The organism is Caenibius sp. WL (genome assembly GCF_019803445.1).
Taxonomy (GTDB): domain Bacteria; phylum Pseudomonadota; class Alphaproteobacteria; order Sphingomonadales; family Sphingomonadaceae; genus Caenibius.
On record NZ_CP081844.1, the window covers coordinates 1901502 to 2014372 of the forward strand.

Consider the following 112871-nt stretch of genomic DNA (forward strand, 5'->3'; position numbering starts at 1 on the left):
TTCTTCTCGCTGTTCATTCCGCACGGCACCCCGCTGGTGATGGTGCCGCTGATCTTCTGCATCGAACTGGTCAGCTTCCTTGTGCGTCCGTTCAGCCTCGGCCTGCGTCTTTTCGTGGCGATGATGGCCGGTCACGTGCTGCTCGAAGTGCTTTCCAGCTTCGTCATTGGCGGGATCAATTCCGGCATGGCCATTGGCCCGGTCGTCTCCATCCTCAGCTTCGTGCTGATGCTGGCGATCTGTGCGCTGGAAGTGCTGGTTGCCGGTATCCAGGCCTACGTTTTCGCGTTGCTCAGCTCGCTCTACATCAACGACGCTGAACATCTTCACTGAGTTTGATCATCTTACGGAAACCGTGTTTCCAGGGATTTAGGGAAAAAGGAGTTTTTCAAATGGACCAAGAAGCAGCCAAGCTGGTTGGTGCGGGTCTCGCTGCGATTGGCGCCGGTATGGCCGCCATCGGTGTGGGTAACGTGTTCGGCTCGTTCCTTGAAAGCGCTCTGCGCAACCCCGGCGCCGCTGACGGTCAGCAGGGCCGCCTGTTCATCGGCTTCGCCGCTGCGGAACTTCTGGGTCTGCTGTCGTTCGTCGTCGCGATGATCCTGATCTTCGTCGCCTGACGAAATCCTGACGACTGCTCCGGCCGGGCCTCGCGTTCCGGCCGGGGATCCATTTTTGTTGCGCAAGACCTCGGGACCAACCGATGCCTCAGATAGCCCAGCTCGCCGAAACCTATTCCAGCCAGATATTCTGGCTGCTGGTGATTTTCGGGTTCGTCTTTTTCGTTGTCGGCAAGGGCATGGTGCCCAAGGTGATGGGCACCGTTGAACTGCGCGACCAGCAGATCAGCGCCGACCTTGCCGCTGCCGAAGCAGCCCGCAATCACGCCGACGCCGAAGAAGCGGCATGGCGCAAGCGCGAGAATGAAAATCGCGCCCAGGCCCAGGCGCTTGTCGCCAAGGCGAAAGCCGAAGCGGCCACCGCTTCGGAACAGAAGCTTTCGGCCGCTCAGGTGCAGATCGACAAGAAGCTGGATGAAGCCGAAGCGAAAATCGCCGAAGCCCGGACCGCCGCGCTTGCCGAACTGGAAGTCGTGGCCAGCGAAGCGGCCCAGTCCATCGTTGAAAAGTTGGCCGGGGTGAATGTGCCCGCCGCGTCGGCTTCCTCCGCCGTCAAGAAAGTGCTGAGCAATGGCTAATCCTGCCGCTGAACATGCCGTGGACGCTGTGAACGCTGCCGATCACAGTGCGCACACCACTGCGACGGTCGAACATCCTGCTGGTGGTGAAGGCGCCCATCACGGGCCGGAAGTGCTCGGATTCGGAACATCGGCCGTGGCTGGGTTGGCCATGCTGGTGTTCATTCTTGTCCTGATCTGGAAGAAAGTTCCCGGTGTTATCACCGGCGGGCTCGATGCCAAGATCGCCGAAATCAAGCATCAGCTTGACGAAGCCAAGCAGCTTCGCGCCGAAGCCGAAGCGCTGCGCAACGAATATTCGAACAAGATCGCCAATGCCGAAAAGGACGCGGCGGCCATGATCGACCATGCGCGCAGCGAAGCGGAAGGCATTATCGCCAAGGCCGTCAGCGACACCGACGCCATGATCCAGCGCCGCCAGCGCATGGCGGAAGACAAGATCGCCGCGGCCGAACGCGGTGCGGTCGACGAACTGCGGGCGAAGGCCGCCACCGTGGCCAGCAGCGCTGCCCGCGGGCTGATCGCCGAACAGCATGGCGCCGGCGCCGACAAGAAGCTTGTGGACGAAGCGATCGCCGCCATCTGATTGTCCGCAACGGTTCGATTGAAAGCCCTCCGCCTCGCGGGGGGCTTTTTGTTTTGGGGGAGGTGAGCTTGTCGGGGGATTGTAGCCAAATTGCCCGGCACAATTTCCGTTCGGCCTGAGCTTGTCGAAGGCCGCGCGCAACGGCAGCCATCTCCCTGGCCATACTTTCGGCGTGCAGCCTTCGACAGGCTCAGGCTGAGCGGATGGAGGGTAAGATTGATGGCACGTTGAGCTGTTGGTTGAGCCGTTTCGTGGAGCCTAGCCCACCGGCGTCAGCGCTTTGCCTTCGGTGAACCAGTTCACCAGATTGTCGATCATCAATTGCCCCATGGCGGCGCGGGTTTCGCGGGAGCCGGAGCCGATGTGCGGCAGCAGGACGGTGTTTTCCAGCGCGATCAGCGCTTCGGGGACATGCGGTTCGTGCGCGAAGACATCGATCCCGGCGGCTTGGATCGTACCGTTCTGTAGCGCGGCGATCAGCGCCGCCTCGTCCACCACGCTGCCGCGCGCCACATTGATCAGCACCCCTTGCGGGCCGAGTGCGGTAAGCACTGCGTCGTTGACCAGATGGCGCGTGCCATCGCCGCCCGGAACGATCACGATCAGCAGATCGCAGGCTTCGGCAAGCGAGACGGCATCGGGATAGTAGGGATAGGGCACGCCGTCCTGCCGGTGGCGGCCGCTGTAGGCGACCGGCACATCGCAGGCTTCGAGCCTGCGGGCGACGGCCTTGCCGATATTGCCGAGGCCGAGAATGCCCGCGCGGCGGCCTTGCAGGCTGGAGGACAGCGGATAGGCGCCCCCACGCCATTGGCCCCGACGCACGAAGCGGTCCGCCTGCGGAATTTCGCGAATGGTGGCCAGAGTCAGCCCCAGCGTGAAATCGGCCACTTCGGCATCGAGCACGCCCGGCGTGTTGGTGACGACGATCCCTCTCCGGGCGGCTTCGGCCATGGCGATGTTGTCGTATCCCACGGCGTAGTTGGACACGATTTCGAGCCGGGGCAGACGGTCGAACAGCGCGCCGTCGAGCGGCAGGGCGACCGGATTGCTGGCGATGCCGCGAATGGCCGGGCCGATTTCGGCCAGCAGCGCATCCTTGTCGGCGGCGTTCCACAGATCGTGGATGGTGAAATGCCCGGCCAGCGTTTCGACAATGGCATGCGGCATGGGCGCGACGAGCAGGAGATCGGGACGAATCATCGACCGACTATAGCCTGTGCGATGCGCCGGGCGAGGGGCCTGTGCGGAGCCATGGGCGCCCTTGGTCTTCGGTTTGTGCGCGTCCTTCGACAGGCTCAGGACGAGCGGGGTGGGGATTGTGCGGACAGGAGTTGCGTCGATCACTACACCATCCGCTCGTCCTGAGCCTGTCGAAGGACGCACGCCGCAGCCGCCTCCTGGCCACAAAAACAGAAAGGCCCGCCTGCTCGAATGAGCGGGCGGGCCCCTGTCTTGCCGGTGAAGGCTTGAGCGAAAAGCTTACTGCTTCTGCTTGAGCGCTTCGCCGAGGATGTCGCCGAGCGATGCGCCCGAATCCGACGAACCGTACTGTTCCACGGCTTCTTTTTCTTCGGCCAGCTGACGGGCCTTGATCGAGAAGTTCGGCTTCTTCGAACGGTCGAAACCGATGACCATGGCATCGACCTTCTGGCCGGCCTGGAAACGGTCGGGGCGCTGTTCGTCGCGGTCACGGCCGAGATCCGAACGCTTGATGAAGCCGGTCGCGCCATCGTCGCCAGCCTGCACTTCGAGGCCGCCATCGCGGACTTCGAGCACGGTGACGGTGACGACTTCGCCGCGGCGCAGCGAGCCGGTCGAACCGCCGGCGGCCGGAGCGCCCTTTTCGAGCTGCTTCATGCCCAGGCTGATGCGTTCCTTTTCGACGTCGACATCGAGAACGATCGCCTGCACTTCTTCACCCTTGCGGTGCAGAGCCAGCGCGTCTTCGCCCGAGATGCCCCAGGCGATGTCCGACATGTGAACCATGCCGTCCACGTCGCCATCGAGGCCGATGAACAGGCCGAATTCGGTGGCGTTCTTGACTTCGCCGGCGACGGTCGAACCGACCGGGTGCTTCTCGGCGAAGGCTTCCCAGGGGTTCTGCTGGGCCTGCTTGAGGCCGAGGCTGATGCGGCGCTTGTCCGAATCCACTTCGAGCACCATCACATCGACTTCCTGCGAGGTCGAGACGATCTTGCCGGGGTGGACGTTCTTCTTGGTCCAGGACATTTCCGAAACGTGGACGAGGCCTTCGATGCCCGGTTCCAGTTCGACGAACGCGCCGTATTCGGTGATGTTGGTGACAGTGCCCGACAGCTTCGCGCCGACCGGATACTTCGCCGCCACGCCATCCCACGGATCGCTTTCGAGCTGCTTCATGCCGAGGCTGATGCGCTGCGTATCCTGATTGATGCGGATGATCTGGACCGAAACGGTGTCGCCGATGTTGACGACTTCGCTCGGGTGGTTGACGCGCTTGTAGCTCATGTCGGTGACATGGAGCAGGCCGTCGATGCCGCCGAGATCAACGAACGCACCGTAATCGGTGATGTTCTTCACGACGCCGTCGATCACCTGGCCTTCGCTCAGCTTGTCGATCAGTTCGCTGCGCTGTTCGGCGCGGGTTTCTTCCAGAACCGCGCGGCGCGAAACGACGATATTGCCACGGCGGCGATCCATCTTGAGGATCTGGAACGGCTGCGGCATGTCCATCAGCGGGCCGACATCGCGGACCGGGCGGATATCGACCTGCGAGCCGGGGAGGAACGCCACGGCGCCATCAAGGTCGACCGTGAAGCCGCCCTTGACGCGGCCGAAGATGCGGCCTTCGACGCGCTTGCCTTCGCCGAATTCGTTTTCGAGCTTGTCCCAAGCGGCTTCGCGGCGGGCGCGGTCGCGGCTGAGCATGGCTTCGCCATCGGCGTTTTCGACGCGATCGACGAAGACTTCGACTTCGTCACCGACGTTCAGGCCGTGGGGCTGGTCGCCATGGGAGAATTCGCGCAGGGCCACGCGGCCTTCGCTCTTGAGGCCGACGTCGATGATGACGTTGCCGTTTTCGATGGCAGTGATGGTGCCCTTGACGACGCGGCCTTCGAAGCCGCCATCGTCGGCGCCGCCGAGCTGTTCATCGAGGAGTTTCGCGAAATCGTCGCGAGTAGGGTTTGCCGTAGAGGCCATGTATCAGGTTCCTGACTAACGATTTCCGGCCAGGCGGTTGTTTCCGCCGGTCTTTTCTCCGCCGTGGCACCATGCCTTGGCGGGCCAAAGGGCCGAACTGCCAACGGAGGCCGGATGCCCGCCGTGGCGTCCCTTGTCTCCACGGGGATTTCCCACGGAGCTTCAGGACCGGCCGCGCTTATGGGAAGGCACGCCGGATAGCAAGGAAAATGCGCTGTTCCGCCGCGTGGGCGAGCCCGTGGGTGCGGCGGAACGGAGCGTGGCGGCGCGCTACGTCAGGCACGGGTAAGTTTGCGCAGGACAAAGGCCAGCGAGACGAGGAACACGCCGCGAAAGATGAAGCTGATGCCGACGATCACCGCCAGATAGAGCAGGCTGGAAGCCGGATCGGCAAAGACCAGAATCCCGCCGAGCACGATATCGAGAATGCCCAGGAACAGGCGCCAGCCCTTGTCGATACTGCTTTGCAGCGCGGCGATCACCTGGAACACGCCGGACACGATCAGCCAGAACCCCAATGCCCAGACCAGCGACCACGCCCCGGCATAAGGGGCCAGCAGCACCGCGATCCCACCGGCAATCGCCAGAAGGCCCAGCAGGATTTCGATCCAGCGGCCGCGCCCGGCCATCGAGGAAAAGCCCGAGATGACGGCGAAAACGCCGTAGATCAGCAGCAGCGCCCCGAACATGATGCCCGTCGCCAGGCCGGTGGCGAGCGGATTGAACAATGCCAGCAGCCCGATGAGAATGACAAGGATGCCATAGGCCAGAACCCAGCCCCAGGCGGATTTGCCCGCGCGGCCCGCAGGCTCGAATGCCGTGCCGCCCATCATAATCCGATCCTCCTGTTTACGGGCCTTCTGCCCACAGGGGAAACGCCGCTTTCGTTTTCCGGTTTCCCAGTTTCCCGTTTTATCATTTCCCGTTTCACAGGGCGTCGATGAATGCGGCGGTGGCTTTCCCGGCGATGCGGGCCCGGTGGACGAGCATGGTGAAATCGCGTTCCGGCAGCGGCCAGTCGAGCTTGCGGATCGTGCCCGCCCGCAGATGGGGCGCGGCGGCGAGATCGGACACCGCCGTGATCATGTCGCCCGCTTCGGCCGCCGCGAGCGCCGCGCCGTTCGAGGGCAGTTCGAGGCAGATGCGCATATCGGCGGCGGCAATGCCCGACAGCGCCAGCCCGGCCATGGCGTGATCGCGTGTGCCGGAGCCCGGTTCGCGCAGCACCCAGTGCGCCGCTTTCAGGTCTTCCACCGTCGGCGCATGGCGGGCCAGCGGGTGATCGGTGGCGGCATAAAGCGCGATACGGTCCCCGCCGATGCGGGTGGACGCCAGCAGATCGTCGGCCACCGAGGCTTCGACGAAGCCGATATCGGCTTCGCCGTTCATCACCCGCGCGGCCGTTTGCGCGGAATTGCCGACCGTGAGCGTGAGTTCGATCTGCGGGGTCTGCGTGGCGAAGCGCGCCATGCGGCGGGGCAGCCAGTAGGTCGCCACCGTCTGGCTGGCGGCGATCCGCACATTGCCGCGCATCAGGCCGGAAAGATCATCGAGCAGGCGGCCGGCGGCGTCGGCGCGGGCCAGCACCGCCCGCGCTTCGGGAAGGAACAGGCGGCCCGCCTCGGTCAGTTCCAGGCGGCGGCCGACCCGGTCGAACAGGCGGGTGGCGTGGCGCTGTTCCAGCGCGGCGATGGCGGCGCTGACCGATGGTTGCGCCAGATGCAGCCGTTCGGCGGCGCGGGTCATATTCAGCGTTTCCGCGACCATGGCGAAAGCGCGCAGTTGATCGAGTGTCATTCGATAGGAATGAACTATCGAATATACAAAATCAATCGATTGGATTTATTACGTGTCGCAGCGCAGATGGCGGGCATGACACGCTTTCACGCCCTCCGCGAAACGCTCCCCGGCCTGGTGCTGTGCGGCCTCGTCGCCGGGGCGGCGCTGCTGCTGGAACGGTTGGAAGTGCTCGCCACCGGCAAGCCGTGGCTGGAAGCGCTGGTGATCGCCATCGTGCTGGGTGCCCTTGTCCGCACGGTGTGGACGCCGTGGAGCGGGCTGGAGCCGGGCATCCGGTGCGCGTCGCGGACGATGCTCGAACTGGCGGTGGTGGCGATGGGGGCGACGATCAGTTTCGGTGCGATCCGGGATGCGGGGGCGGGGCTGATGCTGGCCATCGTGGCGACTGTCGCCGGGGCCATCCTCGCCAGTTTCGCTTTGGGCAAAGTGCTGGGCCTGCCCGCGAAAATGGCGCTGCTGGTGGCCTGCGGCAACGCGATCTGCGGCAATTCGGCGATTGCCGCGGTCGCCCCGGTGATCGAGGCGGAAAGCGATGACGTGGCGACGGCGATCGCGTTCACGGCGGTGCTGGGGATCGCGGTGGTGATTGCTCTGCCGTTCATCGCGGCGATGATGGAGCTGACCCCGGCGGCGGGCGGCATTCTGGCGGGGCTGACCGTCTATGCCGTGCCGCAAGTGCTGGTGGCGGCGGGCCCGATGGGCGGCGCGGCGGTGCAGATCGGCACGCTGGTCAAGCTCGTGCGGGTGCTGATGCTGGGGCCAGTGGTGGCGATCCTCTCGCTCGTCATGGCGCGCAAAGTGGCCGGAACGCGGGCAGAGGACGCAGGCGTCCGCCGCGCTTCGCTGCTGCATCTGGTGCCGCCGTTCATTCTCGCTTTCCTGGCGCTGGCCACGGCCCATTCGCTGGGCCTGCTGCCGGAATCCGCCGTGGCCCCGGCCCATCGCATCAGCGGCGGGCTGACGGTTCTGGCGATGGCCGGGCTGGGGCTGGGGGTGGACCTGCGCAGCGTTTCGGCGGCGGGCCCGCGCGTGGTCTGTGTGGTGACGGTGTCGCTGCTCCTGCTCGGCGCGATGGCGTTCGGGATGCTGCGGCTGATCGGCGTCGCCTGATCGTCAGCGCCGGTCAGTCGCCATCCTTGTCGAGCCCGTAGACATCCGCGCGGAATGTGACGCCCGATTTGGCGGCGCTCGGGGTCAGATAGGTTAGATAGACCGGCACCGGGGCCGGGATCGGCACGGCCTGTTCCGGGGCTTTGCCCCGCGCGGTGGCTTTCCTGCCCAGCATCCATTCGCCCAGTTCGCCCGCCCGTTCCAGCCGGATGCAGCCGTTGCTGAAATGGCGGTCCGGCTTGTCGAACAGCGCGCGGTTGGGCGTGTCGTGCAGGTAGATGCCGTGATCGTTGGGGAAGATATATTTGACTTTGCCCATCGAATTGGCCGGGCCCGGCAGTTCGCGCACCCGCAGGTCCCGGCGGCCGGAAGCCACCGCCTGCCAATCGATCGTGGCGGGATCGATCACGCGCGGATTGGCGCTCCAGTCCGAAAGCGCCTGCATGTTCATCGAATCCAGCGAACGGCCCGACAGGACTTTCCTGGCGATGTTGTCGCGCACCAGATAGTCGGGCACGTTCCAGTAGGGGTTGAGAATGGCGTAATTGAGATAGCCCGCCAGCAGCGGGGTCTGCGTCTCGTTGGTGCCGACGACGACTTTCATCGTCCCCACCCGTTCGCCATCCTGATAGTACCAGAGCTGGGCGGACGAGGCGTCCACCACGATATGGCGGACATCGGCCGAAGGCAGCACCCGCGCCCGTTCGAGATTGCGCCGCAGCAGAGCGATGGTCCGTTCGCTGCCGCCGCGTTCGAGCGCATCGGCGAGCATGTCGCGGATACGCACGTAATGCGGGCTCATCCAGCCCATATTGGCGAGATAGCGGCTGAAATTGCGCCGTGTCGCCACGCGCAGCACCGCGTCATCCGCCAGCTTGGCGGGCTTCAGCCGCTTGTTGGCATAATCCATGCCGACATTGCGGACCTTGCGCAGATCCTGGCTGTAACGGACGAAAGCCCTGGTCAGCGCGACATCGGCCCGCGCCAGCGCTTGCGCATCGCCGCCTTTCGCCGCGGCGATGGCTTCGCGCAGAGCATCGGGCTTGTAGCGCGAAGGTTTCTGCCCATCGGCCCGCGCATCGTCGATATAGCGCAGCAGCACCTGCGCATCCTTGCTGATGCGGCCATCGGCGATCCACAGCGGGGCATAGCCGCGTTCGGCATAGGCGCGGCCGATTTTTCCGCCGGCTTCGTTTCGGATCGCTTCGGCCAGCGCCTGTTGCTTGCCCGATGCGGCTGCCCTCGCCGGCGCGGCGTGGGCCGGGGCGGTGAGAGGCGGGGCAAGACCGGACAGGACACATGCAAGCGGGGCGAACCAGAACACATACCGGCGGAATGTCATCGTGTGCCTGTCCTCCGGTCAGCCGCGTTCCCCGGTGCGGCTGGGCGGCGGCGGGGGCGGCGGAGGCGGCACGTAGTTCGGATGATAGACCCCGTCGGACGTGTAGTATCCATCAATGATGCCATCGCCGTCGCGGTCGGCGGCAACGGAACCCGGAACCGCGCCCGGCGGCGGAGGCGGCGGGTCGTTGCTTGCGCAACCGGCCAGGACAATGCTGCCGGTGGCAGCAAGAATCATGGTTCGTATTTTCATGGCAGTCCTCATTCATGGCCGTGCCGGGATTGAGCGCCGCCGCCGAAGCGTCGGCCCTCTGGCACGCGCTATGAATTTATCCGGACTTTTCCGGCACGGAATGGGCTGCCCCGCAGATCAGGCCGAGAAGTGGCGATTACGCGCCAGAATGCTAAAACAGCGGCGTTTTTAAGAGATTATGCGCCAATGGTGCGTCGATTTCTGGCGCTGCCACGACACAAAATTACGCGGTTGGCGGATGTTCTTTGCGGCGGCGGTCCACGATGGCGATAGCGGCGGCCACGGCGGCATCCCGGTCGAGAGCGGAAGTATCCAGCAGCACCGCGTCATCGGCCGGTTTCAGCGGCGCTTCCGCGCGGGTGCTGTCGCGCATGTCGCGGGCGATCAGATCGTCCTCGATTGCGGCCAGCGTGGTGGCGATGCCGCGCTCCTGCATCTCGCGATAGCGCCGCTGCGCACGCGCGGCGACCGAGGCGGTGACGTAGAGCTTCACGTCGGCATGGGGTGCGATCACCGTGCCGATATCGCGCCCGTCGAGCACCGCGCCGCCCGGCTGCGCGGCGAAGGCCCGCTGCCGCGCCAGCAAGGCGGCGCGCACGGCAGGATGCACGGAAACGCGGCTGGCCAGCCCGCCGATTTCCTCGCTCCGCATGATCGGGTCGGCCAGCAGGCTTTCGGGAAAGGCGCAGGCGGCGGCGGCATCGGCGGGATCATCCGGATTGCCGCCCGCCAGCGAAACCTGCCGCCCGACCGCGCGGTAAAGCAGCCCGGTGTCGAGATGGGGCAGGCCGAAATGGGCGGCCAGTGCTCTGGCGATAGTGCCTTTGCCCGATGCGGTCGGGCCGTCGACGGCGACGATCACGCGCCGCCGCCCTGCTTCTTGAGCACCGCCCGCGCGAGGCCGTAGATCGCGATCGCCGCCCAGAAGAATTCCAGCACCAGCGAAGCCGGATTGGTGTTCACCAGCAGCGAAACGGTCAACAGCGCCGCACCGAGCAGATTGACGCCATGCTGGACGAACGGGTTCGGCTGCTGCCGGGCGGTGGTGTAGGCATAGGCGAAAATGATGCAGGCCATGCCCGAAAAGCCGAAATAGTTGGCGACTTCCGGTGTCATCGTCATCGGGCAAGCCCATCCAGCAGCGCTTCGAAATTGGGGAAGCTGGTGGCGATGGGGCGGGTGTCGTCCACTTCCACGCCCGCCATGCTGGCGAGCCCGGCAATCGCCATGCTCATCGCGATCCGGTGATCGAGGTGCGTGGCAATCGCCGCGTTGTTGCCGCCGGGCAGCGGGGCGCCGCCGGTCCCGTCGATAATCAGGCCATCCTCGCGCTCCTCCACGCGGGCGCCCGCTGCGCTGAGCGCGGTGGCCATCACCGCCAGCCGATCGGATTCCTTGACCCGCAATTCGTCGAGCCCCGATGTCACCGTGCGCCCTTCGGCCAATGCGGCGGCCACGAACAGCACGGGAAATTCGTCGATCATGCTCGGGGCGATTGCCGGGTCGACCGCGATGCCCTTGAGCTGCGAGTGCGAGACTTTGAGATCGGCCACCGGTTCCCCGCCGACCACGCGCGGATTGAGTTCCTCGATCCGCCCGCCCATCTGGCGCAGCACGGCGATCAGGCCGGCGCGGGTGGGATTGAGGCCGACGTTTTCGATCACCAGTTCGCTGCCCGGCACGATCAGCGCGGCGACGATGAAGAACGCGGCGGAGGAAGGATCGCCCGGCACTTCGATCACCTGCGGTTTCAGGTCCGCCGGGCCGCGCAGCTTGATGATCCGCTCGCCGTCCTGCTCCTCGACCGTGAGATCGGCGCCGAAGCCGGTCAGCATCCGTTCGGAATGGTCGCGCGTGGGCACGGGCTCAATCACCGTGGTGACCCCCGGCGTGTTGAGCCCGGCCAGCAGTACCGCGCTTTTGACCTGTGCGGAGGCGACCGGCAGGCGATATGCGATCGGCACGGCGGGCGAAGCGCCGCGAATCATCAGCGGCAGCGTCTGGCTGCCCTTGGCGCCGGGTGTCGCGCTGATGTCGGCGCCCATCTGCGCGATGGGGTCGATCACCCGGCCCATCGGCCGCTTGGACAGGCTGGCGTCGCCGGTGAACGTGGCGGTGATTCCATGGCTGGCGATCAGGCCCATCAGCAGGCGGGTGGACGTGCCGCTGTTGCCCATTTCGAGCGCCCGTTCCGGTTGCAGCAATCCGCCAACACCCACGCCGCTGATCCGCCATTCGCCATCGTCGCTGCGGGTGATTGTCGCGCCCATCGCGCGCATGGCATCGGCGGTGGCCATCACGTCTTCGCCTTCGAGCAGGCCGGTCACGCGGGTTTCGCCCACGGCCAGCGCGCCGAACATCACCGCCCGGTGGCTGATCGACTTGTCGCCCGGCACCTTGATCGTGCCCCGCAGCGGCCCGGCTGCGCCGAACCGGCGCGGGCGCATGCCCGTGTCGCTGGCATTGTCGTGGCGGGATGATTCGGCGGCCTGCATGAGAACTTGACTTTCCGTTGGGAGGGGGCATTGGGCGCGGCGGCTTTTGACAGCGCCTGCCGCCTATGGCAAGGCGCGCGCCGCGCTCCTCCGGGGAGCTTTACAAGACCAAACCGATTATGCATCGCTTTGCCGCCGGAAACGGCGCGCTATCTGGGGATTTTCCATGGTAAAGCCTGAATGGGGCACCAAGCGTACCTGCCCGAAATGCGGCACCCGCTTTTATGATCTGGGCAAGGATGAGCCTGCCACCTGCATCGATTGCGGCAGCCAGTGGTATCCGGAACCTGTGCTGAAATCGAAGCAGCCGATTCCCTTCGAAGAAGAGAAGAAGCAGAAAGTCGAAGATCAGGACGCCGATCTCGGCGATGACGATCTGGACGATATCGACGATGACGGCGATTCGCCGGACAACGATGTCGATCTCGGCGGCGATGACGATCTCGGCGTCGCCGGCGCTCCGAGCGAGGACGACGACGACAACTGATGCCTTGGCGGGGCCGGCGATCCGGCCCCGTTTGCCAGCCTGCTTGCGATGCCGCGAACGCGTGTCGCCCGTCTCGAACGGAAGTTTCGAGAAAAAATGAAATCCCCTCTTGCCAAGCCCGGAAGGTGCTTCTAGAGGGCGGCCTCCCAGCCGGAACGGCCGGGACGAAGCGCCTCCCAGGGCGCTGGATTGAATGGAAATCGGGGCCGTAGCTCAGCTGGGAGAGCGCTACAATGGCATTGTAGAGGTCAGGGGTTCGATCCCCCTCGGCTCCACCATTCAACCATGAATGGCTCGCTTAGAGTTCTTTTTCCGAAAGATCGCAGGCGCACCATTCTGTACATAAACGGCTGCATTGCAGCTGTACGCTGGCCGACGAGGTTTCGTCCGCCGGCGTTTTTCGCGTTTAGCACCGCCCTGCGGTGGAGGAGTGACGAAGCGCATGTTCGATAGCCTTTCCGATCGTCTCGGCGGCGTATTCGATCGCCTGCGCGGGCGCGGTGCGCTGAGCGAGCAGGACGTGCGCGATGCGATGCGCGAAGTGCGCGTGGCGTTGCTCGAAGCCGATGTCGCGCTGCCGGTCGCCCGCCGCTTCATCGATGCCGTCACCGAAAAGGCCGTCGGCCAGAACGTTCTGAAATCGGTCACGCCGGGCCAGCAGGTCGTCAAGATCGTCAATGACGAACTGGTGGAAATGCTCGGCGGGGCTGAAACCGTCGGAATCAATCTCGATGCCCGCCCGCCCGTCGTTATCATGATGGTCGGCTTGCAGGGCTCGGGCAAGACCACCAGCACCGCCAAGATCGCCAAGCTGCTCAAGGAAAAGCAGGGCAAGAAGGTGATGATGGCGTCGCTCGACGTCAATCGCCCCGCCGCGCAGGAACAGCTTGCCGTTCTGGGCGAGCAGGCGGGCGTCGCCACGCTGCCGATCGTTACCGGGCAGGCCCCGGTCGATATCGCCACCCGCGCCTTGCAGGCGGCGAAGCTGCAGGCGGTCGACGTGCTGATGCTCGACACCGCGGGCCGTCTCCATGTCGACGATGCGCTGATGGCCGAAATGAAGGCTGTCGCCGCGATTTCCAATCCGCACGAAGTGCTGCTGGTGGTCGATTCGCTCACCGGCCAGGATGCGGTGAACGTCGCGCAGAGCTTTACCGCCGGGGTCGATCTGACCGGCGTCGTGCTGACCCGGATGGACGGCGATGCGCGCGGTGGCGCGGCGCTGTCGATGCGCGCCGTCACCGGCAAGCCGATCAAGTTCGCGGGGATGGGTGAAAAGCTCGATGCGATCGAGCCGTTCCATCCCGGCCGGGTTGCCAGCCGCATTCTCGGCATGGGCGATGTTGTCTCGCTGGTTGAGAAAGCCGCCGCCGTCATCGAGAAGGAAGAGGCGGAGCAACTCGCCGAGCGGATGATGAAGGGGCAGTTCGATCTGAACGACCTTCGCACCCAGTTGAAGCAGATGCAGAACATGGGCGGGCTCGGCATGCTGGCGGGAATGATGCCCGGCATGAAGAAGGCCAAGGCGGCGATGGCCGCCAGCGGCGTGAACGACAAGGTGCTGGTCCACATGGATGCGATCATCGGTTCGATGACGCCCGCCGAACGCAAGCGCCCCGAACTGCTCAATGCCAAGCGCAAGAAGCGCGTGGCCGCCGGGTCCGGCACCCAGGTGCAGGACATCAACAAGCTCCTGAAGATGCATCAGGAAATGGGCCGCGCGATGAAGCAGATCAAGAAGATGGGCGGGCTCAAGGGCCTCGGCGCCATGTTCGGCAAGGGCGGTCTCGGCGCCGCGATGCCCGGTCTCGGCGGCGGGGCCGGTGGCGGCCTTGGTGGGCTGGGCGGCGGGGCGGACTTGCCTCCCGAACTGCAGAATTTGTTGAATAACAAAAAGTAATTTCAGTAATTTAAGACAGAAAGGTCAAATCGATGGCAATTTCCCTGCGTTTGTCGCGCGGCGGTGCAAAGAAGCGCCCCTACTACCGTATCGTCGTGGCTGACAGCCGCTCCCCGCGTGACGGCAAGTATCTGGAACAGATCGGCACCTACAATCCGGTTCTGCCCAAGGGCGATGAAAACCGCGTCAAGCTGAACGAAGATCGCGCCCGCTACTGGCTCGGCGTCGGCGCGCAGCCGACCGACCGCGTGGCCCGTTTCCTCGATGCCGCCGGGATCAAGGAACGCGCTGCCAAGGTGAACCCGAAGAAGGGCGAACCGGGCGAAAAGGCCAAGGAACGCGCTGAAGAAAAGGCTGCAAAGCTGGCGGAAGCCGAAGAAGCGGCCAAGGCTGCTGCCGAAGCGCCGGCTCAGGAAGAAGCCGCTGCTGAAGAAGCACCTGCGGAAGCTCCGGCCGCTGAAGACGCACCGGCCGAAGGTGCGGCTGAGGAACAGGCCGAGGGCTGATAGCCTTGGCACAGGATCAACCCGTCACTCTCGCGGCCATTGTCGGCGCGCACGGCGTGACGGGGGAAGTCCGCCTGAAACTGTTCGGGGAGGGCGTCGTGGCGCTCTCCCGCTACAGCAGTTTCAATGACGGCGCGCTCACGCTCAGGAAGCTGCGCGACGACAACAAGGGCGGGGCGATCGCCCGCTTCGCCGAAGTGACCGACCGCAACCGGGCCGAAGCCCTGCGCGGCACGGCGCTTACCGTCCCGCGTGCGGCGCTGCCCGATCTGGACGAAGGCGAATATTACCACACCGATCTGATCGGCCTTCCGGTGGTTTCAACCACGGGCGAGGCGCTGGGCCGCGTGATCGCGGTCGAGAACTATGGCGCGGGCGACGTGATCGAGATCGAGCGGCCCGATGGCAAGCGCTTCATGGTTCCGATGCGCGTGGAAGCTGTCCCCGAATGGAATGCGCAGCGCTTGTTGCTTGATCCTGTTTGGGTGGAATAGTATATACATCTCGTATATACGGAGGCTGCGGTGAGCAAGGAATTCAGGGCCAAGGTGTTCAAGTCGGGCAATTCGCTCGCACTGCGCCTGCCCAAGGCGCTCGGCCTTGAGGAAGGCACCGAAATGGTCCTGCGCGAAGAGCGGGGCAAGTTCCGTTTTGAGCCGGTCGAAAAACCCAGGGCAAAGATCGACATCAGCGGTTTCGCGGGTAAAGCGCCGGGTATCAAGCTGGCCCCGCGCGAAGACTTCGACGAACGCCCGAGCGTGATCGCTGCTCGCAAGGCGGCTGAGGAAGCGGCGAAGAAGAAGTGATCCGCTATCTGATCGATGCCAATGCCGTCGTCTATGCTCTGGACGAAGGGCATGAGGCACTGACAGCGCGAATCGCGGATTGCGCGCCGGGCGAAATCGCGATTTCGGTTATCAGCTATGCCGAGATCGCTTATGGCACCTATGCTGGCAAGCCACCTCCGGCTGAAGTGCTTGAGGCCTTCGTGGCGGCCATTCCGATTTTGCCGTTCGACGAAGCGGCCGCGCGTGAATATGCGCGGCTTCCGTTCAAGCGCGCCCGCTTCGATCGTCTGCTTGCCGCCCATGCGCTGAGCATCGGCGCGGCCGTCATCACCAACAACGAAGCTGACTTTGCCGATGTCCCCGGCCTTGCGGTGGAAAACTGGACACTCTGAATGCCTTTCGCCGCCACCCTTCTGACACTCTATCCCGAAATGTTCCCCGGCCCGCTTGGGATCAGTCTCGCGGGCCGCGCGCTGGAAGACGGGCGCTGGTCCTGCACTGCGGTGCAAATGCGCGATTTCGCGCAGGACAAGCACCGCACGGTGGACGATACGCCCGCCGGTGGCGGGGCGGGCATGGTGCTCAAGGCCGATGTGCTGGCCCGCGCGATCGATCATGCCCGCGCGCTGCAACCCGATTGCCCCGTGCTGGCGATGACGCCGCGCGGCAGACCGATCACGCAGGCCCGGATTCGCGCTTTGGCGGCGGGGCCGGGCGTGACGATCCTGTGCGGCCGTTTCGAGGGATTCGACGAGCGGATCTTTGCCGGCCGCGACGTGGAAGAAGTGGCCGTGGGGGATATCGTCCTGTCGGGCGGAGAGCCTGCCGCGCTGATGATACTCGATGCTTGCATTCGCCTGCTGCCCGGCGTAATGGGCGCGGTCGAAAGCGGGCATGAAGAGAGTTTCGAACAGGAACTTCTCGAATATCCGCAATTCACCCGACCTGTCGAATGGGAAGGGCGCACGATCCCTGAAGTGCTGCGATCGGGGGATCATGCGAAAATCGCCGCCTGGCGGAAACAAAGGGCGGAAGAAGACACACGGTTACGCAGACCGGACCTTTGGGAGCGCCACAGGGGCGCTCGGGACCAGTCTGCCTCTGGCGCGCGGCAGGAAAAGAAGGACCAGGCTCAATGAACCTGATTCAGCAGATCGAAGCCGAGGAAATCACCAAGGCTGGCAAGGATATTCCCGAGTTCCGCCCGGGTGACACCGTGCGCGTCGGCGTGAAAGTCGTCGAAGGCGCCCGTACCCGCGTCCAGAACTACGAAGGCGTGTGCATCGCACGCTCGAACCGTGGCATGGGTTCCAACTTCACCGTCCGCAAGATGAGCTTCGGTGAAGGCGTGGAACGCGTGTTCCCGCTCTATTCGCCGAACATCGACAGCATTACCGTCGTCCGCCGCGGTATCGTGCGTCGGGCGAAACTCTACTATCTGCGTGGCCGCACCGGTAAACGTGCGCGCATTGCAGAACGGCGCGATTTCCAGAGCGCCGGCCAGGAGGGCTAAGGCCCCACGCCGCACAACGGAAAATCCGTAAAAGGGCGTACCTGGCAAGACCGCCAGGACGCCCTTTTTCTTTAGGTTCCAGACACGTCGAGAAAGGACAGGACATGCAGATTGCGTTTTCCCGCCGCGGCGTGTTGGCCGGGGGTATCGCGCTGGGGCTGATCGGGTGTTCGAAAGCGTCCGACGCACAGGCGCAGGCCGGAATCGACACCAAGGCTCTGGCTCTGATCGCCGCCGCGCGCGGGCAGATCGGGGTCACGCGGGCCTATGATCCGGGATACAGCCGCATTGCCTATCCGGGGGGCGATGTCCCGCGTGAGCGGGGGGTGTGCACCGACGTGGTGATCCGCGCCTATCGCGATGCCTTCGGGATCGATCTCCAGCGCGCGGTGCATGAGGATATGGCGGCCCATTTCGCCGCCTACCCACGCCACTGGGGCTTGCACCGGCCGGACCGGAATATCGACCATCGCCGGGTGCCCAATCTGGAGCGGTTCTGGCAGCGGGCAGGGGCGGACTTGTCGTTGCCTAGCACGCCGGCGGGTTGGCGGCCGGGCGATCTCTTTTCCTCGCTGGTGGGCGGGCGTCTGCCGCACACCGGCATCGTATCCGACAAGGTTTCGCCGCGCGGCGTTCCTCTTGTCATCCACAATATCGGCCGCGGCACGCAGGAAGAGGAAATTTCCGCCGTGGGCCGGACGATCGGCCGGTATCGCTGGCGGGTCTGAATCATGCCCCGGCGCGGTGCGGCGGGCGAAACGAAAGCTGAGGCAGGGCCGGCGAAGCGGCCAGCCAGAGAAGGAGCAAGAACGTGGGTTATCGTGTAGCAGTTGTCGGTGCGACGGGTAATGTCGGGCGTGAAATGCTCGCCATTCTGGCCGAGCGTGAATTCCCCATCGATGAGATCGCGGCTGTCGCCAGTCCCCGTTCCACGGGCAGCGAGATCGAATTCGGCGACACCGGCAAGATGCTGAAGGTGAAGAATATCGAACATTTCGATTTCACCGGCTGGGATATTGCGCTGTTCGCCGCCGGTTCGGGCCCGACGCAGATCTATGCGCCGAAGGCCGCCAGCCAGGGCTGCGTGGTGATCGACAACAGCTCGCTCTATCGCATGGACCCCGATGTGCCGCTGATCGTGCCCGAAGTGAACCCGGATGCGATCGACGATTACAAGAAGAAGAACATCATCGCGAACCCCAACTGCTCCACCGCGCAGATGGTCGTCGCGCTCAAGCCGCTGCACGATGCGGCGAAGATCAAGCGCGTGGTCGTGTCCACCTACCAGTCGGTTTCGGGCGCGGGCAAGCAGGGCATGGACGAACTGTTCGAGCAGAGCCGGGCGATCTTCGTCGGCGATCCGGTCGAAGCGAAGAAGTTCACCAAGCAGATCGCGTTCAACGTGATTCCGCACATCGACGTTTTCCTGGACGACGGTTCGACCAAGGAAGAATGGAAGATGGTCGCGGAAACGAAGAAGATCCTCGATCCGAAGATCAAGCTCAACGCCACCTGCGTGCGCGTTCCGGTGTTCGTCGGCCACTCCGAATCGCTGAACATCGAGTTCGAGCAGGAGCTTTCGGCGGAGCAGGCGCAGAACATCCTGCGCGAAGCGCCGGGCGTGATGCTCGTCGATAAGCGGGAAGACGGCGGTTACGTGACCCCGGTCGAAGCCGCCGGCGACAGCGCGACCTATATCAGCCGCGTGCGTGAAGACCCGACGGTGGACAACGGCCTGAGCCTGTGGTGCGTGTCGGACAACCTGCGCAAGGGCGCCGCGCTCAACGCCGTCCAGATCGCGGAACTGCTCGGCCGCCGCCACCTCAAGAAGGGCTGAGCGCGCTTAGAGCCTGCGCGCAGCGCTGCACACACGCCGGCCCGCCCTGGTTTGTACCGGGGCGGGCCGGTGCCGTTTCGGGATAGGAATTTGGGTGCGGGGCCCCGCGCCGGATCAGTGGCCGGTGTCCTCCGGCGTGAAGGTGGGGCCGGGCCTGATCTTCATCAGCAGGATCAGCGGCAAAGTCGCCAGCGAGAACCACATCATCAGATAGAAATCGTCAATATAGGCGATCATCGCTGCCTGCCGGTTGATTTCCGCATCGACCATGTGGAGCCCGGCATCGGCGATGGACTGGTAACGGTCCACCGTGGAAAGGTCGATCACCCCGCCGAGATTGCCCGAGATGTGGGTGGAAAGGTCGGCGTGGCTGATCTGTATGTTGCGCGCGTACAGCGCGGTCATGATCGAAATGCCAATGGACGAGCCGACCGAGCGGAACAGGTTCAGGAGGCTGGAGCCTTCCGCCCGCAATTGCGGCTTGAGCGTGGTGAACGCCGCGACGTTGACCGGCAGGAAGATCATCCCCACGCCGAGCCCCATGATGATACCCGAAACGATGATATGGTACTGGTCCACCGCGAGCGACCAGCCCGCCATCATGTGAAGCGAATAGGCCAGCAACACGGTGCCGGTGCCCACCAGAATGCGCGCATCCACACCGCGCCGGACCAGCCAGCCGACCGCCTGCATCGAAATGAGCGTGCCCACGCTGCGCGGCACCAGCAGGATGCCGGTGTCGATCACGCTGTAGCCCAGCAGGCCTTGCATCAGCGGCGGCAGCAGCGCCATGTTGGCGTACATGACGATCCCGGTGACGACCATGAACACCAGCGCGATGTTGTAATTGAGATCGCCGAAAAGCTGGCGGTCGAATAGCGGGTGGGCGGCGGTGCAGAAATGGATCACCGCCATCCACACGCAGGAAATGATGATCCCGAGATAGATCCAGCTTTCCGCCGCGTGGAACCAGTCGACCTGATGGCCGCGGTCGAGCAGCATCTGCAGCGCGGCCAGCGCGACGGCGACGAGCAGGAAACCGGTCCAGTCGAACGGGCGCTTGACGCGGGGCGTTTCCGGCAACTGTGCGATCAGCATCGACAGCGCGATGATTCCCAGCGGCACGTTGACGTAGAAGATCCAGCGCCAGTTCGAATATTCAGTGAGATAGCCGCCGAGGACCGGGCCGATGATCGGGCCGATAATCACCCCGAGGCTCCACAGCGCCATGATCGGCGCATGGCGGCTGGGCTTGGTGGCATCGAGCATCGAGCTTTGGCTGAGCGGCAGGATATAGGCGCCGGAAATTCCCTGCAGGCAGCGGAATAGCACCATGGTTTCCAGATTGCGCGCCATTCCGCACAGCATCGAGGCGATGACGAAGCCGATCACCGACAGCAGGAACAGCCGCCGCGCGCCGATCCGCCCGGAAAGCCACCCGGTGGTGGGCAGGGCGACCGCGCTGGCGATGATATAGCTGGTCAGCACCCAGGTGACGGTATCCGGCTGCGCGCCCAGCGCGGACTGCATGTGCGGCAGCGCGACATTGGCGATCGTCGAATCCAGCACCTGCATCAGCGCGGCCAGCATCGTGCCGAACACGAGCATGCTGTGATTGGGCACGGGAAAGCGTGGCGCGTCGAGGATGGCTCCCGCCGCTGCCGTATCGCCGCCGTTCTGCGCCGGAGGTGCGGCGCTGGCCATGGCCTCAGTGGCCCTTTTCATTGGTGAACACGGTTACATCCACCGACAGACCGGCGATAAGCTGGCGCGGGCTTTTGCCTTCGATGGCGATGCGCACGGGCACGCGCTGCGTCACTTTCACCCAGTTGCCGGTGGCGTTCTGGGCGGGGAGGACGGAAAATTCCGACCCCGTGCCCGCGCCGATGGACGTGACCCGGCCTTTGAGCACCGTGTCGGGATAAGCGTCGAAGCGGATTTCGGCGCGCTGGCCCACCCGCATGTCCTTGAGATCGGTTTCCTTGAAATTGGCTTCCACGTAGCTGTCATCGCTTTTCACCAGCGTGACGACGGGCAGGCCGGAGACGACAAGCTGCCCTTTCTGCAAGCGGTCCGATTCCGCGATCACGCCCGATGCGGGCGCGCGCACCACCGTGCGCTTAAGATCGAGTTCGGCCGTTGCGCGCTGGGCCCTGGCCACCGCGATCTGCGGATTGACGCCGGGCACTGCCGCCCCGCTGGACAGGCGTGCGCGGGCTTCCGTCTGGCTGGCGAGCGCGGTGCGCAGCGATGCGCGGGCCTGCTCCACCGCGTGGCGGGCGGCATCGTAATCGGCCTTGGTGGTGAAGCCGCGCTGCCACAGCGCGCGCTGCCGGGCGAAAGTGGCTTCGGCGAAAGCAATGTCTTCCTGCGCCGCGCTGATATCCGCGCCGGACAGCGCGGCATCGTTGGACAGCGCGGTGACATTGGCCTGTGCGCTGGCCAGCGCGGCATCGGCCTGCTGGATTTTCAATTCGAAAGGATGCGGATCGATGCGGAACAGGATCTGCCCCGCTTCGACATGCTGGTTTTCCTTCACCTGGACATCGGCAATCGGCCCGCCGACTTCGGCGCTGACCGAGACCTTGTCCTGCCGGACATAGGCGTTGTCGGTCGATACTTTGCCTTGCTGCATGATCCAGTAGGTGGCCCCCCCGGCGACGATCAGCAGCGGCACGCTGATCATGGCCAGAAGGCGCAGGCGTTTGGTGGCGACAGGCGCGATTCCGCCGCGCTCCGGCGTATCGGGCATGGCGGAATCGTTGCGGATGGGCAGGTCAGCCTCAGCCATCGATGGTCTCTTTCGTTTCCTGTGTCTTTGCCGGCGCGGCGACGAGCTGTTCCGCCATGCGGGCGAGCAGGGCGTGCAGGGTTTCCAATTCGTCGGGCGCGAAAATGGCCTGGATATCGTGGGCCAGGTGATCGATCTTTTCCTGCAGCACCGGGGCCATGGCCCGAGCGCGTTTTGAACGCAGCAGCAACCGCGCACGCCGGTCGTTCGGATCGGTCTGGCGCTCGATCAGGCCGGATTCGACCATCCGATCGACCATGCGGCACAGCGTGATCGGCTCGACTTCGAGCATGTTGGCGTAATAGCTCTGCTGTTCGCCCTCGCGCGCGGCGAGCAGCATCAGCAGCCGCGCCTGCGGGCCCGTCACGCCGATTTCGCGCATCCGTTCGTCGAACAGGCGCCGCATATGGCGCGCGCAATCCGCCAGAAGATAGCCCACCTGTCTCATGATGAGGGCAAATATAATAAGGCTGCTTAGTATGCAAGCGGACGTAATGGAGGAAAGCGCCTGTTTTTGCATTCCTCCACCGTGCGGTTTATCGCGCCTTTTCGGCTGGAACAGTGGAGACCGGAAACCGATGGCGGATGTGATCGACGAGTGTGTAACCGCGCGCGACGGCACGCGGCTGGCGATCCACCGGATCGGGGCGGGGCGGCCGTTGCTGTTGCTGCACGGCCTGTTCTCCAACGCGGATACCAACTGGATACGCTTTGGCCATGCGGCCACCTTGGCCGATGCCGGGTTCGATGTGATCATGCCCGATCTGCGGGCCCATGGGCAGAGCGAGGCTCCGCACGGGGCCGGTGCCTATCCGCGCGATGTGCTGGTGCACGATGTGGAGGATATCATCGGCCATTACCGGCTCGGCACATTCGATCTGGCGGGGTTTTCACTCGGCGCGCGGACTGCGGTGGCGGCGGTGATCGCTGGCGTGGCTCCACGCAGGCTGGTGCTGGCGGGCATGGGGTTGCAGGGGCTTTCCGGCTGGCATGACCGCGCGGCCTTCTTCCTCGATGCGATCGATCGTTTCGAGGAGGTCAAGCGCGGCGATCCCGCGTATTTTGCCGTCCAGTTCATGAAATCGACCAAAGTCGACCGGGTGGCGGCGCGGCTGCTGCTGCAATCCGTGGGGGACATTGCCGAGAGCGATCTTGCGCCCGTCACCATGCCGGCGCTGGTGGTGAACGGGGACAAGGACCGGGACAACGGCGCCCCCGAAGACCTGGTGGCCGCGCTGCCCGATGCGCGCATGGCCGAAATATCGGGCACGCATATGAGTTCTGTCACCGATCCTGCGCTGGGGCGGACGATTGCCGATTTCCTGACCGCCTGAGGATGGGCGCGGGCTGAACGGGCGGGGGCCGGCGCGCGCATCCCAAACGCTGCAATACCCGCCGCAAAAGGCTGCGGGGCAAAAAGAAACCCCCTTTCCGCGAGGAAAGGGGGTTTCTGAAAGACGCACCCGGCAGGTGCGAAGCGCTGGGTTACCCTCAGGCTTCGTTTTCGGCGGCCTCATCCATGAGGTCGGCCGGGATTTCGCCGGGTTCCGCGTTCGGATCGACGGCTTCGGTGAAGCCTTCCGATTCGGCGCGTTCATCTTCGAACATCTGGGCCATGACGTCGACGCCTTGGCTCTGCAGTTCCGCTTCGTCGTCCGAACGGGCGACATTGGCTTTCACGGTTACCGAAACTTCGGGGTGAAGGGCAACGCGCACGTCGAACATGCCGATGGTCTTGATCGGGCGTTCGAGAATGACCTGCGACTTGGTGATGTCGTGGCCCTTGGCGACCAGCGCATCGACGATGTCGCGGACGCTGACCGAACCGTAAAGCTGGCCCGAGTTCGACGAGGCGCGGATCAGGACGACTTCGACGCCATCCACGTCCTTGCCCTGACCTTCGGCCACGACACGGCGTTCCGCGTTTTCCTTTTCCAGGCGTTCGCGGTTGGCTTCGAAGACCTTCTTGTTCGCGTCGTTGGCGCGCAGGGCCTTCTTCTGGGGGAGAAGGAAGTTACGGGCGTAACCGTCCTTCACGGTGACGACGTCACCGATGGAACCCAGCTTCTCGATACGTTCGAGCAGAATGATATCCATGGTCGTGCCCTCCTTACTTCACGATATAGGGCAGCAGGCCGATCGTGCGCGCACGCTTGATCGCCTTGGAAAGTTCACGCTGCTTCTTGGCGGAAACGGCGGTGATGCGGCTGGGGACGATCTTGCCGCGCTCGGACATGAAGCCCTGCAGCAGACGGACGTCCTTGTAGTCGATCTTCGGCGCGTTCTTCGCGGAGAACGGGCAGCTTTTGCGGCGGCGGAAGAAGGGGCGGGCCATCAGTTGTTGTCTCCATCCCGGTCGCGGCTGCGGCGACGTTCGCGGTCGTTCTTGCGCATCATCACGGACGGGCCGCCTTCATGTTCGTCCACACGGACGGTCATGTAGCGGATGATGTCTTCGTTGATGCGGCTCTGGCGCTCCAGCTCTTCGACAACGCTGCCCGAAGCATCGATGTTCAGCAGCACGAAGTGCGCCTTGCGGTTACGGTCGATCTTGTAGGCGAGGTTCTTGAGACCCCAGGTTTCGGTCTTCGTGACCTTGCCCTGACCCTGTTCGACAATCTCGGTGGCAGCGGCTGCCAGCGCATCGACCTGGCTCTGGCTCAGGTCCTGGCGCGCAAGAAAAACATGCTCGTAGAGCGGCATGTGCGCTATCCTTTCAATTTCCGCCGATCGCTGGCATTCCCGCGCCCATCGCGGGAGCCCCTCCGGCCTTCTTCGATTTCCAGAACAGCGATGGGCATGGCCCTGCCTGCACGGGAAGCGCGCGCCATAGCCGGTTTTTGCAGGAATGCAAGGCGGAGCGAGGAAATTCTGCGGGCGGGCGCATGTATCGGGGATGATCTGGCCGCGCCGATCCTTTACGCCGGCAACGCAGGTGCGGAAATCGATCACCTTGCCGCTTGCGTTTGGCATCCGCCATGATCAGGAAAAGACGATGACCCGTACAGGCACCCGATGGATCGTTTGGCTGGCCGCGCTCGCCGCGTCGTCGCCCGCGCTGGCTGAGGACAAGGGCGATCCCGGCCCGCTGCAACAGGCAATTGGCGATCCCGATGGTCTTTCCGTCTCGGGCAGCGTGCGCGTGCGCTATGAAAGCATAGCCAACCAGTTCCGCCCGGGGCTGGAGGAAAACTCCGATATCCTTCTCATCCGCTCCACTCTGGCGGCGCAGTACGATACCGGCCCCGTTCGGATCGGTGGCGAGCTGATCGATGCGCGGGCCTATCTGGCCGGACGGAACAGTTCCATCGGGACCGGCGAAGTCAACGCGCTGGAACTGGTGCAGGCCTATCTCGGATTCGATTTCGGCGACGGCCTGGGCAAAGGCAGCGACACCACGCTGGATGTGGGCCGCTTCACTATGGATCTGGGTTCGCGCAGGCTGGTGTCGCGCAACAATTTCCGCAACACCACCAATGCCTTCACCGGGGCCAAGCTGCAGGTCCGCACGGCGAACAAGGGCACCGTGGCGGCTTTCTATACTCTGCCGCTGATCCGCGAACCGGCGGACAAGGACGGCATTCTCGACAACCGGGTGAAATGGGATCGGGAAAGTTTCGACCTGCAGTTCTGGGGCGCTTTCGCCAGTCAACCGGTCGGGCGGGGGATGACGCTGGAAGCCTATTTCTACGGGCTCAACGAACGCGATTCGCATCGGCTGGCGACGCGCAACCGCCAGCTTTACACCCCCGGGCTGCGGCTGTTCACCAAGCCCGCGCCCGGCAAATGGGATTTCGAGCTGGAAGGCGCTTACCAGTTCGGCCACGTGCGCCAATCCGCGGCGGAAGCGGCGGACCGGGTCGGCGTGTCGGCCTATACGCTCCACGCCGAAGCAGGTTATCAATTCGCCGCCGACTGGTCTCCGCGCGTCGCGCTGGAATACGACCGGGCATCGGGGGACAAACCGGGCGGCCGCTACGGCCGGTTCGACAATCTCTACGGATCGCGCCGGGGCGATTTCGGGCCGACCAGCACGTTCGGGGCCCTGGGACGCAGCAACGTCAGTTCGCTGGGGCTGCGTCTGGAAGTGGAGCCGAGCAAGCGCTGGGACGGCTTCCTGCATTACAGCGCGAACTGGCTCGACAGCGCGTATGACAGTTTCGCCACCACCGGCGTGCGTGATCCGGCTGGGGCGGCGGGCCGCTTCGCCGGGCACCAGATCGAAGCGCGCGTGCGCTATTGGGCGGTCCCGGGAATCCTGCGGCTGGATACGGGCGGGGCGGTGCTGCTCAACGGGCGCTTCCTGAAGGACGCCGCCAATGCCAACCGCTATGGCAATCCCGCTTTCGGCTATGTGGAACTGACCGCCACGTTCTGAGCCGGTCAGCCCAGCTTGCTGAGGATATCGCGGGCGAACAGCGAAAGCGTGTCGTCCCGCGCGCCCATCACCACGATCCGGTCGCCCGGCTGCGCCAGTGCGACAATGGCCTGCCCGCAGGCCTCGCGATCCGGGATATAGCGCGCGTGGCCGCCTGCCTGTTCGATCAGGCGGACAATCCGTTCGCTGCCTTCGCTGCGATCCACCGTGCCGCCGAAATAGACCGGATCGCACAGGATCGTGATGTCGCCTGCGTCCAGTTCCTGCGCGAAAGTTTCCGCCAGTTCGCGCCCCATCTGGCGCAGCGGGCCGTAACCGTGCGGCTGGAAGAAGGCGATCACGCGGCCCGGATGGCTTTTGAGCGTGCGCAGCGTGGCGCGGCATTTTTCGGGATTGTGGCCGAAATCGTCGATCACTGTCACGCCTGATGGGCTGGTGCCGATGATATCGAACCGGCGCGCAAGCCCCGCGAACGTGCCCAGCGCGGCCACCGCATCGGCAATGGAAACGCCGGCCGCATGGGCGCCCGCCACAGCGGCGAGAGCGTTGGAGAGATTGTGGCGGCCGGGCACCTGCAAAACGAGCGCGTGGCGCATGCCGCTGCTCCGGTCGATCAGTGTGGCCGCGATCCCGGTCGGACTGTCGGCGACAGTGCCGGGCTCGACGCCGATCATCGCTTCGGGATGGTTGATAGCGAACGTGACCGGCGCACTGGCCCCGCTGGCTAGCGCGCGGCTTTCGCTATCGTCCCAGTTGATGGCCGCGCGGCCTGCGATGGCGAGGAAATCCCCGAACAACTGGCGCAGTTCCTCCATGCTCTTGTGATCGAGGCTGACATTGAGCAGCACCGCGACCGACGGGCGGTAGAGCGCGATGGAGCCGTCGCTTTCGTCGACTTCCGAAACAAACACATCCCCCGCACCCACTCGCGCGCTGGCAAAGGGTGTATCGGGCGCGACGAAGTTCTTCATCACCGCGCCATTCATGATCGTGGGATCGCGCCCGGCCTGATGCATGATCCAGCCGAGCATTCCGGTCACGGTCGATTTGCCGCTGGTGCCGCCCACGGCGATGGACGCGCGCGCGCGGTTGAACAGGGTGGAAAGCAATTCCGCCCGGGTCATGCGCGGGCAGCCCAGTTCCTTTGCCCGGATCACTTCGGGCACGGTGTCTTCCACCGCGGCCGAGGCGACGAGCACCTGGGCAGCATTGGTGACGCCGCTGCCGTCCTGCGGGAACAGAGCGATGCCCTGCCGTTCCAGCCAGGCGAATTTTTCCGGCGTGCGGCCCTGGTCGCGGCTGCGGTCGGACCCGGCGATGGCCGCGCCCTGTCCGCGCAGGATCATGGCGAGCGGAAGCATCCCCGATCCACCAATGCCGCAAAAGAACCAGGGGTGAGCAGTCAAATCAGCCAGATTGTCGTTCATAGTCCCTCGGTATCAGTTGTGCCGGACAACACAAGCTGGCTAGGTATCGCCATGACCCGAATAGCCGTCTGCGCACCGTCGACGCCCCTCTTGCGTGAAGAGGCCGACCGCGTGCTCTATCTTGCCGCGACAGACTTCCCGGATGTGCAACTGGCGTTCCACGAACAATGCTTTGCCGTGGATGGGCATTTTGCCGGGCCCGACAGCATGCGGCGCGATGCCTTTCTCGAATGCGCGAACGATCCGGCATTCGATGCGGTGTGGTTCGCGCGCGGCGGTTATGGCGCGAACCGGATCGCCGGGGCGGTGGTGGCGCGGCTGGGGGCAGCGGCACGGGACAAGGTCTATCTGGGATATTCGGATGGCGGCTATATGCTGGGCGCGCTCTATCGGGCCGGAGTGGGGCACCCCGCCCATGGGCCGATGGCGGGCGATATCCGGCGCGATGGCGGGGAGGCGGCGATCCGCCGGGCGCTCGGCTATCTTGCGGGCGGGCGTGGCGGGCTGGAACCGACGCTGGCCGAATGCCCGCATCCCGTGGCGGCGTTCAATCTCATGACGCTGGCCATGCTGTGCGGCACCGATCTGATGCCGGACCTGACGGGCCATGTGGTGATGGTCGAGGAAGTGTCCGAATACCTCTATGCGGTGGACCGGCTGTTCTTCCATGTCACCAGCCAGTTGCCGGGGCTTGCCGGGCTGCGCCTCGGGCGGGTGAGCGACGTGCCCGAAAACGACCGGCCGTTCGGCGCGGATGCGGAGGAAATCGCCCGGTATTGGTGCGATCGTGCGGGAATCCCCTATCTTGGCCCGGCCGATGTGGGGCATGATCCTGCCAACAAGATTGTGCCATTCGGGCTTGCGGGGAAAGCGGCGGGGCAATAACCGCGCGCGGCAAAGGAGTTTTGAATATGCGGGCATTCGTATTTCCCGGGCAGGGGAGCCAGAAGGTTGGGATGGGCAAGGAACTCGCCGAGGCGAGCGTGGTGGCCCGCGAAGTGTTCGAGGAAGTGGACGAGGCGCTTTCGCAGAAGCTGTCCGCGCTGATGTTCGAAGGGCCGGACGATCAGCTTACGCTGACCGAAAACGCGCAGCCCGCGATTATGGCCAATGCCATCGCCACCTTGCGCGTGCTGGAACAGGAAGGCGGTCTGACGATAGCCGACAAGGGTGATTTTGTCGCCGGGCACAGCCTGGGCGAATACACCGCGCTGTGCGCCGTGGGCGGTTTCTCGCTGGCCGACACGGCCCGCCTGCTCAAGCTGCGCGGGCAATCGATGCAGGCCGCCGTGCCGGTGGGCGAAGGCGCGATGTGTGCGCTGCTCGGCGCCGATGTGGAAAAGGCGCAGGCGCTGGCCGATGCCGCCGCGGAAGGGCAGGTCTGCACCGTGGCGAACGACAACGATCCGACGCAGGTCGTCCTTTCCGGGCACCGCGCGGCGATCGAACGGGCGGTGGCCATGGTCAAGGATCACGGGATCAAGCGCGGCGTGCTGCTGCCGGTATCCGCGCCGTTCCATTGCCCGCTGATGCAGCCCGCCGCCGATGCGATGGCCGAAGCGCTGGCGCAGGTGCCGGTCAACGCGTTGCGCCTGCCGGTGTTCGCCAATGTGACCGCCGCGATGGTCAGCGATCCGGCGGAAGAACAGCGGCTGCTGGTGGAGCAGGTATGCGGCCGCGTGCGCTGGCGCGAAAGCGTGATCGCGATGAAAGCCGCCGGTGCTGAACATTTCGTCGAACTGGGCGGCAAAGTCGTCGGCCCGATGATTTCGCGCACGGTCGACGATGTAACGGTCGTCAGTGTGATTACCATGGCCGATATCGAAGCCCTGGCCAAGGTGCTGGGCTGAGCGTGCTGCGCCATCGCATCGCGGCCGTAAGCATGGCGGCGGCGCTGTTCGCCATCCCTCCGGGCGCACATGCCGCCGATCATCTCGATTGCATGGCGCAAGGCTACGACGCGGAACAGGAAAAGGTCATCGAATCCTTCGTCGGCTCGTTCGACACGAAAAGCCTGAAAAGCGAACCGTCCGGGGCGCTGATGGGGGCTCTGTCGGCGCGTGCCGGTGCCTGCGCGGATCAGCATGGCTGGTCGCCCAACGCCATTCTCAACGCTGTCTTCCATCAGACGGGGGCGATGATGGAAGCGGGGCTGCGCAGGCATTCTCCGCTCTCCGATGCGGATATGGTCCGTCTTCTAAGGGCGATCAACCGTGCGGATCAGCAGCGCCTGTGGCCTATTCTCGAAAACATGATGGGGCCTTTCATGTCAGGCGAAGAGGCCGAGGAACCGAGCAAGGACGACAATCTCTATCTCGGTCTCGTCATTCTGAGTTCCGGCATCCCGGACAACGACACCAGCACCAAATTTGCTGGCGCGCTCCTGGCCGCACAGGCCATACAGCGGCTGGCCGCCAAACGATTTGCAAGCGAATAACGGGGAAAGATTATGTTCGACCTTTCTGGCATGACGGCATTGGTCACAGGCGCATCGGGCGGCATCGGCTCCTCGATTGCCCGCACATTGGCCGCGCAGGGCGCGCGACTGGCGCTGTCCGGCTCCAATTCGGACAAGCTTCGCGCTTTCCGTGACGAACTGAACAGCGAATTCGGCCACGATCATGTGGAAATCACCTGCAATCTGGGCAATCCGGAACAGGTGGAGGAACTGATCCCGGCCACGATCAACACCGTCGGCAAGCTCGATATCCTCGTCAACAACGCGGGGATCACGCGCGACAATCTCGCCATGCGGATGAAGGACGACGAATGGGATGCGGTGATCCGCATCAATCTGGAATCGACGTTTCGCCTGATGCGCGCCGCCGCGCGCCCGATGATGAAAGCGAAATTCGGGCGGATCATCAATATCACCAGCATCGTCGGTTCGACCGGCAATCCGGGCCAGATGAACTATTGCGCGGCCAAGGGGGGCGTCACCGCCATGTCCAAGAGCCTGGCGCAGGAACTGGCCAGCCGCGGAATCACGGTCAACTGCGTCGCGCCGGGCTTTATCCGCACGGCGATGACGGACGTGCTGCCCGATGCGCAGAAGGACGCGCTCAACGCCAAGATTCCAATGGGCCGCATGGGCGAAGGCGAGGATATCGGCGCAGCGGTTTCCTATCTCGCATCGAAGGAAGCGGGCTATGTCACGGGGCAGACCTTGCATGTGAACGGCGGCATGGCGATGCTGGGCTGAGGCCCCGCATCCCTGCGCCACGGGGGTGGATTTCCCGAATTTATCCCCAACTTCTCCTGCAAATCCGCCATTCCTGCTTGCCGCGCGGGATGCCCGCGTTAAGGATTACCAGCGTATTTCCATGCGTCAGAACGGCGATTCCTTCGCCGTGGGCGCGCTAGGGGGACCGGTAAACGATGAAGGCCACGATCGAACGCGCAACGCTCCTGCGTTGCCTGTCCCACGTCCAGTCGGTGGTCGAACGCCGCAACACAATCCCGATTCTGTCCAACGTCCTGATCGAAGCCGCGCCGGACAACACGCTGCGCGTCATGGCGACGGACCTCGATCTCCAGGTCGTGGAAAGTCTGTCGGCGGTGTCTGTCGACGTGCCCGGTGCGATCACGGTTTCGGCGCATCTGCTGTTCGATATCGCCCGCAAGCTGCCCGATGGCAGCCAGGTCAGCCTCGAAGTGGCGGACAACCGGATGGTGGTGAAATCGGGCCGCAGCCGCTTCTCGCTGCCGACTTTGCCGCGTGACGATTTCCCGATGATCGTGGAAGGCGATCTGCCGACCAGCTTCGAAATTTCGGCCAAGGCGCTGGCCGAACTGGTCGATCGCACCCGCTTTGCGATTTCGACGGAGGAAACGCGCTATTACCTCAACGGCATTTTCCTGCATGTGGCCGACGATGAACTGAAAGCCGCCGCCACTGACGGGCACCGTCTGGCGCGCTTCACCATTGCCCGGCCCGACGGGGCCGAAGGCATGCCGGATGTGATCGTGCCCCGCAAGGCGGTGGCCGAACTGCGCAAGCTGCTGGAAGAAGCGCTCGACACCAATGTCGAAATCGACCTGTCGGCCAGCAAGATCCGCTTCACTCTCGGCGGTGAAAACGGCGTGGTGCTGACCAGCAAGCTGATCGACGGCACGTTCCCCGATTACACCCGCGTGATTCCCACCGGCAACGACAAGCTGCTCAAGCTCGATCCGAAGAGCTTCTTCGAAGGCGTGGACCGCGTGGCCACGATCGCCACGGAAAAGACTCGTGCGGTGAAAATGGGGCTGGATCGCGACAAGGTTACGCTGTCGGTCACTTCGCCCGACAACGGCACGGCGGCGGAAGAACTGGCGGCGGATTACAGCGCCGAAGGGTTCGAGATCGGCTTCAACGCCAATTATCTCAAGGACATCCTCAGCCAGATCGACGGCGATACCGTGGAACTGCATCTGGCCGATGCCGGGGCGCCGACGCTGATCCGCCAGGATTCGAAAAGCGCCGCGCTCTATGTGCTGATGCCGATGCGGGTCTGATCCGCTTCACCTGCGGAAATCGCGCGCCGCCATCCCGGCCAGATCGGGATGGCGGCGTTTCTGTCTGAATTATCCGCGCGCGCGGATCATTTCCTCGATGTGGACGAACTTTTCGCGCGGGGCCCCTTCGCGGGCGGCGCGTTCTTCGGCTTCCTCGATCTTCTTCCAGTCGCGGAAGGTCACGATGTCGAGCTTGCGCGATTCGGCCAGTGCGTCGAAGCCGGGGCGGCCATCCTTGCGCGCCGCGCCGAGAGCGCCGGAATCGAAGTCTTCCGCGATCTTCTCGATGATCGAGAAGCCATCCGGCCGGTTGGTGCCGATAGTGCCGGTCGGGCCGCGCCGGGCCCAACCCACGCAGTAGAGCCCGGGCAGGATGCGCCCTTCGTCGTTGGCGAAGCGTCCGGCCCGTTCGTCGAACGGCACGCCGGGGATGGGGGAAGTGCGATAGCCGATGCAACTGACTAGCAGATCGCAGGGGATCGTCTCGACCTCTCCGGTCGCCACCAGCTTGCCATCGCGCAGCGCGGTTCGGGAGACTTCCAGCGCTTCGATCCTGCCGTTGCCGATGATCCGTTCGGGCACGCCGAAGAAATGGAAATTCACCTCCTTGCCGAACTGCCCGCGCTCGCTTTCCGGGATGGCGGCGAAACTGCGCAGATGGCCGACGGATTTGCGCTGCCCCGGTTCGAGCACGGCATCGTCGTCTTCCGGCGGCAGATCGGCGGGGTTCACGCGCGGACAGGCGTTTTCCAGCTTGCCCAGTTCGCCCAGTTCCTTCGGCGTCATCGCGATCTGGTGGGGGCCGCGCCGGCCGAGAATGGTGATCGTCTCCAGTTTCGAGCGTTTCAGCAGATCGAGCGCATGGGAAACAATATCGCTGCCCGCGAATTCCGCCTCGGTCTTCGAAAGGATGCGCGCGACGTCGAGCGCGACGTTGCCCATGCCGACGATCACCGCGTGGCGGCCCGACAGATCGGGATCGAGCGTGGCGAAATTGGGGTGCCCGTTGTACCAGCCGACGAACGCGGCGCTGCCGAATACGTTGCCCAGTTCCTCACCGGGAATCGCCAGCGGCCGGTCGTTCGGCGCGCCGGTGGCGAAAATCACCGCGTCGTAGAGCCCCTGCAGTTCATCCACCGTCACATCCTGGCCGACGGAGATATTGCCGACGAACCGGACGTTGTCGGACAGGGCGGTTTTCTCGTAGCGGTTGGATACGCCCTTGATCGACTGGTGATCGGGCGCCACGCCCGTGCGGATCAGCCCATAGGGGACGGGCAGGCGATCGAAGATGTCGACGCGGACATCGTCACCCCATTGTTTTTGCGCTGCTTCGGCGGTGTAGTAACCTGCAGGGCCCGAGCCGATGATCGCCAGATGGCGCATTCAAATTTCTCCCGCTTCGTTCTCGCTTGCCTTGCTTTCTTCCCTATTTGGCCTCGGGGCACAAGCACTTGCTCTTTGTCGATCGGGCAGAATGCAGAGGCGATGCGGCCGGATTTGCAGAGGGTTCGGGTGTGGCTGCGGCAGGGCCCATTCCGGCGTGATTCTTCACCCGGTGGGCTGGGATGACAAATTCCGCTGACAGTTCGGGCGCACGCTGCTAACGGCGCGCGCATGACTGAATTGGCCAACATCCGCAATTTTTCGATTATCGCGCATATCGATCACGGCAAGTCGACGCTGGCCGATCGGCTGATCCAATTCACCGGCGGCCTGACCGACCGTGAAATGAGCGAGCAAGTCCTTGATAACATGGACATCGAGCGTGAGCGCGGGATCACGATCAAAGCGCAGACCGTGCGCCTGAGCTATACCGCCAAGAACGGGCAGACCTATGAGCTGAATCTCATGGATACCCCGGGCCACGTCGATTTCGCTTACGAAGTCAGCCGCAGCCTTGCAGCCTGCGAAGGGGCGTTGCTGGTCGTCGATGCCGCGCAGGGCGTCGAAGCGCAGACTCTGGCCAATGTCTATCAGTCGATCGAGCACGACCATGAAATCGTGCCGGTGATCAACAAGATCGATCTGCCCGCCGCCGAGCCGGAGAAAGTGCGGGCGGAGATCGAGGATATCATCGGCATCGATGCGTCCGAAGCCGTGCTGTCGAGCGCCAAGTCCGGCATCGGTATCGAGGACGTGCTCGAAGCCGTGGTCGCCAAGATTCCGCCGCCGCAGGGTGATCGCGAAGCGGCATTGAAAGCGATGCTGGTGGATAGCTGGTACGATCCGTACCTCGGCGTCGTCATTCTCGTGCGGGTGATCGACGGGGTGATCAAGAAGGGCCTGCAGGTCAAGTTCATGCAGGGCGGCACCGAGCATCTGATCGACCGTGTCGGGTGCTTCACGCCCAAGCGCACCGATCTGCCGGAAATCGGGCCGGGTGAAATCGGCTTCATCACCGCGCAAATCAAGGAGGTGGAGCAGGCCCGCGTCGGTGACACGATCACCACGGTGAAGAACGGCGCGACACAGGCCCTGCCGGGGTACAAGGAAGTGCAGCCGGTGGTGTTCTGCGGGCTGTTCCCGATCGACGCCGCCGATTTCGAAAAGCTGCGTGAAAGCATCGGCAAGCTGCGGCTGAACGACGCCAGCTTCAGCTATGAAATGGAAACCAGCGCCGCGCTCGGCTTCGGGTTCCGTTGCGGGTTTCTCGGGCTGCTGCATCTGGAAATCATCCAGGAACGGCTGACCCGCGAATACGATCTCGATCTCATCACCACCGCGCCCAGCGTGGTCTATCGCATCCAGTTGCGCGCTTCGCGGACTGACGATGCAGAGGAAATCCATCTCCATAATCCGGCGGACTACCCCGATCCCAGCCGGATCGAGACGATCGAGGAACCGTGGATCAAGGCGGTGATCTACACCCCGGACGAATATCTCGGCTCGATTCTCAAGCTGTGCCAGGATCGGCGCGGCATCCAGACGGACCTGACCTATGTCGGCGGGCGGGCGCAGGTCACTTACGAACTGCCGCTCAACGAAGTCGTGTTCGATTTCTACGACCGCCTGAAAAGCATCAGTCGGGGCTACGCCAGCTTCGACTATGAACAGATCGGTCTGCGCGAAGGCGATCTCGTCAAGATGAGCATCCTGGTCAACAACGAGCCGGTCGATGCGCTTTCGATGATCGTGCACCGCAGCGTGGCCGAGGAACGCGGCCGCCATATGTGCGAACGGTTGAAGGATCTGATTCCCCGCCACCTGTTCAAGATCCCGATCCAGGCGGCGATCGGCGGCAAGGTCATCGCCCGCGAAACCATCAGCGCGCTGCGCAAGGACGTGACCGCCAAATGTTACGGCGGCGACATCACGCGCAAGAAGAAGCTGTTGGAAAAGCAGAAGAAGGGTAAGGCGCGGATGCGGGAATACGGCAACGTCTCGATCCCGCAGGAAGCGTTCATCGCCGCGCTGCGGATGGGCGAAGAGTAAGCCATGCATGCTCACCCCTTTCCGGGGAGGAGCAGCGGGCTGAGGACGGTTCGTCGTGGTTGATGCCATTGCCCTGCTGTTCGCTTGCCAGTTGCTGGGCGAAATCATCCACCGGCTGACCGGATTGCCTTTGCCGGGCGCGGTCATCGGCATGCTGTTGCTGATCGGCTGGCTGGCCGCCGTGCGCCGCGAGCGGCCCGCGCTGGTGGCGGTGACGACCTGGCTGACCGGACATCTTGCGATTCTTTTCGTCCCCGCCGCCGTGGGCGTGATCGAGGAAGGGGGCACGCTCTCCCGCTATGGCGTGGGGCTGGTGCTGGCGACAGTCGTGTCCACGATCCTGACGATGGTGGTGTCCGTCCTGGTGTTTCGCTGGGCCTTGCGAAAGTGCGGCCACGATGCGGAACCCCCGCAAGAGCCGCAGCCATGAACGCTCAGCTGCACGGATTGCTGGCCACGCCGCTGTTCTGGATGACGGCGACTTTCCTCGTTTTCGAAGCGATGGATCGCCTGTCGAAACGCAGCAACCGGCATCCGCTGTGCCATCCGGTGTTGTGGTCCACGCCGGTCATTATGCTGTTGCTGGTGCTGACCGGCACCTCTTATGCGACCTATATCGATGCAACGGCGATGCTCGTTTTCCTGCTCGGCCCGGCGGTGGTCGGTCTGGCGGTGCCGGTCTGGCGGCAGCGCGCGCTGATCCGCAAGCTCGCTCTGCCGATTGCGCTGGCGCTCGGCGCCGGGGCGGTGACAGCGATTGTCAGCGCGGTGGGCATCCTCTCCCTGTTCGGCGCTCCGCGCGATATTCTGGCATCCATCGCCCCTCGTGCAACGACGACTCCGGTGGCGATGGCGATAGCCGAACAATTGCACGGCATTCCCGCGCTTGCGGCGGTGATCGTGCTGTTTGCCGGGATTGTCGGGGCGATGGTCGCGACTCCGCTGTTCAACGCGATGAAGATCACCGATTATCGTGCGCGCGGCTTCGCTGTCGGGGTATCCGCCCACGGCATCGGCGCGGCGCGGGCGTTTCAGGTCGATGGCATCGCCGGGGCTTTTGCCAGTCTGGGCATGGCGCTGAATGCGGTGGTCACCGCGGCGCTGCTGTCTTTCTTCGCCTGGATGCTCTGACAGCGGCGGATTTTGCCGATCCGGGCAGGGCGGTGCGCCCATGGCGCTGGATCATGTGGCGTTCGCGGCAGGTTGTGAGGAACTTCACCCCTTTTGACGAACTTTACTTGGCGTTCCCCGAAGCGCTGGCTATACGCACGCCATGCTGACGAAGACCCGCTCTTTCCGCTCGCCCGCCCGCATCGCGATCCTCGCCTCGGCGGCTACGGCCATGTTGTTGGTTGCCGGCTGTGGCGGCGGCCCGCGCACGAACAAGGGCACCGCCTATGTCGCGCGCGATGTGGAAACGCTTTACGCGGCGGCCAAGCAGCGGCTCGATCAGGGCAAGGCGCGCCAGGCCGCGGCTCTGTTCGACGAGGTGGAACGGCAGCACCCTTATTCCCCGTGGGCCCGCCGCGCACAGATCATGAGCGCGTTTTCCTATTACGCCGCCAAGAATTACAACCAGTCGATCCAGTCGTCGCAGCGCTTCCTCTCGATCCATCCGGGCAACAAGGATGCGGCATACGCGTATTACCTTATCGCCCTGTGCTATTACGAGCAGATCAGCGATGTGCAGCGCGATCAGAAGATCACCGAACAGGCGCTGACCGCGCTGAACGATGTGGTCCGCCGTTTCCCCGACACCAAGTATGCCAACGATGCCTCGCTCAAGATTGATCTTGTGCATGACCATCTGGCGGGCAAGGAAATGGAAATCGGCCGCTTCTACCAGAATTCGGGCCAGATGATCGCGGCGCGCATCCGTTTCCAGACGGTGGTCGACAAGTACCAGACCACCAGCCACACCGCCGAAGCGCTCTATCGCCTGACCGAAACCAGTCTTGCGCTGGGCATTCCGGAAGAAGCGAAGAAATACGCTGCCGTGCTGGGCTCGAACTTCCCCGGCAGCAAGTGGTATGATCGCGCGTACAAGCTGATGAACCGGTACGCGCCGGATGCACAGGCGAGCTGATTGCCTCATCCCGTTTGCCTCTAAACGCCGGGCGGTGCCTCGTTCGGTGCAAAGGGGCCTGGACGGTATAGGGTAGGCAAGCGGCGTAACCGCGCATTGCCCATGCTCCGTTTCGGCAGACGTGGTGCCGGATGTGGAAAACCGGTTCCCACTTTTCCGCGCGATGTTCTAGAAGCGGCGTACCGATGCTGAGCCAGCTATCCATACGCAATATCGTGCTGATCGAATCGCTCGACCTCGCTTTTGGGCCGGGGCTGGGCGTGCTGACGGGGGAAACCGGGGCAGGCAAATCGATTCTGCTCGATGCCCTGGGGCTGATTCTTGGAAACCGGGCCGATTCCGCGCTGGTCCGCGCAGGCGAGAATCAGGCAAGCGTGACGGCAAGCTTCGAATTCGCCACGCTGCCGGGCGCCCTGCAAGGCGCGTTGGCCGAAGCGGAGGTGGTGATCGAACCGGGCGAACCGCTGTTGATCCGCCGCAGTCTCAAGGCCGATGGCGGCAGCCGTGCGTTTATCAACGATCAGCCGGTGGGTGTGGCGCTGCTGCGCGAAATCGCGCCCGCGCTGGTGGAATTGCATGGCCAGCATGATGACCGGGGACTGGTCAATCCGCGCGGGCATCGCGAACTGCTCGACCGCTACGCCGCCGCTGATGTCGCGGGTCTGGCCGAAGCATGGCAGGGATGGCGCGTGGCCGGAGAACGCCTTGCGGCGGCTCGGGCGTCGATCGAGGATGCGAAAGCGGAACAGGATTTGCTGCTTGCCTATCTTGCCGAACTGACCGCGCTCGAACCTGTCGAAGGGGAGGAGGAGAGCCTCGCGGGTGCCCGTGCCGATATGCAGAAGGGCGAAAAGCTGGCCGGCGATCTCGAAGATTTGCGCCATCTATGGGAAGGCTCCGATTCCGCTCTGGCGGGTCTGCGCGGCGCGGCGCGGCGGCTGGACCGGATCGCGGGCGAACATCCCTTGCTGGCCGAAGCGCTGGAAGCGCTGGACCGCGCGGTGATCGAAGCGGGAGAGGCGGAGGAGAAACTGGCCGCCGCCGCCGATGCCCTGTTGTTCGACCCTGCCGAACTGGACCGGATCGAAACCCGCCTGTTCGAACTGCGGGCGCAGGCGCGCAAGCATCATTGCCAGGTGGACGATCTGCCCGAAAAGATGCGCACGATGCGCGCCGCGCTCGATTCCATCGAACATGGCGAGGCGGAGATTTCCGATCTGATCGCCGCCGAACGCGCGGCTTACGAACACTATCGCGGCCTGGCCGAAGCGGTGCATGCGCAGCGCAAGGACGCCGCCACGCGGCTGGACAAGGCGGTGGCTGCGGAGCTGGCGCCGCTCAAACTGGATACCGCGCGGTTCCGTACTGTCGTGACCCCCTTGCCGGAGGAGCGGTGGGGCGCCCACGGCCTCGACAGTGTCGAATTCCTGATCGCGACCAACCCCGGCGCCGATTTCGCGCCGCTGGCCAAGATCGCTTCGGGCGGCGAACTGTCGCGCTTCATTCTCGCGCTCAAAGTCGCGCTGGCGGAGCAGGGCGGCGCGGCCACGGTGATTTTCGACGAGATCGACCGCGGCGTGGGCGGGGCGGTGGCTTCGGCGATCGGCGAACGGCTGGCGCGCCTGGCAGATGGCGGACAGCTGCTGGCGGTAACGCACAGCCCGCAAGTCGCCGCGCGGGGCGGCACGCATTACATGATCGCCAAAAGCTCCGAAGGCACGGTGACGCGCACTTCGGTGATGCTGCTCGACGCTGCCGGGCGGCAGGAAGAAATCGCCCGGATGCTTTCCGGCGCGGAGATCACCGCCGAAGCGCGCGCGCAGGCGGATCGTTTGCTGGAGGGGGTGTGATGCCTCACGGCCTGAAGTTTCTTTTTCAGAACGGTTGTTGACCATGGCCACCACAGAAGCGGAAGCCGCCAACGAATTGATGCGCCTTGCGCGGCAGATCGCGCGGCACAACCGGCTCTATCACGCGGAGGATGCGCCGGAGATTTCCGATGCGGAATACGACGCGCTGGTGCGGCGCAATGCGGAACTGGAAGCTGCCTTTCCACACCTGATCCGGCCCGACAGCCCTTCGCAGCTTGTCGGGCACGAGATCGCCGCATCGCCGCTGTCGAAAGTGGCGCACGAAGTGCGCATGATGAGCCTCGACAACGCTTTCACCGATGAGGAAGTGGCCGAGTTCGTCGGGCGCGTGCGGCGGTTTCTGAATCTGCCCGCCGAGGAACCGGTGGCCTTTACGGCGGAGGACAAGATCGATGGCCTGTCCTGTTCGCTGCGGTACGAAAACGGCAGGCTGGTGCGCGCAGCGACGCGCGGCGACGGGCAGGTGGGCGAGGATGTGACCCCCAACGTTGCCTGTATCGCCGATATTCCGCAGCAGTTGCAGGGCGATGCCCCCGCCGTGTTCGAGATACGCGGCGAAGTGTACATGGAAAAGCAGGCCTTTGTGGCGCTGAACGCGCAGCTTCTGGCCGAAGCGCGCGAAAAGGCGGAAAGCCGCGGCGAGGTGTTCGATCCCACGGGCGTGCGGCAATTCGCCAACCCGCGCAATGCCGCCGCCGGATCGCTGCGCCAGAAGGACCCGGCGATCACAGCGAAGCGCCCCTTGCGCTTCTGGGCGCATGGCTGGGGCGCGGCGAGCGCTTTGCCCGGCGCCACGCAGCAGGAGGTGATGGCGCAGATCGCCCGTTGGGGTCTGCCGATTTCGCCGGAAATGATCCGCTGCGCCACGCTGGATGAAATGCTGGCGGCCTATGCCCGGATCGCGGCAGGCCGCGCCAATCTGCCGTATGAAATCGATGGCGTGGTGTACAAGGTCGATCGGCTCGACTGGCAGCAGCGGCTGGGTTTCGTCGCCAAGGCCCCGCGCTGGGCCATCGCGCGCAAGTTCCCGGCGGAACAGGCCGAAACCACGGTGGAAGCCATCGATATCCAGGTCGGCCGCACGGGCAAGCTGACACCGGTTGGCCGCCTTGCCCCGGTGCTGGTGGGCGGGGTGACAGTGACCAATGTCACGCTGCACAACCGGGACGAGATCGCCCGGTTGGGTGTCCGCATGGGCGACAGGGTGGTGATTCAGCGCGCGGGCGACGTGATCCCGCAAGTGGTTGCCAATCTGACGCGGGAAGAGGAACGCCCGGCTTTCCTGTTCCCCGATCATTGCCCCGAATGTGGCAGCGAAGCGGTGGCGGAAGAAGGCGAAGTCGATGTGCGCTGCACCGGTGGCCTGATCTGCCCGGCGCAGCGGACCGAACGCCTGAAGCACTTCGTTAGCCGTGGCGCGCTCGACATCGATGGACTGGGCGAGAAGACCATCGACCAGTTTTTCGCGCTGGGGTGGCTCGAAAGCCCGGTCGATATCTTCCGCCTGCGCAAACGGCGCGACGCGATTCTCGCGCTCGAAGGTTGGCAGGACAAGTCTGTGGACAACCTGTTGAAAGCGATTGAGGCGCGGCGGGAACCGGATGCCGCGCGGCTCCTGTTCGGCCTGGGTATCCGCCATGTCGGCGCGGTGACGGCACGCGATCTGATGAAGGGGCTTGGCGATATTCACCGTTTGCCGGGCAAGGCGGCCGAATTCGCCGCCTATCGCAGCGAACATCCGCGCGAGGCGGAGGAAAAGGAAAGCCCGTTCAACACCCGTATGAGCGAGGCGGTGAAACGCATTTTCGAAGTCGGCACCGACGGGATCGGCACCGCCGTCGGCCATGCGCTGGCCGATTTCTTCCATGAGGACCACAACCGGCAGGTGTGGAACGATCTCCTCTCCGAAGTCTCGCCGCCGCTCTACGTGGTCGAGACCAAGGCCAGCGCGGTGGCGGGCAAGACGGTGGTCTTCACCGGCAAGCTGGAAACGATGAGCCGCGACGAAGCCAAGGCACAGGCCGAAATGCTGGGGGCGAAAGCGGCCGGCTCCGTTTCAGCCAAGACCGATCTGGTGGTCGCCGGGCCGGGTGCGGGGACCAAGCTCAAGAAAGCGGCGGAACTGGGCATCGAAGTGATCGACGAAGCCGCCTGGGCGGAGATCGTCAAGGCGGCGGGTTAGGCTACAGTCTCACTTTGGCTTGATGGTCCAGGCATGCTTGCGGTTCCATGGTCCATTTCTCGAAGCCGGGCTGCTCCCCGGCTTTCGCCGGGGGCGCAGCGGCTATGGAAGTGGTCTCAGCCTGCCATGGTGAAATGATAGACGCACAGCTTGTTGCCATCGAGATCGCGGCAGTAGCCGAACGTGGCGCCGTTGCCGCGGTCGCTGGGATCGCCTTCGTTGGCCCCGCCCAGTTCCAGCGCCTTGGCGTGGAAAGCAGCGGCCTTTTCCGGCGATTCGAAGCTGAAACCGCACATCGTGCCATTGCCGATGGTGGCGTCGTTCCCGTCGAACGGGCGCATGACCCCGAACAGCGAAGCGCCGTTGCTATAGACGCGCCCGCCGCGCGGATTGTCGAACATCTTCTGCCAGCCGGCCGACCCGAGCAGTTCGTCGTAGAAGGCCAGAGCCTTGTCCAGATCGTTGGTGCCGACGGTGAAATATCCGGTGTGAGCCATGGAATGGTTTCCTTTGTTATAGAATGATCAGATGTCGCGATCGGTCAGGCGGCGGCGAGCGCCTGTTCGATATCGGCAAGGATGTCGTCGATATGTTCGATGCCGACGGAAATGCGCACGAGGTCTTCCGATACGCCCGCTTTGGCCAATTCTTCGGGGCTGAGCTGGCGATGCGTGGTGGAGGCCGGGTGGCAGGCCAGCGATTTGGCATCGCCGATGTTCACCAGCCGCAGGATCATCTGCAAGGCGTCGATGAAGCGGCCGCCTGCTTCCTTGCCGCCTTCGATCCCGAAGCTGAGAATGCCCGACGCTTTGCCGCCGCAGATTTTCTGCGCGGTGGCGTGATAGGGGCTGTCGGGCAGCCCGGCGTAGCTGACCCAGCGCACTTTGGGGTGGGCGGAAAGATATTCCGCCACTTTCTGCGCGTTTTCGCAGTGGCGTTCGATCCGCAGGCCGAGCGTTTCGAGGCCCTGCATGATGAGAAACGCGCTGTGGGGGGAGAGCGCGGCGCCGGTGTTGCGCAGCGGGACCACGCGGGCGCGGCCGATATAGGCTGCTGGGCCGAGCGCTTCGGTATAGACCACCCCGTGATAGGACGGATCGGGCTGATTGAGCATCGGGAAGCGGTCCTTGTTCGCCACCCAGTCGAACCGGCCGCTGTCGACGATGATCCCGCCGATGGTGGTGCCGTGGCCGCCGATATACTTGGTCAGCGAATGGACGATGATATCCGCGCCGTGATCGAAAGCGCGGCACAGGTAGGGCGTTGCCACGGTGTTGTCGACAATCACCGGCACGCCATGGCGGTGGGCGATTTCGGCGATCTTCTGAATATCGGCGACATTGCCCGCCGGATTGCCGATCGATTCGAGGAACACGGCCTTGGTCTTGCCGTCGATGGCGGCTTCCATTCCGGCGTAATCGTCATGCGCCACAAGGCGGGCTTCGATCCCCTGACGCGGGAATGTGTGGACGAACAGGTTGTAAGTGCCGCCGTAAAGCTGCGCGACGGACACGATATTGTCGCCCACGCCCGCGATGGTCTGGATCGCATAAGTGATCGCCGCCATGCCCGAGGCAAGCGCCAGCGCGCCGATGCCGCCTTCCATTTCCGCGATGCGCGCTTCGAGCACCGCCGTCGTCGGGTTCATAATGCGGGTGTAGATATTGCCCTGCACTTTGAGATCGAACAGATCCGCGCCGTGCTGCGTATCGTCGAACGTGTAGGAGGTCGTCTGATAGATCGGCACCGCCGCCGCCTTCGTCGTTGGTTCCGACGTGTAGCCATGATGCAGGGCCAGCGATTCCAGTTTCATCGTTCTCTCCTGAGGGGGAATTTCTGCGTTCCTGTCCGGCCTTAAAACCCAGCCGGGCGGAAAGGTCAAAGGCGATCAGCGCTCTTGCGCGGGTTGCGGGGCCCATTTCATCACGCCGCCGGAAAACGGCGTCCACCATCCGGTACGGATGCCCGCGGCGGCCAGTGTGTCGCTGGTCCACTGGTTGCAGGTGTTGAGCGCGGTGTAGCGGGACGGTGCATCGTAGAACACGTCATGATCGCCATAACCGGGGTGGCGCTGGCGCTTGCCTGGCAGCGGCGCCATGGCTTCGATGCGTTGCACCAGCCGGGCATATTCGGCCTCGCTGATCCGCAAGGGGCGCAAGTCCGCGGATGGGGCCGGGCGGACATAGTGGGCGGCATGAAGCAGCCCGTCGCCCCCCACCGCAAGAATGCGCAGCACCGTCAGCGGGGAAAGGTCGGCCCAGGTCGGGGTGTTGAGGAACACTTCGCGTTCGCCCCACGAAATGGCCAGATGCGTATAGGGGCGGTCGGGCGCGGCCAGATCGGTGGCCGGGAACAGCGGGCGCCAGTCCTTCTGCGGCGTGACCAGCGGCATGACGATGGCGGTATGCACGCCGTTGGTTTCGAGCATGATCTCGATCCCCTGCGGATGTGGATGCCATCCCGCATTGCGCGGGATGGCCGACCCGATCCACGCGGCGAGCAGGAACGCAATGACGAGCGCGGCAAGCCCGAATGCGAGCCTGTCTGCGATTCGTTTCACCACGATCGCGCCCAGCCGGGCAGTTCGCCGATCCGGGCGGGATGGGCGCGCGCGTTCGCCCGCTTGCGCAGCCAGAGGATCGACCAGTCGCCATTGGTCATCCGCCCGGCCAGACGCATGCCGACGCGGGCATAGGCCCTGCGGATCGCGGCTTCCTGCGTGGTCAGCAGCCCGGCCAGCAGGATGCTGCCCCCCGGCACCACGGAGGAAGCGAAGGGGGCGGACAGTTCGATCAGCGGCCCGGCAAGGATATTAGCGATCAACAGATCGTAAGGTGCGCGGGCCTGCAGCACGGGATCGTCCATGCCATCGGCGATCACCATGGTCAGCGCATGGGCGCCCGCGCCGATGGCCATGCCGTTGAGAGCGGCATTGTCGGCCACCACATCGGCGCAAACCATGTCGATATCGCTGGCCGTGGCATAGGCGCGGGGCCACAGGGTCATGCCGGCAAAGGCCAGCAGACCCGTGCCGGTGCCGATATCCGCCAGATTGCGGACCAGCAGCCCGCTGCGCTTCATCGCGTCGAGCATGGCAAGGCACCCGGCGGTGGTTTCATGCTGCCCGGTGCCGAATGCCTGGCTGGCGGGAATGACGAAATCGACGACGCCATTTTCATCCGGTACGGGAAATTCCGGCGTGCGGACATGGAACCGCCCGGCGCGGATCGGCTCCACCCCTTGCTGGCTGATCGTCACCCAATCCTGTTCGGGCAGTTTTTCGACGTGCAGGTGCGGCGGATGGCTGCCGAACAGTGCGGCAATGGCGGCTTTGTCCGCGCGCTGGGGTTTGCGCGGCAGCCAGGCTTCGAGCTGCCAGTCGTCGGGCTTGTCCTCCGCGATTTCGCTGCCGGAAAGGACGATTGCGGCATCCCAATCCAGCGCTTCTTCGTGTGCAAGCAGCGCGGACTGCACGTCTTCACGCGGTGCAAAGGCGGTGATTTTCCATGTTTCGCTCATTTGCAGACAGCCCTAGCGCGTCTTGCGGCGAACGGAAACTGCTCTCCCGCCGCTTGCCTTGACGAAGCATTTCATTATGGGGGGAGCGAATCCTAGCGCCAGCAGGTGGCGCTCACATGCAATCAGGAAGGCGAGAATGGCAAACCGTCCGCTGTCACCGCATCTGCAGATCTGGAAATGGGGCCCGGCGATGCTGGTTTCCATCCTTCACCGTGTCACGGGCGACGGGATGGCGCTGGTCGGCCTTTTCGTCATGCTCTGGTGGCTTGGCGCTCTTGCAAGCGGCCCCGAACACTACGATCTTTTCACCCGGTGCATGACCTCGCCACTCGGCTATGTCGTGCTGGTCGGTCTGAGCTGGGCCTTCTTCAACCACATGATGTCGGGCCTGCGCCACTTCGCGCTCGATATCGGGGCCGGTTACGAACTCAAGAACAACAAGATGTGGTCGATCCTTTCGATCGTCATCGCGGTCGTTCTCACCATCGGCTTCTGGGCCGTGATCTGCCTGCGCTGAGGTTAGGGGGAAACCATGGGTAACGGAACTTCCATCGGACGCGTGCGGGGCCTCGGCTCGGCACACAGCGGCGCGCATCACTGGCTGCTGCAACGTTTCACCGCCATCGGCAATCTGGTGCTGATGGCCTGGTTCATCACTTCGGTGCTGCTGCTGCCGGACCTGAACTATGCCACCGCCCGCGAATGGCTCTCGGCGCCGATCCCGGCGACGGCCATGGCGCTGCTGATTATCAGCACGTTCTGGCACGCGCGCCTCGGCCTTCAGGTCGTGATCGAGGACTACGTGCACGAGGATGGCACCAAGTTCGGGGTGATCGCCCTGCTGAACCTCGCTATTTTCGCCGGGGCGGCCTTCGCCCTGTTCTGTGTCGTTCGTCTGGCGCTGGGAGGCGCGTAACATGGCTTCTCAGCCCGCATACAAGATCATCGACCACACCTATGACACGGTGGTCGTCGGCGCAGGCGGCTCGGGTCTGCGCGCCACGATGGGTTCGGCCGAAGCCGGCCTCAAGACGGCCTGCATCACCAAGGTCTTCCCCACGCGTTCGCACACCGTGGCGGCACAGGGCGGCATTGCCGCTTCGCTGGGCAACAACACGCCCGATCACTGGACCTGGCACATGTACGACACTGTCAAGGGGTCGGACTGGCTGGGCGATCAGGACGCGATCGAATACATGGTGCGCGAAGCGCCGCACGCGGTTTACGAACTGGAACACGCCGGTGTGCCGTTCAGCCGCAACAACGACGGCACGATCTATCAGCGCCCGTTCGGCGGCCACATGCAGAACATGGGTGAAGGCCCGCCGGTGCAGCGCACATGCGCCGCGGCCGACCGTACCGGCCATGCCATGCTGCACGCGCTTTATCAGCAATCGCTGAAGTACGATGCGGATTTCTTCATCGAATACTTCGCCATCGATCTGATCATGGACAACGGCAAGTGCGTTGGCGTGATCGCGCTGTGCCTGGATGACGGTTCGATCCACCGCTTCCGTGCGCATGCCGTGGTGCTAGCCACCGGTGGCTATGGTCGGTGCTACTATACCGCGACGTCGGCCCACACCTGCACCGGCGATGGCGGCGGCATGGTGCTGCGCGCAGGCCTGCCGCTGCAGGACATGGAATTCGTCCAGTTCCACCCGACCGGCATTTACGGCGCGGGCGTGCTCATCACCGAAGGCGCGCGCGGCGAAGGCGGCTATCTCACCAACTCCGAGGGTGAGCGTTTCATGGAACGCTATGCCCCGTCGGCCAAGGATCTGGCCAGCCGCGACGTGGTTTCGCGTTCGATGGCGCTGGAAATCCGCGAAGGGCGCGGTGTCGGCCCGCACAAGGACCACATCTACCTGCATCTCGATCATATCGATCCGGCGGTGCTGGCGGAACGTCTTCCGGGCATCACCGAAAGCGGCAAGATCTTTGCCGGTGTCGATCTGACCCGCCAGCCGTTGCCGGTGGTTCCGACCGTGCACTACAACATGGGCGGCATTCCCTGTAACTATCACGGCGAAGTCGTCACGATCGGTGCCGATGGCAATCCGGACACGGTGGTTCCGGGCCTGTTCGCCGTGGGCGAAGCGGCGTGCGTTTCGGTCCATGGCGCGAACCGCCTCGGTTCGAACTCTTTGATCGATCTTGTCGTGTTCGGCCGTGCAACCGGCCACCGCCTCAAGGAAATCGTCAAACCGAACTCCGCGCATGGCGAACTGCCCAAGGATTCGGCGGACATGGCGCTGAGCCGTCTCGATCACTTCCGCAATGCCAAGGGCGGTTCGCCCACGGCTGAAGTGCGGACCGAAATGCAGCGCACGATGTCGGCCCATGCAGCGGTGTTCCGCACCGACGAACTGATGGCCGAAGGCGTCGAAAAGCTGGCTCAGACCTACAAGCGGATGGAAGATATCCACGTTACCGACCGCTCGCTGATCTGGAACTCGGACCTCGTCGAAACGATGGAGCTCGACAACCTGATCTCGCAGGCCAGCGTGACGATGGCGGGCGCCCATGCCCGCAAGGAAAGCCGCGGCGCCCATGCGCACGAGGATTTCCCGAATCGCGACGATGCCAACTGGATGAAGCACACTGTCGCCTGGTTCGATGGCTGGGGCGGCAAGGGCGGCGGCGTGAAGCTCGATTACCGTCCGGTGCACGAATACACGCTGACCGACGATGTCCAGTACATCAAGCCCAAGGCTCGCGTTTACTGATCACGAATCAAGGCGCACCGGTATGATGCCGGTGCGCCTTGTTCGCCTCCACCGGGGGCGGCCATGACCGATACTCCCGAACATTTGCGCAAGATGCCCGATCCTCGTAGCCAGACCGACGAGGAACACCATGCCTACGCGCTAAGAGCCCGGGCCGAGCGCCGAGCGCGGGCCGAAGCGATCGGAGTCACGCCCGAATTCGTTTCCCGCTTGGTCGACAGCTTCTATGCCCGCATCCGTGTGGATGCGATGCTGGGACCGATCTTCGAAACCCAAGTCACCGACTGGGACGAGCATCTAGGGCGGATGAAGCGCTTCTGGCGCTCGATCCTGTTCAGCTCAAGCGAATATTCCGGCAATCCGATGCGCAAGCACGTGGTCATTCCCGGCCTCGGGCGGGAGCATTTCGTCCACTGGCTGGAACTGTTCTACGCCACTTTGCGTGATGAAAGCGCGAACGCGGAGGCGGTGGCGTTGGTGGGCGAACGCGCCCGGATGATCGCCAGCAGCATGTTGACGGGCATTGCCATCCACCGCGAAGGGCTGGCTGGTTCCCGCGCCGGAAGCGATCTGCCACGCCCCTGAAAGCGGGAGCGGCCGCCGCGATCAGCGCCAGCGCAGCATGTCCGGACCAAACTGGTCGAGCGCGGTGACGCCCATCAGCTTCATGTCACGGATGATTTCATCCCGCAGGATGGTCAGCGCCCGCTCGACACCGGGGTAGCCCGCCGCCGACAAGGCATAGAGATAGAGCCGCCCGCCAGAAGTTGCGGTGGCTCCGGCGCAAAGGCTTTTGAGCACGTGGCTGCCGCGCTTGATCCCGCCGTCGCAGATGATTTCGATCTGCCCGCCGACCGCGTCGACAATCTCGCGCAGCTGGTCGAACGGGGCGCGGCTGCCGTCAAGCTGGCGGCCGCCGTGGTTCGAGATCATGATCGCGTCGGCGCCCAATTCCACCGCCCGGCGGGCATCGCCCACGCTCATCACGCCTTTGAGACAGAATTTTCCGCCCCAATCCTGCCGGATTTCCGCTGCCGTATCCCAGGTCATCGACTGGTCGAGCATGGCGGTGAAATAATCCACCACCGAGACGGATTCGCGCGAATTGGCCTGATAATGCGTTTCCAGCATCGGCATGCGGAATTTTTCCCGCAGCAGGTAGTTCAGCGTCCATTGCGGGCGGGTCGCGTAAGACAGCAGAGAGGATGGGGTGAAGCGCGGCGGGCTGGAAAAGCCGCTGCGCAGGCACCGCTCGCGCTTGCCGCCGACAATCGTATCCACTGTCAGCGCCAGGGCATCGAAGCCGGCGGCACGGCTGCGTTCGATCATCGCGCGGTTCAGCCCCTTGTCCTTGTGGACGTAGAGCTGGAACAGCTTGGGGGCGCTGGTGATCGCGGCGACTTCCTCGACGCTGATCGTGGAGAGGCTGGAAATGCCGCACCACAGGCCCAGCGCATTGGCGGCGCGGGCCACGGCGCGTTCGCCTTGCCAATGGAATATGCGTTGCAGCGCGGTGGGGGACAGCATCAGCGGCAGCGCGCTCTTGCGCCCCATGATGGTGCAACTCGGGTCCACAGTGTCGACGCCTGCCAGCACGTTGGGCACCAGATCGGCATCGGCATATGCGGCGGTGTTGCGGGCCTTGGTCAGTTCGTCATCGCCCGCCCCGTCGATATAATCGAACACCGGCCAAGGCAGCCGCCGCTTCGCCAGCAGGCGGAAATCTTCGATGTTGTGGCAGTCTCCCAAGCGCATCGGCGAGAGCTAGCAGAAGGCTTTCCGGTTGCAAATTGCACCATCGCATGATTCACAGGAAGTTCATCCGCCGCCCAGCAACGATGGGTATCGCCAGCGCAAAGGGGGCATCATGCGGGAAAAAAGTCCGGGTATTAAGCTGTTGTTCGCAGTGTTGATCGGTCTCGCGCTGATCGTCCCGCTGGTGTTCGTCTATGCGCTGGTCAACGACCGGCAGGGCCAGTCGCGCACCGCCCAGCAAAGCATCGCCGCCGGATGGGGCGGTGCACAGGTGATCGCAGGCCCGGTCATCGTGGTGCCGTTCAAAGCGACGCAGATTCAGAACGAGGAAGTCGGCGGCAAGACGATCAGCCGCACGGTCGAGGTGGAGCGGCAATTGTTCATTTCACCTGTCGCCAACGCGGTGACGACCGCGCTCAAGCCGCAGGAACGGCGCAAATCGATCTACAGCTCCGTGCTGTTCGAAGCCGATGTATCAGGCCGGGCGCGTTTTGCGCTGCCCGCCGATCTGCCGCGTTTCGGCGTCACGGCGGAAAAGCTCGAATGGGATCGGGCCGAACTGCGCATCGGCACGTCCGATGCTCGCGGGCTGACCAAGGGCGGCAAGATCGTGGCGAACGGCCAATCGCTGTCGGTGGAACCGGGGCGGGGGCCCGCCGCAACCGGTGGGCAAGGCTTCTTCGCTTTCGTCGGGTGGGACGGCGCCAATGCGCTCGATGTCGCTTACAGTTTCAGCCTGCGTGGCAGCCGTTCGCTCAGCCTGGTGCCACGTGGCGGGCAGACCAAATGGGCGATCACATCGTCCTGGCCCAACCCCAGCTTTGGCGGATCGTTCCTTCCCGAAGAACGCAGGATCGACAATCAGGGCTTCAAGGCCGCTTACACGATCGACAAGCTGGCGCTGGGGCAGGCTCCGGTCGCGACGGAGGACATGGGTGTGCCGGTCATCGGCGATGATGTGTCCCCGCAATACGCCAGCATCGATATCCCGGTGGCCCGCAACACGGGCGAGGCTGTCAGCGGGCAGTCGCCTGCGGTGACGGTCGGGCTGGTCGAGCCGGTCGATCTCTATTCCCGTGTCGATCGCTCGGTGAAATACGGCTTCCTGTTCATCGGCTTCACGTTCCTCGCTTTCCTGATGTTCGACATCGTTGGCGGGGCCCGGGTCGCGGCGGCCGAATACCTGATGACGGGGGCAGGGCTGGTGCTGTTCTTCGTCCTGCTGCTGGCCTTTGCCGAAGTGATCGGCTTTACCGCCGCGTACCTGCTGGCCAGCGCGGCGATCATCGGGCTGTTGACCACCTATAGCGCGGCGGTGCTGCGAAGCTGGCGCCGGGCCCGGTTCATCGGGGCGTTGCTGCTCGGCCTCTACGCCGTGCTCTACGTGCTGCTCAGCCTCGAAGCATGGTCGCTGCTGATCGGTGCGGTGATGCTGTTCCTGGCGCTGGCCGGGGTGATGTACGCCACGCGCAAGGTGGACTGGTCCGCCGTGGGCCGCAGCGTGGACGCCAGCCTGACACCGCCTGCGGCGGTTTCGCAGACACCCGCCTCCTGAACGGAGGCGGGCCGGATATTTCAGGAAACAGGCTGATTGGCGGGCGGTGAAACGGATGGTTGCCCGCCATCGCTATTCTTGCCGCGCTTTTGCTTGCGCGCCCGCTTTTCGATATCTTCGCGGCGTTCCTGCGCGCGCTGTTCGGCGGCCTTGTGTTGCCGATGCGCGTCGGCTTCCTCCGGCTTGGCCGGGCGCCCCGGATAGCGGCAACCCTTCTGCTGCCCGATGCCTTTGAGGAAGGCCCGGCGCATCATCCCGCCGATGATCGCGTCGCGCACTTTGCGTTCATGCGCCTTGGCGCCTGATACTTCGCGGATCAGGCCGCGAAACGGGATGAACCTGCCGACCGCCCATTGCGCGACCCGGCCCGGATCGACGCCGCGATTGCGGTCCTCGGCAATATCGAGGTCCTCGCCCAGCAGCACATCGAGTTGTTCCACCGCTGCGACGATATCGCTGCAACGGCGCAAGCCCTTGGTGTCGTAGGGGTTTGAACGCGCCTGCAGCAGCAGGGCGTCGATTTCTTCCCGCGTGAGATTGAGATCGCTGAGCGGGGTCTTGGCGACATCGCCGGCGGTCACCGTGTCATCGGTGATCGGCCGATTTGCCGTGGCCTGTTCCTGCCCGCCCGGCTGCTGTGCAAGAGCCGGGGCAGGGGAGGCCAGCGCCAGCAGAGCGGGCGCAAGAAAAATCGGACGCATTCAAATCCTCAAAATCACGACTTCAGATCGGCGAAGGTATCGCACGAATCCTCGTTGCCCGTTTCGAGACCGCGACGCAGCCATTCGGTGCGCTGAGCGCTGGACCCGTGCGTGAAGGCTTCTTCCACGGGCCGCTGCCCGGCATTGCGCATCAGCGTGTCGTCGCCGATCTGATGCGCGGCGTTGAGCCCTTCTTCGATATCGCCGGGCTCGATCAGATCCTTGTTCTTGGCGGCCCAGACCCCAGCGTAACAGTCCGCCTGCAATTCCATGCGCACCTGAAGCTGGTTCGCGGCGCGCGCATTGCGCTGCTGCGCGGCGCGAACCTGGTCGGCGACGCCGGTCAGCATCTGGATGTGATGGCCGTATTCGTGTGCCATCACATAAGCGCGGGCGAAATCGCCCCCGGCGCCCAGCCGCTGTTCCATTTCCTTGTAGAAATCGGTGTCGATGTAGATGCCCTGATCGCTGGGGCAGTAGAACGGGCCCATGGCGCTCTGCGCGGCGCCGCAGCCCGACTGGCCGTTTTGCGAATAGAACACCAGCTTCGGCTGCTTGAAGGGTATGTTCGCCTGCCGGAACAGCGGTTCCCAGGTGGTGTTGAGCGAGGCGAGCGCGGCGCAGCTTTCCCTGCTCAGCGGATCGGCGTTGCAGCTTTCATCGGTGGTTTTGCCGCCCGTGGCCGGGGCGGAGTTGCCCTGTTGCTGTTCCATCTGTTGCAGCCCGCCCAGCATCTGTGCCGGATCGACACCGAACACCAGCGCGCCGATCAGGATGAGGACGATAGAGCCGCATCCCAGCTTGCCGCCTCCGCCGCCGGGAAAGCGCATGCCGCCGCCCATGCCGCGCTGGTCCTCGACACGGATGCTGCCTGGATTGAAATCTTTGAGCCGCACCGCTGTCTCCCCTTAAAACCGGGCGCCAGCGAATAAGGGGCTGGACCTTCCCTGTTGCAATAGCGCATTCCCTGACAAGCTTCATGCAAGGAGTCGAGAATGTTCCTCAAGGGAAAACGTGCATTGGTTACCGGTTCGACCTCGGGCATCGGTCTGGGCATTGCCCGGGCGCTTGCCGCCGAAGGGGCGGAGACGATCATCACCGGCTTCGGCGGCAAGGATGAAATCGCGAAAATCTGCGCCGAACTGGGGGCGAGCCACATCGATGCCGATCTCAGCACTGCCGAGGGGGCGGAAGCGCTGATGGCCGGGGCGGGCCATGTCGATATTCTCGTCAACAATGCGGGGATGCAGTTCGTTTCGCCGGTGGAGGAATTCCCGGTCGAAAAGTGGGACAAGATCATCGCGCTCAATCTCAGCGCGGCGTTCCACACGATCCGGCTGGCGATTCCCGGCATGCGGCAGAACGGATGGGGCCGGATCATCAACACCGCCAGCGCCCATTCCCTCACCGCCTCGCCGTTCAAATCGGCCTATGTTTCGGCCAAGCACGGCCTTGCCGGTCTGACCAAGACGGTGGCGCTCGAACTGGCGCAGAGCGGGATAACCGCCAATTGCATCAGCCCCGGCTATGTCTGGACGCCGCTGGTGGAAAACCAGATCCCCGATACGATGAAAGCCCGTAACATGACGCGCGAACAGGTCATCAACGATGTCCTGCTGGCGGGCCAGCCGACCAAGCGTTTCAGCCATGTGGAGGATATCGGCGCCATGGCGGTGTTCCTCTGCCGTGAGGAAGGCGGGAACATCACCGGTTCGAATTTCTCCATGGATGGCGGCTGGACCGCGCAGTAAGCGCATATGGGGCGCCGCGCGGCGCCTCACCGGCCGAAGGTGAATCGCCACTCTTGAATCACGGCTATTGCGGTAGGCGCAAGCGGGCTCTAGATGGGCCGCCACGATTCTACCCGGACAGGAGCGGTGGCACCCATGGATATTCCGACAGGCCTTACTTTTGACGACGTTCTGCTGCGTCCGGCCGAAAGCGACATCCTGCCATCGCAGGCCGATACCTCGACCCAGCTCACCAAGGCGATCCGGCTCAACATTCCGGTGATCTCCGCCGCGATGGATACGGTGACCGAATCCGACATGGCGATCGTCATGGCCCAGTTGGGCGGTATCGGGGTGCTCCACCGCAATCTGACCGTCGAAGAACAATGCGCCGCCGTCCGGGCGGTGAAGCGCTTCGAAAGCGGGATGGTGGTCAATCCGATCACGATCGCGCCCGATGCCACGCTGGGCACCGCACAGGCGTTGATGCAGGCGCACCGGATCAGCGGCATTCCCGTGGTGGAAGGCAGCGGCAAACTGGTGGGTATCCTGACCAACCGCGATGTCCGCTTCGCCGATAATCCCAACCAGGCCGTGCGCGAACTGATGACGCACGAAAACCTGGCGACCGTTTCGCCGGGCGTGGGCCAGGACGAAGCACGCCGCCTGCTGCACCAGCGCCGGATCGAGAAGCTGCTGGTGGTCGACGACGCCTATCGCTGCATCGGCCTGATCACGGTGAAGGATATCGAAAAGGCCGTGACCTATCCGCACGCGACGAAGGACGATGCGGGCCGCCTGCGCGTGGCCGCGGCGACCACGGTGGGCGACAAGGGCTTCGAACGGACCGAGGCGTTGATCGATGCCGAATGCGATGTCGTCATCATCGACACCGCGCACGGCCACAACCGCGATGTCGCCAAGGCGGTGGAACGGGTGAAGAAGCTTTCCAATGCCGTGCAGGTGGTGGCGGGCAATGTCGCCACGGCCGAAGCGACGCGGGCGCTGATCGATGCGGGCGCGGATGCGGTGAAAGTGGGCATTGGCCCGGGTTCGATCTGCACCACGCGCATTGTCGCCGGTGTCGGTGTGCCACAGCTCACCGCGATCATGGAAAGCGCGGCGGAAGCGGCCAAGTCGGGCGTTCCGGTGATCGGCGACGGGGGGCTGCGCACTTCGGGCGATGCGGCCAAAGCGCTGGCGGCGGGTGCCTCGACGGTCATGGTCGGCTCGCTTCTGGCCGGTACGGAAGAAGCGCCCGGCGAAACGTTCCTTTATCAGGGCCGCGCCTACAAGGCCTATCGCGGGATGGGTTCCGTTGGCGCGATGGCGCGCGGCAGCGCGGATCGCTATTTCCAGCAGGATATCAAGGACCAGATGAAGCTGGTTCCCGAAGGGATCGAAGGGCAGGTCGCCTACAAAGGCCCGGCCAAGGATGTGATCCATCAGCTCGTTGGCGGGATCAAGGCGGCGATGGGCTACACCGGCTCGGCTACGATCCCCGATCTGCGCCAGCGCGGGAAATTCATCCGCATCACCAATGCGGGCCTTTCGGAAAGCCATGTGCATGACGTGGCGATCACGCGCGAGGCGCCGAATTACCCCACGCGGTAAGGCGCTATGCGCGAAGCTCTGCTCTCTGTGCCGATCGTGGCCGGTTGCTCGCCCGCCGCGCGGGCGGCATACGGGCCTTCGGTATGACACCTGCAGCGCGCGTGCAGGCGGCAATCGAGCTGCTCGATCTGGTGATCGCCGCCGCCCGTTCGCGCGGCAGCCCGGCGGACCGGATCGTGGCCGAATGGTTCAAGACCCGCCGTTATGCCGGGTCGAAGGACCGGCGTGCGGTGCGCGACCTGCTGTTTCGCGCTATTCGCGCTTGTGGGCCTCTGCCGGCTAGTGGGCGGGCGGCGATGCTGCGTTTGGCGGAAAGCGATGAAACCCTGCTCACGCTGTTCGACGGTTCGCGCCACGGCCCCGCGCCGGTCAGCGAAGGGGAGCAGGCGGCCGCGGGCGGTTATGCTCCGGGATGGCTGGAACGGCGGCTGGCGGATTCGGATATCGCCGGAGCGGAACTGGCCGCTTTGCTCGACCGTGCTCCGCTGGATCTGCGGATCAACACGTTGCGCGGGCCGGAACCGGACTTACCCGAGGCGGGAACGCCCACTCAGGCGCGGCTGGCTCTGCGCTATTCCGGCGGAACGCAGGTGGAGCAGTGGGACGCTTTTCGGCAGGGTGCGATCGAAGTGCAGGACACCGCTTCGCAGCTTGCCTGTGAAATCCTCGACGCGCGGCCGGGTGAGCAGGTGATCGACCTGTGCGCGGGGGCCGGAGGCAAAACGCTGGCGCTGGCAGCGGCGATGGACAATCGCGGGCACCTGCTGGCCTGCGATGTCGACCGGGCGCGGCTGTCCCGTCTGGCTCCGCGCGCAGAGCGGGCGGGAGCCAGCAATATCGAAACGCGTTTGCTCAATCCGGGGCAGGAATCCGGGGCTCTTGCCGATTGGCAGGGCAGGGCCGATGCGGTTCTGGTCGATGCGCCCTGTTCGGGCAGCGGGACCTGGCGGCGCAATCCCGAGGCGCGCTGGCGGCTGGATGAGGCGGAACTGGCGCGCACTTGCGCGATCCAGCAGCATGTGCTGACTTTGGCTGCGGCGCTTGTTCGTCCGGGTGGGCGGGTGCTCTATGCCGTCTGCTCGCTGCTCGATGAAGAAGGCGCGGGGCAGGTGGAAGCCTTCCTTACCGCTCATCCCGGCTGGCGGGTGGAGCGGCCCGGAGCACCCGCCGGGCGCAGCCGTGGGCCGGGTTTGCGGCTCACACCGTTTCACGATGAAACGGACGGTTTTTTCGTCGCACGTCTCGTTTCACCGTGATAGCGTCTCAAGTTATGGCGGACAGTGCAAAAATTCCGATGTCTGCCGTGAAGGAGTTTGTGATGCGTTACTATCCCGCCGCTCTTGCTCTCACGCTGTTCTGCGCGGTCAGTGCCAGCGTCGGCAACGGGGCGGTGACAGCACCTTCGCCCCGGGCGCTGGCCTTGCAGGAACAGGGCCGGGCAGCGCTCGCCGCCGGGCAGGTCCAGAGCGCGATCGACGCTTTCGAAAGCGCGCTGGCAATTGATCCGGCCTATACGGCGCTCTATCTCGATCTGGCGCACGCCGCGCGCAAGGACGGCATGCAAGGCAAGGCGATCCACTATTACCGCCTCGTGCTGACGCGCGATCCCAATAACTACGCCGCCATTTCGGGCGAAGGGGAAGCGCTGGCGGAAAAGGGCGCACTGGAAAAGGCGCGCCGTAATCTCGCCCAGCTCAAGAGCCTGTGCGGCGACGGTTGCACCGAAACGCGCGCGCTGTCGGATAAGCTGACGGCGACCCCCGCGGTGCCGGTGCTGACGGCCGAAGCCGCCACGCCCGATGCGTCGGTGACAGTCAAGAACTGATCCCGTCACCTACCTTCAGATAAGCGGGCGAAATTCTTCCACCACGGTGGTGTAGATCGTCCGCTTGAAGGGAATGATCATGTCCGGCAGCGTTTCGGGCTGAACCCATCGCCACGCGCTGAATTCGGGCGGTTGGTGCGCTGTGAGATTGATATCCGCGTCCTCGCCCGTCAGCCGCACGAGAAACCAAGTCTGGCGCTGCCCGATATATTTGCCGCGCCACAGCTTGCCTTTCAACTCGTCGGGCAGATCGTAGTACAGTTCCTCCCGCATCCGGGCTTCGATCCGCACTTTGTCGGCGTGCAGGCCGGTTTCCTCCCACAATTCGCGCAGAGCGGCATCGTTCGCATCTTCGCCCTTGTCGATCCCGCCTTGAGGCATCTGCCACCAGTCGCCTTCCTTGGTGTCGATACGCTTGCCGACGAAGGCGTGGCCTTTGGCGTTGACCAGCATAATGCCCGCGCAGGGGCGATAAAGCTTGGGATCGGGCGTGGTCATGAAGGGTGCTCCAGCATGTGAATCATGGCATCGGTGATGCATTCGAGATCGCTTTGCGCGCTGGGGATTGCCTTGCGCAAGGTCATAAAGCCGTGGATCATGCCGGAAATCTCGATTGCGCTGACGTTCACCCCCGCTTCGCGCAGCTTCGCCCCGTATTCGCGGCCGGAATCGCGCAATGGGTCCAGCTCTGCCGTCACCAGAAGTGTGGGCGGCGCACGATGGAGATCGGGATGCAACACGGGATAATGGCGTGGATCGTCCGGCGGCGCGCCATAGCCCATGTGAAACCGTGCCAGCGCTTCGCGAGTCAGCAGATGGCCATGGCGATAGGCGCGGTAGCTTTCATGCCGGGCAATCGGCCCCGCCAGCGGATAGACGGGAACTTGCAGGAGAATGGGCAAAGCTGCGGGATGTCCGGCCAAAGCCTGCGCGGTGACGATAGCGAGATTCCCGCCCGCGCTATCCCCCATCAGCACCAATCCGGTCAATGCTGGGAGAGCGAGCGAAGGCTCCCGCTCCGCGATCCGGCGTGCGGCGGCTTCGCAATCGTCGGGTGCTGCGGGGAAGGGGTGTTCCGGCCCCAGGCGGTAATCGACCGCCACGACTGGCCAGCCGGTCTGTGCGGCGAGCGCGCTGCACAGACCGGCATAGCAATCGAGATCGCCGAGAACGAAGCCGCCGCCGTGATAGAATACGATGGCAGGTGACGGGGTGTGGCGCCGTTCGGCCTCGCTCAGGCTGTCGAACAGACGCAGGCCGATCGGTCTTTCGGGCCCGGCGCAAGCGAACGACCGGAGCGTGGCCAGCGGTCGCACGGGCGCATCATGTGCATGCAGCATGGCGGCAAACGCGGCGCGGGAGCGGGCGATGTCATCGCCAGGAACAAAGGCATTGCCGCTCTCTTCTATCGCGGAAAGAAAACGGGCGACATCGTTGCGAGGGGTGCCCTTGGCGCTGTGCATGATCGGTCCTGTCCAGATTTCCGCTGTGGAGTTGCCATTGGCGTTTGCTTTAGCCCAACAAAAACTTCATTGCTGCAAGACCGGCGCGGGAATAGTGCGTTGGACATGTCGCAATATCCGTCCGCGCCGGGCGGCAAGAGGTGAGTGAATGGCAAGTTCCGTTGCAGCGGCCGATAACGTGGCCGGTATAGCGCAAAGTGATACACCCGAAGCCGTGGTGGTCCGCTTCGCGGGCGACAGCGGCGATGGCATGCAGTTGACCGGCGGTCAGTTTACGCTTTCCACGGCCCTGGCGGGGAACGATCTCGCCACTTTCCCTGACTTCCCGGCCGAAATTCGCGCGCCGCAAGGGACTCTGTTCGGGGTTTCGGCCTTCCAGATCAATTTCGGCTCGACCGATATCAGCACCGCGGGCGATGCGCCGGACGTGTTGGTGGCGATGAATCCGGCCGCGCTGAAGACCAACGTGCAGGCGCTGAAGCTCGGCGGCCTGATTATCGCGGACTCGGGTGAATTCACCAAGCGCAATCTCGAAAAGGCGAAGTACGACAGCAATCCGCTGGAGGATGGCAGCCTTTCGAAGTGGGATTTGCTAGCATTCGACATTAGCGCGCTGACGATCGAAGCGGTCAAGCCCTTCGGCCTTGGCAACAAGGAAGCGTTGCGCTGCAAGAACATGTGGACGCTCGGCCTCGCGCTGTGGATGTTCGACCGTGACCGGCAGCCGATCGTCGACTGGCTGAACAGCAAGTTCGCCAAGAAGCCCGATATCGCGCAGGCCAACATTGCCGCGCTCAACGCCGGGCATGCCTATGGCGAAACGGCGGAAATCGCCGGTCCGCTCAAGAAGCTGCATCTGGATCCGGTGCCGAGCGCGCCGGGCGTCTATCGCACGATCACCGGTGCGGAAGCGGTCAGCCTCGGCCTTGTGGCGGGTGCGCAGCTTGCGGGGCTGCCGATCTTCTTCGGCGGCTATCCGATCACCCCGGCATCGGCGATTTTGCACAACCTCGCCAAGATGAAGGAATTCGGCGTCACCACCTTCCAGGCGGAAGACGAAATCGCGGCAATCTGTTCCGCCATCGGCGCATCCTATGCCGGGCATCTCGGCGTCACCTCGTCCTCTGGCCCGGGCATCGCGCTCAAGGGTGAGGCGATGGGCCTCGCGGTGATGACCGAACTGCCGCTGGTGATCGTCAATTCGCAGCGCGGCGGCCCGTCCACCGGCCTGCCGACCAAGACCGAACAATCCGATCTCTATCAGGCGATCTATGGCCGCAATGGCGATACGCCGCTGCCGGTAATCGCCGCGCGCAGCCCGTCCGATGCGTTCGAATGCGCTATCGAGGCGTGCCGCCTCGCGGTGCAGTACATGACCCCGGTCATGCTGTTGACCGACGGATATATCGGCAACGCGGCCGAACCGTGGAAAGTGCCCGATCCTTCGGAGTACGAGCCGTTCCCGGCCAAGTTCCTCACCGAAAAGAACGGCCCTGACGACACGCTTCTGCCCTACAAGCGCGATGAACGCGGTGTGCGTCCGTGGATCAAGCCGGGCACGCCGGGTCTGATGCACCGCATCGGCGGGATCGAGAAGGCCATCGGCACCGGCAATCTCGACTATTCGCCCGCCACGCACCAGGCGCAGACCGATGCCCGCAAGGACAAGGTGGATGGCATCGCCAAGGGCGTGCCGCAGCAGGATGTCGTGCTTGGCAACACGTCGGGCAAGCTGGCGGTCGTCGGCTGGGGTTCGACTTTTGGCCCGATCTATCAGGCGGTCCGCCGCGCGCGGGCCAAGGGTCTGGATGTCAGCCATGTCCATGTCCGCCATGTCTGGCCGTTGCCGACCAATCTCGGCGATCTGCTGCGCAGCTATGACAATATCCTGGTGCCGGAAATGAACACCGGCCAGTTCAAGACCGTGCTGCGCGATCAGTTCCTGGTCGATGCCAAGCCGCTCAACAAGGTTTCGGGCCAGCCGTTCGCCATTGCCGAAATCGAAGCGGCGATTGCCACGTTCTTCGACAATATCCCGGGCAATGAAGGCGGCGAAGTGCCCGTCAATGAAACGCAGCTCCCCAGCGTGGAGGCCGAAAACCAATGAACGAGATGACCAAGATCAGCACGACGCTGAAGGACTGGGAAACCGACCAAGAAGTTCGCTGGTGCCCGGGTTGCGGCGACTACGCGATTCTCAAGGCGGTGCAGCGCACGCTGCCGGAACTCGGCGTGGACCCCTCGAACACGGTGTTCGTCTCGGGCATCGGCTGTTCCAGCCGGTTCCCGTACTATATCGAAAGCTACGGCTTCCACACGATCCATGGCCGCGCCCCGGCGTTCGCCACGGGCATCAAGCTGGCCAATCCGGATCTGGACGTGTGGCTGATCACCGGCGACGGTGATGGCATGTCCATCGGCGGCAATCACACGATGCACGTGATCCGCCGCAATCTCGATTGCCAGATTATGCTGTTCAACAACGAGATTTACGGCCTGACCAAAGGCCAGTTCTCGCCCACCAGCCGCGTCGGCACGCCGAGCCCGTCGACCCCGCTGGGTTCGGTCGATCGCCCGGCGCTGCCCTGCGCTTTCGCACTCGGTGCGGGCGGGCGCTTCGTGGCTCGCGCCTATGACGTGTCGAAGAACCTGCCGGCAGTGCTGAAAGCCGCCCATGCCCATAAGGGCGCGGCCTTCGTCGAAATCTTCCAGAACTGCATCGTCTATAACAAAGACCGGTTCGATGATTTTGTCGCCAAGGGCAATGCCGATGCCAACCAGCTCTGGCTCGAAAATGGCGAACCGATGCTGTTCAACAAGGGCACGCAGGGTATCGCGCTCGACCATGACACGCTGACGCTCAAAGTCGTCGACGTGGCCGATGGCGATTGGCAGGCGGCCGGCGTGATCGTGCACGACGTGACGAACCGCTCGGTCGCGCATATGCTGGTCGAAATGCCATTTGGCCCGTTCCCGATGGCGCTGGGCGTGATCTATGATGATCCGCGCCCGACTTACGAGTCGTCGCTGCTCGGCCAGGATGCCAAGGCGCGCGAAGGCAAGGTTGCCGATCTCGGCAAGCTTCTCGCCAAGGGGCAGACCTGGACGGTCAAGGACTGAACCGGACGAAAGCCGTTCCTTACGAACGGATAGTCTGAATATTCGGGCAATCCGGGGCTTGCGGTGCAGGCTCCGGATTGCTTGTTTGTAGGCGTCTGAAAACACAGAGCGGGTCTGCTCACCGAAGCCATGGATAATCTGACACATAGCCTCACTGGCTGGGCCCTGGGCCAGGCCGGTCTCAAGCAACGGACCCGCAAGGGCCTGGCTGCGCTGATTCTTGGCGCGAACATGCCCGATCTCGACGTGTTCTTCGGCCATAGCTGCTGGGTTCCGCTCGCCACCCATCGCGGTTTCACGCACGGGCTGGTCGGTGGAATCATCTGGATGCCTGTCATCCTAGCGGGTCTGCTATGGCTGCTGGACCGGTGGCAGATGCGCCGGGGCGCGGTGTTCAAAAGCGGATTGCCGATGCATTTCGGGTGGCTGGTGGTGTTGAGCTACATCGGCGCCTTGAGCCATCCGTTCCTCGACATGCAGACCAGCTATGCGGTGCAGCTGCTTTCTCCCTTCAGCGAGAACTGGTTCCATACCGAATCGCTGTTCATTATCGACCTGTGGCTATGGCTGACGCTGGGCTTCGCCATCTGGCTTTCGCGCAAGCGTGAACAGGGGCGCAAGGCGGGCGATCCACGCATGCCCGCACGCGGGGCGATTGCTTTGCTTACCTGCTATATCGGGCTCAATCTTGTCTTGACGGCACAGGCGCAGCGGGAGGTCGTCCGCGCGCTACCGGGCGCTCCGCCGGAAGTGATGTTCGCAGGGCTGGAACCGCTGCGTTTCTGGACGCGTGAAGTGGTCTGGCGGCGGGATGGCTATATCGGTCGGGCGGACTGGTCGCCCTTTTCCGGGCTCGGGCCGCTTTCGGCGCCCACTCCGGACAATATGCATGATCCGCTGGTGCGCCGGGCTGCCTTTTCGACGGATGAGTTGCGCCAGTTCATGCGGTGGTCGGTGATGCCGGTGGCTCAATTGGAGCAGGAACGGTGCGGAGTGCGCATGGTATTTGGCGATGCCCGCTTCAGCGGCGGGCGCATTTTCGGGCGCGAAGTGCGCAATCCGTTCCACTATGTCGTCACCGTGCCGCAGCCGGGGCCCGGATGCGCTGCTACCGCCCGCGCGGAGGAGCTTCCGGCAGGAACCACGCGGCCATAAGAAAGGCCAGACCTGCCCCGCCGAGCCATCCCGCGATCACATCGCTGGGATAGTGCACGCCGAGCCAGACCCGGCTGCCGGCAATGGCCAGGCTGAGCATGATGGCGGCCGAAACCAGCATGACACGGGCGGGACGGCGCGTGGCCCAGCCGGCTGCAATCAGGGCCATGGCTATATAGATCAGCCCGGCGTTGAAGCTGTGACCCGAAGGAAAGCTTGGTCCGCCGGCATATGTCAGATGCGGAACGATGGTCGGGCGAGGGCGGTCGAACAACGTCTTCAGTGCGCTGTTGGCGATCCATCCGCCGATAACCGTAAGGCTGAGGCATAGAGCCTGCCGCCTGCTATGCGCGAGCACCAGTGTGATCGCTGCCGCCAGTGCGATGGCATTGCGCACCGGCACCCCGCCAAGATGGGTCAGCGCGATGACACCCGTGTTCAGCCATGGGGGACTTGCGGGGATCAAGCCGTCCGCTTCGCGCCACAGCAGTAATCCGGCTTTGTCGAACCCCGCCATATGGCCGGTGAAGGTCAGCAGGGCGACCAGGGCGAAGCCGCCCCAGCACAGCAGCGCGGCGATGAACATGGTCCGGCGATCTGGTGGTTTGTAAGGGAAAGAGGAGCCCATCGCCGGAGGATGAGGCAATCGGCCATGGCAAGGCAAGCTTTCTCGGCCTATCTTGCCCGGCGTGGAACAGCGATGATAGTCTGTCCTCATGAATACATGGGGCATGGAGAGAGGACGCGCCCTGATTGAAGGGGGCAATCGGATCGGCAGCGGTCTGGGGTGGCTCGTGCGCCTGTGGAATGGCGGGTTCGAGCGGCTGATCGGTCGTCTGGATCAAGGGCTAGAATCCGGCACGATCCGTGTGCGCCTGCCCGATGGCAGCGAGCGGGTGCTGGGCGGCAGAGTGCCGGGCTTTGACGCGGAACTGGAATTGCGCAACTGGCGCGCGTTGTCGCGGCTGGCGACGAGCGGTTCCGTCGGCTGGTATCGTGCATGGGAACTGGGGGAGTGGGACAGCCCCGATCCCGTCACCCTGTTCGCACTGGTCATGGCCAATGGCGATTCGCTGGGCAACATCGGCCGTGCTGGCGGGCTGTGGCGGCAGATCGCGCGGTTGGGCCATTGGTTCAACCGCAACAGCAAGGCGGGCGCGGAACGCAACATCCATGCGCACTATGATCTCGGCAACGATTTCTACGAAGCATGGCTCGATCCCAGCATGAGCTATTCCAGCGCGGTCTTCGATAGGAACGGTTCGCTGGAGGAGGCGCAGCATCGCAAATGGACATTGCTGGCCGATCGGGTCGGGGATGTGAAAACCGTGCTCGAAATCGGCTGCGGTTGGGGCGGGCTGGCGGATTTCTTTGCCCGGCGCGGTGCGCAGGTGACGGCGATCAGCCTTTCGGACGAACAACTCGCCTGGGCGAAAGCGCGGCAATCGCCCACTATCGCTTTCCACAAGCAGGACTATCGCGATGTCACCGGGCCATTCGATGCGATTGTCAGCGTCGAAATGGTGGAAGCGGTCGGTCGCAAGTACTGGCCGGACTATTTCGACAGCGTGGCCCGTTGCCTCAAACCCGGTGGACGGGCGGCGATCCAGTTCATCGCGATGAAGGATTCGCTGTTCGAAGCTTACGCGGCAAGCGTGGATTTCATTCAGGCCTATGTCTTCCCCGGCGGATTGCTGATTCGCGCGAGCGAATTTCGCAAACTGGCGATGGAGCGGGGCTTAAGCTGGCTCGATCAGCGCGATTTCGGCCTCGATTACGCGGAAACCTTGCGCCAGTGGCGGCTCCGTTTCGATGCGGCGGTGGCCGAAAAGCGCCTGCCTGCTGGCTTTGACGAACGCTTCGTGCGGCTGTGGCGCTACTATCTGATGTATTGCGAAGGCGGCTTTCGCGGCGGTGGAATTACCGTCAGCCAGGCGACTCTGGTCAAACAGGGGTGACGCCCCGCCTGTTACGCCACGCGTTCGCGATGGCCCGTGGGAAAAGGTTCCTGCACCAACGCTACGATCCGCTCCGCCACCGCTTCGGCGGGTTTGACCGTTTGCGGATCTTCGCCCGGATAGGCCTTGGCGCGCATGGCCGTGCGCGTAGCACCCGGATCGACGATGGCGACGCGGGTGTTGGAAATCTTCTCCACTTCTTGCGCATGGCACGCGAGCAGCGTTTCGAACGCGGCCTTGGTTGCCCCATAGGCGCCCCAATAGGCGCGGGGGGCCCTACCCACACTGCTGGTCAGGCCGATGATGCGCGCATTGTCGCTGCGCTTCATCAGCGGATCGAACGCCCCGATCAGCGCCTGCGTGGCGAGGAGATTGACAGTCAGCGCCTTGCTGAATGCGCTCTGGTCGATCTGCGTCACCGGGGTGAGCTGGGGCAGGATCGCGCCGCAGATCACCATGATATCGAGGCGATCCCAGCGATTGGCGATGGCTGTGGCCAGACGGGCAATCCCGTCGCTTTCGGCAAGGTCGAGCGGGGCAATGGTCGCTGTGCCGCCAGCCTCGTGAATGGCCTGTTCGATTTCTTCCAGCTTGCGGTCGTTGCGCGCGGTCAGGATGACATGCGCGCCCGCCGCGGCCAGCGCCTTGGCCGTGGCGGCGCCGATTCCCTGGCTCGCGCCGGTGACCAGCGCCGTTTGGCCTGCAAGTGCGCCGTTCATCAGGCGACCTTGATCGGGGTCATGAATTCGGCCTGATCGTCCTTGTCTGCATGATCGGTCAGCGTGGTGGGGTATTCGCCGGTGAAGCAGGCATCGCAATATTGCGGGCAACCCGCATCGCGCCCGCTCGTGCCGACCGCGCGATAGAGCCCGTCGATCGAAACGAAAGCTAGGCTATCCGCCTGGATGAAGTCGCGCATCGCATCGATATCCATTTTCGCGGCCAACAGCTTGGAGCGTTCGGGCGTATCGACACCGTAGAAGCAGCTATGCATCGTCGGCGGGCTGGCGATGCGCATATGCACTTCCGCCGCGCCTGCTTCGCGCATCATCTGCACGATCTTGAGGCTGGTGGTGCCACGCACGATGGAATCGTCGATCAGCACGATCCGCTTGCCTTCCACCAGCGCGCGGTTGGCGTTGTGCTTGCGCTTCACACTGGAACTGCGTTGCCCGTCGGAAGGCTGGATGAAGGTTCGCCCGACATAGTGCGAACGGATAATGCCCAGTTCGAACGGAATGCCCGATTGCTGGGCATAACCGATGGCGGCAGGCACGCCGCTGTCGGGCACGGGAACCACCAGATCGGCTTCGACAGGGGCTTCCTTGGCCAGCTCCACACCGATCTGGCGGCGGGCTTGATAGACCGAGGTGCCCCCCATGATCGAATCCGGGCGGCTGAAATAGACGTGTTCGAAAATGCACGGGCGCGGATTCGATTCGCCGAACGGGCGATGGCTCGTGATCCGGCCGTCGAGCCGCACTTCGACCAGTTCGCCCGGTTCCACCTCGCGCACGAACTGCGCGCCGACGACGTCCAGCGCTACCGTTTCGCTGGCGAAGACGATCGCATCGCCCAGCTTGCCCATCACCAGCGGGCGGATGCCCAGCGGATCGCGGCACGCGACCATGCGCTTCTTAGTCATGCAGATCAGCGAATAGGCGCCTTCGACAAGGCGCAACGCGTCCACGAACCGATCGAGCAGAGTGGGGTAGCGGCTGGTCGCGATCAGGTGGATGATCACTTCCGTATCGGACGTCGACTGGAAGATCGCGCCCTTCTGCACCAGTGCCTGGCGCAAGTGCATGGCATTGGAAATATTGCCATTGTGCGCGATGGCGAAGCCGCCCGAGGCGAGTTCCGCATAGAGCGGCTGGACATTGCGCAGGCCCGCGCCGCCGGTCGTCGAATAGCGGACATGGCCCGCGGCCATCGATCCGGGCAGTTCGCCGATCACGCTGCCGCTGGAGAAATTGTCGGCCACATGGCCCAGGCCGCGGCGGGAATAGAATTCCTTGCCATCGAAACTGGTGATGCCTGCCGCTTCCTGCCCGCGATGTTGCAGGGCATGGAGGCCGAGGGCGGTAATCGCCGCCGCATCGTTGGCATTGATAACGCCGAAAACGCCGCACTCTTCGCGCAGCTTGTCGCCGTCCGCGTCATAGAAGGGATGGGTAATCATGATCGCCTGTGAGGGTTCGCCAGCTGCCGCGCTGCTATCGATCCCCGCAATGGCGATGTTACGCGCGGATTACAAGAGGGCGTGTCGCGACAAGCGCAAATCGGTTGCCTCCACTGTGCGTGGCCCCTACATCCCGTGCAGCATTCCATTAGCACAAAGCAGGTTCCTTGCTTCTCACTCCTTTCGAACGGACGATCGCCAAGCGTTACCTTCTGCCGGGGCGCGGTGAAGCCTTTATCGCCATGGTTGCGGGTATCAGTCTCGCCGCGGTGATGCTGGGTGTCGCCGCGCTTGTCATCGTGATGAGCGTGATGAACGGATTTCGCGGCGAATTGCTGGACAAGATCGTTGGACTGAACGGCCATGCCATCATCCAGGCCTATGGTGGGCGGCTGGAAAACTGGCAGAGCGTGCTGAAAGAAGTGAAAGCGACGCCCGGTGTCGTGCGCGCATCACCCCTGATCGAACAGCCGCTGTTGACCAGTTTCAACGGCCGAGTGGAAGCGATTCTGGTACGCGGCAACACACAGGAAGACATCCGTCGGCTCGAAGCGCAGAAGACGGTGGGCGATCTTGCCGAACTGCGCCCAGGTGCCGGCAACGTGGCCATCGGCCTGCGGTTGGCCGAGAATCTCGGCGCGCGGGTGGGCGATACGATCACCATCATCAATCCGCAGGGGCGTTCCACCCCCTTCGGCACTGTGCCGCGTGAGATCGGCTACCGGGTCTCCGCGATTTTCGAGATCGGCATCTACGACTACGATCAGGCTTTCGTCGTCATGCCGATGCAGGACGCGCAGACACTGCTGCTGACAGGTGACGCGGTGGGCATGATCGAGGTCAAGACCGACGATCCCGACAAGGTCACGCAACTGCTGGCTCCGTTGACGAAGAAACTGGCTGGACAGGCAGTGATTTCGGACTGGAAGACGATCAATGCCAGCCTGTTCGAAGCGCTCGCGGTGGAACGCGTGGCGATGTTCGTGGTTCTGTCGATCATCGTGCTGGTGGCGGTGTTCAACATCCTTTCCAGCCTGATCATGCTGGTGCGCGCGAAAACGCGCGACATCGCCATCATGCGCACCATGGGGGCAACGAGGCGGAGCCTGATGAAGATTTTCGTAACCATCGGTTTCGTGATCGGAGCGCTGGGCACGGTGGCGGGGCTCGTTCTGGGTTTCGTGTTCCTCTATTTCCGCCAGCCAATCGTGCACGCGATCGAGATCGTCACCGGCCAGAACCTATGGGACCCGTCGATTCGCTTCCTCACCGAGCTGCCTTCGCGCACCGATCCGGTGGAAGTGACGGTGATTTGCCTGATGGCACTGGGCTTCAGCTTCCTGGCCACGCTCTATCCCGCGTTCAAAGCCGCCAGCACCGATCCGGTACAGGTTCTGCGTTATGAGTAATCCTATTGTGCGCCTGACAGGGCTGACCCGTAGCTTCGAACAGGGCGGTGTGCGGATCGATGTGCTGCGCGGTATCGATCTGACGATCGAACCGGGCGAGATCGTTGCGCTGCTCGGTCCCTCGGGCGCGGGCAAGTCGACGATGTTGCAGGCCATCGGCCTGCTGGAAGGCGGGTTCGGCGGGAAGATAGAAATCGCCGGGACCGACGCCAGCGCCCTTTCGGGCGATCAGCGCACGACTTTGCGCCGCGATCATCTCGGCTTCGTCTATCAGTTCCACCATCTGCTGCCCGATTTCTCCGCGCTGGAGAATGTTGTCCTGCCGCAACTGGTGGGGGGCAAGGCGTGGGACGATGGCGCGCGGCGCGCGACCGAACTGCTGGAAGCGCTAGGGCTGGGCCAGCGGCTGGATCACCGGCCGAGCCAGCTTTCCGGCGGGGAACAGCAACGCGTGGCCGTGGCCCGTGCGCTGGCCAATCGCCCCCAGCTGGTGCTGGCTGACGAACCGACCGGCAATCTGGACGAAGCCACCGCGAACAAGGTGCTCGATCAGTTTCTGCAACTCGTCCGCGGGGAAGGGAGCGCGGCGCTGGTTGCGACTCATAACGAAAAGCTGGCGCAGGCGATGGATCGCGTCGTGCGGCTGCATGATGGACATTTGCAGTAGGTTTGCGATTGATATTCCTGCTGCAAAGGCCACATATTCAGGTGAACAGCATAGGGAACCGCAAACTATGAACGACACACCCGCGCAAGGCTTTCCGGTGGAATGGGAAGATCATTCGGAATTGCATCGCAAGGATGATGGCGGCGGGGTGTTCTCAGGATTGAAAACGATTCGTAGCGGCACTCTGGCCGAACTGGTCGCTTTTGTCGCCCGCCTGCCTGAGGATGAGCGGGCGAATTACGAAATCGCGAAGTCGGGCGACCACCGCCTTTCGCTGGGCGAGATCATGGCGCTGGCTTCACGCCCCGATTTTCCCGGCGCGAACGCTTGACCGCGATTGGCGATTTCTCGGTCGCAAGGCCGGATGGCAGCCTGCTGAATCTGGCTGAGCAGCAAGGCAAGGTCCTGCTGATCGTCAACACCGCCAGCAAATGCGGCTTCACGCCGCAATATGCCGGGCTTGAAGCTCTGCACCGCAGATACGCTGATCGCGGCTTTGCGGTGCTGGGTTTTCCCTGCAACCAGTTCGGTAAGCAGGAGCCCGGCGATGCGGACGAGATCGCCAGATTCTGCAAGCTGACCTACGATGTGACTTTCCCGGTCATGGCCAAAGTCGACGTCAACGGCGATGGGGCCATTCCGCTCTACCACTGGCTCAAGGGTGAAGCACCCGGCGTATTGGGGACGCGCGGTATCAAATGGAACTTCACCAAATTCCTGATCGACCGGGCGGGCCATGTCGTGCGCCGCTATGCTCCGACCGACAAGCCCGAAGCGCTGGAACGGGACATCGAAGCCTTGCTTTAGGCTTGCAGGAATGCCTGATGCGCGAGAGCCTATCGGGCTAGGGCGCGTCCTCCGGGGTTTTCCGCACTTTCGCGTCGGGCCGGGGTTGAAAGTCGGGCTTGCCCGGCGCTACTTTCGTGCATGGCCTACGCCCCCTTTGTCCCTCTGCGCATCCTTTCGTCCTATTCGATGCTCGAAGGGGCGATCGATCCCAAAGCCATCGCGCAACTGGCCAAGGATCGCGGCTTTCCCGCCATTGCGATCTGCGACCGGAACGGTCTCTATGGCTCCGTCGCATTCGCCGGGGCTTGCCGCGACAAAGGCGTTCAGCCGATCGTCGGGACTTTGCTGGGCGTGTCCCGGGGCGAAGGCGGGCCGATCGACTATCTTCCGCTCTATGCGCAGGACGAACAGGGGTGGGACAATCTCTGCCATCTGGTCAGCCGGGCCCATCTCGACCGGCCTTTGCATGAAGATCCCCATGTCATGCGCGAATGGCTGGATGGCCATACCGGTGGCCTGATCGCGCTGACCGGCGCCGGGGAAGGGGGGCTGACGCGCCTTCTGGCCGAAGGGCAGCACGATCACGCCAAGGCCTATGCCGAATGGCTCGAAGGGTTGTTCCCGGGGCGGCTCTATGTGGAGATTGCCCGCCGCAACGACCCGGTGGAGGAAGCCGCGGAAGAGGCGCTGATCGAACTGGCCTATGCCCGCGATCTGCCCCTGGTGGCGACCAATCCCGCGAATTTCGCCGAACAGCATTTCCGTGCGGCGCACGATGCAATGCTGTGCATCGCCCATTCGACGCATATCGATGCCCCGGATCGCCCGCGCTCCTCCGCCGAAAACTTCGTCAAACCGGCGGACGCGATGGCCGAACTGTTTGCCGATCTGCCCGAAGCGACCGCCAACACGCTGGTTGTGGCCCAGCGCTGTGCCGTCGCCCCGCCCAAGCGGAAGCCGATCTTGCCGAGCCTTGCCGGGGACACGGAAGGCGAAGCACGGATGATGGCCGAGGATGCGCGGCGGGGCCTCGAAATGCGTCTTGCCCCATATGGCGAGATGTCGGACGAGGAACGACAAGTCTATGAAGACCGTTTGCAGTTTGAAGTCGACATCATCACGCGCATGGGTTTTCCCGGCTACTTCCTGATCGTTGCCGACTTCATCAAATGGGCCAAGGAAAACGGGATTCCGGTGGGGCCGGGTCGTGGTTCGGGCGCCGGTTCGCTGGTTGCCTGGGCGCTGACGATTACCGATCTCGACCCGATCCGTCTCGGCCTGCTGTTCGAACGCTTTCTCAATCCGGAACGCGTCTCGATGCCGGACTTCGATATCGACTTCTGCGAAACCCGCCGCGGTGAAGTGATCCGCTATGTGCAGCGCAAATATGGGCTGGATCATGTCGCCCAGATCATCACGTTCGGTAAGCTGAAAGCACGCGCCGTGCTGCGCGACTGCGGCCGTATTCTCCAGATGAGCTATGGCCAGGTGGATCGGCTGTGCAAGATGGTGCCCAACCATCCCACCGATCCGTGGACACTCCCGCGCGCGCTCAATGGCGCGGCCGATTTCAAGCGGGAATACGACGTCGATCCCGAAGTGAAGCGTCTCGTCGATCTGGCAATGCAGCTCGAAGGTTTGCCGCGCAACAGCTCGACTCACGCGGCGGGCGTGGTGATCGGGGATCGCCCTCTGGCGCAGCTTGTCCCGCTCTATCGCGATCCGCGTTCCGATATGCCGGTGACGCAGTTCGACATGAAACATGTCGAGGATTCGGGGCTGGTGAAGTTCGACTTTCTCGGCCTGAAAACACTGTCGGTTCTGCGCAAGGCGGTGGACCTTCTGAAGAAGCGTGGCATCACTGTCGATCTGGACGGCCTGCCGTGGGACGACCGGCAGGTTTACGAACTGCTTCAGTCGGGCAACACCGTGGGCGTGTTCCAGTTGGAATCCGAGGGCATGCGGCGCACGCTGGCTTCGGTGAAACCGACCAATTTCGGCGATATCATCGCGCTCGTTTCGCTCTACCGGCCGGGGCCGATGGACAACATCCCGCTGTTCGGCAGGCGCAAGGCGGGGATCGAACCGATCGAATACCCGCATCCCAAGCTGGAAGGCATCCTGTCCGAAACCTACGGAATTTTCGTCTATCAGGAACAGGTGATGCAGGCCGCGCAGATCCTTGCCGGTTATTCGTTGGGCGATGCAGACTTGCTGCGCCGCGCGATGGGCAAGAAGATCCAGGCGGAAATGGATATGCAGCGCGCGCGCTTCGTCGAAGGGTGCAAGGCCGTTTCCGAGATCGAGCCGAAGAAGGCCAACGAACTGTTCGATTTGATCGACAAGTTCGCAGGCTACGGCTTCAACAAGAGCCACGCGGCGGCCTATGCCTTGCTTGCCTATCAGACGGCATGGCTGAAAGCGCATTACCCGGAAGAATTCTACGCCGCGTCGATGTGTTTTGACATGCACCAGTCGGAAAAGTTGAGCGTGTTCATCGACGACGCCCGGCGGCAGCGCATTCCCATTGTGATCAACGGGCCGGACATGAACCGTTCGGAAGCCGAATTCACGGTGGAACAGACCGAGGCCGGCTATGCGGTGCGCTATGCTCTGGCGGGTATCCGCAACGTGGGCGAAAAGGCGATGGACGCCATCGTGGCCGAACGGGAAGCGAACGGGCCTTTTGCCGGGTTGGATGACCTTTTCCGCCGTCTGCCGCCCGGATCGATGAACCGGCGCCAGCTTGAAGCGTTGGCCGGGGCGGGCGCATTCGACAGCTTGGAGCCGAACCGGGCCAAAGTCTTTGCCAGCGCGGAAATCCTGATGGGTGCCGCCGATGCCGCGGTGCGGGAGCGGGAAAGCGGGCAGGCAGGCCTGTTCGGCGGGGACGATCATGCCGAACCGGCCCTGCGGCTGGTCGATGCCCAGCCGTGGAGCCGGAACGAGCAGATGGCGCAGGAACGGGACAATTTCGGTTTCTATTTCGCGGCGCACCCGGTGGAACAATATCGCGCCATCGCCAGCGCCAACGGTGCGCGATCTTACGCCGGGCTGATGGAAAGCGGCGTTTCCGGCGGGCGCAGCGCGGCGGTGATGGCGGCGATGGTGGAAGGGGTGAACCGGGGCAAGACGCGCAAGGGCAACGATTTCGTTCGCGCCGATTTCTCCGATTCCACCGGCCAGTTCAGCGCTGCCTGTTTCGAGGAAAGCCTGGTCGAACCCTTCGTCAGATGGGCGCGCGAAGGCACCTGCGTGCTGCTCAACGTGGAACTCGACAGCCCCAGCCCTGACGAACCGCCCCGGGTCACCGTGCGCGGGGCGCGACCTCTGGCCGAAGTGAAAAGCGGCGCGCGCATGCGGTTGACGCTGGAAGTGAGCGAAGCCGAAGCCTTTCAGGCTCTGGCCCTGCTGCTACCGGAGGGAGAAAAGGGGAAGGGCGAAGTGGTCGCCCGCCTGCGCACGGCGAGCGGCAACGATCCGCTGATGCGGCTGGGCGATGCCTTTGCGCTGGATGGTGAACTGGCGGAGCGGGTGCAGAGCATTCCCGGCATTGCCAAAGTCGCGCTCAGCGCGGTTCCGCAAGGCCGGCATTTGCGCCTCGTTTCCTGATCCCGGATCAAAACAGGCTGAGTTGACCCGCTGGGGACGGCGGCCGGAACTGCCCGCAATCGAGCGGGGGTGAAGTTTGCGGAATGCCCGCGCGCCGACAAGCGGTGCGAAAGCGCACGCGGATGAGATCGGCCCACACGCCCTGCGGCTTCATCCGGGTGAAGAAATCGGAATCGTTGTCACGCCCGCCGCGCATCTCGCGGACCGTGGCCATCACTTTGCTGGCGCGATCGGGAAAGTGGGTATCGAGCCATTCGCGAAACAGCGGGGCCACTTCGTGCGGCAGGCGCAAAGCGATCCAACTGGCGGATGGGACGCCCAAAGCGCCGGCTTCCGCAAGAATGGCCTCGATAAACGGATCGGTGATCGCGGGCACGATGGGCGCGATGGACACATGGGCCGGAACGCCCGCCCGCACGAGAATGCCCAGTGCGGCCAGCCGCTTGGCCGGGGCCGAGGCGCGCGGTTCCAGCAGGCGCGACAGGTGCGGATCGAGACTGGTGACGGATATGGCAACAGCGGTCAGCCTTAGCCGGGCCAGTTCGCCCAGAAGATCGAGATCGCGAAGCACCCGGTCCGATTTGGTGGTGATGGTGACCGGATGGCGGGTTTCGAGGCACAGTTCGAGCACTTGCCGGGTCAGGCGGTAGCGCGCTTCTATCGGTTGATAAGGATCGGTGTTCGTCCCCATCGCCAGCGGCGCGGGGCGATAACTGGGTTTCGCGAAGGCCGCGCGCAACAGCTTTGCCGCTTCCGGCTTGGCGAACAGCCGCGTTTCGAAATCGAGGCCGGGCGAAAGATCGTGATAGGCGTGCGTGGGTCGGGCGTAACAGTAGATGCAGCCATGTTCGCAGCCGCGATAGGCGTTGAGCGAACGATCGAACGGAATGTCGGGGGAACGGTTGAAGCTGATGATCGATCTGGGATGTTCCTCCGTCACGGTTGTCCGCAGCTTTTCCACAGCGCCATCCACATTCTCACGGTCATCCAGCCAGTCGCCATCGGCGGTCCGACCGGGAAGATTGAACCGCGCGGGTGTCACCCCCGATTGGGCGCCCCGGCCATGCACGGGCACACGGGATTTGCTGTCTGCCATGAATGGAACATATAGAGAACATATGCGATGGAGTCACGCGTGGATTGATCCGCGTGGCCCACCAAGGTTGCATACTTTGCCCGTCACCCGCATGAGCGGGGAGACAACGGAAGGATTTCACTATGATGCGTGGTGCCGGTTTGTCTGTGCTGGGTTCGCTGATCGCCGGGCCCGCCATGGCCAGCGGGTATATTCCGGGTTTCGAAACGCGTGATACCTTGGGCAGTCACGCCGAATGCGTCGCGCGGCTGGAAGCTGCGGCCGGGCAAGCCGCTGCCGCCGTGGAGCCCAAGACCGTCCGCCCGGACGGTTCGACACGCGAGGTAACCTTGGAGCCGATCACGCAGGGGGTGGAGCGGGCGAACGCGCAACAGGCGCGCTATCGCGCCAAGCTATGGTATGCGCATGGCACCCCGCGCGCCGATATCGGGCGTATGGAATACAGCGCCAGCTGGCAGGAAACGAATCTCACCTGTGATGGCAAAGTGCTGATCACGCACAATTCGCAAGGCTACACGTCCAGCGCATTCGGGCCGCTGGACACGCCGCCAGCGTCAGAAACCCCTTAAGCATCAAACGCGCTGGGTGTGACATCGCCGGTGGCGATGTCCTCTCGAACTGGGATCAGCGGGCTTTGCCACCCGTATCGTTGGCCGCGATCCGCGCGTTGCCGCTCTTGCCGATATCGGGGAAAGCGGGCCAGCGGGTCTGCGCCAGAGCCAGGCGGCTAGGCGATTCCGCATCGGCCTGCCGTTCGTACATCCAGTAGTTGCGGGTCACGATGGCGACGTACCCGCGCGTTTCCCAATAGGGAATCGATTCCATCCACAGCAGCGGATCGCCCTGATCGCGGATTTCGCTGTTCCAGCGGGTGATGGGCGAAAGGCCCGCGTTGTACGCCGCCATCACTTTAGGCAGCAAACCGCCGGTGCCCGCGGAATCGCGCAGCGCCTCCAGCGTGCGCTGGCCATAGGCGAGATTGATTTCCGGCTTTTCCAGTTCGCCATAGGTGCCGCGCATGCTGATCGATGCGGCATGGTGCTGGGCGGTGCCGGGCATGATCTGCATCAGGCCGCGCGCGCCCGCCGGGCTGACGACAGAGGTGCGGAAATTCGATTCCTGCAGAGCATGGGCATAAACTAGCGCCGGATCGATCCGCCAGCCGGTGACAGGCTGCCATTTCGGTGTGGGGAAGCGTGATGCCGGTTCCGGATTGCCGCCGCGCGGGGCGTTGTAGGCCATCCACAACTGCGTGGAGGGTATCCCGAAATCGCGGGCAAGGCGTGAGAGCGCGTCGAACTGGCGCGGATCGCCGATCCGGGCCTGATAACGCAGCACTTCGTCCGCCAGATCGTATTCGCCGATTTCGACGAGCCCCGCAGCCACGCGGACATTGGGAATATCGCGCAGCGCTTTCCAGTCGTTGGTGCTGAAATCGGCCTGCGCATATTTGCCCGGAATCTTCTGGCCCAGTTGTTCCAGCGCCAGCATGCCGTACAGCGTATCGTCCGCGCGGGCGGCGCTGCGCAGCAGGGCGGCGGCGCGTTCGGGCGTGCGGCAGCGGACATGCGCGCGGCTGGCCCAATAGTAGGCAGCCGCACCTAATTCAGGATTGCCTGCGCTGCGGGCGGTCTTTTCGAACGAGCGGGCCGCGCTTTCGCAATCGCCCAGGCGCCAGGCAGCGAGGCCCGCGACCCAATCACCCTCGGGCACCCAAGGGCCGGAACCTTCGGATACCCGCTGCGCCATTGCCAGCGCGGCGGCATCGTCGTTCTCGATATAGTAGCTCCATGCCACGCGTTGGCGCCATTCGGCGCGGGCTTCGGAACTGAGCGACGCATCGATCCCTTCCAACAGCGCGCGTGCGCCGCCCGGATCGTCGTTCTTGATCCTTTCGAGAATCGCCGCCGAAATCGATGCGGGCATGGTGCCGTCATTGGTCGGCCGGGGGCGGATGCGCTTGGGATCGGTGCCCTGATAATAGAAGGGTTGTGCCTGGGGGAGCGGTGGCGCGTATGTCAGGCCCCGGCGCAGGCCAAGCCGGGCGATCTGTTCGGCCTGCGGCAGATTGATCGCAGCCGTATCGGCAAGCCATTCCTGAATTTGCGGCAATTCCACCTTCGGCGAATTGGCCGCGAGATAGAGCCGGGCAGTCGCGATCTGGCGTAGTGGCCCGCCCTTGTCCCCCGCCAGCAGAGATTGCGCGCGGCCCCACTGTTCGCCCCGGATGGCTTCGAAAATCGAACGGTAAAGTTCGCGTTCTTCGCGGCTGAGAACGGAAGGAACCTGATAGGATGCAGCGCGCGCGCTGAAGTATTCGGCGGAAGTGCGCGCTTGCACCTGCGGGGCGGTGAGCAGCGCGCCAGCGGCCAGCGCAGCGGAAATGCTCCCTGTGCCCAGCCATTTTTTCAAATGCTTCACAGTTATGAATCCGTCCATTCAAGCCATCGCTGCCAGTGGGCCGATCGTGCTTTCGTCCGCGAAAGCAGCGCGGCCAGATCCCATCCAGCCAGCAGCGGTATTACGCCATTCTGATGGTTTATATTCTGTAAACTGGCAGGGTTTTGCGCTGGATCGTGCCCTATCAGCGACAGAATGTTGCGTCCGAAGACCATCAGGCGTTCAGGAGCAACCAATCCTATATGGTGCAAGGTCACCGCGCCGAGGCCGCTTTCGGCCAGCGCGGGCCAATCCGCCAGCGGCGTATTGCGCGGCAGGACGGACGCGCGATAGATTTCTTCCGGTGCGATCCCCATCGCCTGAAGCATCGCGTCGAGAAACTGGCCGAGCGGGCCGGACAGGAGGAGATCGCGATCGTCAGCTTCCGGTTCGGCCACGAGGACCATCAGCGGCGGGTTGGTGGGGCCGCGCGGCGGCACGCGCGGCGCCATGCCCCCCTGGTCGAGCGCCGGCTCGTTCAACCACCAGGATGAGAAATCGGCCAATGTGGCGGGCCAGTTCGCCTGCCCGGCGAGCAGCGGGGGCGGTGCCTTTTCAACTGGTTCCGGCGTCTTGGCTGGGCGCTGGGGGCGGGCATCCGGTTCGGTCGCGGGATCGGGTGACACGGCGATCCATGTCTGCGCCGTGTCGAGGAAATGCTGATCCACCCCCGCCTCGCGCCACCAGTTCAGCGCGCCGGCGAGATCCTCGGCAGGCGTTCGATTTGCGTGTCCACCCATGTCGCGGGTCTTGACCTGCCGTTGCGCAGCAATCAAGGCGTTATTGGACAGAATGCGCAGAGTAGTGCACTCGAAATTTTGACGGAAGGCGCCAACAGGCGCAGCCGGACGGCGAAACGGGGAAAACAGGACAGCAGGTCATGAGTGAACGTGAATCGATGCCATATGACGTCGTCATCGTCGGCGGGGGGCCTGCGGGCCTGGCCGCAGCGATCCGGCTGAAGCAACTGAATGATGAATTGTCGGTCTGCATTCTCGAAAAGGGTTCGGAAATCGGCGCCCACATCCTGTCGGGCGCGGTCATCGATCCCAAGGCGCTGAACGAACTTCTGCCCGATTGGCGGGAAGACGGCTGCCCGATGGCAGAAGTGCCGGTGACGGACAACTGGCACTGGGTGCTGACCCGCACCGGCAAGATGGCGATGCCGCACGTCATGATGCCGCCGTTCATGTCGAACGATGGCAATTACACCGGCTCGCTCGGCAATCTGTGCCGCTGGCTGGCCGAAAAGGCCGAAGGGCTCGGTGTCGAGATCTTCCCCGGTTTCCCGGCCTCCGAAATTCTGTTCGACGAAAAGGGCGCGGTCAAAGGTGTCGCGACCCAGGATATGGGCGTTGCCCGCGATGGCAGCCACAAGCCCGATTATCAGCCGGGCATGGAACTGCACGCGAAATACACGCTGTTCTGCGAAGGCGCGCGCGGGCACCTGACCAAGCAGCTCAAGACGCGGTTCGATCTCGAATCCGATTGCCAGCCGCAGGTTTACGGCATCGGCATCAAGGAACTGTGGGATATCGATCCGGACAAGCACGTGCCGGGCCGTGTGCTGCACACGCAGGGCTGGCCGATGTCGGAATCGGATAGCTGGGGCGGTGGCTTCCTCTATCATCAGGCGAACAACCAGGTCGCGCTCGGCTTTGTCACCGCGCTCGATTACGCCAACCCCTATGTCTATCCGTTCGAGGAATTCCAGCGCTGGAAGCAGCACCCGGAAATTCGCGCCATTCTCGAAGGTGGGAAGCGTGTGGCCTATGGTGCGCGCGCGATCAACGAAGGCGGTTGGCAGTCGGTCCCCCGGCTCTACTTCCCCGGTGGCGCTCTGGCCGGTTGCTCGGCGGGTTTCGTCAACGTGCCGCGCATCAAGGGCAGCCACACCGCGATGAAGAGCGGTATGCTTGCCGCTGAAAACATCGCCGCCGCCATTGCCGCGGGTCGGGAAAATGACGAACTGCCCGAGTATGATGCCGCCGTTCGCGAAAGCTGGATCGCCAAGGAACTGCAACTGGTCAAGAACGCGCAGCCGCTGATTGCCAAGTTCGGCGGCGATCTGGGCACTGTGCTGGCCGGGATCGACATGTGGATGCGCACGCTCAAGCTCGGGCTGCCGTTCACCATGAAGCATCACACCGATGCCGAAGCGCTGCGTCGGGCCGACCTTTACCGGCCGATCGAGTACCCCAAGCCCGACGGGCAGATCAGCTTCGATCGCCTGACCTCGGTCTCGTTCTCCTTCACCAACCATGAAGAAGACCAGCCCTGCCACCTGCAGTTGAAGGACCCGACGATCCCGACACGGATCAATCTGCCGGTCTATGCCGGGCCGGAAGCCCGTTACTGCCCGGCCGGGGTGTACGAATTTGTGGGGATCGAGGAAGGCGAGCCGCGATTGCAGATCAACGCGCAGAACTGTGTCCACTGCAAGACCTGCGATATCAAGGACCCGACCCAGAACATCAACTGGGTCACGCCGGAAGGTGGCGGCGGGCCGAACTATCCGAATATGTGAGGGCCTGCTTGGCTCTCACCGAAACCGCATATGCCAAGATCAACCTCGCGCTGCATGTCCGCAGGCGGCGCGAGGATGGCTATCATGAACTGGAAACGCTGTTCGCTTTCGTGGATGGCGGCGACCGGCTGACCGCGCGCGAAACCGCGCTGGATGAAGTGCGGGTATGCGGCGAATTCGCCCCGGAACTGGATGGAGGCATCGGCAATATCGTTGCCAGGGCGCTCGGCGTGCTGCCCCGCGCGGAGGGGCTGGCGATCACGCTGGAGAAGAATCTCCCGGTTGCGGCGGGGCTGGGCGGCGGCTCGGCCGATGCCGGGGCGATTTTTCGTCTTGTCGAGCGGACGCACGGCCTGCCTGACGACTGGCAGACACGCGCCGCATCATTGGGCGCGGACGTGCCCGCCTGCGTGCTGAGCGCACCCTGCATCGGGCGCGGAACGGGGACGGAACTGGAAACCGTCGCCAGCGATCTGGCAGGCGCCCCGGTGCTGCTGGTCAATCCCCGGGTGCCGATGCCCACCGGGCCGGTCTTCGCCGCGTGGGACGGGGTGGATCGTGGCCCACTGCCCGAAGGTCCGGTCAGCAGGATCGCGCGGGAAGGGCGGAACGATCTCGAAGCACCCGCCATCGCCCTGTGCCCCGCGATTGGCGAAGTGCTCGACGCCTTGCGCGAAACCGCGGGCTTTCTGGTGCGCATGTCGGGTTCGGGCGCAAGCTGTTTCGCGCTCTATGCGGAGGCGGGACAGCGGGACGACGCCCATGCCGCAATCCGCGCCGCACGCCCCGATTGGTGGATCATGAAAGGAAAGCTTCGATGAGCGAGGAAGCGTGGCGGATTGTCGGGACACCGCGTTTCGGCGGGATTCTCGTGGTCGCCGATCACGCATCCGACCGCGTGCCCGCCGATATCGATCTGGGCATCGATCCGGCCTTGCTGCACAATCATATCGCTGTCGATCTCGGCGTGGCCGGTGTGGGGGAGCGGATGGCGGCGCAGCCGGGCATCGCGGCGTTCCTTGGCAATGTCAGCCGGCTCGTCTGCGATTTCAACCGTGAGGAACATGCGCCGGGGGTGGTGCCGATTGCCAGCGATGGCCACGCCGTGCCCGGCAACGCGCTGGATCACGCCGGGCACGAGGCGCGGCTGGCGCGGTTCTTCCGCCCTTATCACGATGCGCTGGCGCGCCAGCTGGACGAGGCGCCGCCGCTGCTGATCCTGTCGCTGCACAGTTTCACTCCGCATCTGGCGAGCAAGCCCGAAGAACAGCGGCCGTGGCAATGTGGCGTGCTGTACAACGAGGATGATACCGCCTCGCGCCTTGCCATCGCCCTGCTGCGGGAGGAAGGGCTGACCGTGGGTGATCAGGAGCCGTATTCCGGCCGGCTGCTCAATGCGACGATGAACCGCCATGCGGAAGCGGACGGGCGGCCTTACTTCGGGATCGAGATCCGGCAGGATCTGCTCGCCACGGAAGCGATGCAGGCCGAATGGGCCGCGCGGCTCCACAAGGTCTGCAATCGGATCGCAATTGCCATTGGTGGGTAGGAAAGCGGCTTCCGACACCCTATTTTGGGATTTTCCGCTTCGGCTGAAGCGGCGCCTGCGTTAGAGGCGCGCGAAAGCATACCGAAATATTATGAATTCCACTGGAGCCAAGACCATGCCCGCCTATCGTTCCCGCACTTCGACCCACGGCCGCAACATGGCGGGCGCGCGCGGCCTGTGGCGTGCGACGGGGATGAAGGACAGCGATTTCGGCAAGCCCATCGTCGCGGTGGTGAACAGCTTCACCCAGTTCGTGCCCGGCCATGTCCATCTCAAGGATCTGGGCCAGATGGTCGCCCGCGAAATCGAAGCGGCGGGCGGTGTGGCCAAGGAATTCAACACCATTGCGGTCGATGATGGCATCGCCATGGGCCACGATGGCATGCTCTACAGCCTGCCGTCGCGCGATCTGATCGCCGACAGCGTGGAATACATGGTCAATGCGCACTGCGCCGATGCGATGGTGTGCATTTCCAACTGCGACAAGATCACGCCGGGCATGCTGATGGCGGCGCTGCGGATCAACATTCCGGTGGTGTTCGTTTCGGGCGGCCCGATGGAAGCGGGCAAGGTGGTACTGCGCGGCAAGGAACATGCGCTCGATCTGGTCGATGCGATGGTCGCCGCGGCGGACGAGCACTACACCGACGAGGAAGTGCAGACGATCGAACGGTCGGCCTGCCCGACCTGCGGTTCCTGCTCCGGCATGTTCACCGCCAATTCGATGAACTGCCTGACCGAAGCGCTTGGCCTTTCGCTGCCCGGCAACGGCTCGACACTGGCCACGCATGCGGATCGCAAGAACCTGTTTCTCGAAGCGGGGCGGCTCGCGGTCGATCTGTGCCGCCGCTACTACGAGCAGGACGATGAAAGCGTCCTGCCGCGCGCGATCGCCAATTTCGCCGCGTTCGAAAACGCCATGTCGCTGGATATCGCCATGGGCGGATCGAGCAACACCGTTCTGCATCTGCTGGCCGCCGCGCATGAGGCGGGCGTCGATTTCACGATGAACGATGTCGATCGCCTGTCACGCAAGGTGCCGGTGCTCTCCAAGGTCGCCCCGGCCAAGGCGGACGTGCACATGGAAGACGTCCACCGGGCGGGCGGGATCATGGCGATCCTCGGCGAACTGGATCGCGCAGGCCTGCTTCACACCGATTGCACCACCGTGCACAGCGTGACGCTGGCCGATGCGCTCAACCAGTGGGATATCGCCCGCACCAACGATGCCGAAGTGCAGAACTTCTTCCGCGCCGCACCCGGCGGCGTGCCGACGCAGACCGCGTTCAGCCAGGATCGCCGGTGGGATGATCTGGATCTGGATCGCCAGAACGGGGTGATCCGTTCGGCCGATCACGCGTTCAGCCAGGATGGCGGGCTGGCGGTGCTGTTCGGCAATATCGCGCTCGACGGCTGCATCGTGAAGACGGCGGGCGTGGATGAAGCGATCCTCAAGTTCTCCGGTCCGGCCAAAGTCTATGAAAGCCAGGATGCGGCGGTGACGGCGATCCTCACCGGACAGGTCGTCGCGGGCGATGTCGTGGTGATCCGCTACGAAGGGCCGCGCGGCGGGCCGGGCATGCAGGAAATGCTCTATCCGACCAGCTATCTCAAATCGAAGGGGCTGGGCGCGGCCTGTGCGTTGATCACCGATGGGCGTTTCTCCGGCGGGACTTCGGGCCTGTCCATCGGCCACGCTTCGCCCGAAGCGGCCGAAGGCGGGGCGATCGGTCTGGTCGAAAACGGCGATGTGATCGAAATCGACATTCCCAATCGCACGATCAACCTCGCGCTCAGCGATGCGGAACTGGACGCGCGCCGCGCCGCGATGGAAGCGCGCGGCGATGCGGCATGGCAGCCGGTGAAGCCGCGCAAGCGGCAGGTGTCGGTTGCCCTGCAAGCCTATGCCGCGATGACGACCAGCGCCGCGCGCGGGGCTGTGCGCGACGTATCGCAATTGAAGCGCAAGTGACGAAGGCGGCGCAGGGGGTGAAGCGCGGGGCTGCTCTTGGCACGCTCGTGCTGGGGGTAGGGCTGGCGTCCTGCTCCGGCCCTGCGGGCACGCCTTTGCCCAAGGGCGATCCCCTGGCCTGCGCAGTGGGCGGGGCGAAGGCCTTCGCTCAGGAATGCACGGTCGAACGGCAGCGGGAAGGGGACACGCTGTTCGTCACCGTCCGCCATCCCGATGGCGGATTCCGGCGGTTTGAAGTGCTCAAGGATGGCAAGGGGCTGGCGCCCGCCGATGGCATGAAACCCGCCACGGTCGCTTTCGCGAACGATGTGCTGACTGTGACGGTCGATGCGGATCGCTACCGGTTTCCAGCCACCGCGATGAAGCATGCCGACACGCCCTGATCCGATACTGACGGTCGCGCAGATGCGCGCGGCCGAACAGGCATTGATCGATGCCGGGGCCTCGGTGGAATCGCTGATGGCTATGGCAGGGCGCGGCGCCGCGGACTATGCCTGGCGGATCGCGGGCAGGCGGCCGGTCACGGTGCTGTGCGGGCCGGGCAACAATGGCGGCGATGGTTATGTCCTCGCCGAAAGCCTGCGCCAGCGGGGTGGCGCGGTTTCGCTGATTGCCCCCTATGAACCGGCCACCGCTGCGGCGCGGGCCGCTCGCGCGGCTTATGGCGGCGATGTATTTCCGGGCAGCGCGCGGCCAAAAGGCGATGTGCTGGTCGATTGCCTGTTCGGCAGCGGCCTCAGCCGCCCCCTCGCGCCCGAAATCTTCGCGCTGATGGCCGATCTTGCCGCCAGCCATGCCTATCGCATCGCTGTCGACATGCCGAGCGGGATCGACAGCGATGGCGCTACGCCGCTGAACCTGGGCCTGCCGTCCTTCGATTGCACTTTGGCTCTGGGGGCATGGAAATTTGCCCATTGGTTGATGCCGGTCGCTCAGATGATGGGCGAACGCCGTCTGGTGCCGATTGGCGTTGCCCCGGTTCCGGGGGCGGCCCATCTCGTGGCGAAGCCGGAACTGGCGCCGCCGCCGATCGATGCGCACAAGTACACGCGCGGGTTGGCGGTGGTGGTTGCAGGCGAAATGCCGGGGGCCAGTCTCCTTTCCTGCCAAGCGGCGACGCATGGCGGGGCGGGCTATGTGAAACTGCTCAGCAGCACACCGCCCACGCTGCGACCGCCTGAACTGGTGATCGATGATGCGCCGCTCGATCAGGCTCTGGCAGACAAGCGTATCGGCGCGGTGCTGGTGGGCCCGGGCATGGGGCGTTCGCCTGCGATGCGTGAACGTTTGCAGGCGGTGCTGCGCCGGGACGGGCCGCTGGCGCTCGATGCCGATGCGCTGGCCCTGCTTCTGCCGGAAATGTTGCAAACGCGGTCGATACCTGCCGTGGCCACCCCGCACGAAGGCGAACTTGGCGCGCTTCTGGCGGCTTATGGGATCGCGGAAACGGCCAAGCTGCCCGCTGCCCGCGCGCTGGCGCGAAAAAGCGGCATGGTGATTGTTGCCAAGGGCCCCGACACGATCATCGCCGCGCCCGATGGACGCGTGGCCATTGCCCACCCCGCGCCAAGCTGGCTTTCGGTGGCGGGAACCGGCGATGTTCTCGCCGGGCTGCTGGTCAGCCGTCTGGCGACGGGGGCGGAGCCTTTCATTGCCGCCTGCGAGGCGGTGTGGCTGCATGGCGAGGCGGCCCGCCGCGCAGGGCCGGTGTTTCATGCCGGAGAGCTAGTAACGCATATCGCTGCCGCTTACGCGGTTTGCCTGTAAGAGCCTGACCATGATCGAAAATGACGTTGTGATCCGCATTGCGGCCAAGGGCGATGGCGCCACCGCATCGGGGCGGCATGTCCCCGGCGCCGTTCCCGGCGATGCCGTGCTGCCCGATGGCACGCTTGTCCGCGGGCCGCACCATGTATCGCCGCCCTGCCGCCATTTCGGTGCCTGCGGCGGGTGCGAACTGCAATATGGCGATGATGCAGTTCTGGCCCAGTTCGTGGCTGAACGCGTGGTCCATGCCGCCGAAGGGCAGGGTATCGTGGCGGAACAGGTGCATCCGGCGCACCTTTCCCCGCCGTACAGCCGCCGCCGGGCAACGCTGCATGCTGTCAACGGCGGGGGCGGGCCTTTGATCGGCTTTCGCGAAGCGGGTTCGCACCGGATTGTCGGGTTGAAAGAATGCCCGGTGCTGGCCCCGGAACTGTTCGCGCTGATTGCGCCGCTGCACACGATGCTCAAATCGCGCAAAGGCAAATATGCGCTCGATATTACGCTGACGCTGACGGATCAGGGCGTCGATGCCGGGTTCAAGGGACTGACGCTTGAAGGGCTGGCGCAGACCGAGGCGGTGCTGGATTTCGCTCGTGACCACAAACTGGCGCGGTTGACGCTCGATCAGGGTTATGGCCCCGAAGCGATGTGGGAACCGGAACCGGTGACGGTTTCTCTGGCGGGCGTTCCGGTGGGCTTTCCGCCCGGCGCGTTCCTGCAGGCGACAGCGGATGGCGAAGCCGCGCTGGCCGCATCGGCGCGCGAATGGCTGGCCGGATCGCGCACGATTGCCGATCTGTTTTCCGGGTTGGGAACCTTCGCGTTCGCATTGGCGGGCGATGCCAAAGCGCTGGCGGTGGAAGCGGCGCAGGATGCCCATCTCTCTTGCAAGGCGGCTGCGGCGCGGATGCATATTCCGGTCCACGCGATGCATCGCGATCTTTTCCGCAATCCGTTGCAGCCCGATGAACTCAACCGCTTCGACGCCGTGCTGCTCGATCCGCCCCGTGCTGGCGCGCGGGAACAGATCAGGGCGCTGGCACAAAGCGCTGTGGGCCGGATCGTCTATGTCAGTTGCAATCCGATAAGCTGGGCCCGCGATGCGCGGATTCTGGCCGATGCCGGTTATAGGCTGGCGCAGTTGCGGCCGGTGGGCCAGTTCCGCTGGTCAACGCATGTGGAACTAGTCAGCCTGTTTGTCAGGCAAGGTATTTAACAATCTGATTGTACAGCCATTCCTTTGCATCCTTTTCGGCAAAGGCATGGCTGGCACCGGGGCAGCAGGCGACGTGTGGATCAGCCTTCTCCCACTGCGCTGCGAAGATTTGCGCGGTGCGGTCACGTTCGGCCAGCAGGATATGCACCGGCCCGCCAAAGGCGGCGATCCCGTGTCGGAGCGCATTGGCCAGAGGTGTCGGCCGGGCTGCGTTGGGCCGGGCGGCGGTGGTCAGGCCGCGTAACAGCTTTGCCGGGGAGATGCCGCCCGTCAGCAATCGCCGCCATTCCGCTGGCCTCAGCAGTTTTTCGCGATAGCGGGCGCGGATTGTGGCAGGCGGATGAGGCGCTTCGATGCCGGTATCGTCCTGCACCCATGGATTGGCGAGGATCAGCGCGTCCAGCCCGGCGTCGGCGGTAAGCGCCAGCGCGGTCGCGGCATCGCAAATGCCGTAGCCCACGATCCTGCGCAAATGCGGCGCCTGCGCGCGAAAGCTGGCCACTGCCGCGCGAATATCGGGCCCGCTGTGGAGGAAGCCGCGATTCAGGCCGCTGCTGTCGCCCACACCGCGCCGATCGAACCGGAACACGGGATAACCAGCCGCTGCCAGCCGTGTGGCAAGATGCGCCTGCCCCGAGAAAGCCCCTGCGCGCAATTCGTTGCCGCCGGACACGACCAGCAGGCCGGTCGTTCCCGCGCCATGGTCGAGCGTTGCCGCAAGTTCTTCCCCCTCGCAGAGGAACGAGAAGTGCCGGCGGGTCACGGTGTGAGCCCCCGGATCAGCATGTCGGCCAGTGCGCGGGCCTGAGCGGGCGACATATCGGGCTCGGCCCGCAACCACAGCCCGCTTTCGCCCAATGCTTTCTGGGGAATATCGATGAGGGCATGGCTCTGCTCCAGCCGGGCTTCTTCCAGATCGGCGAAGAGGCGTGGTCCGAGGCTGTATCCGGCGAGCGCCACCCCCGCCGTGCGCCCGGTTTCCTGCAATGCGGCGAGTGAGAGGTCGCGGCCCATTTCCCGCGCACCGATCTGTGCCGCCCGCAACATGGTTCGCAACTGCGCATCGCCGCCTGTGGGGGCATAGCGCCAGCCAGGCAGCCCGCCGGGTGCAAGCATGGCGCCTGCGCGGATGGTCAGCATATGCGTGGCGGCGAAATGGCAGGCAGCCGCCTGCGCCGCATGACGCCAACGCGCGAGATCTTGCCGCGCCAGCGGTTGCAGGCTTTCGTTGCAGCCCGGAAGGTCGGGCAGGAAACTGTCGATTCCCGCGTGGTCGAGCACGCGCATGACAGCGACCGTCAACTGGCGCAGCTTGTGGGCTTCGTCGAACAGCGCGGGGAGGACGAGCAGCCGCCGCGCGCGCGCGCTGTCGAAAGCTATCGCCAATTCGTCCTGAACCGCGCCGTCATCCCGTGGACAAGGCCAGCAAGCGATCACTGCCGCCCGTCAGCCCCGCGCGGATTTTTCGTCGATGAAAGCCAGCAGTGCGCCGTAGGTTTCCAGCAGTTCGCCATCGACTTCGTCATCGTCGATCACAATGTGAAAACGGTCTTCGATTTCGGTCAGAAGCGTGGCCACCGCCATGGAGTCGAGTTCCGGCAAATGGCCGAACAGGCCGGTTTCGGCCGTGAACGCAGCCACCGCGTCGGTATTCACGCCCAGGACGTCGATCAATACGCGCCGCAAGGTCGCATCGCTGGCGGTGCCCTGCAGCGCGGGGAGTCCGGCTGCGCTATCCTCCGGTGTTTCGGAACTGGCTCGTATCTGGTCCATGGTGTACCCCTTGGAAATTGCCCCTAGCCAGCGGATATGCCGCTTGCAAGCCGTTGCAGTGCAGCACGGGCGATGTGAGGCCAACTGCCAACGTGCGCGGGGTTATGGCAATCGAGCCGGAAACGCGGCCGGATTTCCTCCATCCAATCCGCCTTGTAACGATCGTGCCCGGTGCCGAAATCGACCAGAGCGACATGATCTCGATCGATCACATGCTCCATCAGCGCAGCGGTGAGCACGGTCCCGGGGGAGAGGCGGTTCGATTCGGAACGATGGGCGAGCTTGTGGATGTAAGCCGTTCCTTGTTCGACCGTCCAGAACTGTGCGGCGACCGGTGCGCCCCCGTGCCGGGCGATCCCGAGGCGGAGCCTGCCTGCGCGGCCTTCCTCCATGGCGAAATCTTTCAGAAAGCGGGGATCGCCTTCGGACGGTTTCCAGCTTCCAGCATAAATATCCTGATAGATATCCCAGACATCACGATGAAATTCCGTGATTATATCGATGGAGAGAGCTTTCTCGCGGCGTGCAATCGTGGTGCGCAGAGGGCCGGGGCGGCTGGCAAGATAATCCGTATACCTGCGTCCTTTGACAGGAAGGATGTGGTTGGTATCGCACGGGGTGCGGTGAACGAACCAGCCTGCTTCGCGAAACGCCTTGGTCAACAGGCTGGCGCTGGCGTCTTCATCGGGCAGCGGGGCGAGAACGATCCGCCGTGCGCGGCTTTTCAGATCGCGGGCCATGGCGGCGAACAGCGGCGCCGCAACGGCATTCTCCGTCAGAAGCGGCCGCCAGGTGAATGAGTACCAGTTCGTCAGCGCATCGAGCCGCTTGCTATCCATTTGCTGTAGAGGGAGCGCAGCCATGGTATCGCCTTGCTTGGCTACACAAAACACTATTTTCTTTTCATTGTGTTGTGTGAAAAGGTTAAACCATTCTGTGCGGTCAAAGGGGCCGGCCGAAACCGGTTTTGCCTCTTGCAAGACTGCCAAGCTGTCGTGATAGCTGACTGCAATCACTCGTACCGTCCCCTTATCGGAGCTGCCAAGCCCCATGCCTATTGCGCTCGATCCCGTGGCCAAGCCGGTCGATCATCTGGCCGAGTTCGGGGCCGATGATGCGCCTGCGCTGATCCTGCGCGACAGGACGCTTACTTATCAGGACTTAAGGCAAGGTATAGCGGCCTTGGCCGCGTGGCTGCAGGCAAAAGTGCCGCAAGAGGGCGCGCGGGTGGCCAGTTGGGCGGCGAAAGGGGAACTGACCTGCCTGCTGCCTTTGGCCGCGGCGCGTGCGGGATTGGTTTATGTGCCGATCAATCCGCTGCTGAAACATGCCCAGGTGGCGCATATCCTGGCCGATAGCGGCGCGGTGCTGCTCATAGGCAATGCCGCGCGCCTCGCCACGCTGGCAGACGATGACGTGCCGGAACCATGCGAAGTGGTGGAGGAACAGGCGATCCGGGCCGCAATCGACCGGCAGGCACCGGGCCTGCCTCCTTCGGTGCGTGATCCGGGGGAACTGGCGGCGCTGCTCTATACCAGCGGTTCGACCGGCCGCCCGAAAGGGGTGATGCTGAGCCATGCCAATCTGTGGCTGGGCGCTGTCAGCGTGGCCCATTATCTGGAGCTGGAAGCGGACGATGTGGTGCTGGCGGTCTTGCCGCTGTCTTTCGATTATGGACAGAACCAGTTGCTATCCATCTGGCGCGCGGGCGGTTGTGCCGTGCCGCTCGACTATCTGACGCCGCGGGATGTGATCAAGGCCTGCGCCAGGCACGGGGTCACCACTCTGGCGGCGGTGCCGCCGCTGTGGGTGCAACTGGTGGAACAGCCATGGCCCGACGAAGCGGTGGCGGCGATGCGGCGCTTGACCAACAGCGGCGGCGCTTTGACAGTCGATCTCGTCACCCGGCTGCGGGCGCTGTTCCCGGCCGCGCGCTTGTTTCCGATGTACGGGCTGACGGAAGCGTTTCGCTCCACGTATCTCGATCCCGCGCTGGTCGGCAGCCATCCGACGTCGATGGGGCGGGCCATTCCCTTCGCCGAAGTGCAGGTGATCGGCGATCACGGGGGGGAGACGCAGGCGAACGAGGAAGGGGAACTGGTCCATTGCGGCCCGTTGGTGGCGCTCGGTTACTGGCAGGATCCGCAGCGGACCGCCGAACGCTTCCGCCCCGCGCCGCCCAGTTCCACTTATGGCGGAACCGCTGTCTGGTCGGGCGATCGGGTACGGCGTGACGGGGAAGGGTTGCTCTATTTCGTCGGCCGCCGCGATGCGATGATCAAGAGCGCGGGTAACCGGATCAGCCCGCAGGAAGTGGAAGACGCCGCCCGTGCTACTGGACTGGTGGCTGAAGCGGTGGCAATCGGCGTGCCCGATGCGCGCCTGGGGCAGGCCGTGCATCTGGTGGTGCGCGCTGCGCCCGCCGCCGTCGATGCGGAAGAAGCCTTGCCCGCCGTGCTAGCCAGGGAGTTGCCCAATTTCATGCGGCCTCAGCAGATTCATTGGCGCGCGGCGATGCCGCTCAATCCCAACGGAAAGATTGATCGCGCCGCGCTCGAAGCGGACCTGCGCGCATGAAGCCTCTTGGCCCCATTCCAGCCGGATATGGCACTGTCGATGGCGAACTGGCGGTTGGCGGAGTGCCGGTCAGCATGCTGGTGGAACAGGCGGGGGGCACACCGCTATTCGTCTATTCGCGGCAAATGCTCGCCGATCGCGTGGCCATGTTGCGGGCAGCGATGCCGAAGCGGCTGGCACTGCATTATGCCATAAAAGCCAATCCATTTCTTCCGATACTTGAGGCAATGGATCAACTTGTGGACGGGTTCGATATCGCTTCTGGCGGCGAACTCGATCTCGTCCGGCAGGCCGGTATTGATCCTGGGCGGGTCAGTTTCGCCGGGCCGGGCAAGCGCGATGCGGAACTGGAAAGCGCGATCGCGGCCGGGGTGGCGCTCAATCTCGAATCCGAAGGCGAAGCGCGCCGCGCACTGGCTATCGCCGACCGCTTGGGCGTGAGCCCGCGCCTTGCCGTGCGGGTCAATCCCGATTTCGAATTGCGCGGATCGGGCATGAAGATGGGCGGCGGGGCCAAGCCGTTCGGGATCGATGCCGAACGGGTTCCGGCGCTGATCCGCACGATTGTGGCCGCAGGCGCGCAATGGCATGGCCTGCACATCTTTTCGGGCAGTCAGGCGCTCAGCGCCGAGGCGGTGAGCGAAGCGCAGGCCAACGCCCTGGAACTTGCCGCCCGTCTGGCCGAAAGTGCGGGGGTGCCGCTGCCGCATTGCAATCTTGGGGGCGGTTTCGGCATTCCCTATTTTGCGGGGGATGCGCCGCTCGACATAACGGCGGTTGGCGTGGCCCTGGAGGAGCGGTTCGCGGCTTTGCCCGATGCGCTGCGCGAGACCGAATTCTGCATCGAACTGGGCCGCTATCTGGTGGGCGAAGCGGGTGTGTATCTGACACGGATCGTCGATCGGAAAATCAGCCACGGCGAAACCTATCTCGTCACCGATGGCGGGCTGCATCACCAACTGGCGGCATCCGGCAATTTCGGGACGGTGGTCCGGCGCAATTATCCGGTGGCCATCACCTCGCGCTATGGCGCGGAACCGGTTGAAGAAGCGAACATTGTCGGCTGTCTGTGCACGCCGCTGGACCGGCTAGCCGACAAGGCGCCGGTGCCGCATGCGGAGGAAGGCGATCTGGTTGCCGTGTTCTGTGCCGGAGCCTACGGCGCCAGCGCCAGCCCGGCCATGTTCCTGGGGCAGGGCCCGGCTCGGGAAGTGCTCGTTTGAGAGCCCAATAGCCCCCTCTTATGCGTCCCGTTCTGGCACAGCGACCAATTGCTGTACTGCAAGCGAAGATTCGGTCGCAAAAGGCTAACGGTATGTTCACCTTTTCTCGCGATAGCGGACCCGAACACAGGTGAGCGGATTTCGGGCAGGTGAGCCTGGGCGTCCGCCGCCCCCGCCAGGCCGCAAGGATGCGCATAGATGTTGAATACATGTTTCGCCCGAACCCTGTCGCTGTGCGCGCTTGCCGTCATGGCCTTGACGGGCTGCGCGGCAACCGGCGGCAGCCAGCTTCCGCCCGCGCAATTCGTGGCGATGCAGGAAGGGCCGGGCGAAGACTATGTGATCGGCCCGCTCGATGAACTCACCATCCATGTCTGGCGCAATCCCGAACTGGGGGCCAGCGTGCAGGTGCGGCCCGACGGGCGCATCACCACCCCGCTGGTGACGGATATGCCCGCGGTGGGCAAAACGCCGTCGATGCTGGCGGAAGATATCCGCCTGCAATTGTCGCAATATATCAACGAACCGCTGGTGTCGGTGATCGTCAACAAGTTTGCCGGCACGTTCAGCCAGCAGGTGCGCGTTGTCGGGGCGACGGAGAAGCCGGCCTCGATCCCTTATCGCGCCAACATGACGCTGCTCGACGCGATGATCTCCGTGGGCGGCCTGAGCGAATATGCGGCGGGCAACCGCGCCAAGTTGATCCGGTTCGACAAGGAATCCGGCCGGCAGAAGGAATACAACATCCGCCTCGGCGATCTCCTCAAGAAAGGGGAGAGCAAGGCGAATGTACTGTTGATGCCGGGGGATGTCATCATCATTCCGGAAAGCCTGTTCTGAGGTACGAGCCAGGGGCATGAACGAACTCTACGAACAGATTCTGGCGGCGCTCCATTCGGTGTGGAACAGGCGCTGGCTGGCGCTGGCGGTGGCCTGGATCGTATGTCTGGCGGGCTGGCTGGTCGTGGCCATGATTCCCAACAGCTATGAATCCAAGACGCGCATTTTCGTTCAGCTGGAAGACGTTCTGGCACAACAGGTCGGCATCGGTTCGGGCAGTATCAAGCGCGACATCGAACGCGTGCGGCAGACGATGACCAGCTCGGTCAATCTGGAGAAAGTGATCCGTTCCACGCATCTGGGGGACGAAATCACCACGCCGCGTGAGATGGAATCGGCGGTCGCGGGCCTTGCCAAGCAAATTCAGGTCAAGAGCGAGAAGGAAAACCTGTTCGAGATCACCGCGACATCGGGGCGCAGCGATTTTTCGGACGGTGAGAACGCCAAGCTGGCGCAGGATATCGTCCAGAAGATGATCGACATCTTCCGCGAGGAAAATCTTTCGGGCAGCCGGGGGGAAATGCGGGAAACGCTGGCTTTCCTCGATCAGCAACTCGCGGCTCGCCAGAAGGAACTCGAATCGGCTGAACAGAAGCGTCTCGCTTTCGAAGCCGCGCATCCGCAACTGATCGGCGGTGCGCAAGGGCTGTCGCAGAAACTCGACAACACCAGCGATGCCGTGCGCAATATAGAAGCGGATCTGGCTGCGGCACAAAGCGCGCTGGCGGCAATCGATCAGCAACTGGCCGGCACGCCGCGAACTCTGGTCGTCGCAGGGCAGGCGGGCGGGCCGCGCGGCGCTTTGGCCCAGGCGGAAGCGGACCTGACCGCGATGAGAGCGCGGGGGCTGACCGACAATCACCCCGATGTGATTTCCGCCAACAAGCAGATTGCCGCCTTGCGCAAGCAGGCGGCAAGCGCGGGCGGGGAAGCAGGTACGCCCAATCCGGCTTACAGTTCGCTCCTATCGATCCGGGCGGACCGGCAGGCGACGATCCAATCGCTGCAGGTGCGCAAGGCCGGGCTTCAGGCGCAGATCACGGCCATCGCGGCCAATCAGACGCAGGAACCGGGCGTTGCCGCCGAAGCCCAGCGGATCAGCCGCGATTATGACGTGCTGCGCCAGCAGTATGACAAGCTGCTGCAGGATCGCGAACAGTTGCGCCTGCGCGGCCAGGTTGAAACCGAACGGAACGCCATCAAGTTCGAAGTGATCGATCCGCCCAGCGCGCCGCGCGTGCCCGTAGCGCCCAATCGGCCGTTGCTGTTGCTTGGGGTGCTGGTTCTGGGGATCGGTGCTGGCGTGGGCGCGGCCTTTGCCATCGGACAATTGCGTTCCACTTTCGCGACGGCCAACGGCCTGGAACGCGCCATGGGAATGCCGGTATTGGGGACGATTTCCCTCGCATTGACGGATGCCGCGCGCAGTGTGCGAGCACGGCGGAACAAGCAGTTCATCGCAGCCGGGGCAGCGTTGGGCGCGCTTTTCGTGATCCTGCTGGCAACCGAATTTATTCAGCGCGGCAGTGTGGCGTGAGGAGCGGAACGTGACGGATCAGAGCAACACGCCTACACCCCCTGACAAGAAAGCTGACGAGAGCGAAGGCCGCTCGCTGCTCGAACGTGCGACCAAGGCGTTCGACCTCAAGGGTTTCAAGGCCGCGCCGGTGCCTGCACGGTTGGTTTCGACCGGAGCCGGACGCGCCAGCCCGCGCGCGCGGCAACTGGCCCGCAAGACGGAAAAGCGCGCTTCCGCCCTGGTTGCATCCGAGCCCGAGGCGGAGAGGCCTGCGCCGCCGCCTGCCACCGCAATCCCTGCGGCGCCTGCTCCTGCGGCAGCAGTGGCCGCGCCTCCGCCGCCTCCGGTCGAACCGGTTCGGTTCCAGGGGGAAGTGCAGCAGATCGACCGTGCACATCTGCGGGTGCAGGGATTGATCCAGCCGGAAGGCACCGTGACACGCCTGCTGGAGGAATTCCGCATCGTGAAGCGGCAGGTGCTCGACACGGCGCGGGCGTCGCTTGCCGGGCGTGGGCCGGTCAATGGCCAGCGGGTGCTGATATGTTCGCCGCTTCCGGGCGAAGGCAAGACGTTCTGCGCCGTCAATCTCGCGCTGGCCCTGGCGGCTGAGCGGGACAGCGAAGTGCTGCTGGTGGATGCCGATTTCGCCAAGCCTTCCGTGCTGTCCACACTGGGCCTGCGGTCCGGGCCGGGATTCATGGATGCGCTGGCAGACCCATCGATCAGGGTCGAAGATTGCGTAATCGCGACGGATATTCCCGGCCTCTTCGTCCTTCCCACCGGAAACCAGACGACCAACGATAGCGAGTATCTGGCCAGCAGCCGGACAGGCGCTGTGCTGGAACGGCTGACGCAGGGTGCCCCCCACAGGATGATGATTTTCGATTCGCCGCCCGCTCTGGCGGCATCCCCGGCGGCCGAACTGGCCAAGCATGTCGGACAGGCAGTGCTTGTCGCACGGGCTGACGCCACGGGGCAAAGCGCGCTTGACGATGCCTGCCAGTTGCTGGCGGGATGCCCGGATATCAAGCTGCTGCTCAACGCTGCCCATTTCAGCCCGAGCGGGCGGAAATTCGGCTCGTACTACGGCTATGGTGGGGCATGAGGGCTGGACTGACCATATATCCGCTGTCCACCTTGCTGGCGGGCCTGGCGCTGGCGGTTCCCGCACATGCGCAGGATGGAGCGCCGGTTGCTGGCGCAGCGGGCGGGGCAGGCGATGCCCCGCTGGCCAAGCCGCGGACGGGCGGCCATGGGCGATTGAAAGTGACGCCCTACATCGAAGCGGAACAGGTGCTGACGAGCGAACTGTCCCCGGGCAGCGAAACTCTCACCTACACGCGCGTGGCGGCGGGCGTCGACGCGGCGATCAATGGCAGGAACACGTCCGGTGCGGTCTCACTGCGTTACGAACATCGCTTCGGCTGGGGCAAGAATGCGGAAGACGGGGACACGCTGAGCGGCCTGGCCCGCGTCTCGGCGGCGATCATTCCCCGGACACTGACGGTGGAAGCAGGCGGGATGGCCGCCCGGACACGGCTGGATGGCGGCGGCGCGTTTCTCGGCGGTATCGGCGACAACGATGAGGTGGGGCATTTCTATTCCGCTTACGCAGGGCCATCGTTGACCACCCGTGTCGGCGATGTCGGCGTCAACGCGAGTTACCGTTTGGGTTACAGCCGGGTCGATACCTCCGGTGGCGATATCTTTTCCTCCACCGGCGACGATGCCGATGACAGTATCCAGCATGCGGCGCAGTTCCGTGCGGGGGTGAAACCGGGCGATGTGCTGCCGGTGGGCCTGGGCGTGGGTGCGGCGTGGTATCGCGAGGATATCTCCAATTTCGATCAGCGGATCGACGATTTCCATGTGCGCGGGGATGTCACCCTGCCTGTCAGCCAGACTGTCGCTCTTGTCGGCGGTGTCGGCTACGAACGGGTGAAAAGCTCGCAGCGCGATGTCGTCCGCGATGGGGCGGGCAGGCCGGTGATCGATGACGATGGCCATTACCGCCTCGATAAGGATGCCCCCCGCCAGATCGCCTATGATGTCGATGGCCTGATCTGGGATGTGGGGCTGTTATGGCGACCGTCGCCGCGGACTTCGCTCGAAGCGCATATGGGGCGCCGCTATGGCTCCGCCACCTATTACGGCAGTTTCAGTTGGCAGGCATCGCGCCGGAGCAGCGTGAATGTCTCGGTCTATGACAGCATGAGCGGCTTCGGCGGACAATTGAACCGTTCGCTGGTGTCTCTGCCGACCGATTTCGAAGCGATCCGCGATCCGGTGTCGGGCGAACTCAATGGCTGCGTCGGCAGCCTGAAAGAAGGTAGCTGCCTTACCGGCGCGCTGGGTGGGCTGCGTTCCGCGATATTCCGTGCGCGCGGGATTTCCGCGAGCTACGCGGTGGATATGGGGCGGATCAGCACCGGAGTGGGGATTGGCTATGAACGGCGCAAATACGTGGCGCCGCGCGAAAGCGTTCTGGGCCTTATCGATGGCGTGACGGAGAAGAACCTGTGGCTGTCGGCCTACATGCGCGCCATGCTCGATGAGCGTTCAAGCGTTACCACGAACTTCTATATCAACCGCTATTACAGCGGGTTGGAACTTGTTGGGGATAGCACGTCGTTCGGTGCATCGGCCGCCTATTACCGTATGCTGACACGCAGGCTGTCGGCAAGGGCCGCTGTCGGCATCGATGGCAATACCCGCCAGGACGATGACGATTACTGGACCGCCACGGCCCTTGTCGGCATGCAATACGCGTTCTGAGCCCAGGGAGCAGCAGATAATGTTCGAAGAATTCTATGGGCTGACCGGCAAACCTTTCCAGCTGACGCCGGACCCGCAGTTCTATTTCCACAGTCTCACCCATCGCAAGGCGCTGTCCTATCTCGGCTATGGCCTTGCGCAGGGGGAGGGTTTCATCGTCATCACCGGCGAAGTGGGGGCGGGCAAATCGACGCTGGTCGAGCATCTGGTGTCGACGATCGATCCCGCGCAACTGACGGTGGGTCAGATCGTAACCAGCAAGCTGAACGAAGACGAGATCGTTCATGTCGTCGCGCAGAGCTTCGGTCTCGAAATAGAAGGGCATGACAAGGCGACGGCGCTCGGCATGATCGAGACACTGTTGCACGAAGAAGCGCGCGCGGGGCGGCGGTGCCTGCTGATCGTGGACGAATCGCAGAATCTGTCGGTGGCCGCGCTCGAAGAACTGCGGATGTTCTCGAATTTCCAGCTCGGCTCGCATCCGTTGCTGCAGACGCTGCTGCTCGGCCAGCCGGAATTTCGCGCCACTTTGCAGCACGAGCGGCTGGAGCAGTTGCGCCAGCGCGTGATCGCGACGCATCATCTCGAACCGATGCAGCGCGAGGAAATCCAACCCTATATCGAGCATCGCCTCGGGCTGGTCGGCTGGCGGGGCAATCCGGCGTTCGATCAGGATATTTTTGCGGATCTCTTCAAGGCATCGGGCGGGATTCCGCGCCGCGTCAACGTGCTGGCCAACCGGCTGATGCTGTTGGGCGCGGTGGAGCAACGGACCCGCTTCGATCCGGCGATGCTCAAGGCCGTTATCGCGGACATGGCGCGCGATAGCGAAATACCTGCCTCCGCGGCCAATGCACGGATCACGGCTCCCGATATGGCGGCGGACGGTGCGCGCGGCCAGGCGCGGCACGCGCAGGCTCCCGCCGCTGCGCCACTGCAGCTCGATATGGTTGCGGTCACCGCCATGCTGGCGGAGCGCGATGCCCTGATCGCCGAATTGCAGCAGGCAGTGGTGGAACTGTCGCAGGCACAGGAGAGTGACGCCTCGCGCGATATGCCCGTATTGGCGGACCTTGCGCGCAGGCTGGAAGCGCTCGAAGCGCGCGTGGCCGATCAGGAAAGCGCCATCCGCCACACTTTGAGCATGCTGATCGAATGGATCGAAAGCGGCGGATTGAAGCCGATTGCCGCTTGAGGAGGGCATGGTGACCAGCAAGGGGCCGGTCAATGGCCTGTCGGTGGATGTGGAAGACTGGTTCCAGGTCGGTGCGTTCGAGAATGTGATCGCGCGCGATGATTGGGCAGGTCTTGCCGATCGCATTGAGCGCAATGTCATGGCGATTCTCGATCTCTTTGACGAAGCGGGCGCGAAAGCGACATTTTTCACGCTCGGCTGGGTGGCCGAGCGTCATCCGGCGCTGATGCGCCGCATCGCCGATGCCGGGCACGAACTGGCCAGCCACGGCTGGGACCATGTGCGGGTGCACACGATGGGCCAGACGCGATTCGGCGAAGATATCGCCCGTGCGCGCAAGACGATCGAGGATGCGGCGGGCATCGGTGTGACCGGCTATCGCGCGCCAAGCTTTTCCATCGATCAGCGCACCCCTTGGGCGCACGAGGAACTGGCGCAGCAAGGCTATGCCTACAGCTCCAGCGTCGCACCGATCCGGCACGATCATTACGGTTGGCGCGATGCGCCGCGTTTCGCCTTCCGCCCCCTGGCGGGGGCGGATCTGATCGAAATTCCGGTGACCACCGCGGAATTCGCCGGGCGGCGGCTGGCAGCGGGCGGGGGCGGTTTCTTCCGCGTGCTGCCCTATGGCTTTTCGCGCTGGGCGATCCGGCAGGTCAATCGCCGGGATGAACGGCCGGCGGTGTTTTATTTCCATCCGTGGGAGATCGATCCCGATCAGCCGCGCGTGGCAGGGGCGCCGCTGAAATCGCGGTTGCGTCATTACACCAATCTGGATCGCATGGCGGACAAGCTGCGGCGGCTGGTGCGCGAATTCGCGTGGGGGCGGATGGACCGTCTGGCCCACCACGAAGCCCGGAATCTGGCGCGGGAAACGGCATGAATGCCCCGTTCGCACATGATGCCGATGCGGTAAGGTTGGCGGATCTGCACGATCCGGGTGAGGCCGTGCGGATTGAGCGGTTCGTTGCCGACCACCGGGATGGGACGGCGTTCCATCGCCCAGCCTGGCTTGTCGCCGTCGAACAGGGGACGGGGCAGCACGCCGTGGGGCTGGTTGCGGAACGCGGCGGGATAATTACCGGCTGGCTGCCGCTGACTGAATTGCATTCCCCCATTTTTGGCCGCGCGCTGGTGTCCAGCGGTTTCGCGGTGGGCGGCGGCGTTCTGGCGGATAGCGATGCCACGGCACTGCGGCTGGCGACAATCGCGGAGGAACTGGCGCTGCGGCGCAGTTGCGCCACGGTCGAACTGCGCGGTGGGGCGCTCCCGTGGCACTGGTCCATTCGTCGGGATAGTCATTGTGGATTCACCGCGCCGCTCGCCCATGACGACGAGGGGCAACTGCTCGCCATCCCGCGCAAGCAGCGGGCCGAAGTGCGCAAGGGGTTGCAGCAGGATTATGCGGTTGCCGTAGGCACGGGCGAAGCGGAGCGCGCAGCCCATTACGCGGTCTATGCCGAAAGCGTGCGCAATCTCGGTACGCCCGTTTTCCCTCGCGCTCTGTTCGATGCCGTGCTGGATCGGATGGATGCGGACATTCTGACGATCCGCCATCGGGGACAGGCGGTGGCGAGCGTCCTTTCGCTGTATCATCGCGGGGCGGTGCTGCCCTATTGGGGTGGCGGTGTGTTCGCCGCGCGGGCGCTGCGGGCAAACGATGTCATGTATTACGAACTGATGCGCCATGCCCGCCAGCGGGGCTGCACGGTGTTCGATTTCGGCCGTTCCAAGACGGGCAGCGGCGCCTATCATTTCAAGCGCAATTGGGGCTTCGAACCCGCCCCGCTTTCCTATGCCAGTTGGACGGCGCCGGGGCAGCCGCACCGCGATGCCGATCCGACGAGCGCACGCCATGCCACGCGAATCGCGTTGTGGAAGCGTTTGCCTTTGCCCATCGCCAACCGTCTGGGGCCATGGATCGCCAGGGGGCTGGGATGAGCGGGGAAATCCTGTTCCTGGCGCATCGTTTGCCGTTTCCACCGGACCGGGGGGACAAGATCCGATCGCACCATATCCTGCGCCGGTTGGCCCGCATCGCCCCGGTGCACGTGGCGACTTTCACCGACAGCACGGCCGATCTGGCGCACGAAGGGGCGTTGAAGGCCGTGGCGAAAACGCACTGGCTGGCGGTGCGGCGCAAGCCTTTGTGGCGGGCGGGGCTGGAAGCGCTGATGAAGGGCGAACCGGTCAGCCTGGCGGCTTTTTACGACGAGGGTCTCGCTGCCTATGTCCGCGATCTGATCGCCAGCGGCAGGATCGGCACGATCTACGTCTTTTCCGGGCAGATGGGGCAATATGTCCCTGAAGATTTCACCGGGCGCGTCCTGCTCGATCTGGTGGATGTCGATTCCGCCAAGTTCGAAGCCTATGGCCAGGCGGGTGTGTCGCCGCGCCGATGGATCGATGCGCGGGAAGGGCGTCTGTTGCGCGGGGTGGAGGAACGGCTGGCCCGCCGCGCCGATGAAACCCTGCTGGTGAGCGAAGCGGAGGCCGCCCTGTTTCGCAGCCGCCTGTCCGATCCCGCAGGCGTGGCCGTTTCGGCGCTGCGCAACGGAATCGATGCGGATTTCTTCGATCCCGCGCGGCACGGCGGATCATCGCCGTTCGCGCCGCACCGCGGGCCCCATATCGTGTTTACCGGCCAGATGGATTACGCCCCCAATATCGCCGCGGCCGAGCGGTTGATTGCGCGGATCATGCCGGGCCTGAGGCAAAGCCATCCGCAGGCCCAGTGCCATATCGTCGGGCGCAACCCGCCGGCGTCATTGCTGGCGCATGACGGGAAAGCGGGCGTGCGTGTCTGGGGGGAAGTGCCCGATGTTCGGCCCTATGTCGCGGCGGCCGATCTGGTGATGGTGCCCCTCGCCATCGCGCGGGGCGTGCAGAACAAAGTGCTGGAAGCCATGGCGATGGCGCGCCCGGTTGTGCTGACCCCGCAAGCTGCAACCGGGATCGAGGCGCAGAATGGCATGCACTTTGCCATTGCCGATGGGGATGCAGCCCTGATCCGGCAGGCGCAGGATTTGCTGGCTGATCCGCAGGCCCGGCAGGCGATGGGCCACGCCGCGCGGCACTTCGTTATCGAACATCTGGGGTGGGAGGCCGTTCTGCAACCGCTGGAAAGCATGACCCGTGGGCCGTGCAATGCGGAAAGGCGTTACCATGCAGCCTGATGCAACCGTTCCCCGGCCGCTGCAAGGCGTGGTGGCCCGCATTTCGGAAATCTGGCGCATGCCGCTGCTGCGCCTTGCTCTGGCATGGGTTGCGTTGATCGCGGTGTTCTTCCCCGACTGGCGTGACATGGCGGCGCAGTGGTGGGACAGTTCGACCTACAACCATGTTCTGCTGATTCCCGTCATTCTCGTCTGGTTGGTTCTGCTGCGGCGCCAACAACTCGCGCGGATCACGCCGGTTGCCTGGTGGTGGGGGCTGTTGCCTTTCGCAGGCGCACTGGTGCTGTGGCTTCTGGGCGCCTTCTCGGGGCTCAACCTTGCTCGCCAGGCAGGCGCGGTGCTGATGCTGCAAGGGGCGTTTCTGGCGTTGATGGGGCCGCGTGTGGCGGTGGGATTGCTGTTTCCGCTGGCCTACATGCTGTTTCTCATTCCGTTCGGCGATGAACTGGTGCCCTTGCTCCAGACGATCACCGCAAAAATCACTATCGCGCTGACGCATTGGAGCGGAATCCCCGCGCATATCGATGGCGTATTCATCGATACGCCAGTGGGCCTGTTCGAAGTGGCGGAAGCGTGTTCGGGCGTTAAATTCTTGATTGCGATGATCGCGCTGGGGACGCTGGTTGCGCACGTGTGCTTCCGCGGCTGGCGCAGGCGCACAGCTTTCCTGGCTGGGTGCGTGCTGCTGCCGATCCTCGCCAACGGCGTGCGCGCCTGGGGCACGATCTATATCGCGCAGTTTCGCGGGGTCGAATTCGCGGCGGGATTCGATCACATTTTCTATGGCTGGGTGTTCTTCGCGCTGGTGATGGCGACGGTGCTGGCCCTTGCCTGGCGTTTCTTCGATCGGACGGTCGATGACAGATTCATCGATGGCGCCGCAATCGAACAGATGCCCTTGCCGCGCTGGCTCGATAAGCGAGCGGTTGCTTCGCCGCTCAAGATCCTGACGGCAGGGGCGGGACTGGTCGCGATGACGCTGGTGTGGAGCGCGCTGGCGGCGCGTCTTTCCGCCCCGATGCCGGAACGGGTGGCGCTGCCCGAAGTGCCGGGCTGGACGGTGGTGGACTATCGTCCGCTCGCCTGGTGGGAACCGCGCGCGCAGGGGGCGGCGCATCGCCTGATCGGCAGCTATGCGGACGATCACGGGCGGCGGGTGGACGTGTTCATCGCGCTCTATCCCAATCAGAACGAAGGCAATGAGGCGGGCGGATTCGGGCAGGGCGCCCTGATGCCCAACAGTTCCTGGTCATGGATCGGTAATGGCCCCGCCACGCAAGGGGCGAAAAGCGAACGCTTGCTGTCGCAAGGTTCGCCTGTCGGCCGCGTGGAGCGGTTGGCGCTGACCTGGTATCGCAATGGTGAGAGCGTCACCGGCAGCAATATGCGGTTGAAACTCGCCAATATGGCCGACCGTCTGCTGTTGCGCGGGGATGCCACCACCTTGTTGATCGTTTCGGCGGAGGAACGGGAAGGGCAACGGGCGCAGGAGGCCATCGACGCGTTCCTCACGGCCACCGGGCCTGTCGGGGCGTGGATGGACCGCGTGGCGAATCTGCCGTAACCCGCCGCCATGTGTGCAATTGCCGGTATCTTCCATTACGGAACCCCCAAGCCTGTGGAGGCGGCCCGTGTCGAACGGATGTGCGATGCGATGGTGCACCGTGGGCCCGATGGCGGCGGGGTCTGGACCGCGCCCGGCGTGGGGCTGGGGCATCGGCGCCTGTCGATCATCGATCTTGCCGGTTCGCCGCAGCCGATGGCCTCGGTGGATGAGCGGGCGATAATCGCTTTCAACGGCGAGATTTACAATTTCCGCGAATTGCGGCGCGAACTGGCGCAAGCGGGCGCGCAGTTCCGCACCGATGGCGATACCGAAGTAATTCTTGCCGCGTGGCAGCGCTGGGGCGTCGATTGCGTGAAGCACTTGCACGGCATGTTCGCGTTCGCGCTCTATGATCGTGCGGCGCGAACGCTTTTCCTTGCGCGCGACCGGTTGGGGGTGAAGCCGCTCTACGTGGCGCATCTCAGCGACGGGAGCATTGCGTTCGCATCGGAGCTGAAAGGGCTTCTGGCGCACCCGCTGTTGCGGCGGGATGTCGATCCGTTGGCGGTGGAAGACTATCTCGCCTGGGGCTATGTCCCCGATCATCGCGGGTTCCTCAAAGCGGTCGAAAAGCTTCCGGCGGGCCACTACCGGCTGTTGCATCATGACCGTGCTCTCGCGTCCCCGGTGCAATGGTGGGACGTTTCCTTCGCCGAACGGCGCAAGGGCCGCGAAGCCGACCTGTCGGCCGAATTGCTGCATCTGATGCGGCAAGCGGTCACTTCGCGAATGGTGGCCGATGTGCCTCTGGGCGCGTTCCTGTCCGGCGGGGTCGATTCCTCCAGCGTGGTGGCGCTGATGGCGGAAGCCAGCCACGATCCGGTGCGGACCTGCTCGATCGGCTTCGATGTCGCCGCGCTGGATGAAACGTCCTACGCGGCGAAAGTGGCCGGGCTGTTCGGCACCGATCACCAGAGCGGAACGGTGGGTTCGGAGGAATTTCGCGAGATCGATCGTCTCGCCGCGATGTTCGACGAACCTTTCGCCGATGCCTCCGCCTTGCCGACATGGCGGGTTTGCGCGCTTGCCCGCGAACGGGTGACCGTGGCCCTGTCGGGCGATGGCGCGGATGAGGCGCTGGCCGGATATCGCCGCCATATCTTCCATGCGCGGGAGGAAGCTGTGCGGCACATGCTGCCAGCGCCGTTCCGCAATCGCGTGCTTGGCGGGCTGGGGGCGCTCTATCCCAAGGCCGACTGGCTGCCGCGGCCCTTGCGCGCCAAGACGACGCTTCTGTCGCTCGCCGACAGTGGGGAAGGGGGCTATGCCCGGGCTGTGGGGATTACTCCGCCCGAACTGCGCCAGCGGCTGTACAGCCCGGATTTTCTGGCGCTGCGCGGGGATTACCGGGCGGAAATGCCGTTCGAGGCCACGATGCGCCAAGCCCCGGCGCGAACCGGTCTGGACCGCGCGCAATATGCCGATCTCAAATTCTGGCTTCCCGGCGATATCCTGACCAAAGTCGATCGCACCAGCATGGCGGTCAGCCTTGAAGCGCGCGAGCCGCTGCTGGATCATCGCCTGATCGAATTCGCCGCATCCCTGCCGCAACGGATGCGGATACGGGGGCGGCAGGGCAAATGGCTGCTGAAGCAGACCATGCGGCGCTATCTGCCCGACGATATCCTGTTCCGTCCCAAGCAGGGTTTCGTCACCCCGGTCAGCGCCTGGCTGCGCGGCCCTCTCGCCGGGCAGGCCCGCGCGATCGCGGCGGGGGCATCTTTGAATCAGTTGGGTTGGTTCGATGCCCGGACGATTGCGAAATTCGCGGACGATCACATTGCCGGGAAGAGCGATCATGGCCGGCTCTTGTGGCAATTGCTGATGCTGGACCGTTCGCTGCGGAACCTCGGCGTCATCTGAACGCGGTTGCCGCTTTTCGCCGGCAAACTGTCCCAGCCGGGGGCAGTGGAGGCGAATTATGGTAAATATCGGATTGCAAAGCAACTCCCGCGTGTAATATGAATGCGCGGTGGGCGAAAAACATACCACCGGGTATGTTTCGGTGACCGCTTTGGGGGCATAGTATGGATCGTCTCAATCGAAAGTTGAAAGGGGTCCAGAATTGCCCGGGACCAACCGAATCGTTGTCATTGGACAATGGCGATGGTTCCAAGGATTTTGCTCCGAACGAGGCTGCGGAAATTGCTATTTCCGACGACCTTTATTTGCTGAACGAACTGGATGTATTTTACGACGGCGACATCAAGGCCTTGTGGACCTATATGCGTCCTCAGGGGCGCCCCAGCTTTACGGCAACTATGTTGCGCGACTTTGTCAATTGGCAGCGCTTAATTGTTGAGAATTTTGGGGACGGCCGGGCGCCATTGAATTTCCTTATTCTCGGCAGCCGCTCGCCGGGGGTGTTTTGCTTCGGCGGCGATCTCGCCCTGTTCCAGAGCCTGATCCGCGAAAGCAACCGCGAAGGGCTGGTAAAGTACGGTTATCGCTGCGTCGAAATCCTCGAACGCAACGCACGCGCGCTCGATCTTCCGATGCTCACGATCGGGCTCGCGGAAGGCTCCGCTCTCGGCGGCGGGTTCGAGGCGTTGTTGTCGTTCGATGTGCTTATCGCGGAGCGTGGGGTGACGTTCGGCCTGCCCGAAGTCATGTTCGGGCTGTTTCCGGGCATGGGCGCGCACGCGTTCCTCACTCGCAAGCTGGGCGCGGCGATGGCCGAACGCATGATCCTTTCCAATCAGAGCTATTCGGCCGAGCAGCTTTACGACATGGGCGTTGTGCACGTGCTGGCGGAACCGGGCGAAGGACAGGCAGCCTGTCAGGAATACATGCAGAAAAACCTGCGGCGCCACACCGGGCTGGTCAAAGCGAAACAGGCGATGCGGGAAGTGTGTTCCGTGCCGCTGGATGAACTGCGCCGGGTTGTCGATCACTGGGCCGATGCCGCGCTCGCGCTGACCGAGCAGGATCTCAAGATCATGAACCGGCTGACCAAGGCGCAGTCGCGCTTCGCGGACGCCGCCTAGGCCGAACGACCCTATTCCTCGCCGTGGCCAGCGGCGAGGTAATCGGCGCTCTGCATTTCCTGCAGGCGGCTGATCGTCCGGTCGAATTCGAACCGGCCATCGCCCGCCTGATAGAGATTTTCCGGCTCCGCATCGGCGGTGACCAGCAGCTTGACCTTGTGCTCGTACAACTCGTCGATCAGAGTGACGAAGCGCGCCGCCTCGTTGCGGTTTTCCGGCCCCATCAGCGGAATGCCGACCAGGATGACCGTGTGGTAAGTCTGGGCGATGGCCAGATAGTCCGATGCGCCGCGGGCTTCGCCGCACAAGCGCTTGAAGCTGAACACGGCCACGCCCTTGAAGCTCTTGGGCACATGCAGGATGCGCCCGCCGCCGACATCCAGATCGGCCGAAGGGACATGCTCCGCATCTTCGGGTTTGTAATCCGTCAGCCTGAAGAACGCTTCGCGCACTTGCGCCGTCGCAGCGTCGCCCAGCGGGGTGTGCCAGGTGGCCATGCCGCCGAGGCGGTCGAGGCGATAATCGACCGGCCCGTTGAGCGTCAGCACATCAAGGTCGCGTTCGATCAGGCCGATGAAGGGCAGGAAATGTTCGCGATTGAGCCCATCCTTGTAGAGATCGGATGGCGCACGGTTCGACGTGGTCACCATCGTCACGCCCTCGTCCATCATCAGCGCGGTGAACAGCCGGCTCATGATCATCGCATCGGCGGAATTGTTGACCACCATTTCATCGAAGGCGAGAACCCGCAGGCCCTGGGCGAGCCTAGCCGCGACCAACGGGATCGGATCGCCGCTTTCGGATGCGCGCACTTCGCGCAACGTGGCGTGCACTTCCAGCATGAAGGCATGGAAATGAACGCGGCGCTTTTCGGGAATCGCCAGCGTGTCATGGAACAGGTCCATCAGCATCGATTTGCCGCGCCCGACACCGCCCCACATGTAGATGCCCCGGGGCGGCTTCGCCTTCTTGCCGAACAGCTTACCGAACAGGCCGGGCTTTCCGTTGCCGGATTCGAGTTCGTTCTGCAGGGCCTGTAGGCGCGTTGCAGCCGCTTTCTGTTCGGGGTCGGGGCGCAATTCGCCGGCGGAGACGAGCGCTTCGTAGCGGGCGAGCAAACGTGTCATCGGGGTTTCGAGGGCTTGCGTATAGTGGCGGAATAGGAGGCGATGAGCGCACCGTCCTGTTCGACAACGCCGCGCATGAAAGCGAGCCGCCCGGTTTCGCGGAGCACTTCGGTCACCGCGTCGAGCGGGTGGTCGAGCGTGCCCGCGCCGATGAACTGGGTGGAAAGGTCAAGCGTCACCGCACGGGCCGCATCGCCTTTGCAAACGGTGGCGAAAGTCGCGAACAGTGCCATGTCGAGCAGGGACATGGTGATCCCGCCATGCACGGTGCCGCGGGCGTTGGTATGGTGCACCTGGGGAAACAGGCGCAGGCGGGCGCTGCTTTCGCCTTCCGGCCGCACCACCATCGGGCCCATTACCGTGGGTTGGAAACGGGTGGTGTCGGCCAGATTCCAGGTATGCCAGCCCGGATGATCCGGATCTGGCACATGAATGAATTCGCTGGTCTGCTCTGTGGCCAAGTCAGATGTGCCGTTCGGCCTGCATCTTCTTGATTTCGGCAATGGCCTTGGCGGGCGACAGCCCCTTGGGGCAGACATTGGCGCAGTTCATGATCGTGTGGCAGCGATAGAGGCGGAAGGGATCTTCCAGCTCGTCCAGGCGCTCACCGGTCATTTCGTCGCGGCTGTCGGCCAGCCAGCGATAGGCCTGCAGCAGGATAGCCGGGCCGAGGAACTTGTCGGAATTCCACCAGTAGGACGGGCAGCTGGTGGAGCAGCAGGCGCACAGGATGCACTCGTACAGGCCGTCGAGCTTTTCACGCTGTTCGGGGCTCTGCAGGCGTTCCTTGCCGCTGGGCGTGGTCGAAACCGTTTGCAGCCAGGGGCGGATCGATGCGTACTGGGCGTAGAAGTGGGTGAAATCGGGGACCAGGTCCTTGATCACTTCCATGTGCGGCAGCGGCGTGATGCGGATATCGCCCGAAAGATCGTCGATCGCGGTGATGCAGGCGAGGCCATTGCGGCCATTCATGTTCATCGAGCACGAACCGCAGATCCCTTCGCGGCACGAACGGCGGAACGTCAGCGTGGGATCGATTTCGTTCTTGATCTTGATAATCGCGTCGAGAACCATCGGACCGCATTGGTCGAGATCGATTTCGAACGTGTCATAGCGCGGATTTTCGCCGCTGTCGGGATCGTAGCGATAGACCTTGAACTTCTTCACCCGGCTCGCGCCTTCGGCCTTGTGGACGTTGCCCTTGCCGGAGATCTTGCTATTCTTGGGAAGTGTAAAGGTTGCCATCGCCTACTATTCCTGCTGGCGGCGCATGCCGCGGGACTCGCGGTGCCTTCTAACGATTCATCGCCATGCCGCAAGTGTGCGGTGGCACATTCTGCATAGGAATGTGTCCGGCGGGCGCTATGATCGGCACCAATGGGAAGGGGGCTCGCTGATGGGATTTGGCGCTTGGTACGAAGACAAGGTCCTGCCGCATGTGATCCGTTGCGGCTGCGCCAACGCGCATATTGCCGCCTTGCGTGCGAAGATCGTGCCTCTGGCGCAAGGGCGGGTGTTCGAAATCGGCGTGGGTGGCGGGCTGAACCAGCCGTTTTACGACACCGCGAAAGTCACCGGATTTTCCGGCATCGACCCGTCCGGCAAATTGCTTGATTTCGCCCGCGGCGCGGCGCGGGAACGGGGCTGGGACAGCGATATCCGCCAGGGGGTGGGGGAAGCGATCCCGTTCGATGATGGTCAGTTCGACAGCGTGGTATGCACCTTCACTCTGTGTTCGGTGCAGGATCAGGCGCAGGTCTTGCGGGAAATGCACCGCATCCTGAAACCCGGCGGCCGCCTGCTGTTTCTCGAACACGGCCGCGCGCCCGATGCGGGCCCCGCCAGATGGCAGCAACGGATAGAGCCTGTCTGGAAACGGGTGTTCGGCAATTGCCATTTGAGCCGCGAAGTGGCGCCCGCCGTGGCACGGCAGGGGTTTGCCGTTACACAGGTGGACCACACCTATATGGCGAAAACACCCCGTTTTGCAGGCTTTATGGAATGGGGCGTCGGCACGAAAGCCGGAGTTTGAGGCAGGCCTCATCGTCTTCGCGATGCCAAACCGGCTCATCCTCCTGAACTGGCTTGGTTTAGACAGGTATTCCCCGTCGTCATTCCCGCTTTCGCAGGAATGACGAAGGTTATTTGCATCCGGGCGATGGGCATATGAAAAGCCCCCGTGCCGGGTTCGGCGACGGGGGCTTTGCGGATATTATTCGCCGAAGGTGCGTTGCCACCAGCCCCGGCGTGGAGGGGAGGCCTCCGTCTCGTCGGCGGGGGTGTCCGCCGCTTCTGCGGCAGGTTCGGCGACCGCTTCCACCTGTGGGGCAGGAGCCGCTTCTTCCGCTTGTGCCGGTGCGGTTACGGTATTTTCGGTTGCCGTGGCTTCCTCGGCGGGCACGACCTTCTTGCGGCGGGTCCGCTTAGGCTTGGCCGGGGGCGTGTCTTCCGCGGCGGGGGTGGCATCCGCTTCCGGAGCGGCTGCCTCGGCAGGCGTTTCCGTGTCGGCCTTCTTGCGGCGCGTGGTGCGGCGCTTGGGCTTGACCTCCTCGACCGGGGTCTCTTCGGCAGCAGCTTCCGCCGGGGCAGCCGCAGCGGCTTCCTCATCGGTCGCCACAGCCGTTTCCTCGGCGGCGGGTTCGGCCTTCTTGCGGCGCGAGCGGCGCGGCTTGGCCGGGGTTACTTCGGCGGCTTCCGCCACTTCCGCAACCGCTACGTCCACGGTTTCCGTGGCAACGGCTTCCGCTGCTTCGGGTGCCGGCGCGAGGATATCGGCGGGTTCGCTCTCCGTGGAGGCATCCGCATCATGTTCGGCCAGGCCTTCGTCGGCTTCGCTATCCGCCTCGGTCAGTGCTTCATCGCCTTCCATCCGCTTCTTGCGGCGGCGACCGCCACGGCGGCGGCGCTTCTTCGGGCGATCTTCGCCTTCGAGCGTATCTTCCGCCTCGTCCGATTCCCCGGCAACGTGCTCCTCTGCGTCGTTGCGGGTGTCGTCGCCATCGTCATCGGAGAGTTCGTCCCCGTCCTGCGCGTCGGTGTATTCGCCATCCTGATCGCGCCGTTTGCGGTTGCGCCCGCCACGGCGGCGGCGGCGTTTCCTGCGCGTTTCGTCGCGGTCGTCTTCGCCGCCTTGCGCTTCGAATTCCTCGTCCTCTTCCTCGACGACGTCGTCGAAATCGTCTTCAAGCACGAGCGGTTCGAATCTCGGCGTGTTCGCGGGGCGCGGGCCGGCGCTGACAGCGCGCATTTTCGCGCCTTCGTTTTCGCCTTCGGGCAGCACTTCGACCGTCACGCCGTAGCGATCTTCAATCTCGGCCAGATCGGCGCGCTTCTGATTCAGCAGGTAGATGGCTGCTTCGGTCGAGGCATAGAGCGAGATCAGCGTGCCTTTGCCCTTGGCCGCTTCGTCCTCGATCAGGCGCAGCGCCGAAAGGCCCGCGCTGGAAGCCGTGCGGACAAGGCCCGTGCCATCACAATGCGGGCAGGCGCGGGTGGTGGCTTCGAGCACACCGGTGCGCAGGCGCTGACGGCTCATTTCCATCAGCCCGAAGCTGGAGATCCGCCCGACCTGGATACGCGCGCGATCGTGCTTGAGCGCATCCTTCATGGCCCGCTCGACCTTGCGGATGTTCGAGCTGTATTCCATGTCGATGAAGTCGATCACCACCAGGCCGGCCATGTCGCGCAGGCGCAACTGCCGCGCGATTTCCCGGGCCGCTTCGAGATTGGTGCTGAGCGCGGTCGCCTCGATCCCGTGTTCCTTGGTGGAGCGGCCCGAGTTGATATCGATCGAAACCAGCGCCTCGGTCGGGTTGATGACGAGATAGCCGCCGGATTTGAGCTGCACCACCGGATCGTACATCGCGGTGAGCTGGTCTTCCGCGCCGAACCGCTGGAACAGCGGCACCGGATCGGCATATTGCTTCACCCGGCGGGCATGGCTCGGCATCAGCAGCTTCATGAACTGCCGTGCGGCCTTGTAGCCTTCTTCCCCTTCGACCACGACTTCTTCGATGTCGCGGTTGTAGATGTCGCGGATGGCGCGCTTGATCAGATCGCTGTCCGAATGGATCATCGCCGGTGCGGTGGACGACAGCGTGTTGTCGCGAATTTCGTCCCACAACCGGGCGAGATAATCGAAATCGCGTTTGATTTCGGTCTTGGTGCGCTGCAGCCCGGCCGTGCGGATGATGCAGCCCATCGATTTGGGCAGCTTGAGTTCCGCGACGATCTGCTTGAGCCGCTTGCGGTCGGCCGAACTGGAAATCTTGCGCGAAATGCCGCCGCCGTGGCTGCTGTTGGGCATCAGCACGGTATAGCGCCCGGCAAGGCTGAGATAGGAGGTGAGCGCCGCGCCCTTGTTGCCACGCTCTTCCTTGACGACCTGCACCAGCAGAACCTGCCGCCGCTGGATGACGTCCTGAATCTTGTAGCGGCGGCGCAGCGCCATCCGCCGTGCGCGCAGTTCTTCCGCTTCCTTCGAACGGGCGCGGCCCTGGCGCCGCCCACGGCCGCGCCCGCGCGACCGTTCGTCACGGCCATCGTCCGCCTGCGCTTCGTCCGCCGCACCGTCTTCGTCGTCGACAGAGGATTCGTCGCCGAGATCGCCGTCGACGAGGCCGCCTTCGATAGTCGCGACGTCGTCCTTCTCTGACGTGTCGATTTCCTCGATACCGTCATCGCCGGCGAATTCGTCCATCAGGCCGCCGTTGTCGTCGAAGCCGTCGTTTTCCTCCTCCGCGGCGCGCAGGCGCTCTTCTTCTTCGGCGGCGGCGGCTTCTTCGGCCAGCAACGCTTCACGGTCTTCACGCGGAATCTGGTAATAGTCGGGATGAATTTCGCTGAAGGCCAGAAAGCCGTGGCGGTTGCCGCCGAAATCGACGAAGGCCGCCTGCAACGAGGGTTCTACCCGGGTGACTTTGGCGAGATAGATATTGCCTTTGATCTGCTTCTTGTCAGCCGATTCAAAGTCGAATTCTTCAATACGATTGCCTTTGAGCACCGCCACCCGGGTTTCTTCCGGGTGGCGCGCATCGATCAGCATGCGCGTGGTCATTGTGGATTCTCCAGGCGCGCCGCGTGCCAAGGCCCTTTGCAAGGGCGATGTTCAAGGCTGCGCGCGCATTAGTAGATGCCCCGCCGGGCGCAGAAAACTGGCGAGGCAGGGGATGGGAAATGAAACAATTCCCGGAATGCTTGAGCAATCCGGGAATGCGAAATGTGTCTGCCCTCATGAAATCGCGCTGGCCCATGAATTCTTGAAAGGTGCTATGCGCAGCCCGACCCGCCGCAAAAGCAGCGCCGTAAGCGGGCTGCAGCGGTCGGTGTTGGAACGGGCTTTTCATTCGGGCGTCAACCTGTGTGAAACCGGCGCCAGATGGCGCCGGTCGCGATGCGGGGCGGTAGCTGCCGAATTCCCGGCGTGTTTCGCGCTGGCACCGATGTGCCGGAGCGATTCCGGATAAGGCTGGCTTGCCCCGTGCGCGGATTGCTAGCACCGGCTTGTAAAGTCGGCAACCTTATTGCGGAATAAGGCGAAATTGCACTTGTCCAACATGGTTACGGACGATTAACCCGCTGGCGATGCCAACGCGTTTCCGGCTTTACCTGATCCTTGCGGTCGTTGTGGCGCTTGCCGGCGCGGTTTTGGCGTTCGGGGCGCACAGGCAGCGGATGGCGGGGCACGGCTATGTCGTGCGGTTCGAATTGCCGCAGGCCGGAAAGCGGATAGGCTTGCCGGCGATCAAGGGACCGCAGGACCCCGCGCGGCCGTTGGTGGTGATCGATGCGGGCCATGGCGGGCACGATCCCGGGGCGGCAGGCGCCGATTTTCAGGAAAAGACTCTCACGCTCGGCCTGGCCAGGGCCTTGCGGGGTCGCCTGCTGGCTGGCGGGGGTATCCGCGTGGCGCTGACCCGCGACGACGACAGATTCCTCGCCTTGGCCGAGCGGCGGGAGATCGCGCGGGCGTTGGGGGCGAGCGTGTTCCTCTCGATCCACGCCGATTCCGCCGGGGATGACCTCAATATTGCGGGCGCCACGCTCTACACGCTGGCCTCG

General features: G+C 64.0%; 109 protein-coding genes and 1 tRNA gene (2 of these 110 cut by a window edge). 70 read left to right on the plus strand and 40 right to left on the minus strand.

The genetic code is table 11. The features are described 5' to 3' along the window. The 4 genes from K5X80_RS09090 to K5X80_RS09105 form a co-directional block, all read left to right on the plus strand. On the plus strand, nt 1-333 hold the 3' end of the coding sequence (locus K5X80_RS09090; protein ID WP_283249300.1) for a F0F1 ATP synthase subunit A. Its footprint begins 432 nt before the window's first position; 333 of the gene's 765 nt are visible here — the last part of the coding sequence; the start codon falls outside the window, past its left edge; the stop codon is at nt 331-333. A gap of 59 nt (nt 334-392) precedes the next feature. Beyond that, nucleotides 393-620: a F0F1 ATP synthase subunit C gene (locus tag K5X80_RS09095; protein WP_067538277.1), complete on the plus strand. Its 228-nt coding sequence runs from the start codon at nt 393-395 to the stop codon at nt 618-620. Nucleotides 621-703: 83 nt separating this feature from the next. Then, a complete protein-coding gene (locus tag K5X80_RS09100) occupies nt 704-1198 on the plus strand; it encodes a F0F1 ATP synthase subunit B family protein (RefSeq protein ID WP_222557436.1) in 495 nt (164 codons plus the stop codon). Beyond that, a complete protein-coding gene (locus K5X80_RS09105) occupies nt 1191-1784 on the plus strand; it encodes a F0F1 ATP synthase subunit B family protein (protein WP_222557437.1) in 594 nt (197 codons plus the stop codon). Before K5X80_RS09100 ends, K5X80_RS09105 begins: the two co-directional genes overlap by 8 nt. A gap of 258 nt (nt 1785-2042) precedes the next feature. Here K5X80_RS09105 and K5X80_RS09110 read toward each other — a convergent pair whose 3' ends face one another. From K5X80_RS09110 to K5X80_RS09125, 4 genes are all read right to left on the minus strand, one after another. Next, the gene (locus K5X80_RS09110; protein ID WP_283249140.1) at nt 2043-3131 is read right to left on the minus strand and encodes a 2-hydroxyacid dehydrogenase; all 1089 of its coding nucleotides are present in this window, start codon (nt 3129-3131) and stop codon (nt 2043-2045) included. 135 nt (nt 3132-3266) lie between these two features. Then, nucleotides 3267-4967: a 30S ribosomal protein S1 gene (gene rpsA, locus K5X80_RS09115; RefSeq protein WP_222557438.1), complete on the minus strand. Its 1701-nt coding sequence runs from the start codon at nt 4965-4967 to the stop codon at nt 3267-3269. A gap of 275 nt (nt 4968-5242) precedes the next feature. Beyond that, a complete protein-coding gene (locus K5X80_RS09120; protein WP_222557439.1) occupies nt 5243-5800 on the minus strand; it encodes an HdeD family acid-resistance protein in 558 nt (185 codons plus the stop codon). A 94-nt stretch (nt 5801-5894) separates the two neighbouring features. Beyond that, nucleotides 5895-6764: a LysR family transcriptional regulator gene (locus K5X80_RS09125; RefSeq protein WP_222557440.1), complete on the minus strand. Its 870-nt coding sequence runs from the start codon at nt 6762-6764 to the stop codon at nt 5895-5897. 75 nt (nt 6765-6839) lie between these two features. On the opposite strand from K5X80_RS09125, the gene K5X80_RS09130 reads away from it, so the two are divergent. Then, nucleotides 6840-7877, plus strand: a complete 1038-nt coding sequence (locus K5X80_RS09130) for a YeiH family protein (RefSeq protein ID WP_222557441.1) — start codon at nt 6840-6842, stop codon at nt 7875-7877. 13 nt (nt 7878-7890) lie between these two features. Here the strand turns inward: K5X80_RS09130 and K5X80_RS09135 are convergent, their stop codons facing one another. The 5 genes from K5X80_RS09135 to aroA all read right to left on the minus strand — a co-directional run bounded on the left by K5X80_RS09135 (nt 7891) and on the right by aroA (nt 11918). Further along, nucleotides 7891-9219 carry a L,D-transpeptidase family protein gene (locus tag K5X80_RS09135; protein ID WP_222557442.1) on the minus strand — a complete coding sequence of 443 codons (1329 nt, stop codon included), beginning with the start codon at nt 9217-9219 and terminating at the stop codon, nt 7891-7893. An 18-nt stretch (nt 9220-9237) separates the two neighbouring features. Further along, nucleotides 9238-9471: a hypothetical protein gene (locus K5X80_RS09140; protein WP_222557443.1), complete on the minus strand. Its 234-nt coding sequence runs from the start codon at nt 9469-9471 to the stop codon at nt 9238-9240. A gap of 223 nt (nt 9472-9694) precedes the next feature. Next, nucleotides 9695-10333, minus strand: coding sequence for a (d)CMP kinase (locus K5X80_RS09145; RefSeq protein ID WP_261390481.1), 639 nt, complete (start codon nt 10331-10333; stop codon nt 9695-9697). After that, on the minus strand, nt 10330-10593 hold the full coding sequence (locus K5X80_RS17080) for a CBU_0592 family membrane protein (protein WP_261390482.1): 264 nt from the start codon (nt 10591-10593) through the stop codon (nt 10330-10332). Before K5X80_RS17080 ends, K5X80_RS09145 begins: the two co-directional genes overlap by 4 nt. After that, nucleotides 10590-11918: a 3-phosphoshikimate 1-carboxyvinyltransferase gene (gene aroA, locus K5X80_RS09150; RefSeq protein WP_222560417.1), complete on the minus strand. Its 1329-nt coding sequence runs from the start codon at nt 11916-11918 to the stop codon at nt 10590-10592. Before aroA ends, K5X80_RS17080 begins: the two co-directional genes overlap by 4 nt. A gap of 214 nt (nt 11919-12132) precedes the next feature. Here aroA and K5X80_RS09155 point away from each other — a divergent pair, with 214 nt between their 5' ends. The 11 genes from K5X80_RS09155 (at nt 12133) to K5X80_RS09205 (ending at nt 18997) form a co-directional block, all read left to right on the plus strand. Beyond that, nucleotides 12133-12453, plus strand: a complete 321-nt coding sequence (locus tag K5X80_RS09155) for an FYDLN acid domain-containing protein (RefSeq protein ID WP_222557445.1) — start codon at nt 12133-12135, stop codon at nt 12451-12453. Nucleotides 12454-12655: 202 nt separating this feature from the next. Continuing rightward, nucleotides 12656-12731 (plus strand) — tRNA-Ala (locus K5X80_RS09160). Nucleotides 12732-12895: 164 nt separating this feature from the next. Then, on the plus strand, nt 12896-14353 hold the full coding sequence (gene ffh, locus K5X80_RS09165; protein ID WP_222557446.1) for a signal recognition particle protein: 1458 nt from the start codon (nt 12896-12898) through the stop codon (nt 14351-14353). 32 nt (nt 14354-14385) lie between these two features. After that, the gene (gene rpsP, locus K5X80_RS09170) at nt 14386-14859 is read left to right on the plus strand and encodes a 30S ribosomal protein S16 (RefSeq protein ID WP_222557447.1); all 474 of its coding nucleotides are present in this window, start codon (nt 14386-14388) and stop codon (nt 14857-14859) included. Nucleotides 14860-14864: 5 nt separating this feature from the next. Continuing rightward, a complete protein-coding gene (rimM, locus tag K5X80_RS09175) occupies nt 14865-15353 on the plus strand; it encodes a ribosome maturation factor RimM (protein ID WP_222557448.1) in 489 nt (162 codons plus the stop codon). 30 nt (nt 15354-15383) lie between these two features. After that, complete coding sequence (locus tag K5X80_RS09180; RefSeq protein ID WP_222557449.1) at nt 15384-15665, plus strand: AbrB/MazE/SpoVT family DNA-binding domain-containing protein; 282 nt, start codon at nt 15384-15386, stop codon at nt 15663-15665. Beyond that, complete coding sequence (locus tag K5X80_RS09185; RefSeq protein WP_222557450.1) at nt 15662-16039, plus strand: type II toxin-antitoxin system VapC family toxin; 378 nt, start codon at nt 15662-15664, stop codon at nt 16037-16039. Before K5X80_RS09180 ends, K5X80_RS09185 begins: the two co-directional genes overlap by 4 nt. Further along, complete coding sequence (gene trmD, locus K5X80_RS09190) at nt 16040-16786, plus strand: tRNA (guanosine(37)-N1)-methyltransferase TrmD (RefSeq protein WP_222557451.1); 747 nt, start codon at nt 16040-16042, stop codon at nt 16784-16786. Further along, on the plus strand, nt 16783-17160 hold the full coding sequence (rplS, locus tag K5X80_RS09195; protein ID WP_222557452.1) for a 50S ribosomal protein L19: 378 nt from the start codon (nt 16783-16785) through the stop codon (nt 17158-17160). The genes trmD and rplS overlap by 4 nt, the downstream gene beginning before the upstream one ends. A gap of 104 nt (nt 17161-17264) precedes the next feature. Beyond that, nucleotides 17265-17888, plus strand: coding sequence for a DUF1287 domain-containing protein (locus K5X80_RS09200; protein WP_222557453.1), 624 nt, complete (start codon nt 17265-17267; stop codon nt 17886-17888). Between the two features lie 83 nt (nt 17889-17971). Beyond that, the gene (locus tag K5X80_RS09205; RefSeq protein ID WP_222557454.1) at nt 17972-18997 is read left to right on the plus strand and encodes an aspartate-semialdehyde dehydrogenase; all 1026 of its coding nucleotides are present in this window, start codon (nt 17972-17974) and stop codon (nt 18995-18997) included. Nucleotides 18998-19111: 114 nt separating this feature from the next. Here K5X80_RS09205 and K5X80_RS09210 read toward each other — a convergent pair whose 3' ends face one another. Genes K5X80_RS09210 through K5X80_RS09220 form a run of 3 tightly spaced genes read right to left on the minus strand, consistent with a single transcriptional unit; the run spans nt 19112 to nt 22236 of the window. Further along, the gene (locus K5X80_RS09210; RefSeq protein WP_222557455.1) at nt 19112-20722 is read right to left on the minus strand and encodes an MDR family MFS transporter; all 1611 of its coding nucleotides are present in this window, start codon (nt 20720-20722) and stop codon (nt 19112-19114) included. Then, complete coding sequence (locus K5X80_RS09215) at nt 20706-21788, minus strand: HlyD family secretion protein (RefSeq protein WP_222557456.1); 1083 nt, start codon at nt 21786-21788, stop codon at nt 20706-20708. Before K5X80_RS09215 ends, K5X80_RS09210 begins: the two co-directional genes overlap by 17 nt. Then, entirely contained in the window at nt 21781-22236 is a 456-nt protein-coding gene (locus tag K5X80_RS09220) for a MarR family winged helix-turn-helix transcriptional regulator (protein ID WP_222557457.1), read from the minus strand. Before K5X80_RS09220 ends, K5X80_RS09215 begins: the two co-directional genes overlap by 8 nt. Nucleotides 22237-22366: 130 nt before the next feature. On the opposite strand from K5X80_RS09220, the gene K5X80_RS09225 reads away from it, so the two are divergent. Beyond that, a complete protein-coding gene (locus K5X80_RS09225; RefSeq protein WP_222557458.1) occupies nt 22367-23122 on the plus strand; it encodes an alpha/beta fold hydrolase in 756 nt (251 codons plus the stop codon). A 157-nt stretch (nt 23123-23279) separates the two neighbouring features. On the opposite strand, the gene rplI is transcribed toward K5X80_RS09225, so the two are convergent. From rplI to rpsF, 3 genes are read right to left on the minus strand one after another with little or no spacing between them, the layout of a single operon-like run. Beyond that, entirely contained in the window at nt 23280-23885 is a 606-nt protein-coding gene (gene rplI / locus K5X80_RS09230) for a 50S ribosomal protein L9 (RefSeq protein ID WP_222557459.1), read from the minus strand. Between the two features lie 13 nt (nt 23886-23898). Further along, nucleotides 23899-24123 (minus strand): 30S ribosomal protein S18, encoded by a 225-nt coding sequence (gene rpsR, locus K5X80_RS09235; RefSeq protein ID WP_021689187.1) that lies wholly within the window; start codon nt 24121-24123, stop codon nt 23899-23901. Further along, entirely contained in the window at nt 24123-24491 is a 369-nt protein-coding gene (gene rpsF, locus K5X80_RS09240) for a 30S ribosomal protein S6 (protein ID WP_222557460.1), read from the minus strand. Before rpsF ends, rpsR begins: the two co-directional genes overlap by 1 nt. Nucleotides 24492-24783: 292 nt before the next feature. Here rpsF and K5X80_RS09245 point away from each other — a divergent pair, with 292 nt between their 5' ends. Next, complete coding sequence (locus K5X80_RS09245) at nt 24784-26166, plus strand: alginate export family protein (RefSeq protein ID WP_222557461.1); 1383 nt, start codon at nt 24784-24786, stop codon at nt 26164-26166. A 5-nt stretch (nt 26167-26171) separates the two neighbouring features. Here the strand turns inward: K5X80_RS09245 and K5X80_RS09250 are convergent, their stop codons facing one another. Next, nucleotides 26172-27593 carry a glutamate ligase domain-containing protein gene (locus K5X80_RS09250; protein WP_261390483.1) on the minus strand — a complete coding sequence of 474 codons (1422 nt, stop codon included), beginning with the start codon at nt 27591-27593 and terminating at the stop codon, nt 26172-26174. 51 nt (nt 27594-27644) lie between these two features. Here K5X80_RS09250 and K5X80_RS09255 point away from each other — a divergent pair, with 51 nt between their 5' ends. The 5 genes from K5X80_RS09255 (at nt 27645) to dnaN (ending at nt 32090) form a co-directional block, all read left to right on the plus strand. Continuing rightward, nucleotides 27645-28478 carry an LD-carboxypeptidase gene (locus K5X80_RS09255; RefSeq protein WP_222557463.1) on the plus strand — a complete coding sequence of 278 codons (834 nt, stop codon included), beginning with the start codon at nt 27645-27647 and terminating at the stop codon, nt 28476-28478. Nucleotides 28479-28504: 26 nt separating this feature from the next. Then, complete coding sequence (gene fabD, locus K5X80_RS09260; protein WP_222557464.1) at nt 28505-29443, plus strand: ACP S-malonyltransferase; 939 nt, start codon at nt 28505-28507, stop codon at nt 29441-29443. A 2-nt stretch (nt 29444-29445) separates the two neighbouring features. After that, nucleotides 29446-30030, plus strand: a complete 585-nt coding sequence (locus K5X80_RS09265; protein ID WP_222557465.1) for a hypothetical protein — start codon at nt 29446-29448, stop codon at nt 30028-30030. 12 nt (nt 30031-30042) lie between these two features. Then, entirely contained in the window at nt 30043-30795 is a 753-nt protein-coding gene (gene fabG, locus K5X80_RS09270) for a 3-oxoacyl-[acyl-carrier-protein] reductase (RefSeq protein ID WP_222557466.1), read from the plus strand. 176 nt (nt 30796-30971) lie between these two features. Next, nucleotides 30972-32090 carry a DNA polymerase III subunit beta gene (dnaN, locus tag K5X80_RS09275; RefSeq protein ID WP_222557467.1) on the plus strand — a complete coding sequence of 373 codons (1119 nt, stop codon included), beginning with the start codon at nt 30972-30974 and terminating at the stop codon, nt 32088-32090. Nucleotides 32091-32159: 69 nt separating this feature from the next. Here dnaN and K5X80_RS09280 read toward each other — a convergent pair whose 3' ends face one another. Beyond that, nucleotides 32160-33476 (minus strand): FAD-dependent oxidoreductase, encoded by a 1317-nt coding sequence (locus K5X80_RS09280; protein ID WP_222557468.1) that lies wholly within the window; start codon nt 33474-33476, stop codon nt 32160-32162. 231 nt (nt 33477-33707) lie between these two features. Between K5X80_RS09280 and lepA the strand changes: the two genes are divergently transcribed. The 6 genes from lepA (at nt 33708) to ligA (ending at nt 41664) form a co-directional block, all read left to right on the plus strand. Beyond that, nucleotides 33708-35525: a translation elongation factor 4 gene (lepA, locus tag K5X80_RS09285; RefSeq protein WP_222557469.1), complete on the plus strand. Its 1818-nt coding sequence runs from the start codon at nt 33708-33710 to the stop codon at nt 35523-35525. Nucleotides 35526-35580: 55 nt separating this feature from the next. Beyond that, entirely contained in the window at nt 35581-35955 is a 375-nt protein-coding gene (locus tag K5X80_RS09290) for a CidA/LrgA family protein (RefSeq protein ID WP_222557470.1), read from the plus strand. Then, nucleotides 35952-36656, plus strand: coding sequence for an LrgB family protein (locus K5X80_RS09295; protein ID WP_222557471.1), 705 nt, complete (start codon nt 35952-35954; stop codon nt 36654-36656). Before K5X80_RS09290 ends, K5X80_RS09295 begins: the two co-directional genes overlap by 4 nt. Before the next feature lie 142 nt (nt 36657-36798). Continuing rightward, nucleotides 36799-37611, plus strand: a complete 813-nt coding sequence (locus K5X80_RS09300; protein WP_222557472.1) for an outer membrane protein assembly factor BamD — start codon at nt 36799-36801, stop codon at nt 37609-37611. 185 nt (nt 37612-37796) lie between these two features. Next, the gene (gene recN / locus K5X80_RS09305) at nt 37797-39461 is read left to right on the plus strand and encodes a DNA repair protein RecN (RefSeq protein ID WP_222557473.1); all 1665 of its coding nucleotides are present in this window, start codon (nt 37797-37799) and stop codon (nt 39459-39461) included. Nucleotides 39462-39504: 43 nt separating this feature from the next. Beyond that, complete coding sequence (ligA, locus tag K5X80_RS09310; RefSeq protein ID WP_222557474.1) at nt 39505-41664, plus strand: NAD-dependent DNA ligase LigA; 2160 nt, start codon at nt 39505-39507, stop codon at nt 41662-41664. 116 nt (nt 41665-41780) lie between these two features. Here ligA and K5X80_RS09315 read toward each other — a convergent pair whose 3' ends face one another. The 4 genes from K5X80_RS09315 to K5X80_RS09330 all read right to left on the minus strand — a co-directional run bounded on the left by K5X80_RS09315 (nt 41781) and on the right by K5X80_RS09330 (nt 45183). Then, nucleotides 41781-42161 (minus strand): VOC family protein, encoded by a 381-nt coding sequence (locus K5X80_RS09315; RefSeq protein WP_222557475.1) that lies wholly within the window; start codon nt 42159-42161, stop codon nt 41781-41783. 44 nt (nt 42162-42205) lie between these two features. Beyond that, on the minus strand, nt 42206-43477 hold the full coding sequence (locus tag K5X80_RS09320; RefSeq protein WP_222557476.1) for an O-acetylhomoserine aminocarboxypropyltransferase/cysteine synthase family protein: 1272 nt from the start codon (nt 43475-43477) through the stop codon (nt 42206-42208). A 75-nt stretch (nt 43478-43552) separates the two neighbouring features. Beyond that, the gene (locus tag K5X80_RS09325) at nt 43553-44224 is read right to left on the minus strand and encodes a TIGR02117 family protein (protein WP_222557477.1); all 672 of its coding nucleotides are present in this window, start codon (nt 44222-44224) and stop codon (nt 43553-43555) included. After that, nucleotides 44221-45183, minus strand: coding sequence for a 50S ribosomal protein L11 methyltransferase (locus K5X80_RS09330; protein WP_222557478.1), 963 nt, complete (start codon nt 45181-45183; stop codon nt 44221-44223). The genes K5X80_RS09325 and K5X80_RS09330 overlap by 4 nt, the downstream gene beginning before the upstream one ends. 136 nt (nt 45184-45319) lie before the next feature. On the opposite strand from K5X80_RS09330, the gene sdhC reads away from it, so the two are divergent. From sdhC to K5X80_RS09350, 4 genes are all read left to right on the plus strand, one after another. Continuing rightward, complete coding sequence (gene sdhC / locus K5X80_RS09335; protein ID WP_222557479.1) at nt 45320-45700, plus strand: succinate dehydrogenase, cytochrome b556 subunit; 381 nt, start codon at nt 45320-45322, stop codon at nt 45698-45700. Between the two features lie 15 nt (nt 45701-45715). After that, nucleotides 45716-46099 carry a succinate dehydrogenase, hydrophobic membrane anchor protein gene (gene sdhD, locus K5X80_RS09340; RefSeq protein ID WP_222557480.1) on the plus strand — a complete coding sequence of 128 codons (384 nt, stop codon included), beginning with the start codon at nt 45716-45718 and terminating at the stop codon, nt 46097-46099. A gap of 1 nt (nt 46100) precedes the next feature. Then, nucleotides 46101-47912: a succinate dehydrogenase flavoprotein subunit gene (sdhA, locus tag K5X80_RS09345; RefSeq protein WP_222557481.1), complete on the plus strand. Its 1812-nt coding sequence runs from the start codon at nt 46101-46103 to the stop codon at nt 47910-47912. 63 nt (nt 47913-47975) lie between these two features. After that, nucleotides 47976-48497 (plus strand): group III truncated hemoglobin, encoded by a 522-nt coding sequence (locus K5X80_RS09350; RefSeq protein WP_222557482.1) that lies wholly within the window; start codon nt 47976-47978, stop codon nt 48495-48497. Between the two features lie 21 nt (nt 48498-48518). Here the strand turns inward: K5X80_RS09350 and K5X80_RS09355 are convergent, their stop codons facing one another. Then, the gene (locus K5X80_RS09355; protein ID WP_222557483.1) at nt 48519-49667 is read right to left on the minus strand and encodes an alpha-hydroxy acid oxidase; all 1149 of its coding nucleotides are present in this window, start codon (nt 49665-49667) and stop codon (nt 48519-48521) included. 112 nt (nt 49668-49779) lie between these two features. Here K5X80_RS09355 and creD point away from each other — a divergent pair, with 112 nt between their 5' ends. Further along, on the plus strand, nt 49780-51222 hold the full coding sequence (gene creD, locus K5X80_RS09360) for a cell envelope integrity protein CreD (protein WP_222557484.1): 1443 nt from the start codon (nt 49780-49782) through the stop codon (nt 51220-51222). A 20-nt stretch (nt 51223-51242) separates the two neighbouring features. On the opposite strand, the gene K5X80_RS09365 is transcribed toward creD, so the two are convergent. Both K5X80_RS09365 and ypfJ read right to left on the minus strand, forming a co-directional pair. Further along, nucleotides 51243-51923 carry a hypothetical protein gene (locus K5X80_RS09365; protein ID WP_222557485.1) on the minus strand — a complete coding sequence of 227 codons (681 nt, stop codon included), beginning with the start codon at nt 51921-51923 and terminating at the stop codon, nt 51243-51245. Between the two features lie 14 nt (nt 51924-51937). Then, complete coding sequence (gene ypfJ / locus K5X80_RS09370) at nt 51938-52819, minus strand: KPN_02809 family neutral zinc metallopeptidase (RefSeq protein WP_222557486.1); 882 nt, start codon at nt 52817-52819, stop codon at nt 51938-51940. A gap of 99 nt (nt 52820-52918) precedes the next feature. On the opposite strand from ypfJ, the gene K5X80_RS09375 reads away from it, so the two are divergent. From K5X80_RS09375 to K5X80_RS09390, 4 genes are all read left to right on the plus strand, one after another. Then, complete coding sequence (locus K5X80_RS09375) at nt 52919-53674, plus strand: 3-hydroxybutyrate dehydrogenase (protein ID WP_222557487.1); 756 nt, start codon at nt 52919-52921, stop codon at nt 53672-53674. 135 nt (nt 53675-53809) lie between these two features. After that, a complete protein-coding gene (guaB, locus tag K5X80_RS09380) occupies nt 53810-55267 on the plus strand; it encodes an IMP dehydrogenase (protein ID WP_261390484.1) in 1458 nt (485 codons plus the stop codon). A gap of 83 nt (nt 55268-55350) precedes the next feature. Then, on the plus strand, nt 55351-56523 hold the full coding sequence (locus K5X80_RS09385) for an RsmB/NOP family class I SAM-dependent RNA methyltransferase (RefSeq protein WP_222557489.1): 1173 nt from the start codon (nt 55351-55353) through the stop codon (nt 56521-56523). Between the two features lie 62 nt (nt 56524-56585). Then, on the plus strand, nt 56586-57092 hold the full coding sequence (locus K5X80_RS09390; RefSeq protein WP_222557490.1) for a tetratricopeptide repeat protein: 507 nt from the start codon (nt 56586-56588) through the stop codon (nt 57090-57092). 15 nt (nt 57093-57107) lie between these two features. Here K5X80_RS09390 and K5X80_RS09395 read toward each other — a convergent pair whose 3' ends face one another. Together K5X80_RS09395 and K5X80_RS09400 are read right to left on the minus strand one after the other, a co-directional pair. Then, the gene (locus K5X80_RS09395) at nt 57108-57590 is read right to left on the minus strand and encodes an RNA pyrophosphohydrolase (RefSeq protein WP_222557491.1); all 483 of its coding nucleotides are present in this window, start codon (nt 57588-57590) and stop codon (nt 57108-57110) included. Then, the gene (locus K5X80_RS09400; protein WP_222557492.1) at nt 57587-58555 is read right to left on the minus strand and encodes an alpha/beta hydrolase; all 969 of its coding nucleotides are present in this window, start codon (nt 58553-58555) and stop codon (nt 57587-57589) included. The genes K5X80_RS09395 and K5X80_RS09400 overlap by 4 nt, the downstream gene beginning before the upstream one ends. A gap of 148 nt (nt 58556-58703) precedes the next feature. On the opposite strand from K5X80_RS09400, the gene K5X80_RS09405 reads away from it, so the two are divergent. From K5X80_RS09405 to K5X80_RS09415, 3 genes are all read left to right on the plus strand, one after another. Then, nucleotides 58704-60662 carry a 2-oxoacid:acceptor oxidoreductase subunit alpha gene (locus K5X80_RS09405; RefSeq protein WP_222557493.1) on the plus strand — a complete coding sequence of 653 codons (1959 nt, stop codon included), beginning with the start codon at nt 58704-58706 and terminating at the stop codon, nt 60660-60662. Continuing rightward, on the plus strand, nt 60659-61675 hold the full coding sequence (locus K5X80_RS09410) for a 2-oxoacid:ferredoxin oxidoreductase subunit beta (protein ID WP_222557494.1): 1017 nt from the start codon (nt 60659-60661) through the stop codon (nt 61673-61675). The genes K5X80_RS09405 and K5X80_RS09410 overlap by 4 nt, the downstream gene beginning before the upstream one ends. 129 nt (nt 61676-61804) lie before the next feature. After that, a complete protein-coding gene (locus tag K5X80_RS09415) occupies nt 61805-62830 on the plus strand; it encodes a metal-dependent hydrolase (RefSeq protein WP_222557495.1) in 1026 nt (341 codons plus the stop codon). Here the strand turns inward: K5X80_RS09415 and K5X80_RS09420 are convergent. Then, the gene (locus K5X80_RS09420) at nt 62784-63458 is read right to left on the minus strand and encodes a phosphatase PAP2 family protein (RefSeq protein WP_222557496.1); all 675 of its coding nucleotides are present in this window, start codon (nt 63456-63458) and stop codon (nt 62784-62786) included. The genes K5X80_RS09415 and K5X80_RS09420 overlap by 47 nt on opposite strands. A 103-nt stretch (nt 63459-63561) precedes the next feature. On the opposite strand from K5X80_RS09420, the gene K5X80_RS09425 reads away from it, so the two are divergent. After that, on the plus strand, nt 63562-64788 hold the full coding sequence (locus K5X80_RS09425) for an SAM-dependent methyltransferase (protein ID WP_222557497.1): 1227 nt from the start codon (nt 63562-63564) through the stop codon (nt 64786-64788). A gap of 11 nt (nt 64789-64799) precedes the next feature. Here the strand turns inward: K5X80_RS09425 and K5X80_RS09430 are convergent, their stop codons facing one another. Continuing rightward, nucleotides 64800-65507 (minus strand): SDR family NAD(P)-dependent oxidoreductase, encoded by a 708-nt coding sequence (locus tag K5X80_RS09430; protein ID WP_222557498.1) that lies wholly within the window; start codon nt 65505-65507, stop codon nt 64800-64802. After that, entirely contained in the window at nt 65507-66970 is a 1464-nt protein-coding gene (purF, locus tag K5X80_RS09435; protein ID WP_222557499.1) for an amidophosphoribosyltransferase, read from the minus strand. Before purF ends, K5X80_RS09430 begins: the two co-directional genes overlap by 1 nt. A gap of 167 nt (nt 66971-67137) precedes the next feature. On the opposite strand from purF, the gene K5X80_RS09440 reads away from it, so the two are divergent. From K5X80_RS09440 to dnaE, 5 genes are all read left to right on the plus strand, one after another. Next, on the plus strand, nt 67138-68379 hold the full coding sequence (locus tag K5X80_RS09440) for a lipoprotein-releasing ABC transporter permease subunit (protein ID WP_222557500.1): 1242 nt from the start codon (nt 67138-67140) through the stop codon (nt 68377-68379). Then, nucleotides 68372-69046 carry an ABC transporter ATP-binding protein gene (locus K5X80_RS09445; RefSeq protein ID WP_222557501.1) on the plus strand — a complete coding sequence of 225 codons (675 nt, stop codon included), beginning with the start codon at nt 68372-68374 and terminating at the stop codon, nt 69044-69046. Before K5X80_RS09440 ends, K5X80_RS09445 begins: the two co-directional genes overlap by 8 nt. A gap of 67 nt (nt 69047-69113) precedes the next feature. Next, entirely contained in the window at nt 69114-69377 is a 264-nt protein-coding gene (locus tag K5X80_RS09450; RefSeq protein WP_222557502.1) for a hypothetical protein, read from the plus strand. Continuing rightward, nucleotides 69374-69853 (plus strand): glutathione peroxidase, encoded by a 480-nt coding sequence (locus K5X80_RS09455; RefSeq protein ID WP_222557503.1) that lies wholly within the window; start codon nt 69374-69376, stop codon nt 69851-69853. Before K5X80_RS09450 ends, K5X80_RS09455 begins: the two co-directional genes overlap by 4 nt. A 120-nt stretch (nt 69854-69973) precedes the next feature. Continuing rightward, a complete protein-coding gene (gene dnaE / locus K5X80_RS09460; protein ID WP_222557504.1) occupies nt 69974-73447 on the plus strand; it encodes a DNA polymerase III subunit alpha in 3474 nt (1157 codons plus the stop codon). Nucleotides 73448-73454: 7 nt separating this feature from the next. Here the strand turns inward: dnaE and K5X80_RS09465 are convergent, their stop codons facing one another. Next, nucleotides 73455-74543 carry a PA0069 family radical SAM protein gene (locus K5X80_RS09465; RefSeq protein ID WP_222557505.1) on the minus strand — a complete coding sequence of 363 codons (1089 nt, stop codon included), beginning with the start codon at nt 74541-74543 and terminating at the stop codon, nt 73455-73457. 122 nt (nt 74544-74665) lie between these two features. On the opposite strand from K5X80_RS09465, the gene K5X80_RS09470 reads away from it, so the two are divergent. Further along, nucleotides 74666-75112, plus strand: coding sequence for a hypothetical protein (locus tag K5X80_RS09470; RefSeq protein WP_222557506.1), 447 nt, complete (start codon nt 74666-74668; stop codon nt 75110-75112). A 55-nt stretch (nt 75113-75167) separates the two neighbouring features. On the opposite strand, the gene K5X80_RS09475 is transcribed toward K5X80_RS09470, so the two are convergent. Together K5X80_RS09475 and K5X80_RS09480 are read right to left on the minus strand one after the other, a co-directional pair. Continuing rightward, nucleotides 75168-76964, minus strand: a complete 1797-nt coding sequence (locus K5X80_RS09475) for a lytic transglycosylase domain-containing protein (protein WP_222557507.1) — start codon at nt 76962-76964, stop codon at nt 75168-75170. Between the two features lie 2 nt (nt 76965-76966). Beyond that, the gene (locus tag K5X80_RS09480) at nt 76967-77722 is read right to left on the minus strand and encodes a uracil-DNA glycosylase family protein (protein WP_222557508.1); all 756 of its coding nucleotides are present in this window, start codon (nt 77720-77722) and stop codon (nt 76967-76969) included. Between the two features lie 140 nt (nt 77723-77862). Here K5X80_RS09480 and K5X80_RS09485 point away from each other — a divergent pair, with 140 nt between their 5' ends. From K5X80_RS09485 to K5X80_RS09515, 7 genes are all read left to right on the plus strand, one after another. Continuing rightward, nucleotides 77863-79509 carry an electron transfer flavoprotein-ubiquinone oxidoreductase gene (locus tag K5X80_RS09485; RefSeq protein ID WP_222557509.1) on the plus strand — a complete coding sequence of 549 codons (1647 nt, stop codon included), beginning with the start codon at nt 77863-77865 and terminating at the stop codon, nt 79507-79509. 8 nt (nt 79510-79517) lie between these two features. Next, on the plus strand, nt 79518-80330 hold the full coding sequence (locus tag K5X80_RS09490; RefSeq protein ID WP_222557510.1) for a 4-(cytidine 5'-diphospho)-2-C-methyl-D-erythritol kinase: 813 nt from the start codon (nt 79518-79520) through the stop codon (nt 80328-80330). After that, nucleotides 80327-81058, plus strand: a complete 732-nt coding sequence (locus tag K5X80_RS09495; RefSeq protein WP_222557511.1) for an N-formylglutamate amidohydrolase — start codon at nt 80327-80329, stop codon at nt 81056-81058. The genes K5X80_RS09490 and K5X80_RS09495 overlap by 4 nt, the downstream gene beginning before the upstream one ends. 115 nt (nt 81059-81173) lie before the next feature. After that, nucleotides 81174-83030 (plus strand): dihydroxy-acid dehydratase, encoded by a 1857-nt coding sequence (gene ilvD / locus K5X80_RS09500; protein ID WP_222560418.1) that lies wholly within the window; start codon nt 81174-81176, stop codon nt 83028-83030. Further along, on the plus strand, nt 83027-83413 hold the full coding sequence (locus K5X80_RS09505) for a hypothetical protein (RefSeq protein ID WP_222557512.1): 387 nt from the start codon (nt 83027-83029) through the stop codon (nt 83411-83413). The genes ilvD and K5X80_RS09505 overlap by 4 nt, the downstream gene beginning before the upstream one ends. Then, nucleotides 83397-84797 carry an NAD(P)H-hydrate dehydratase gene (locus K5X80_RS09510; protein ID WP_222557513.1) on the plus strand — a complete coding sequence of 467 codons (1401 nt, stop codon included), beginning with the start codon at nt 83397-83399 and terminating at the stop codon, nt 84795-84797. Before K5X80_RS09505 ends, K5X80_RS09510 begins: the two co-directional genes overlap by 17 nt. Nucleotides 84798-84807: 10 nt before the next feature. Continuing rightward, on the plus strand, nt 84808-86013 hold the full coding sequence (locus K5X80_RS09515) for a class I SAM-dependent RNA methyltransferase (RefSeq protein WP_222557514.1): 1206 nt from the start codon (nt 84808-84810) through the stop codon (nt 86011-86013). Here the strand turns inward: K5X80_RS09515 and K5X80_RS09520 are convergent. Genes K5X80_RS09520 through K5X80_RS09535 form a run of 4 tightly spaced genes read right to left on the minus strand, consistent with a single transcriptional unit; the run spans nt 85997 to nt 88838 of the window. After that, nucleotides 85997-86776 carry a hydrolase 1, exosortase A system-associated gene (locus K5X80_RS09520; protein WP_222557515.1) on the minus strand — a complete coding sequence of 260 codons (780 nt, stop codon included), beginning with the start codon at nt 86774-86776 and terminating at the stop codon, nt 85997-85999. The genes K5X80_RS09515 and K5X80_RS09520 overlap by 17 nt on opposite strands. Beyond that, a complete protein-coding gene (locus K5X80_RS09525) occupies nt 86773-87450 on the minus strand; it encodes a hypothetical protein (protein ID WP_222557516.1) in 678 nt (225 codons plus the stop codon). The genes K5X80_RS09520 and K5X80_RS09525 overlap by 4 nt, the downstream gene beginning before the upstream one ends. A 9-nt stretch (nt 87451-87459) precedes the next feature. Beyond that, nucleotides 87460-87777: an acyl carrier protein gene (locus tag K5X80_RS09530; protein ID WP_502778657.1), complete on the minus strand. Its 318-nt coding sequence runs from the start codon at nt 87775-87777 to the stop codon at nt 87460-87462. A gap of 32 nt (nt 87778-87809) precedes the next feature. Continuing rightward, the gene (locus tag K5X80_RS09535) at nt 87810-88838 is read right to left on the minus strand and encodes a GNAT family N-acetyltransferase (RefSeq protein ID WP_222557518.1); all 1029 of its coding nucleotides are present in this window, start codon (nt 88836-88838) and stop codon (nt 87810-87812) included. Here K5X80_RS09535 and K5X80_RS09540 point away from each other — a divergent pair. The 13 genes from K5X80_RS09540 to K5X80_RS09600 all read left to right on the plus strand — a co-directional run bounded on the left by K5X80_RS09540 (nt 88837) and on the right by K5X80_RS09600 (nt 105684). Then, entirely contained in the window at nt 88837-90363 is a 1527-nt protein-coding gene (locus tag K5X80_RS09540; protein ID WP_222557519.1) for an acyl-CoA ligase (AMP-forming), exosortase A system-associated, read from the plus strand. The two genes, K5X80_RS09535 and K5X80_RS09540, sit on opposite strands and share 2 nt — an antisense overlap. Beyond that, a complete protein-coding gene (locus tag K5X80_RS09545) occupies nt 90360-91586 on the plus strand; it encodes a pyridoxal-dependent decarboxylase, exosortase A system-associated (protein ID WP_222557520.1) in 1227 nt (408 codons plus the stop codon). The genes K5X80_RS09540 and K5X80_RS09545 overlap by 4 nt, the downstream gene beginning before the upstream one ends. Nucleotides 91587-91784: 198 nt before the next feature. Further along, a complete protein-coding gene (locus K5X80_RS09550; RefSeq protein WP_222557521.1) occupies nt 91785-92426 on the plus strand; it encodes an XrtA/PEP-CTERM system exopolysaccharide export protein in 642 nt (213 codons plus the stop codon). Nucleotides 92427-92442: 16 nt separating this feature from the next. Next, the gene (locus K5X80_RS09555) at nt 92443-93963 is read left to right on the plus strand and encodes an XrtA system polysaccharide chain length determinant (RefSeq protein WP_222557522.1); all 1521 of its coding nucleotides are present in this window, start codon (nt 92443-92445) and stop codon (nt 93961-93963) included. 10 nt (nt 93964-93973) lie between these two features. Then, on the plus strand, nt 93974-95050 hold the full coding sequence (locus K5X80_RS09560) for a P-loop NTPase family protein (RefSeq protein WP_222557523.1): 1077 nt from the start codon (nt 93974-93976) through the stop codon (nt 95048-95050). Further along, a complete protein-coding gene (locus K5X80_RS09565; protein WP_222557524.1) occupies nt 95047-96720 on the plus strand; it encodes a hypothetical protein in 1674 nt (557 codons plus the stop codon). The genes K5X80_RS09560 and K5X80_RS09565 overlap by 4 nt, the downstream gene beginning before the upstream one ends. A 19-nt stretch (nt 96721-96739) precedes the next feature. Next, nucleotides 96740-97915, plus strand: coding sequence for an XrtA/PEP-CTERM system-associated ATPase (locus tag K5X80_RS09570; RefSeq protein WP_222557525.1), 1176 nt, complete (start codon nt 96740-96742; stop codon nt 97913-97915). Between the two features lie 7 nt (nt 97916-97922). After that, nucleotides 97923-98798: an XrtA system polysaccharide deacetylase gene (locus tag K5X80_RS09575; RefSeq protein WP_222557526.1), complete on the plus strand. Its 876-nt coding sequence runs from the start codon at nt 97923-97925 to the stop codon at nt 98796-98798. After that, on the plus strand, nt 98795-99856 hold the full coding sequence (locus K5X80_RS09580) for a FemAB family XrtA/PEP-CTERM system-associated protein (protein ID WP_222557527.1): 1062 nt from the start codon (nt 98795-98797) through the stop codon (nt 99854-99856). The genes K5X80_RS09575 and K5X80_RS09580 overlap by 4 nt, the downstream gene beginning before the upstream one ends. Continuing rightward, the gene (locus K5X80_RS09585; protein ID WP_222557528.1) at nt 99853-101091 is read left to right on the plus strand and encodes a TIGR03087 family PEP-CTERM/XrtA system glycosyltransferase; all 1239 of its coding nucleotides are present in this window, start codon (nt 99853-99855) and stop codon (nt 101089-101091) included. The genes K5X80_RS09580 and K5X80_RS09585 overlap by 4 nt, the downstream gene beginning before the upstream one ends. Further along, nucleotides 101081-102655 (plus strand): exosortase A, encoded by a 1575-nt coding sequence (gene xrtA / locus K5X80_RS09590; protein WP_222557529.1) that lies wholly within the window; start codon nt 101081-101083, stop codon nt 102653-102655. Before K5X80_RS09585 ends, xrtA begins: the two co-directional genes overlap by 11 nt. A gap of 9 nt (nt 102656-102664) precedes the next feature. Continuing rightward, nucleotides 102665-104560: an XrtA/PEP-CTERM system amidotransferase gene (locus tag K5X80_RS09595; protein ID WP_222557530.1), complete on the plus strand. Its 1896-nt coding sequence runs from the start codon at nt 102665-102667 to the stop codon at nt 104558-104560. A gap of 164 nt (nt 104561-104724) precedes the next feature. After that, nucleotides 104725-105684 carry a crotonase/enoyl-CoA hydratase family protein gene (locus tag K5X80_RS09600; protein ID WP_261390485.1) on the plus strand — a complete coding sequence of 320 codons (960 nt, stop codon included), beginning with the start codon at nt 104725-104727 and terminating at the stop codon, nt 105682-105684. 11 nt (nt 105685-105695) lie between these two features. Here the strand turns inward: K5X80_RS09600 and zapE are convergent, their stop codons facing one another. Genes zapE through K5X80_RS09615 form a run of 3 tightly spaced genes read right to left on the minus strand, consistent with a single transcriptional unit; the run spans nt 105696 to nt 108056 of the window. Continuing rightward, complete coding sequence (zapE, locus tag K5X80_RS09605) at nt 105696-106811, minus strand: cell division protein ZapE (protein ID WP_222557532.1); 1116 nt, start codon at nt 106809-106811, stop codon at nt 105696-105698. Further along, nucleotides 106808-107272 (minus strand): PaaI family thioesterase, encoded by a 465-nt coding sequence (locus tag K5X80_RS09610; protein WP_222557533.1) that lies wholly within the window; start codon nt 107270-107272, stop codon nt 106808-106810. Before K5X80_RS09610 ends, zapE begins: the two co-directional genes overlap by 4 nt. A gap of 1 nt (nt 107273) precedes the next feature. Beyond that, entirely contained in the window at nt 107274-108056 is a 783-nt protein-coding gene (locus K5X80_RS09615) for a succinate dehydrogenase iron-sulfur subunit (protein WP_222557534.1), read from the minus strand. A gap of 151 nt (nt 108057-108207) precedes the next feature. Here K5X80_RS09615 and K5X80_RS09620 point away from each other — a divergent pair, with 151 nt between their 5' ends. Next, on the plus strand, nt 108208-108843 hold the full coding sequence (locus K5X80_RS09620) for a class I SAM-dependent methyltransferase (RefSeq protein WP_222557535.1): 636 nt from the start codon (nt 108208-108210) through the stop codon (nt 108841-108843). A 180-nt stretch (nt 108844-109023) separates the two neighbouring features. Here the strand turns inward: K5X80_RS09620 and K5X80_RS09625 are convergent, their stop codons facing one another. Further along, the gene (locus tag K5X80_RS09625) at nt 109024-111867 is read right to left on the minus strand and encodes an Rne/Rng family ribonuclease (protein WP_222557536.1); all 2844 of its coding nucleotides are present in this window, start codon (nt 111865-111867) and stop codon (nt 109024-109026) included. Nucleotides 111868-112394: 527 nt separating this feature from the next. Here K5X80_RS09625 and K5X80_RS09630 point away from each other — a divergent pair. Continuing rightward, on the plus strand, nt 112395-112871 hold the 5' portion of the coding sequence (locus K5X80_RS09630) for an N-acetylmuramoyl-L-alanine amidase family protein (RefSeq protein WP_222557537.1). Its footprint extends 390 nt past the window's final position; the window shows 477 of its 867 coding nt (coding positions 1-477); it begins with the start codon at nt 112395-112397; its stop codon lies off the right edge, out of view.

Bases quoted from the DNA above. Each gene is read 5' to 3' on its own strand.
- K5X80_RS09575 (WP_222557526.1), top strand. From the start codon at position 97,923: ATGGTGACCAGCAAGGGGCCGGTCAATGGCCTGTCGGTGGATGTGGAA.
- K5X80_RS17080 (WP_261390482.1), bottom strand. From the start codon at position 10,593: ATGACGATGACACCGGAAGTCGCCAACTATTTCGGCTTTTCGGGCATG.
- K5X80_RS09220 (WP_222557457.1), bottom strand. From the start codon at position 22,236: ATGAGACAGGTGGGCTATCTTCTGGCGGATTGCGCGCGCCATATGCGG.
- K5X80_RS09135 (WP_222557442.1), bottom strand. From the start codon at position 9,219: ATGACATTCCGCCGGTATGTGTTCTGGTTCGCCCCGCTTGCATGTGTC.
- dnaN (WP_222557467.1), top strand. From the start codon at position 30,972: ATGAAGGCCACGATCGAACGCGCAACGCTCCTGCGTTGCCTGTCCCAC.
- ligA (WP_222557474.1), top strand. From the start codon at position 39,505: ATGGCCACCACAGAAGCGGAAGCCGCCAACGAATTGATGCGCCTTGCG.
- K5X80_RS09400 (WP_222557492.1), bottom strand. From the start codon at position 58,555: ATGCACAGCGCCAAGGGCACCCCTCGCAACGATGTCGCCCGTTTTCTT.
- K5X80_RS09280 (WP_222557468.1), bottom strand. From the start codon at position 33,476: ATGCGCCATCTGGCGATCATCGGCTCGGGCCCTGCAGGTTACTACACC.
- K5X80_RS09565 (WP_222557524.1), top strand. From the start codon at position 95,047: ATGAGGGCTGGACTGACCATATATCCGCTGTCCACCTTGCTGGCGGGC.
- K5X80_RS09215 (WP_222557456.1), bottom strand. From the start codon at position 21,788: ATGGCTGAGGCTGACCTGCCCATCCGCAACGATTCCGCCATGCCCGAT.
- aroA (WP_222560417.1), bottom strand. From the start codon at position 11,918: ATGCGCCCGCGCCGGTTCGGCGCAGCCGGGCCGCTGCGGGGCACGATC.
- rpsR (WP_021689187.1), bottom strand. From the start codon at position 24,123: ATGGCCCGCCCCTTCTTCCGCCGCCGCAAAAGCTGCCCGTTCTCCGCG.
- K5X80_RS09445 (WP_222557501.1), top strand. From the start codon at position 68,372: ATGAGTAATCCTATTGTGCGCCTGACAGGGCTGACCCGTAGCTTCGAA.
- K5X80_RS09320 (WP_222557476.1), bottom strand. From the start codon at position 43,477: ATGAAACTGGAATCGCTGGCCCTGCATCATGGCTACACGTCGGAACCA.
- K5X80_RS09385 (WP_222557489.1), top strand. From the start codon at position 55,351: ATGACACCTGCAGCGCGCGTGCAGGCGGCAATCGAGCTGCTCGATCTG.
- K5X80_RS09450 (WP_222557502.1), top strand. From the start codon at position 69,114: ATGAACGACACACCCGCGCAAGGCTTTCCGGTGGAATGGGAAGATCAT.
- lepA (WP_222557469.1), top strand. From the start codon at position 33,708: ATGACTGAATTGGCCAACATCCGCAATTTTTCGATTATCGCGCATATC.
- K5X80_RS09480 (WP_222557508.1), bottom strand. From the start codon at position 77,722: ATGGGTGGACACGCAAATCGAACGCCTGCCGAGGATCTCGCCGGCGCG.
- rpsF (WP_222557460.1), bottom strand. From the start codon at position 24,491: ATGCCGCTCTACGAGCATGTTTTTCTTGCGCGCCAGGACCTGAGCCAG.
- K5X80_RS09395 (WP_222557491.1), bottom strand. From the start codon at position 57,590: ATGACCACGCCCGATCCCAAGCTTTATCGCCCCTGCGCGGGCATTATG.
- guaB (WP_261390484.1), top strand. From the start codon at position 53,810: ATGGATATTCCGACAGGCCTTACTTTTGACGACGTTCTGCTGCGTCCG.
- rpsP (WP_222557447.1), top strand. From the start codon at position 14,386: ATGGCAATTTCCCTGCGTTTGTCGCGCGGCGGTGCAAAGAAGCGCCCC.
- K5X80_RS09465 (WP_222557505.1), bottom strand. From the start codon at position 74,543: ATGGCAGACAGCAAATCCCGTGTGCCCGTGCATGGCCGGGGCGCCCAA.
- K5X80_RS09485 (WP_222557509.1), top strand. From the start codon at position 77,863: ATGAGTGAACGTGAATCGATGCCATATGACGTCGTCATCGTCGGCGGG.
- K5X80_RS09405 (WP_222557493.1), top strand. From the start codon at position 58,704: ATGGCAAGTTCCGTTGCAGCGGCCGATAACGTGGCCGGTATAGCGCAA.
- K5X80_RS09225 (WP_222557458.1), top strand. From the start codon at position 22,367: ATGGCGGATGTGATCGACGAGTGTGTAACCGCGCGCGACGGCACGCGG.
- K5X80_RS09390 (WP_222557490.1), top strand. From the start codon at position 56,586: ATGCGTTACTATCCCGCCGCTCTTGCTCTCACGCTGTTCTGCGCGGTC.
- fabG (WP_222557466.1), top strand. From the start codon at position 30,043: ATGTTCGACCTTTCTGGCATGACGGCATTGGTCACAGGCGCATCGGGC.
- K5X80_RS09155 (WP_222557445.1), top strand. From the start codon at position 12,133: ATGGTAAAGCCTGAATGGGGCACCAAGCGTACCTGCCCGAAATGCGGC.
- K5X80_RS09245 (WP_222557461.1), top strand. From the start codon at position 24,784: ATGACCCGTACAGGCACCCGATGGATCGTTTGGCTGGCCGCGCTCGCC.
- rpsA (WP_222557438.1), bottom strand. From the start codon at position 4,967: ATGGCCTCTACGGCAAACCCTACTCGCGACGATTTCGCGAAACTCCTC.
- K5X80_RS09130 (WP_222557441.1), top strand. From the start codon at position 6,840: ATGACACGCTTTCACGCCCTCCGCGAAACGCTCCCCGGCCTGGTGCTG.
- K5X80_RS09210 (WP_222557455.1), bottom strand. From the start codon at position 20,722: ATGAAAAGGGCCACTGAGGCCATGGCCAGCGCCGCACCTCCGGCGCAG.
- K5X80_RS09515 (WP_222557514.1), top strand. From the start codon at position 84,808: ATGATCGAAAATGACGTTGTGATCCGCATTGCGGCCAAGGGCGATGGC.
- rplS (WP_222557452.1), top strand. From the start codon at position 16,783: ATGAACCTGATTCAGCAGATCGAAGCCGAGGAAATCACCAAGGCTGGC.
- K5X80_RS09095 (WP_067538277.1), top strand. From the start codon at position 393: ATGGACCAAGAAGCAGCCAAGCTGGTTGGTGCGGGTCTCGCTGCGATT.
- K5X80_RS09540 (WP_222557519.1), top strand. From the start codon at position 88,837: ATGCCTATTGCGCTCGATCCCGTGGCCAAGCCGGTCGATCATCTGGCC.
- K5X80_RS09510 (WP_222557513.1), top strand. From the start codon at position 83,397: ATGCCGACACGCCCTGATCCGATACTGACGGTCGCGCAGATGCGCGCG.
- K5X80_RS09105 (WP_222557437.1), top strand. From the start codon at position 1,191: ATGGCTAATCCTGCCGCTGAACATGCCGTGGACGCTGTGAACGCTGCC.
- K5X80_RS09545 (WP_222557520.1), top strand. From the start codon at position 90,360: ATGAAGCCTCTTGGCCCCATTCCAGCCGGATATGGCACTGTCGATGGC.
- K5X80_RS09570 (WP_222557525.1), top strand. From the start codon at position 96,740: ATGTTCGAAGAATTCTATGGGCTGACCGGCAAACCTTTCCAGCTGACG.
- fabD (WP_222557464.1), top strand. From the start codon at position 28,505: ATGCGGGCATTCGTATTTCCCGGGCAGGGGAGCCAGAAGGTTGGGATG.
- K5X80_RS09300 (WP_222557472.1), top strand. From the start codon at position 36,799: ATGCTGACGAAGACCCGCTCTTTCCGCTCGCCCGCCCGCATCGCGATC.
- zapE (WP_222557532.1), bottom strand. From the start codon at position 106,811: ATGACACGTTTGCTCGCCCGCTACGAAGCGCTCGTCTCCGCCGGCGAA.
- K5X80_RS09330 (WP_222557478.1), bottom strand. From the start codon at position 45,183: ATGAGCGAAACATGGAAAATCACCGCCTTTGCACCGCGTGAAGACGTG.
- ffh (WP_222557446.1), top strand. From the start codon at position 12,896: ATGTTCGATAGCCTTTCCGATCGTCTCGGCGGCGTATTCGATCGCCTG.
- K5X80_RS09625 (WP_222557536.1), bottom strand. From the start codon at position 111,867: ATGACCACGCGCATGCTGATCGATGCGCGCCACCCGGAAGAAACCCGG.
- K5X80_RS09535 (WP_222557518.1), bottom strand. From the start codon at position 88,838: ATGGGGCTTGGCAGCTCCGATAAGGGGACGGTACGAGTGATTGCAGTC.
- K5X80_RS09375 (WP_222557487.1), top strand. From the start codon at position 52,919: ATGTTCCTCAAGGGAAAACGTGCATTGGTTACCGGTTCGACCTCGGGC.
- dnaE (WP_222557504.1), top strand. From the start codon at position 69,974: ATGGCCTACGCCCCCTTTGTCCCTCTGCGCATCCTTTCGTCCTATTCG.
- K5X80_RS09430 (WP_222557498.1), bottom strand. From the start codon at position 65,507: ATGAACGGCGCACTTGCAGGCCAAACGGCGCTGGTCACCGGCGCGAGC.
- K5X80_RS09550 (WP_222557521.1), top strand. From the start codon at position 91,785: ATGTTGAATACATGTTTCGCCCGAACCCTGTCGCTGTGCGCGCTTGCC.
- rplI (WP_222557459.1), bottom strand. From the start codon at position 23,885: ATGGATATCATTCTGCTCGAACGTATCGAGAAGCTGGGTTCCATCGGT.
- K5X80_RS09255 (WP_222557463.1), top strand. From the start codon at position 27,645: ATGACCCGAATAGCCGTCTGCGCACCGTCGACGCCCCTCTTGCGTGAA.
- K5X80_RS09140 (WP_222557443.1), bottom strand. From the start codon at position 9,471: ATGAAAATACGAACCATGATTCTTGCTGCCACCGGCAGCATTGTCCTG.
- xrtA (WP_222557529.1), top strand. From the start codon at position 101,081: ATGCAGCCTGATGCAACCGTTCCCCGGCCGCTGCAAGGCGTGGTGGCC.
- ilvD (WP_222560418.1), top strand. From the start codon at position 81,174: ATGCCCGCCTATCGTTCCCGCACTTCGACCCACGGCCGCAACATGGCG.
- K5X80_RS09295 (WP_222557471.1), top strand. From the start codon at position 35,952: ATGAACGCTCAGCTGCACGGATTGCTGGCCACGCCGCTGTTCTGGATG.
- K5X80_RS09365 (WP_222557485.1), bottom strand. From the start codon at position 51,923: ATGCGTCCGATTTTTCTTGCGCCCGCTCTGCTGGCGCTGGCCTCCCCT.
- creD (WP_222557484.1), top strand. From the start codon at position 49,780: ATGCGGGAAAAAAGTCCGGGTATTAAGCTGTTGTTCGCAGTGTTGATC.
- K5X80_RS09580 (WP_222557527.1), top strand. From the start codon at position 98,795: ATGAATGCCCCGTTCGCACATGATGCCGATGCGGTAAGGTTGGCGGAT.
- K5X80_RS09355 (WP_222557483.1), bottom strand. From the start codon at position 49,667: ATGCGCTTGGGAGACTGCCACAACATCGAAGATTTCCGCCTGCTGGCG.
- K5X80_RS09425 (WP_222557497.1), top strand. From the start codon at position 63,562: ATGGAGAGAGGACGCGCCCTGATTGAAGGGGGCAATCGGATCGGCAGC.
- K5X80_RS09615 (WP_222557534.1), bottom strand. From the start codon at position 108,056: ATGGCAACCTTTACACTTCCCAAGAATAGCAAGATCTCCGGCAAGGGC.
- K5X80_RS09600 (WP_261390485.1), top strand. From the start codon at position 104,725: ATGGATCGTCTCAATCGAAAGTTGAAAGGGGTCCAGAATTGCCCGGGA.
- K5X80_RS09585 (WP_222557528.1), top strand. From the start codon at position 99,853: ATGAGCGGGGAAATCCTGTTCCTGGCGCATCGTTTGCCGTTTCCACCG.
- K5X80_RS09350 (WP_222557482.1), top strand. From the start codon at position 47,976: ATGACCGATACTCCCGAACATTTGCGCAAGATGCCCGATCCTCGTAGC.
- sdhC (WP_222557479.1), top strand. From the start codon at position 45,320: ATGGCAAACCGTCCGCTGTCACCGCATCTGCAGATCTGGAAATGGGGC.
- K5X80_RS09120 (WP_222557439.1), bottom strand. From the start codon at position 5,800: ATGATGGGCGGCACGGCATTCGAGCCTGCGGGCCGCGCGGGCAAATCC.
- K5X80_RS09415 (WP_222557495.1), top strand. From the start codon at position 61,805: ATGGATAATCTGACACATAGCCTCACTGGCTGGGCCCTGGGCCAGGCC.
- K5X80_RS09595 (WP_222557530.1), top strand. From the start codon at position 102,665: ATGTGTGCAATTGCCGGTATCTTCCATTACGGAACCCCCAAGCCTGTG.
- K5X80_RS09315 (WP_222557475.1), bottom strand. From the start codon at position 42,161: ATGGCTCACACCGGATATTTCACCGTCGGCACCAACGATCTGGACAAG.
- K5X80_RS09620 (WP_222557535.1), top strand. From the start codon at position 108,208: ATGGGATTTGGCGCTTGGTACGAAGACAAGGTCCTGCCGCATGTGATC.
- trmD (WP_222557451.1), top strand. From the start codon at position 16,040: ATGCCTTTCGCCGCCACCCTTCTGACACTCTATCCCGAAATGTTCCCC.
- K5X80_RS09555 (WP_222557522.1), top strand. From the start codon at position 92,443: ATGAACGAACTCTACGAACAGATTCTGGCGGCGCTCCATTCGGTGTGG.
- K5X80_RS09200 (WP_222557453.1), top strand. From the start codon at position 17,265: ATGCAGATTGCGTTTTCCCGCCGCGGCGTGTTGGCCGGGGGTATCGCG.
- K5X80_RS09420 (WP_222557496.1), bottom strand. From the start codon at position 63,458: ATGGGCTCCTCTTTCCCTTACAAACCACCAGATCGCCGGACCATGTTC.
- K5X80_RS09495 (WP_222557511.1), top strand. From the start codon at position 80,327: ATGAGCGAGGAAGCGTGGCGGATTGTCGGGACACCGCGTTTCGGCGGG.
- sdhA (WP_222557481.1), top strand. From the start codon at position 46,101: ATGGCTTCTCAGCCCGCATACAAGATCATCGACCACACCTATGACACG.
- K5X80_RS09410 (WP_222557494.1), top strand. From the start codon at position 60,659: ATGAACGAGATGACCAAGATCAGCACGACGCTGAAGGACTGGGAAACC.
- K5X80_RS09100 (WP_222557436.1), top strand. From the start codon at position 704: ATGCCTCAGATAGCCCAGCTCGCCGAAACCTATTCCAGCCAGATATTC.
- purF (WP_222557499.1), bottom strand. From the start codon at position 66,970: ATGATTACCCATCCCTTCTATGACGCGGACGGCGACAAGCTGCGCGAA.
- recN (WP_222557473.1), top strand. From the start codon at position 37,797: ATGCTGAGCCAGCTATCCATACGCAATATCGTGCTGATCGAATCGCTC.
- K5X80_RS09125 (WP_222557440.1), bottom strand. From the start codon at position 6,764: ATGACACTCGATCAACTGCGCGCTTTCGCCATGGTCGCGGAAACGCTG.
- K5X80_RS09470 (WP_222557506.1), top strand. From the start codon at position 74,666: ATGATGCGTGGTGCCGGTTTGTCTGTGCTGGGTTCGCTGATCGCCGGG.
- K5X80_RS09250 (WP_261390483.1), bottom strand. From the start codon at position 27,593: ATGAACGACAATCTGGCTGATTTGACTGCTCACCCCTGGTTCTTTTGC.
- sdhD (WP_222557480.1), top strand. From the start codon at position 45,716: ATGGGTAACGGAACTTCCATCGGACGCGTGCGGGGCCTCGGCTCGGCA.